At 59.2% G+C, this 115,343-nt stretch carries 94 protein-coding genes, 1 tRNA gene and 4 pseudogenes (1 of these 99 running past the window's edge); 51 read left to right on the forward strand and 48 right to left on the reverse strand.

From position 1 onward, the window contains the following. The first annotated feature begins 572 nt into the window (after positions 1–572). Both MHX65_RS05835 and MHX65_RS05840 read left to right on the forward strand, forming a co-directional pair. The gene (locus tag MHX65_RS05835; protein WP_239269243.1) at positions 573–4,013 is read left to right on the forward strand and encodes a bifunctional proline dehydrogenase/L-glutamate gamma-semialdehyde dehydrogenase; all 3,441 of its coding nucleotides are present in this window, start codon (positions 573–575) and stop codon (positions 4,011–4,013) included. Between the two features lie 143 nt (positions 4,014–4,156). Further along, positions 4,157–5,617 (forward strand): AI-2E family transporter, encoded by a 1,461-nt coding sequence (locus MHX65_RS05840; protein WP_239269244.1) that lies wholly within the window; start codon positions 4,157–4,159, stop codon positions 5,615–5,617. 67 nt (positions 5,618–5,684) lie between these two features. Here the strand turns inward: MHX65_RS05840 and MHX65_RS05845 are convergent, their stop codons facing one another. The 3 genes from MHX65_RS05845 to MHX65_RS05855 form a co-directional block, all read right to left on the reverse strand. Next, the gene (locus MHX65_RS05845) at positions 5,685–6,275 is read right to left on the reverse strand and encodes a nucleosidase (protein WP_239269245.1); all 591 of its coding nucleotides are present in this window, start codon (positions 6,273–6,275) and stop codon (positions 5,685–5,687) included. 176 nt (positions 6,276–6,451) lie between these two features. Further along, the gene (locus MHX65_RS05850; RefSeq protein ID WP_239269246.1) at positions 6,452–6,706 is read right to left on the reverse strand and encodes a hypothetical protein; all 255 of its coding nucleotides are present in this window, start codon (positions 6,704–6,706) and stop codon (positions 6,452–6,454) included. Between the two features lie 333 nt (positions 6,707–7,039). Beyond that, on the reverse strand, positions 7,040–7,300 hold the full coding sequence (locus tag MHX65_RS05855) for a hypothetical protein (protein ID WP_239269247.1): 261 nt from the start codon (positions 7,298–7,300) through the stop codon (positions 7,040–7,042). A 374-nt stretch (positions 7,301–7,674) separates the two neighbouring features. Between MHX65_RS05855 and MHX65_RS05860 the strand changes: the two genes are divergently transcribed. From MHX65_RS05860 to MHX65_RS05875, 4 genes are all read left to right on the forward strand, one after another. Then, the gene (locus tag MHX65_RS05860) at positions 7,675–8,208 is read left to right on the forward strand and encodes a hypothetical protein (protein ID WP_239269248.1); all 534 of its coding nucleotides are present in this window, start codon (positions 7,675–7,677) and stop codon (positions 8,206–8,208) included. 87 nt (positions 8,209–8,295) lie between these two features. Further along, positions 8,296–8,760 carry a hypothetical protein gene (locus MHX65_RS05865; RefSeq protein WP_239269249.1) on the forward strand — a complete coding sequence of 155 codons (465 nt, stop codon included), beginning with the start codon at positions 8,296–8,298 and terminating at the stop codon, positions 8,758–8,760. An 86-nt stretch (positions 8,761–8,846) separates the two neighbouring features. Beyond that, entirely contained in the window at positions 8,847–9,569 is a 723-nt protein-coding gene (locus tag MHX65_RS05870) for a hypothetical protein (protein ID WP_239269250.1), read from the forward strand. A 46-nt stretch (positions 9,570–9,615) separates the two neighbouring features. Continuing rightward, a complete protein-coding gene (locus MHX65_RS05875; protein ID WP_370657792.1) occupies positions 9,616–10,287 on the forward strand; it encodes an LppP/LprE family lipoprotein in 672 nt (223 codons plus the stop codon). A 222-nt stretch (positions 10,288–10,509) separates the two neighbouring features. Here MHX65_RS05875 and MHX65_RS05880 read toward each other — a convergent pair whose 3' ends face one another. Genes MHX65_RS05880 through MHX65_RS05890 form a run of 3 tightly spaced genes read right to left on the reverse strand, consistent with a single transcriptional unit; the run spans position 10,510 to position 13,477 of the window. Beyond that, entirely contained in the window at positions 10,510–11,793 is a 1,284-nt protein-coding gene (locus tag MHX65_RS05880; RefSeq protein ID WP_239269251.1) for a sulfate adenylyltransferase subunit 1, read from the reverse strand. Beyond that, positions 11,793–12,692, reverse strand: coding sequence for a sulfate adenylyltransferase subunit CysD (gene cysD / locus MHX65_RS05885; RefSeq protein ID WP_239269252.1), 900 nt, complete (start codon positions 12,690–12,692; stop codon positions 11,793–11,795). Before cysD ends, MHX65_RS05880 begins: the two co-directional genes overlap by 1 nt. Then, positions 12,692–13,477 (reverse strand): phosphoadenylyl-sulfate reductase, encoded by a 786-nt coding sequence (locus tag MHX65_RS05890; protein ID WP_239269253.1) that lies wholly within the window; start codon positions 13,475–13,477, stop codon positions 12,692–12,694. The genes cysD and MHX65_RS05890 overlap by 1 nt, the downstream gene beginning before the upstream one ends. 173 nt (positions 13,478–13,650) lie before the next feature. Between MHX65_RS05890 and MHX65_RS05895 the strand changes: the two genes are divergently transcribed. From MHX65_RS05895 to MHX65_RS05905, 3 genes are all read left to right on the forward strand, one after another. Then, positions 13,651–14,067: a methylenetetrahydrofolate--tRNA-(uracil-5-)-methyltransferase gene (locus MHX65_RS05895; RefSeq protein ID WP_239269254.1), complete on the forward strand. Its 417-nt coding sequence runs from the start codon at positions 13,651–13,653 to the stop codon at positions 14,065–14,067. Positions 14,068–14,177: 110 nt separating this feature from the next. Next, entirely contained in the window at positions 14,178–15,920 is a 1,743-nt protein-coding gene (locus MHX65_RS05900; RefSeq protein WP_239269255.1) for an ABC transporter ATP-binding protein, read from the forward strand. Further along, on the forward strand, positions 15,920–17,884 hold the full coding sequence (locus MHX65_RS05905; RefSeq protein WP_239269256.1) for an ABC transporter ATP-binding protein: 1,965 nt from the start codon (positions 15,920–15,922) through the stop codon (positions 17,882–17,884). Before MHX65_RS05900 ends, MHX65_RS05905 begins: the two co-directional genes overlap by 1 nt. Positions 17,885–17,904: 20 nt before the next feature. Here MHX65_RS05905 and MHX65_RS05910 read toward each other — a convergent pair whose 3' ends face one another. The 3 genes from MHX65_RS05910 to MHX65_RS05920 form a co-directional block, all read right to left on the reverse strand. Next, the gene (locus tag MHX65_RS05910; protein WP_239269257.1) at positions 17,905–18,432 is read right to left on the reverse strand and encodes a hypothetical protein; all 528 of its coding nucleotides are present in this window, start codon (positions 18,430–18,432) and stop codon (positions 17,905–17,907) included. A gap of 98 nt (positions 18,433–18,530) precedes the next feature. Further along, positions 18,531–19,298 carry a DUF6114 domain-containing protein gene (locus MHX65_RS05915; RefSeq protein ID WP_239269258.1) on the reverse strand — a complete coding sequence of 256 codons (768 nt, stop codon included), beginning with the start codon at positions 19,296–19,298 and terminating at the stop codon, positions 18,531–18,533. Then, complete coding sequence (locus tag MHX65_RS05920) at positions 19,288–19,725, reverse strand: DUF6230 family protein (RefSeq protein WP_239269259.1); 438 nt, start codon at positions 19,723–19,725, stop codon at positions 19,288–19,290. Before MHX65_RS05920 ends, MHX65_RS05915 begins: the two co-directional genes overlap by 11 nt. A gap of 548 nt (positions 19,726–20,273) precedes the next feature. On the opposite strand from MHX65_RS05920, the gene MHX65_RS05925 reads away from it, so the two are divergent. The 9 genes from MHX65_RS05925 to MHX65_RS05965 all read left to right on the forward strand — a co-directional run bounded on the left by MHX65_RS05925 (position 20,274) and on the right by MHX65_RS05965 (position 32,602). Continuing rightward, a complete protein-coding gene (locus MHX65_RS05925; protein WP_239269260.1) occupies positions 20,274–21,350 on the forward strand; it encodes an oxygenase MpaB family protein in 1,077 nt (358 codons plus the stop codon). 78 nt (positions 21,351–21,428) lie between these two features. Further along, positions 21,429–23,015, forward strand: a complete 1,587-nt coding sequence (locus MHX65_RS05930; protein WP_239269261.1) for a succinic semialdehyde dehydrogenase — start codon at positions 21,429–21,431, stop codon at positions 23,013–23,015. Positions 23,016–23,182: 167 nt separating this feature from the next. After that, the gene (locus MHX65_RS05935) at positions 23,183–23,989 is read left to right on the forward strand and encodes an NAD(P)-binding protein (protein WP_239269262.1); all 807 of its coding nucleotides are present in this window, start codon (positions 23,183–23,185) and stop codon (positions 23,987–23,989) included. Further along, on the forward strand, positions 23,989–24,888 hold the full coding sequence (locus MHX65_RS05940; protein WP_239269263.1) for an oxygenase MpaB family protein: 900 nt from the start codon (positions 23,989–23,991) through the stop codon (positions 24,886–24,888). Before MHX65_RS05935 ends, MHX65_RS05940 begins: the two co-directional genes overlap by 1 nt. Before the next feature lie 106 nt (positions 24,889–24,994). Further along, entirely contained in the window at positions 24,995–27,865 is a 2,871-nt protein-coding gene (locus MHX65_RS05945) for a (Fe-S)-binding protein (RefSeq protein ID WP_239269264.1), read from the forward strand. A gap of 34 nt (positions 27,866–27,899) precedes the next feature. Further along, a complete protein-coding gene (locus MHX65_RS05950) occupies positions 27,900–29,207 on the forward strand; it encodes a cation:proton antiporter (RefSeq protein WP_239269265.1) in 1,308 nt (435 codons plus the stop codon). A gap of 75 nt (positions 29,208–29,282) precedes the next feature. Beyond that, positions 29,283–29,933, forward strand: coding sequence for a DUF1707 SHOCT-like domain-containing protein (locus MHX65_RS05955; RefSeq protein ID WP_239269266.1), 651 nt, complete (start codon positions 29,283–29,285; stop codon positions 29,931–29,933). A 55-nt stretch (positions 29,934–29,988) separates the two neighbouring features. Further along, the gene (locus tag MHX65_RS05960; protein WP_239269267.1) at positions 29,989–31,218 is read left to right on the forward strand and encodes a pyridoxal phosphate-dependent aminotransferase; all 1,230 of its coding nucleotides are present in this window, start codon (positions 29,989–29,991) and stop codon (positions 31,216–31,218) included. Positions 31,219–31,474: 256 nt separating this feature from the next. Continuing rightward, positions 31,475–32,602: a YibE/F family protein gene (locus MHX65_RS05965; protein WP_239269341.1), complete on the forward strand. Its 1,128-nt coding sequence runs from the start codon at positions 31,475–31,477 to the stop codon at positions 32,600–32,602. Here MHX65_RS05965 and MHX65_RS05970 read toward each other — a convergent pair. Then, positions 32,599–33,915: a UDP-glucose dehydrogenase family protein gene (locus MHX65_RS05970; RefSeq protein WP_239269268.1), complete on the reverse strand. Its 1,317-nt coding sequence runs from the start codon at positions 33,913–33,915 to the stop codon at positions 32,599–32,601. The two genes, MHX65_RS05965 and MHX65_RS05970, sit on opposite strands and share 4 nt — an antisense overlap. Before the next feature lie 42 nt (positions 33,916–33,957). Beyond that, positions 33,958–34,527: a dCTP deaminase gene (dcd, locus tag MHX65_RS05975; protein ID WP_239269269.1), complete on the reverse strand. Its 570-nt coding sequence runs from the start codon at positions 34,525–34,527 to the stop codon at positions 33,958–33,960. A gap of 63 nt (positions 34,528–34,590) precedes the next feature. Between dcd and MHX65_RS05980 the strand changes: the two genes are divergently transcribed. Beyond that, positions 34,591–34,664 (forward strand) — tRNA-Gly (locus MHX65_RS05980). A 96-nt stretch (positions 34,665–34,760) separates the two neighbouring features. On the opposite strand, the pseudogene MHX65_RS05985 reads toward MHX65_RS05980, so the two are convergent. Then, a pseudogene (locus tag MHX65_RS05985) lies at positions 34,761–35,485 on the reverse strand (integrase core domain-containing protein). Between MHX65_RS05985 and MHX65_RS11605 the strand changes: the two are divergent. From MHX65_RS11605 to MHX65_RS06000, 5 genes and pseudogenes are all read left to right on the forward strand, one after another. Continuing rightward, positions 35,454–35,811: pseudogene (locus MHX65_RS11605) on the forward strand (transposase). The pseudogenes MHX65_RS05985 and MHX65_RS11605 sit on opposite strands and share 32 nt — an antisense overlap. 77 nt (positions 35,812–35,888) lie before the next feature. Continuing rightward, positions 35,889–36,713: an IS3 family transposase gene (locus tag MHX65_RS05990; RefSeq protein ID WP_349883461.1), complete on the forward strand. Its 825-nt coding sequence runs from the start codon at positions 35,889–35,891 to the stop codon at positions 36,711–36,713. A 172-nt stretch (positions 36,714–36,885) separates the two neighbouring features. After that, the gene (locus MHX65_RS05995; RefSeq protein ID WP_023024206.1) at positions 36,886–37,248 is read left to right on the forward strand and encodes a primase C-terminal domain-containing protein; all 363 of its coding nucleotides are present in this window, start codon (positions 36,886–36,888) and stop codon (positions 37,246–37,248) included. Positions 37,249–37,348: 100 nt separating this feature from the next. Next, entirely contained in the window at positions 37,349–37,462 is a 114-nt protein-coding gene (locus tag MHX65_RS11610; RefSeq protein ID WP_349819740.1) for a helix-turn-helix domain-containing protein, read from the forward strand. Positions 37,463–37,712: 250 nt separating this feature from the next. Then, positions 37,713–38,393 (forward strand): hypothetical protein, encoded by a 681-nt coding sequence (locus MHX65_RS06000; protein WP_023024208.1) that lies wholly within the window; start codon positions 37,713–37,715, stop codon positions 38,391–38,393. Positions 38,394–38,983: 590 nt separating this feature from the next. Here MHX65_RS06000 and MHX65_RS06005 read toward each other — a convergent pair. The 4 genes from MHX65_RS06005 to MHX65_RS06020 all read right to left on the reverse strand — a co-directional run bounded on the left by MHX65_RS06005 (position 38,984) and on the right by MHX65_RS06020 (position 44,195). Beyond that, positions 38,984–39,433 carry a hypothetical protein gene (locus tag MHX65_RS06005; protein ID WP_023024210.1) on the reverse strand — a complete coding sequence of 150 codons (450 nt, stop codon included), beginning with the start codon at positions 39,431–39,433 and terminating at the stop codon, positions 38,984–38,986. A gap of 363 nt (positions 39,434–39,796) precedes the next feature. Beyond that, positions 39,797–40,240 (reverse strand): hypothetical protein, encoded by a 444-nt coding sequence (locus tag MHX65_RS06010; protein WP_239269270.1) that lies wholly within the window; start codon positions 40,238–40,240, stop codon positions 39,797–39,799. Between the two features lie 1,104 nt (positions 40,241–41,344). Continuing rightward, positions 41,345–43,033, reverse strand: coding sequence for a VanW family protein (locus MHX65_RS06015; protein ID WP_239269271.1), 1,689 nt, complete (start codon positions 43,031–43,033; stop codon positions 41,345–41,347). Positions 43,034–43,067: 34 nt separating this feature from the next. Further along, positions 43,068–44,195: a glycoside hydrolase family 3 N-terminal domain-containing protein gene (locus MHX65_RS06020; protein ID WP_239269272.1), complete on the reverse strand. Its 1,128-nt coding sequence runs from the start codon at positions 44,193–44,195 to the stop codon at positions 43,068–43,070. Positions 44,196–44,253: 58 nt separating this feature from the next. Between MHX65_RS06020 and MHX65_RS06025 the strand changes: the two genes are divergently transcribed. The 3 genes from MHX65_RS06025 to MHX65_RS06035 are packed head-to-tail and all read left to right on the forward strand — an operon-like array spanning position 44,254 to position 48,171. Then, positions 44,254–44,760 (forward strand): universal stress protein, encoded by a 507-nt coding sequence (locus MHX65_RS06025; protein WP_239269273.1) that lies wholly within the window; start codon positions 44,254–44,256, stop codon positions 44,758–44,760. 22 nt (positions 44,761–44,782) lie between these two features. After that, positions 44,783–44,980 (forward strand): DUF2613 domain-containing protein, encoded by a 198-nt coding sequence (locus tag MHX65_RS06030; protein ID WP_023024221.1) that lies wholly within the window; start codon positions 44,783–44,785, stop codon positions 44,978–44,980. A gap of 14 nt (positions 44,981–44,994) precedes the next feature. Continuing rightward, positions 44,995–48,171 (forward strand): alpha-(1->3)-arabinofuranosyltransferase domain-containing protein, encoded by a 3,177-nt coding sequence (locus MHX65_RS06035; protein WP_239269274.1) that lies wholly within the window; start codon positions 44,995–44,997, stop codon positions 48,169–48,171. Here MHX65_RS06035 and MHX65_RS06040 read toward each other — a convergent pair. Continuing rightward, positions 48,065–49,210, reverse strand: coding sequence for an acyltransferase family protein (locus tag MHX65_RS06040; protein ID WP_023024225.1), 1,146 nt, complete (start codon positions 49,208–49,210; stop codon positions 48,065–48,067). The two genes, MHX65_RS06035 and MHX65_RS06040, sit on opposite strands and share 107 nt — an antisense overlap. Positions 49,211–49,260: 50 nt before the next feature. Here MHX65_RS06040 and MHX65_RS06045 point away from each other — a divergent pair, with 50 nt between their 5' ends. Both MHX65_RS06045 and MHX65_RS06050 read left to right on the forward strand, forming a co-directional pair. After that, a complete protein-coding gene (locus tag MHX65_RS06045) occupies positions 49,261–50,451 on the forward strand; it encodes a DUF3068 domain-containing protein (protein ID WP_239269275.1) in 1,191 nt (396 codons plus the stop codon). Further along, the gene (locus MHX65_RS06050) at positions 50,432–51,913 is read left to right on the forward strand and encodes a hypothetical protein (protein WP_239269276.1); all 1,482 of its coding nucleotides are present in this window, start codon (positions 50,432–50,434) and stop codon (positions 51,911–51,913) included. Before MHX65_RS06045 ends, MHX65_RS06050 begins: the two co-directional genes overlap by 20 nt. On the opposite strand, the gene MHX65_RS06055 is transcribed toward MHX65_RS06050, so the two are convergent. Then, positions 51,807–52,916 (reverse strand): glycosyltransferase family 4 protein, encoded by a 1,110-nt coding sequence (locus tag MHX65_RS06055; RefSeq protein WP_239269277.1) that lies wholly within the window; start codon positions 52,914–52,916, stop codon positions 51,807–51,809. The two genes, MHX65_RS06050 and MHX65_RS06055, sit on opposite strands and share 107 nt — an antisense overlap. A gap of 24 nt (positions 52,917–52,940) precedes the next feature. Here MHX65_RS06055 and MHX65_RS06060 point away from each other — a divergent pair, with 24 nt between their 5' ends. The 3 genes and pseudogenes from MHX65_RS06060 to MHX65_RS06070 form a co-directional block, all read left to right on the forward strand. Further along, positions 52,941–53,687 (forward strand): class I SAM-dependent methyltransferase, encoded by a 747-nt coding sequence (locus tag MHX65_RS06060; protein WP_239269278.1) that lies wholly within the window; start codon positions 52,941–52,943, stop codon positions 53,685–53,687. Between the two features lie 46 nt (positions 53,688–53,733). Next, on the forward strand, positions 53,734–54,435 hold the full coding sequence (locus MHX65_RS06065; protein WP_239269279.1) for a CPBP family intramembrane glutamic endopeptidase: 702 nt from the start codon (positions 53,734–53,736) through the stop codon (positions 54,433–54,435). Positions 54,436–54,545: 110 nt separating this feature from the next. Next, positions 54,546–54,788, forward strand: a pseudogene (locus tag MHX65_RS06070) (CopG family transcriptional regulator); the annotation flags it as partial. A 456-nt stretch (positions 54,789–55,244) separates the two neighbouring features. On the opposite strand, the gene MHX65_RS06080 reads toward MHX65_RS06070, so the two are convergent. Next, positions 55,245–57,071, reverse strand: coding sequence for a phosphoenolpyruvate carboxykinase (GTP) (locus MHX65_RS06080; RefSeq protein WP_239269280.1), 1,827 nt, complete (start codon positions 57,069–57,071; stop codon positions 55,245–55,247). A 362-nt stretch (positions 57,072–57,433) separates the two neighbouring features. On the opposite strand from MHX65_RS06080, the gene trmB reads away from it, so the two are divergent. The 6 genes from trmB (at position 57,434) to lipS1 (ending at position 63,969) form a co-directional block, all read left to right on the forward strand. Continuing rightward, a complete protein-coding gene (gene trmB, locus MHX65_RS06085) occupies positions 57,434–58,210 on the forward strand; it encodes a tRNA (guanosine(46)-N7)-methyltransferase TrmB (RefSeq protein WP_239269281.1) in 777 nt (258 codons plus the stop codon). Next, positions 58,211–58,804, forward strand: a complete 594-nt coding sequence (locus MHX65_RS06090) for an NYN domain-containing protein (protein WP_239269282.1) — start codon at positions 58,211–58,213, stop codon at positions 58,802–58,804. 14 nt (positions 58,805–58,818) lie between these two features. Next, a complete protein-coding gene (locus tag MHX65_RS06095; RefSeq protein WP_239269283.1) occupies positions 58,819–60,972 on the forward strand; it encodes an MMPL family transporter in 2,154 nt (717 codons plus the stop codon). Next, a complete protein-coding gene (locus tag MHX65_RS06100; protein WP_239269284.1) occupies positions 60,973–62,001 on the forward strand; it encodes a lysylphosphatidylglycerol synthase transmembrane domain-containing protein in 1,029 nt (342 codons plus the stop codon). Continuing rightward, complete coding sequence (locus MHX65_RS06105; protein WP_239269285.1) at positions 61,998–62,336, forward strand: DUF3054 domain-containing protein; 339 nt, start codon at positions 61,998–62,000, stop codon at positions 62,334–62,336. The genes MHX65_RS06100 and MHX65_RS06105 overlap by 4 nt, the downstream gene beginning before the upstream one ends. 238 nt (positions 62,337–62,574) lie before the next feature. Then, complete coding sequence (lipS1, locus tag MHX65_RS06110; RefSeq protein WP_239269286.1) at positions 62,575–63,969, forward strand: triacylglycerol lipase LipS1; 1,395 nt, start codon at positions 62,575–62,577, stop codon at positions 63,967–63,969. 254 nt (positions 63,970–64,223) lie between these two features. On the opposite strand, the gene MHX65_RS06115 is transcribed toward lipS1, so the two are convergent. The 6 genes from MHX65_RS06115 to MHX65_RS06140 all read right to left on the reverse strand — a co-directional run bounded on the left by MHX65_RS06115 (position 64,224) and on the right by MHX65_RS06140 (position 75,832). Next, positions 64,224–65,780, reverse strand: coding sequence for an acyl-CoA carboxylase subunit beta (locus tag MHX65_RS06115; RefSeq protein WP_239269287.1), 1,557 nt, complete (start codon positions 65,778–65,780; stop codon positions 64,224–64,226). Continuing rightward, on the reverse strand, positions 65,755–70,515 hold the full coding sequence (locus MHX65_RS06120; RefSeq protein ID WP_239269288.1) for a type I polyketide synthase: 4,761 nt from the start codon (positions 70,513–70,515) through the stop codon (positions 65,755–65,757). Before MHX65_RS06120 ends, MHX65_RS06115 begins: the two co-directional genes overlap by 26 nt. A 90-nt stretch (positions 70,516–70,605) precedes the next feature. Further along, complete coding sequence (locus MHX65_RS06125) at positions 70,606–72,351, reverse strand: FadD32-like long-chain-fatty-acid--AMP ligase (protein WP_239269289.1); 1,746 nt, start codon at positions 72,349–72,351, stop codon at positions 70,606–70,608. Between the two features lie 59 nt (positions 72,352–72,410). Further along, positions 72,411–73,331 (reverse strand): cutinase family protein, encoded by a 921-nt coding sequence (locus MHX65_RS06130; RefSeq protein WP_239269290.1) that lies wholly within the window; start codon positions 73,329–73,331, stop codon positions 72,411–72,413. A 33-nt stretch (positions 73,332–73,364) separates the two neighbouring features. Continuing rightward, entirely contained in the window at positions 73,365–73,880 is a 516-nt protein-coding gene (locus tag MHX65_RS06135) for a DUF732 domain-containing protein (RefSeq protein WP_239269291.1), read from the reverse strand. Positions 73,881–73,882: 2 nt separating this feature from the next. Continuing rightward, a complete protein-coding gene (locus tag MHX65_RS06140; RefSeq protein WP_239269292.1) occupies positions 73,883–75,832 on the reverse strand; it encodes an alpha/beta hydrolase-fold protein in 1,950 nt (649 codons plus the stop codon). A gap of 307 nt (positions 75,833–76,139) precedes the next feature. Here MHX65_RS06140 and MHX65_RS06145 point away from each other — a divergent pair, with 307 nt between their 5' ends. Beyond that, positions 76,140–76,964, forward strand: coding sequence for a GDSL-type esterase/lipase family protein (locus tag MHX65_RS06145; protein ID WP_239269293.1), 825 nt, complete (start codon positions 76,140–76,142; stop codon positions 76,962–76,964). A 130-nt stretch (positions 76,965–77,094) separates the two neighbouring features. Here MHX65_RS06145 and MHX65_RS06150 read toward each other — a convergent pair. From MHX65_RS06150 to MHX65_RS06180, 7 genes and pseudogenes are all read right to left on the reverse strand, one after another. Further along, positions 77,095–77,340 (reverse strand): annotated as a pseudogene (locus tag MHX65_RS06150) (transposase); the annotation flags it as partial. 239 nt (positions 77,341–77,579) lie between these two features. After that, on the reverse strand, positions 77,580–78,614 hold the full coding sequence (locus MHX65_RS06155; protein WP_239269294.1) for an alpha/beta hydrolase: 1,035 nt from the start codon (positions 78,612–78,614) through the stop codon (positions 77,580–77,582). A 139-nt stretch (positions 78,615–78,753) separates the two neighbouring features. Beyond that, on the reverse strand, positions 78,754–80,448 hold the full coding sequence (locus MHX65_RS06160; RefSeq protein ID WP_239269295.1) for a hypothetical protein: 1,695 nt from the start codon (positions 80,446–80,448) through the stop codon (positions 78,754–78,756). A 62-nt stretch (positions 80,449–80,510) separates the two neighbouring features. Then, positions 80,511–81,491 (reverse strand): decaprenyl-phosphate phosphoribosyltransferase, encoded by a 981-nt coding sequence (locus MHX65_RS06165; protein WP_023024308.1) that lies wholly within the window; start codon positions 81,489–81,491, stop codon positions 80,511–80,513. Beyond that, positions 81,484–81,999, reverse strand: a complete 516-nt coding sequence (locus tag MHX65_RS06170) for a phosphatase PAP2 family protein (protein ID WP_239269296.1) — start codon at positions 81,997–81,999, stop codon at positions 81,484–81,486. The genes MHX65_RS06165 and MHX65_RS06170 overlap by 8 nt, the downstream gene beginning before the upstream one ends. Beyond that, positions 81,989–83,941, reverse strand: coding sequence for a glycosyltransferase (locus tag MHX65_RS06175; protein ID WP_239269297.1), 1,953 nt, complete (start codon positions 83,939–83,941; stop codon positions 81,989–81,991). The genes MHX65_RS06170 and MHX65_RS06175 overlap by 11 nt, the downstream gene beginning before the upstream one ends. Positions 83,942–84,084: 143 nt before the next feature. Continuing rightward, on the reverse strand, positions 84,085–84,672 hold the full coding sequence (locus tag MHX65_RS06180; RefSeq protein WP_239269298.1) for a three-helix bundle dimerization domain-containing protein: 588 nt from the start codon (positions 84,670–84,672) through the stop codon (positions 84,085–84,087). A gap of 166 nt (positions 84,673–84,838) precedes the next feature. On the opposite strand from MHX65_RS06180, the gene MHX65_RS06185 reads away from it, so the two are divergent. Continuing rightward, positions 84,839–86,686 carry a chorismate-binding protein gene (locus tag MHX65_RS06185; protein ID WP_239269299.1) on the forward strand — a complete coding sequence of 616 codons (1,848 nt, stop codon included), beginning with the start codon at positions 84,839–84,841 and terminating at the stop codon, positions 86,684–86,686. Continuing rightward, positions 86,683–87,435: an aminotransferase class IV gene (locus tag MHX65_RS06190; protein WP_239269300.1), complete on the forward strand. Its 753-nt coding sequence runs from the start codon at positions 86,683–86,685 to the stop codon at positions 87,433–87,435. Before MHX65_RS06185 ends, MHX65_RS06190 begins: the two co-directional genes overlap by 4 nt. Positions 87,436–87,510: 75 nt before the next feature. Here the strand turns inward: MHX65_RS06190 and MHX65_RS06195 are convergent, their stop codons facing one another. The 4 genes from MHX65_RS06195 to glf all read right to left on the reverse strand — a co-directional run bounded on the left by MHX65_RS06195 (position 87,511) and on the right by glf (position 91,557). Beyond that, positions 87,511–88,986, reverse strand: coding sequence for an ATP-binding protein (locus MHX65_RS06195; RefSeq protein ID WP_239269301.1), 1,476 nt, complete (start codon positions 88,984–88,986; stop codon positions 87,511–87,513). 146 nt (positions 88,987–89,132) lie between these two features. Then, positions 89,133–90,059, reverse strand: coding sequence for an alpha/beta hydrolase (locus MHX65_RS06200; protein ID WP_239269302.1), 927 nt, complete (start codon positions 90,057–90,059; stop codon positions 89,133–89,135). 23 nt (positions 90,060–90,082) lie between these two features. Continuing rightward, the gene (locus tag MHX65_RS06205; RefSeq protein ID WP_239269303.1) at positions 90,083–90,298 is read right to left on the reverse strand and encodes a hypothetical protein; all 216 of its coding nucleotides are present in this window, start codon (positions 90,296–90,298) and stop codon (positions 90,083–90,085) included. 62 nt (positions 90,299–90,360) lie between these two features. Further along, on the reverse strand, positions 90,361–91,557 hold the full coding sequence (gene glf, locus MHX65_RS06210; protein WP_239269304.1) for a UDP-galactopyranose mutase: 1,197 nt from the start codon (positions 91,555–91,557) through the stop codon (positions 90,361–90,363). A 158-nt stretch (positions 91,558–91,715) separates the two neighbouring features. On the opposite strand from glf, the gene MHX65_RS06215 reads away from it, so the two are divergent. Continuing rightward, positions 91,716–93,617, forward strand: coding sequence for an N-acetylmuramoyl-L-alanine amidase (locus MHX65_RS06215; RefSeq protein ID WP_239269305.1), 1,902 nt, complete (start codon positions 91,716–91,718; stop codon positions 93,615–93,617). A gap of 19 nt (positions 93,618–93,636) precedes the next feature. On the opposite strand, the gene MHX65_RS06220 is transcribed toward MHX65_RS06215, so the two are convergent. The 6 genes from MHX65_RS06220 to serS form a co-directional block, all read right to left on the reverse strand. After that, positions 93,637–94,467 carry an HAD family hydrolase gene (locus tag MHX65_RS06220; RefSeq protein WP_239269306.1) on the reverse strand — a complete coding sequence of 277 codons (831 nt, stop codon included), beginning with the start codon at positions 94,465–94,467 and terminating at the stop codon, positions 93,637–93,639. A 22-nt stretch (positions 94,468–94,489) separates the two neighbouring features. Continuing rightward, on the reverse strand, positions 94,490–96,037 hold the full coding sequence (gene glpK, locus MHX65_RS06225) for a glycerol kinase GlpK (protein ID WP_239269307.1): 1,548 nt from the start codon (positions 96,035–96,037) through the stop codon (positions 94,490–94,492). A 29-nt stretch (positions 96,038–96,066) separates the two neighbouring features. Further along, entirely contained in the window at positions 96,067–96,804 is a 738-nt protein-coding gene (locus MHX65_RS06230) for an MIP/aquaporin family protein (protein ID WP_239269308.1), read from the reverse strand. A gap of 12 nt (positions 96,805–96,816) precedes the next feature. Next, on the reverse strand, positions 96,817–98,541 hold the full coding sequence (locus tag MHX65_RS06235; RefSeq protein ID WP_239269309.1) for a glycerol-3-phosphate dehydrogenase/oxidase: 1,725 nt from the start codon (positions 98,539–98,541) through the stop codon (positions 96,817–96,819). A gap of 300 nt (positions 98,542–98,841) precedes the next feature. After that, positions 98,842–100,473: a lysophospholipid acyltransferase family protein gene (locus tag MHX65_RS06240; protein ID WP_239269310.1), complete on the reverse strand. Its 1,632-nt coding sequence runs from the start codon at positions 100,471–100,473 to the stop codon at positions 98,842–98,844. A gap of 27 nt (positions 100,474–100,500) precedes the next feature. After that, a complete protein-coding gene (gene serS / locus MHX65_RS06245; RefSeq protein WP_239269311.1) occupies positions 100,501–101,757 on the reverse strand; it encodes a serine--tRNA ligase in 1,257 nt (418 codons plus the stop codon). Positions 101,758–101,822: 65 nt separating this feature from the next. Between serS and MHX65_RS06250 the strand changes: the two genes are divergently transcribed. The 3 genes from MHX65_RS06250 to MHX65_RS06260 are packed head-to-tail and all read left to right on the forward strand — an operon-like array spanning position 101,823 to position 103,997. Next, positions 101,823–102,572, forward strand: a complete 750-nt coding sequence (locus tag MHX65_RS06250) for a GntR family transcriptional regulator (protein ID WP_239269312.1) — start codon at positions 101,823–101,825, stop codon at positions 102,570–102,572. Between the two features lie 27 nt (positions 102,573–102,599). Then, positions 102,600–103,649: a septum formation family protein gene (locus tag MHX65_RS06255; protein WP_239269313.1), complete on the forward strand. Its 1,050-nt coding sequence runs from the start codon at positions 102,600–102,602 to the stop codon at positions 103,647–103,649. Continuing rightward, a complete protein-coding gene (locus MHX65_RS06260) occupies positions 103,650–103,997 on the forward strand; it encodes a metallopeptidase family protein (protein ID WP_239269314.1) in 348 nt (115 codons plus the stop codon). On the opposite strand, the gene MHX65_RS06265 is transcribed toward MHX65_RS06260, so the two are convergent. Together MHX65_RS06265 and pheA are read right to left on the reverse strand one after the other, a co-directional pair. After that, positions 103,994–104,647 carry a histidine phosphatase family protein gene (locus MHX65_RS06265; RefSeq protein WP_239269315.1) on the reverse strand — a complete coding sequence of 218 codons (654 nt, stop codon included), beginning with the start codon at positions 104,645–104,647 and terminating at the stop codon, positions 103,994–103,996. The genes MHX65_RS06260 and MHX65_RS06265 overlap by 4 nt on opposite strands. Before the next feature lie 9 nt (positions 104,648–104,656). After that, positions 104,657–105,565: a prephenate dehydratase gene (pheA, locus tag MHX65_RS06270; protein ID WP_239269316.1), complete on the reverse strand. Its 909-nt coding sequence runs from the start codon at positions 105,563–105,565 to the stop codon at positions 104,657–104,659. Positions 105,566–105,598: 33 nt separating this feature from the next. On the opposite strand from pheA, the gene MHX65_RS06275 reads away from it, so the two are divergent. The 3 genes from MHX65_RS06275 to MHX65_RS06285 are packed head-to-tail and all read left to right on the forward strand — an operon-like array spanning position 105,599 to position 108,764. Then, positions 105,599–106,735: an amidase gene (locus MHX65_RS06275; RefSeq protein ID WP_239269317.1), complete on the forward strand. Its 1,137-nt coding sequence runs from the start codon at positions 105,599–105,601 to the stop codon at positions 106,733–106,735. After that, positions 106,732–107,442: a CPBP family intramembrane glutamic endopeptidase gene (locus MHX65_RS06280; RefSeq protein WP_239269318.1), complete on the forward strand. Its 711-nt coding sequence runs from the start codon at positions 106,732–106,734 to the stop codon at positions 107,440–107,442. Before MHX65_RS06275 ends, MHX65_RS06280 begins: the two co-directional genes overlap by 4 nt. 59 nt (positions 107,443–107,501) lie before the next feature. Beyond that, entirely contained in the window at positions 107,502–108,764 is a 1,263-nt protein-coding gene (locus MHX65_RS06285) for an LCP family protein (protein WP_239269319.1), read from the forward strand. Positions 108,765–109,047: 283 nt separating this feature from the next. Here MHX65_RS06285 and MHX65_RS06290 read toward each other — a convergent pair whose 3' ends face one another. The 3 genes from MHX65_RS06290 to MHX65_RS06300 are packed head-to-tail and all read right to left on the reverse strand — an operon-like array spanning position 109,048 to position 111,637. Then, positions 109,048–109,968, reverse strand: coding sequence for a DUF5926 family protein (locus MHX65_RS06290; RefSeq protein ID WP_239269320.1), 921 nt, complete (start codon positions 109,966–109,968; stop codon positions 109,048–109,050). A 17-nt stretch (positions 109,969–109,985) separates the two neighbouring features. Then, on the reverse strand, positions 109,986–110,690 hold the full coding sequence (locus MHX65_RS06295; RefSeq protein ID WP_239269321.1) for a glycerophosphodiester phosphodiesterase family protein: 705 nt from the start codon (positions 110,688–110,690) through the stop codon (positions 109,986–109,988). Next, complete coding sequence (locus MHX65_RS06300; protein WP_239269322.1) at positions 110,690–111,637, reverse strand: L-lactate dehydrogenase; 948 nt, start codon at positions 111,635–111,637, stop codon at positions 110,690–110,692. Before MHX65_RS06300 ends, MHX65_RS06295 begins: the two co-directional genes overlap by 1 nt. 87 nt (positions 111,638–111,724) lie before the next feature. Between MHX65_RS06300 and MHX65_RS06305 the strand changes: the two genes are divergently transcribed. Next, positions 111,725–113,467 carry an alpha/beta-hydrolase family protein gene (locus tag MHX65_RS06305; RefSeq protein ID WP_239269323.1) on the forward strand — a complete coding sequence of 581 codons (1,743 nt, stop codon included), beginning with the start codon at positions 111,725–111,727 and terminating at the stop codon, positions 113,465–113,467. Here the strand turns inward: MHX65_RS06305 and msrA are convergent. Beyond that, a complete protein-coding gene (gene msrA / locus MHX65_RS06310) occupies positions 113,464–114,111 on the reverse strand; it encodes a peptide-methionine (S)-S-oxide reductase MsrA (protein WP_239269324.1) in 648 nt (215 codons plus the stop codon). The genes MHX65_RS06305 and msrA overlap by 4 nt on opposite strands. Before the next feature lie 164 nt (positions 114,112–114,275). Here msrA and MHX65_RS06315 point away from each other — a divergent pair, with 164 nt between their 5' ends. After that, positions 114,276–114,878 carry a superoxide dismutase gene (locus MHX65_RS06315; RefSeq protein ID WP_005279684.1) on the forward strand — a complete coding sequence of 201 codons (603 nt, stop codon included), beginning with the start codon at positions 114,276–114,278 and terminating at the stop codon, positions 114,876–114,878. A 125-nt stretch (positions 114,879–115,003) separates the two neighbouring features. Beyond that, positions 115,004–115,343: the start of an MFS transporter gene (locus tag MHX65_RS06320; protein ID WP_239269325.1), read on the forward strand. It continues 812 nt past the right edge of the window; only the first 340 of its 1,152 coding nucleotides appear in the window; the start codon lies at positions 115,004–115,006; its stop codon lies off the right edge, out of view.

The raw sequence follows: 115,343 nt of genomic DNA on the forward strand, positions 1-115,343 counted from the left end.
AATCGTGGCCCCACCCCCTCAAAACCCCACATGCTGGGGTTTTATTTTTTACCTTTTTACCCCCACGGCCGATTTCCCTAACGAGACTAGCATCACTATATCGACAACCCTATAATTGACTTCACAGACAACTACATAGCATTTCCCGCGCATCAATCGGCCACATTCGGCCGGTGATGCCCATACTAGGACCGGAATAGGAAACCACTACTGGGCTTTCTTTCCTGCCCCTAGCTCCACATCGCCACAGTGTAGAAAGCAGGTGAGTGTTGAACACCAACTTGGCACGCGTCCGCCGCCATAGCGACAGGCCCCCGGTCCCCACTACCGATAGCACTATGGCTTGTTGATTCGCTTGGCTTAAACCACCGAGCAGCGGCGCGCGCATCCCGCGTGTTCCACTCATTGCCAGGTATGCGGAGTCCTAATCGCTCGCATGCTTTCCAATTTCCATAGACTTACCAGCCACCTTCTGCCCCCGGCGCTAAGAGTCACAGAACAAAGGCCACACCGCGGTGTGGGTTGGCCACCAACCTGGAAGTACACGTTTCGAAAAAGAGGTTGAATTTCACATGACTTCTCCCGCATACACCCGCACGCCACTATCTGATGATGTTGAGGCCGTACTGCCCGCCGCCATTAAGCGGGCGCAAGGCTGGCTCGATTCCACCGCAGATGAAAAGGACAAGGCCACCGAGCAGCTCGCGGAGCTGTTGCGCGATGACAATGGCGTGAAGTTCACCATGGACTTCGTTGACCGCGTCATGCGCCCAGAGGATGACAAGGTCGCGGCCAAGGCACTGAAGGATATTTCTTCCCAGTACGATCCTTCCTTCTTGGGCAGCATCAATGGCGCACTCGTCGGCGCCGGCGGTTTCTTCGGCCCGATCCTGCCTAACCTGGTCATGCCGGTAGCGCGCCTATACATGCGCAAGATGGTTGGCCACCTGGTGCTGGACGCGGAATCGGATGCGCTCAATGACACCCTGGAAAAGGCCGCTGCTTCCGGCGAGCAGTTGAATCTCAACCTTTTGGGTGAGGCCGTGCTCGGTGAAGAGGAAGCAAAGTCCCGCGCGCGCCGCACGCTGGATCTCATCAAGAACCCGCGCGTGACCTACGTATCCGTCAAGGCGTCCTCGATGGTGGCGCAGCTGAATAACTGGGACATCGGCAGTTCCGTGGAGCGCCTGAAGGACCGCCTGCGCCCGCTCTACCAGGAAGCCGCACGCCGCAACCCACAGGTCTTTATCAACATGGACATGGAGGAATACCACGACCTCCACCTGACGCTGCGCCTGTTCAAGAGCCTGATGAGCGAGCCGGAGTTCAAGAATCTGGAATCCGGAATCGTGTTGCAGGCTTACCTGCCCGATACCTTCGATGCCCTCCAGGACATCGCGGAATTTGCCAAGCAGCGCGTGGCAGAGGGCGGCGCCAAGGTCAAGGTGCGCATTGTAAAGGGTGCCAACCTGTCCATGGAAACCGCTGAAAGCGAAGTCCACGACTGGCCGCTGGCTACCTACACCAATAAGCTAGACGTAGACGCTAACTACTACCGTCTGCTGGATTACATCCTGCAGGAGGAATTCGCAGACTGCATCCGCATCGGTGTGGCCAGCCACAACCTGTACACCATCGCCATGGCCTACGAGCTGGGTGTAAAGCGTGGCGTGCTGCACATGCTGGATTCTGAGATGCTGCAGGGCATGTCCCCGGCGCAGCAGGCAGCGGTGCGCAAGGTCTACGAGGGCCGCCAGATCCTCTACACCCCCGTCGTCCACGCGGATGATTTCGACGTCGCCGTGTCCTACCTGGTGCGCCGCCTGGAGGAGAACTCCGCGCCGCAGAACTTCCTCTACGCCCTCTTCGCCCCGGGTGAGGAGCCGCTGGCAAGCCAGGAAGAGACGTTCCGCAAAGCCGTTGCCAAGCGCTGGGATACCTTCGCCGGATCGCGCCGCACCCAAAACCGCCTCGAGGATTCCGGGCGCCAGGCACCGGATTCCGGTCGCTTCAGGAACGAACCTGATACGGACCCGGCAATTACCCCGAACCGCACTTGGGCCAAGCGTGCGCTTGCAAATGACCCCGGTGAGCACGGCGTCCAAGAGGTTACCGACCCGTCTGCTGTTGAAAGCTACGTCGCCCGCGCCAAGGAGCTGGGCACCGAATGGGGCAAGCGCCCCGCCGCAGAACGCGCCACAGCCCTGGACGCCGTCGCGGACCAGCTGGCCGCCAAGCGCGGAGACTTCATCTCCGTAGCCGCTTATGAGGCAAATAAGACGGTCACCCAGACTGACCCTGAGATCTCGGAAGCCATTGACTTCTGCACCTACTACGGACAATCGGCTCGCTTCTTGGAAGAGGCACACTCCGAGTTCCACCCGCACACCGTCACCGTGGTGACCCCGCCGTGGAACTTCCCCATCGCCATTCCTACCGGCGGCATTGCTGCTTCCTTGGCGGCGGGCTCGGCGGTCATCGTCAAGCCTGCTCCCCAGGTGGTCCACTGCGGCAAGATGGTGGTTGAGGCCTTCCGCACCGCTTTGGAGGCAGAAGGGCTGGACCCGGATCTGGTGCAGCTGGTGCTTACTGATGAAGGCGATGCCGGCAAGGCCCTGCTTTCCCACGATGACGTGGACAACATCATCTTGACCGGCGCGTCCGATACCGGTGCGCTCTTCCGCTCCTGGAAGCCCAAGATGAACCTGATGGCAGAGACCTCCGGTAAGAACGCGCTGGTCATCACCCCGGCCGCCGACCCAGACCTGGCCATCCAGGACCTGTACAACTCCGCCTTCGGCCACTCCGGCCAGAAGTGTTCGGCCGCCTCGCTGGTGATTTTCGTCGGCGCTGCGGGCAAGTCCAAGCGCCTGCGCGAGCAGCTGCTGGATTCCGTCAAGACCTTGAAGCCTGGCCCGGGCTATGACATCACCACCACGATGAATGGCCTGGCTGAAAAGCCGAGTGAGAAGCTGCTGCGCGGCCTGACCCAGCTGGAGCCGGGCGAGAAGTGGCTGCTGAAGCCAGAGAAACTCAACGAGGAAGGCACCCTGTGGTCCCCGGGTATTCGCGATAATGTCCAGCCGGGCTCTTGGTACCACAAGAATGAGTGCTTCGGCCCCATCCTCGGCATCATGTACGCCGATACCTTGGAAGAGGCCATCGCTTGGCAAAACAGCACCGGCTATGGCCTGACCGGCGGCATCCACTCCCTGGATGACAAGGAAATCGAGTACTGGATCGACAACGTTGAGGTGGGCAACGCCTACGTCAACCGCGGCATTACCGGCGCGATTGTTCAGCGCCAGTCCTTCGGTGGCTGGAAGAAGTCCGTCATGGGACCGGGCGCGAAGGCCGGCGGCCCTAACTACGTAGCCCAGATGGGCACCTGGACCGATGGCGAACTCAAGCCGCGCGACGTGGATATCGCCCCAGCCAGCGTAAAGATTCTGCAGCGCCTGCGCGATGAGCTTTCTGATGAGCTCAGCCAGGACGATCTGGAATGGCTCTGGCGCGCCGCCGAGCTGGACCGGATTGCGTGGCTCGAGGAATTCGGCCGCACCCCCGACCGCACCGCGCTGGTCGCTGAAGCCAACCGCTTCCGCTACCGCCCGCTGCTCACCAAGCTGCGCATCCGCGTGGGCGAGGACTACAAGCTGCGCGATGTTGCCCGCCAGGTACTGGCTTCCGGGATTACCGGCACCGAGACGGAAATCTCCGCCGCCCCAGAGGTTGCCGCCCAGCTGCAGGAGCGCGGCTTCGACGTGAAGTCCATTTCTGATGGTTCCTTCGCTGCCGCCGTGGCCAATGACGAGTCCTCCCGCGTGCGTGCCCTGGGCACCGTACCGGATTCCGTCTACGAGGCAGCGGTGCGCTCCAACTCCGTGGTACTGGACCAGCCCGTGCTTGCCGATGGCCGCCGTGAGCTCATGCCTTACCTCCTCGAGCAGGCAGTCTCCGTGACCATGCACCGCTTCGGCATCATCCGCAACGTGGGCAACCTGCGCGACTAATACGCCGATTGCTGCCCGTCGCGGCAGATTGAGTAAGCGCCCCACCTTCTCCCGCTTTCTTGCTGGGAGTTGGGTGGGGCGCTATCTTTTTCTCTGCTTTTCCTGCGCTATCTCTAGGTGGTTTCCTGTGGCATAGTAGATGAATGACTACGCCAGATAACCACTCCCCTAACGGTGCCGGGCAGCACCCGGGCCAGGACGCGGCGCAGCGCGCGCAGTACCCGTCGGCGCTCGAGCAAAACTCCGTCAACCGCAAAGCCGATGCGAAGAACCCCTATGCCGCGCCGCTAGTCTCCCCCGATGAGTCCCAGTTAGGCGCGGAGGTCGCCACCGCCGATCCCGCCAATCGCGATAATAAGTCCGCCGTGCTGGCCAAGGACTTCCGCAGCATGGCCAAGATTTCGGTGTGCTTTATCCTCATCGTCGCAGGATTGGGGCTAGCGGGTTTCCTGCTGCGCTTTATTTGGGTGGGCCTGCTGCCGGTTATCCTCGCCATCTTGGTCTCGACGGTGCTTTATCCGGTCAGCGCCTGGCTGCGCTCCAAGGGCTTTCCCCGCACGCTGGCAGCGGTCACGACGCTTTTGGGCTTGGTGGTTATTTTCGGTGGCATCTTTGCTGCCATGGCGCCCATGGTCACCGCACAATCCAAGGTGCTTATTAATGAGGCCGAAGCCGGCATTATGCAGCTGACCAAGATGGTCAATGATTCCCCGCTGGATATTGAGGTGGACCAACTGCAATCGGTCCTCGAGGACATCGTGTCCTTTGCCAAGGGCCAGGCCTCCACCATCGCCACCGGCGTGCTTTCCGGTTTCTCCATGGCCAGCTCCATTGCGGTAGCCACCGTCATCATGCTCTTTATCACCTTCTTCATCATTAAAGACGGCGATAGGTTCCTGCCCTGGTTGCGCAAATACACCGGTAACTCCGCCGCCTGGCACATCACGGAACTTACTTCCCGCGTCTGGAAGACGCTGTCTGGCTTCATTCAGGCCCAAGCCCTAGTCGCGCTTGTCGATGCCGTCTTTATCGGCCTCGGCCTCTGGGTTCTCCAGGTCCCACTGGCACTGGCCATCGCCGTCATCACATTCTTCGCGGGCTTTATCCCCATCATCGGTGCCGTCACCGCTGGCGCCTTAGCCGTCATTATCGCCTTGGTATCCAACGGCCTGACCAATGCGCTGCTCGCGCTGGCGCTTATCATCATTGTCCAGCAGGTAGAAAGCAACGTCCTCCAGCCCATCCTGCAATCCAAGGCCATGGGCCTGCACGCGGCCATCGTCTTGCTCTCCATCACCGTGGGCTCCACTCTGGCCGGCATCGTCGGTGCTTTCCTCGCCGTGCCAGTCGCCGCCACCATTACCGTTGTCCTGCGCTACCACGCAGAGATGGCCGCCCTGCGCGCCGGTGAGGTCTCCCCCAATGACATTGAAATCGTCACCGGATCCAAGTCCACGTCCAAAGACGACGAAGCTGAGGACGCGGACAATACAGACCCTGAGACCAAGCGCACCGGCGAAGAAGGCGACAGCGAGAGCTCCCTCGAAGAGTCTCCTCGCAAAAAGGTGAAGCAGCTTTTTGCGGCCATGAGCCCGCTGACTTAAAGAATCCGCGCTTCCCCAGCCCTTCCTCCGCCGTGCGAAACGGGAAGGAAGGCAACGAAGGCATCAGCTAGCGCAAGAAGCCTAAATCGGCTGCGGCGGCGGCCAACTGGCGGGCGCTGCGGTCCAAGACGCCAGCCCAGGTGCCCATCGATTCCTCATTAGCGGAATCAGAGACCTGCTTCAATAGCGTGCAAGGCACACCAAAGCGCTGGCAGGTAGCGGCAATAGAATAGCCCTCCATATCGCACAGCTGGGATTTTTTCACCAGCTCATTGCGCATTGCGGTAGTAGAGACAAACATGTCACCGGTGGCCAGCCCGCGTGCTGGGAGCTCGCCGGAGGTCTCCAGCTCGATGAATTCTGGCAGGAGGTAACGGCTGATATCGGTCAGCACTTCTAGCTTGAAATCGTGCTTGGTTGCTTTATTGATCTCGAAGACGCCATCCATGCCATCGACAAGCGCGCCCGCCGTTCCGATATTGACCACGCGCTCAGGCAAAGCATCGTTTGCGCGAGCCTCTGCCAATACTTCGGTCAGGCAAATCGCGGCCGGAACCGTGCCGATACCGGTAATGAGCAGCGCTTCGCCGTCTGGAATGTGCGCAGCTTCGGCGTCCACGGCGGCGACGAAAAGTGTGCGTCCGTTGAGATTCTCCATGTCTGCGAGAATACCTGCTCGCCCTAATCAAAGTTCAACGTGTGGTTCCTTTGGTGCAGGCGAATCGTAATATTTTTATGCCCGGCGCCCACGGCGATGATTCGGCCAGTAAGCGTACTTGCGACGGCGAGGTCTTCCTCCGTCGTCGCCTCCGCCGCCTCCCGTGCCGTGGGCAACTAAGCACCACCCGGATCTGGGCTGTCAAGGTGAATGAAGCGTTCGCGATCCACATCTATCAAATACCTTTCCGTGACCTTGAAACGACCGTGGCTCTCGTCGAAGGAATCGCGGCGCCAACTGCCCTCGGTCACGCGGCAGACAAAGGGGCAATAGCCAAAGCACGAGAGCACGATATAGCGCGTCTGCGGGCTCACGTGCCACTGGCCGCGCACGGAACTCCAGACTTGGCGGTAGGTTGCGGCCAGGCTCATCCCCAGCCGCAACCCTTGCTGTCAGTTCTCATCCAACCCGGCACCTTCTACCTGAGTGTTTAGCTCTCCGAGCCGCGTCGCATTGGCCACGTACATCCCCAGCCACACCTCCTCCGGCAATGTGTAGGGACTGGTGATATCGCAATGGAAAACGACTCTGGGAATGCCCTTTCCACATCCTTGGGAAGGCACTGACGCCCGGCAAGGTCCACAGGCGAACGCCCCACGCGATACCCGCACCACAGTCGCACGCAGCTGGCGGTCATAAGGCTCCTAAGGCGTAGCCCCCGCACTGATTCGCCCCAGCAGCTTCTTGGCGTAGTCTCTCTCCACCTACTGCTCCACTCCCGGCGCGATCTCCATTTCCGGCAGCTGACATAGCAAGATGAGGTCAATAACGTCACCCAAATCAAAGACTTTGCTCAATTCTGATTGGGCATCTGGTCCGAAAGCTTCGATTGCGCCATAGGCCAACGCACCGCCTAATCGCCTGATAAGGTCTCGGGGCACGCTCACTCGTTTGCGAGCTGTGTGAAATTCGGACGCATTGCGATTTCGCTCCAGTGCCACAGGTGCTTCTTTCTCGTTCCTCATAGAGGATTCAAATTTAGGTCACACTTAGGGTTAAGCTGGCCAGGAAGGAGCCGGCTTACTATTCCCGACTGCAAGTCCCTCGTTTGCTCAAGCTCTCGCACTAAAGCACAGCCTTCAGCTGTTGCTAGGCCCTTTTATTCAACGGTTTTGGGGCGACTTACTCCCTCTAGCTTCAACTCTTGACCGCACAGATGTCGTACTTATGTCGTTCGTTTTATGCGAAAGTAACTTGAATGGAGCTAAATGCCTAGATTAAAGTTTAATTGAAACAATTTCTGCAAATTGTATGTCACTAGTACATCATGGATTAATCGTTAGATTGTCCAATCTCTCTCGTATTCCGCTCTTAAATTGCTTATGGAGGAGTCCAGCTTTTGAACGACAACAATGCTTGGGGCCAGCCGGATCACCCCTCCTCGGATCCTTCTACTGAAGGTATGCGCCCCTTGCCGCGCAAGGAACAAGCTTGGGGCACGCCCTCACCTAATTCCTCTACAGCCTCGACTACTGCAGCATCATCTACAGACGAGAACTTTGAACACCCTAAGTCCTCCAGTAAAAATAGACGCATCGTGTTCCTAGTCATCTCTGTGCTAGCGGTTCTCGCTCTGGTTGGCGGTCTAGCTTGGGCATTCGTTGATAGGAACGATACAAATGATGCAGATGATCCAAATGAACCTGCATTGGCGACTAGCTCTGAGGCTAAAGATGACTCCCACTCTGAGAAGGGAGCCGAGTCCGACAAGCATGAGGATAATTCCAAAAAAGGACGAGGAAAAGAATCCCCCAGAGAAGAAAATGATGCTAAAGCACAAGAGCTGACCAAATACGAGAAGTGCAATAAATACGCAGACGACAAACTTAGCGATTTGCGCTCCCCAGTAAAGATGTACTGCGATGACTCTTAGCTTTTTGCAGGTGAAGACGGCACCGGGAACCTCGCCTTGTTCTATTGGACCGACAATGCGTGGCACATTTACAAAACAGATAGATCGGTGCCGCAATCCGATATGGGATGCTACGACCAGTCCAAACTTGAAGACGCTGGTGCCCCACGCCGCTTGCTTGATGAGGTTTTGCTGTGCGACGACAATGCTAACGCCAAAGCCGAAAGCGCTAAGGAAACCACCAACAGATCCGGGGCCGAAGATGAATTCGCCTGGGCCGGAGATTGGGACGGAAAGTGCGACGGCCGATACATCCTCATCGCTGAGTCCGTGCTCATCTCAAGTGGCGAACCGTTTAGCGAGACCTCCCGCGTACAGGACAAGTACCCGGGATCGAAAATTCTTTACGGCGGCGCTTGCAGCTCTCTTCGTAGTCAAGTAAACGGCAACGACGTCTATGCTATCTACTTCGACGCAGGCCATAGCGTGGAGAAAGTGTGCGAGCTAAAAGCGCAATACGGTGGCAATGCTCGTTCACTGAATAATAACGCCGACTTCTCCGACCCCTGCTAGTTCCCTCTTTACGTAAATACTCTCTTCCTGATCTCTCACTCTCTTCTCCGTACAACCCTGGATCTAACACTAGAAAGGAACTCTCTATGCCCCACTACAACCTCTACGACTCTCTCTCCCTCGATGCTTCGGCCGATTCCACCGATCTCATCGCAGAGATTGACAACAAGCTTGCCCACGTAGATCCTGCGGACACCGCAGCACGCGACGAACTGAATACTGCGCGACAAATCTTTTCCGCGGACAACCGGCGCAAGCAATACGATAACGAGTTGGCTGATGCCACTGGGGCCGAAGTAGATATCGCGCGCATCCGCTACATCGCTGCTCTCCCGTCCGACACTGCACCGCAAGAGAATCCTGCTTCCAATTCCCCGGTGCCTGGATACGCTCCTCAACACTCGGCGCAACAACAAGACTGGAAGCCGCAGGCAACGAATCATCAATCCAGCAGCAATTCAAGCTTCAACGTCGCTAATAAACAATTCACCGTCGACTTTAGTAATGTAGCGTTCTCTGTCGAGCCAGACCGCCAACGTTGTCAATCCATCATGTGGTGCGTGCTATGGGGCATACTGCTCCTCATGTGGCTTATTGCCGGAATCCGAGGCTTGTCCCTTGCCGGTGAAGCTAGTGACGTCACCGCCCTGGACCTCGTCTTTGATTCCTCGGAGCTGGAGTCTAAGACCGCAGGCTTCAGCGCCTCACTGATCAAAACGCTCGTAACCACTCCGCTCATGTTGATTCTTTGGGAGTTCGTGTGGTCGATTCGCAAGACTATGGGACGACGGGCAATTGAGAATGCCTAACTCGCATAGGCCTTTCCACGGCCGAGTACTGGCCATCGGAGCAGCAATGATCCTCGCAAACGTGTCCCTTGCTCTGGCTGGCTGTGACGATAATTCCACCAACGCTGATGGTCAACGCCTCCAGTATGAGACTGCTTCGAGGTCCACCTCACCAGAAAAAGATGACGACGCAGAGCAGGAAACCTCGAGGAAAGATTCTTCCCCAAGAGAAGAAACTACTTCCAAGCCAGTGCCGCCCAACGTAGTGATGGATGAGGAAGAGGAAAGCCAAGCGTCCCAACTAGGTGACGAGAATTCTTCTGCAAGCAAATCCGACCAAACCTGCGGTACGCAAAGCGCCCAGACAGCGTTCCAAGACAGCGTTTCCCAAGTTGCGCCGTGGTACACCATCGGTTGGGAGCTAATCGATTCCTCAGGCTACGACCCTTGCGCTTCCCTATCGTGGGAAACCCTGATGATCGAGGGAGGAACAAGTTCTTCTCCCTACCACATCATGCTGTTCAACCACGGTGAGTACTTAGGGACCGCAACAGCAGAACCCTACGGCTTCGCTCCCACGGTTGAACGCGTAAACGATTCCGAAATCGCGGTGACCTATCACTGGCCTCGCAAAGGTGAAAGCAATGCCAACCGCTCGGGTACAACCAATGCGGGATTCCGCTGGGATGAGAGCGAGCAGAAGGTCATCATGTCGGGTGATGTTCCATCAACACGATAGGTCAATGTAAAACAAGCACGTTTCGCTGAATTTTCAACCGTTTTGTGGCAAATCTTGCTAGGTTCGCGCTGGTGGCTGCACTCCCCTGCTACGTGCACCTAGCCATCGAAGGGCCCGCTGTGCTGGGCCCAACTTCGCCGCTGTTGCTCGGTGCACAGGCCTCAATATGACGCGCAGCGACATGAGCGACAGCGGCTAAAGTGAGAGTGGCGCGAAAAACGACTAGCGCAAGCGGTGGCCTACGAAGCCGGCGGCCAGGGTATTGCCGGAGGATTGATCAATGAGCAGGAAATTTCCCACGGCGCCGCGGGCGGCGTAATCCTCCACGGGCAGTTCGGCCTGGGTCTGGATGGTGATATGGGCGATATCGTTCATAACAACGGCCTCAGGATCATCAACGTCAGATACGCCATCGAGATCCAAGGTGCGGGAAAGAGCAGCAATGCGGGCCTTGACCAGGGAGGAACCATAGCGCAGCTTGAGCATCTGGCCGGGCTTTAGGTCCTTTTCGGTAAGGCCTACCACCGTGGCAGCGAATTCCCGGGTGGCCGGGGGACGCTGGGCGCCGACGAGGAGATCGCCGCGGGTGAGATCGACGTCATCGGCAAGCAGTAGCGTCACCGAATCACCGGCGGTGGCCGAGGAAGCTGGCCCGTCGGCGGTATCGATCTGGGTGACGGTGCTGGTGCGGCCTTCGGGCAGGTGCACCGTATCGCCCACGGAGATGGACCCGGCCTTCACGCGGCCGGCGTAGCCGCGGTAATCGGTGGCGTGTTCGCGGATGACGTACTGGATGGGAAAGCGAAAGTCCAGCTCATCGGCGCGTCCGGTGGCGACGGGAATGGTCTCAAGCACCTCGAGGACGGTGGGGCCGGTGTACCAGTCCATGGTGGTGGAGCGCTCGACCACGTTATCGCCCTTGAGCGCGGAAATGGGCACGACGGTGGTATCGGTAATGTCCAGGCGCTGCGCAATCTTATGGAATTCGGCCTCGATATCGCGGAAGACCTGCTCGTCATAGTCCACGAGGTCGATCTTGTTGACCGCAAGGACGACGTGGCGTACGCCCAGGAGCGCGGCCACGTTGAGGTGGCGGCGGGTTTGTTCGACGACGCCGTGGCGGGCATCGATGAGCAGCACCACTACCTGCGAGGTGGACATGCCGGTAACCGTATTGCGGGTGTACTGCACGTGGCCTGGGGTATCGGCGAGGATGAAGGTGCGCTTATCGGTGGCGAAGTAGCGGTAGGCCACGTCGATGGTGATGCCTTGCTCGCGCTCGGCACGCAGGCCATCGACAAGCAGGGATAAGTCCATGCCATCGAAACCGCGATCGGAGGAGGAACGCTCCATGGACTCAACCTGATCCGCGAGCACGGACTTGGTGTCATAGAGCAGGCGGCCGACGAAGGTGGATTTGCCGTCATCAACGGAGCCGGCGGTGCATAAGCGCAGGGTATCGCGCTGTTTGAGGGCGCCGACATTTGGCGCGAGGGTAGTCGTCATCAGAAGTAGCCTTCCTTCTTGCGGTCTTCCATGGCGGATTCAGAAAGTTTGTCATCGGCGCGGGTGGCACCGCGCTCAGACAGGGTGGAAATAGAGATTTCCGCGAGCACCTCATCTGGGCTGGAGGCGGTGGATTCAACGGCACCGGTGCAGGACATATCGCCGACGGTGCGGTAGCGCACGGTGCGAGTCTCTAGCTGCTCATCATCTTTCGGCCCGCCCCATTCACCTGGCGAAAGCCACATGCCGCCGCGGTTGAAGACCTCGCGCTGGTGCGAATAATAAATGGGCGGCAGCTCGAGCCCGCGCGCGCCAATGTATTCCCAAATATCGGATTCGGTCCAGTTAGAAATGGGAAAGACGCGCACGTTTTCGCCGGCCATCTTGCCGCCGTTGTACAGATCCCACAGCTCGGGGCGCTGGCGGCGAGGGTCCCACCCGCCGAAGGAATCGCGGATAGAAAAGATGCGTTCCTTGGCGCGGGCGCGCTCCTCATCGCGGCGGGCCCCACCCAGCACGGCGTCGTACTCGCGCTTGGCGATGGTCTCTACCAACGGCACCGACTGCAGCGGGTTGCGCGTTCCATCGGGCCGTTCTTGTAGCTCGCCGCTATCGATCCAGTCTTGGACGTGGGCGACGTGGAGGCGGGCGCCGGATTCTGCGACCAAGTCATCGCGGAATTTGATGACCTCGGGGAAGTTATGGCCGGTATCCACGTGGAGCAATTCAAATGGCACAGTTGCCGGGGCGAAGGCGCGGCGGGCCAGCTCGAAGACGACGACGGAGTCCTTGCCGCCAGAAAAGAGGATGCCTACCTTATCGAATTGCCCGGCCACCTCGCGCAGGATGTGGATGGATTCATTTTCTAGGTCTTGTAGGTGTGGGGAAAGTGTGCTCATTATTCGTGTAACCCGCATTCTGTCTTGCCATCTCCAAATACTCGCCCGGAGCGGGCGTCCTCACCATCGCCGACTGGGAAGGTCAACGGCGCATCGCCGATGGACCGGTATCCCTGCAGGGTCAGCGGGTGGATGATGAGGTCATTATCTGCGATGTACTGATCGGTATCGTCCAAGTTCCAGGTGATAATCGGCGAAATCTTCAACCGCCCGGTGCGGTCCAGGCTGAGTGCCGGGGCGTGGGCGCGGTGCTCGGAATCGGCCCGGCGCAGGCCCGTGACCCATCCGGCATAAGGGTCCATGGCCATATTCAGTGGCTCCACCTTGCGCATGCGGTTATAGGCGGCAGTATCGCGCGCGTAGAGGCGCGGGCCGTACACCTCATCTTGCTCTTCGGGGCTCAGCAGCGGCAGCACGCGAACAAGGGGGAGATCCGGGTAGCGCTTGTCCACCTCCTCGGCCACCTGGAGGGTCTCTGGAAAGTGCCAGCCGGTATCGATGAAGAGCAGATCCGCTGCGAGCCCGGCGCGGTGGGAGAGCTCTGCCAGCACGGTATTTTCCATGGACATGGTGACCGCAAGCCGGCCAAGGGCGTGCTCGGCGGCCCACTCGGCGATGTTTTCTGCGGATTCGTAGGCGAGCTTATCCGCCCACGTGTCCACTAACTGTTCATTGCGCGCGGCCACCTCGGCGGAGAGCGGAGCGGTATCGCGCGTGCCTTCGGGCGAGATATGGGGATCGCGGAAGGACTTTCCACCATCCAGCAGGTTCGTCGTTGGGTTCATGAGCTCACACACTAGGCAACCGCGGTAGCTCACGCAGCGCGTTTTTCCGGAAACGGCGCTGAGCTTGGCAGAAAGGGAGAATAAAATGTTTTATTTCTAGACCAAGCCGACCTAACTTTATAGACAATGTAGTCTATTGCGGGCCGACCAGACTTGCCCGAGGAGGAACTTTTATGCAGCGTGTCGCCATCATTGGAAAAGGTCCTGCCGCCCTATCCACCGTGGAAAGACTCCTAAGCGCCGGCATGTGCGTAGACCTCATCTCAGAAAAAACTGCACCGTTCGGTCTACTTCGCCGCTTCGCGGGGCTTGCCGGCGTGGTCGATGAGGCCGTGCCGCACGAGTGTGCACCGGGTACGACCCCGCGGCTGCGCCTACTGGGAAACGTACGCGTGGGAGTAGACGGCGATATCACCCATAACGAGGTCCACCAGCTGGCCACCCACGGGGACCGCGAGCTCATCGTCATGGAATTAAAGGCCCGCGGCATTCCCGTTACCACGTGGGAGGGGCTGTGCACGCCAATTACGGATTTTGAGGACTGGGCCAGCGTCATCGCCAGGGCACAATTGGCGCACGTCTTGGTCTAGGTTCGGCTACGAGGTCAGGTGCCTAAATATAAATACCGTTCGCCCCATCTGCGCCGACCAGATATGCTTGCAGGTTAATCCCTATTCTCCCTCGAAAGAAGCGCAGGTTTATGGATCTGGTCCGAATCCTCTTTACCCGCTCGGCACCCTATACGCCCTATGTCCTAGCGGTACTTATCCTGCAGGCGCTGTCCACCGCGGCCACCCTGTATCTGCCGTCCTTGAACGCCAAGATCATCGATGAGGGCGTGTCCAAGGGCGATATCGACTATATCTGGGACACCGGCGCAATCATGCTCATCGTAGCCTTTGTCCAGGTCATTACCGCCATCGGCGCGGTGTGGTGCGGCAGCCGCACGGCCATGGGCGTGGGCCGGGACCTGCGCAGCGAGGTCTTCCGCAAGGTCACCACGTTTTCCGCGGAAGATATGAGCGAGTTCGGCACGCCCACCCTTATTACCCGCGGCACCAATGACGTGCAGCAGGTGCAGATGGTCTACATGATGATGCTGAACTTCATGGTCACAGCGCCCATTATGTCCATCGGCGGCATCATCATGGCCATTCGCGAGGACGCCGGACTGTCCTGGTTGGTGTGGGTTTCTGTCGCGGTGCTGCTCGGCACCATCTCCGTCCTCATCGCGCGGCTCATGCCGCTTTTTCGTTCCATGCAGGACAAGCTGGACACCATCAACGGCACCCTGCGCGAGCAAATCACCGGCATCCGCGTCGTGCGCGCCTTTGTGCGCGAGGCCTATGAAACTGAGCGTTTTACCAAGGCCAATAAGGACATTACCCAGCTTTCGCTGAAAATCGGCCAGCTTTTTGTTCTCATGTTCCCGCTTATCACCGTCATCTTGAACGTGGCCACGGGCGCAGTGCTGTGGTTTGGCGGCCAACGCGTGGATGCCGGGCTTGTCGATGTCGGCGGGCTCACCGCCTTCCTGCAATACCTGCTGCAAATCCTCGCCGCCGTCATGATGGGCACGTTTATGGCGATGATGCTCCCGCGCGCCCTTGTGTGTGCCCGCCGCATCACCGGGGTTTTAAGCCACGAGCCGTCCATTACCCCGCCGAAAGATACCGTCACCCCGGAAACCATGTCCGGCACCGTAGAGTTTCGCAATGTCAGCTTCTCCTATGCCGGCGCGGATGCCCCGGTGCTAGAGGATGTTTCCTTTACCGCCACTCCCGGCACCACCACCGCGATCATCGGTTCTACCGGCGCGGGCAAGACCACGCTGCTGTCCCTCATCCCGCGCCTCTACGTCCCGAGCGAGGGCGAGGTGCTTATCGATGCCACCCCTACCACCTCCCTCTCCCGCCCGGACATCGTCAGCCGTGTCTCGCTGGTGCCGCAAAAGGCCTACTTGTTTAGCGGCACGGTGGCCTCCAACCTGCGCTTGGGCCGCCCCGAGGCCACCGACGATCAATTATGGGAGGCGCTGCGCGTGGCGCAGGCGGACTTCGTCGATGACCTGGACATGCCCATTGCACAGGGCGGCACCAATGTATCGGGCGGGCAGCGCCAGCGCCTATCCATTGCCCGCATGCTCGTGGCCCAGCCGCGCATTTACCTCTTTGATGATTCCTTCTCCGCGCTGGATGTGGTCACGGATGCCAATGTGCGCGCCGCCATGCACCAGTCCTTTACTCAGCGCGGCGAGGCCGTCACCACCATCATCGTGGCCCAGCGCGTGGCCTCCATCCAGGATGCCGATCAGATTTTGGTCATCGATAAAGGGCGCATCGTCGCCCGCGGCACCCACACTGAGCTACTGAAATCCTCAGAGGTGTACCAGGAAATCGTTGAATCCCAAGAAACCGCTGGAGTAGCTGGAGGAGAGCACTAATGGCCAAGGACACCACACACAACTCCTCCGCTGAGGACGCCGAGCTCCAGGAGCTTGAGGCCAAGGTCGCCGCCGATGAATGGTCCGGTTCCGCACCGCGTCAGGCCAAGAATTTTTGGCCTTCTGCCAAGCGCTTACTGCTGCTACTCATGCCCTATAAGCGCATGCTAGCGGTAGTGGCGGCGATGGACGTAGTCTGTGTTTTCCTCGCGGTCTTTGCCCCTAAAATCTTGGGCGATGCCATGGACGTCATCTTTTCTGGCGTCATCTCCCGCGAGCTGTCATCTGGCATCTCGGCGCAGCAGGCCATCGACGGTATGCGCGCCCAGGGCCAGGATCAGGTGGCCGATATGGCCTCCGGCATGGATTTCACTCCCGGCGAGGGCATCGACTTTACCCGCTTGGGTACGCTTATCATCGCGGTGATCGCGATGTACATCGTCTCTGCCGCCTTCGAACTCTGGCAGGGGCTCATCTTAAACCGCCTGACCATCGACACGGTCTACGAGCTGCGCAAGCGCGTGGAGGCCAAGGTGCATGCCCTGCCGTTAAATTACTTCGATTCCCACCAGCGCGGCGATATCCTCTCGCGCACCACCAATGACATCGACAATGTGCAACAGGCCCTCCAGCAGGCACTTTCCCAGCTGTTCTATAACATCCTGATGATCCTGGGCATCACCGTGATGATGTTTAGCATCTCTTGGCAACTTGCCCTGGTGGCACTCTTGGCGCTGCCGCTAACCGCGCTGATCATCGGGGTCATTGGCGGGCGCTCGCAGCGCCAATTTAAAACCCAGTGGCGCGCTACCGGCCAGCTCAATGGCCAAGTGGAAGAGTCCTTCTCCGGCCACGATCTGGGCATCGTCTTTGGCCGCACGGAGGATATGACGCGCCAATTTGATGAGCGCAATGACAAGCTCTTCCGCTCCTCTGCACTGGCGCAATTCCTCTCCGGCATCATGATGCCCATCATGCAGTTCGTGTCCTACCTGTCTTATGTGGCCATCGCTGTGCTTGGCGGCCTGCGCGTGGCCAACGGGCAGATGACCCTGGGCCAGGCCACCGCCTTTATCCAGTACTCCCGCGAATTTAACCAGCCGCTGGGCCAATTGGGCGGCATGATGCAACAGGTGCAATCCGGCGTGGCCTCTGCGGAGCGCGTCTTCGAATTCCTCGATGCGGAAGAGCAATCGCTGGAGGCTACCAGCGATGAGCTAGTAGGCCGCGCCCGCGGCCGCGTAGAGTTTCAGGACGTTGGCTTTTCCTATTCGCCGGAGAAGGAACTTATTACCGGGCTCAACCTACGCGTGGAGCCGGGGCAAACCGCGGCGATCGTGGGGCCCACCGGCGCGGGCAAGACCACCATGGTCAACCTGCTCATGCGCTTTTATGACATCGATTCAGGCCGCATTCTTATCGATGGCCACGAAACCGCCCACATGCCCCGCACCGCCCTGCGCTCCCAGGTGGGCATGGTGCTACAAGATGCCGTCCTCTTTGAGGGCACCATCATGGACAATATCCGCTACGGCCGGCTCGATGCCACGGACGATGAGGTTATCGCCGCGGCCAAGGCCACCTACGTCGATCGCTTCGTGCACTCCCTACCGGAGGGCTATGACACCGTTATCGACCAAGATGGCGGCGCCATCTCCGCCGGTGAGCGCCAGTTGATTACCATTGCTCGCGCCTTTTTGGCCCAGCCTGCGCTGCTCATCTTGGATGAGGCGACCTCGTCCGTGGATACCCGCACCGAGGTGCTTGTCCAGGAGGCCATGAATGCCCTGCGCGCCGAGCGCACCTCCTTCGTCATCGCCCACCGCCTATCCACCATCCGGGATGCTGATCTGATCTTGGTGATGGAAAACGGGGGCATCGTCGAGCAAGGTTCGCACGAAGAACTGCTGCGCGCCCAAGGCGCTTATTGGCGCCTGCACCAATCGCAGTTCAACGAGGCTTAAGGGAAGGAGCCGCTGCGTGGTTACTGCACGTTGAGCTGGACCTGCGGGGCGTGCAAATTAGCGCCCTGCAGGTTGACCAGCTCCATGGTGACATCTTGCAGCGAAATGTGCTCCATCAAAACGTTCGGGATAGGAGCATCGGGCACCACGTGCGGGTCAGGAACGCCCAATTGATCAAGCACCGCGTTGAGATCGCCGTTGGATAGATCGACGTTTACCGGAATGGTGGGGTGATCCACCACTGCAGGCGTTGTCTGCAGTCCAGTGGTCAGGACGGTGACCGGCCCGTCCGTGACGGTGGTTTCTACATCACCAGTGGTTAGCTTGCCTTGCCCCATAGCAGCGGGCAGGGTCAACGCGAGGTTACGCGCCGCCAACTTATCACCTACGAGTTTCAGTGCTCGTTGTTCACCTTGTGCGGTAGGCACAGTGATGAGCGAGGCGCTTACGTTTCCAGTCAGGGTGACATTATCAGCAGTCACCGTGCTGAGTTCAGATTGCGCTAAGGCCAAGCCTTCCTGCGCACGGGTTTCCTCAGGTTGGTTCACCGCACACACCGCTGTAAAAGCGCAGAGCACTGCGAGCGCACTACCTTTTACCACACGAGCGGAGCGACGACGCGGTAGCGAGCTCAGCCTGAATAGCTTCATGCTGAAACCGCCAGTTCTTTGGCCTGGGACTTTTTCTTCTTCTTGCGCTTCTTAGGAGACTTCTGGCGATCCTGTGGCTGCCAAGCAAATGCGAGCGCACCACCGATAATGCCCAAAAGGCTGCCTATAACGAAGCCACCCAGGTTGGTGGTGGGAAGCGCGACGATCGCTACCAAGATGGCTAAAACACCCAGGTAAGACGATGTCTCCTGCCTAAACCAAGATCCTAGGCCGAACATGATAAGTGCCGCACCAATAAGGAGCGTCGAAACGCCAGACACCGTGGAAATCATGACCAAAAGATCTGAAATGCGCACAGTAATATAGGCCGGCGCAGCGATGGCGATGCCGGACAAGATAAGCAACAAGCCACCCGCGAACGGACGACGCTTGCGCCAGTGTTTAAACCGCTTCCACCAGCTCTCTTTAGGGGCCACTCTGGTTACGGCTTTGTCATTCTTGTTATTCGCTGCGGAATCCTGCGGTTCATTAGCACCTTTGACCGCATCCGCTACCGACTGCGATGTGTTCTCTCCATCGCTTTCCGCCGTGGCCGTGGCTTCAGCACCAGCATCAGCGGTGTCCTCGGCCTTCGTCTCCGCAGCACTAGCGTGATCGGTGCCAACGGCGGCCTCACCAGCGGTATTTCCGGCCGACTCCTGGGAGGAATCTTGGGCGCTGCGTGCAGCTTCGCCGTTATCGGTATCGGTTTCGGTCACCGCAGGCATGCGCAAAGTCTCATCATCAGAAGACTTAGCAGCCATTGTTGCTTCCCCTCTTCACCGTCACATTCACACCAGAGGCAGCGAGCCTTTCTGCTCCCACCGAGGTCGTACGAATATCATCCGCGCTCAGGGTCACCTTCTGCGCGTACAATCCCCACGAACCTGGATCTGCCTTGTCATTGACCTGGCTGGCGTCGACACCCACGTTGGCGTTCGTCAGATCGAGCTGACCCTTAATGTCGGTAGCACCAACCAAGAGGTTTTCTACCTCCACACTGTCATCACCATTCGCACGGAGGGCGAAGGTGGTCTCGCCAATCCCTGGGACATCAGGAAGATTGGCAGACAGGCACAAGTTGGAAGCCACGGCGTGCTCAAACTTCAAGCGCGCGGCCGGGATGGTTTCCTCTCCCATCTTGTCCCTATCAACGAAGATCGACAATCCTTCGCCCTCTAGGTGGCTCATGTTCACCTTAAAGAAGGTTCCTGAAAGTGCGATATTAGCGGTCAAGCCACCTTGGGCTACCGCAAAACCTGTTACACCAAAAGCCGCAAGCCCGGCAGCCAGTGCGGTTGCAAACTTTGGAATACTAATCCTGCCCATGAAGGAACCTTTCTGTGGAATTGAAAAGGCGGGGTAGCAGCCTGTTTTAGCGGCATCCCCCGTCTACGGTGAATTTTCAGCCCACTCTTTACCGCGGCCAGAGGTACACAAGCCGACGATGAGTATTGGACCTACGCAATCCACTGATTAAATGAGCTTGAACACACGTTAACACTACCTGAGACACGTCACACAAATAGGGGTGCAATTAAATACGCCCGCAACAGTGTAGCCCAGGTCATATGTTTAATGAAGATTATCGCACCCCCTGCCGTTGTCAACTTCCGATCCCCCACTAAACCCGCAGCGCACATCGTTGCACCCCCAAATTTGTGCGCCATGTAATAGGTGCGCACCGGTGTGTGTTACGCTACACAACCATCAGATTTTATCGACTAAGGAGGGTCGAATTGTCCAACTCACTGAAACCCGAAAATGCACAGGCAAACGAAGAAAATACCCACATTGATTCCTCTCAGTCCGGAGCAGAAGAAGTAAACGCTCAGGACAAGAAGGAAGAAAAGCGCGAACTGCGCCGCGCTCCTTTGGGCCCGGATTCCCTGTTGTGGAAGTGGGGCTCGGATAACCGCCTGCAGCTGCTGCGCGGTTACACCGGCATTTTGCAGAATATGCACCCTGCGATTGGTCAGTCCCTTTTGGACCACTCGAAGTTCTTCGACGAACCTTTCGCCCGTCTGCAGCGCTCTACGCCGCAGATTATTCAGTCCATCTACGATGATGGGGACATCGGTGAGCGTATCCGCGACTACCACGTCACCATTAAGGGCACGCTGCAAAATGGCGAGCGTTACCACTCCCTGAACCCAGAGACCTACTACTGGGCACACGCTACCTTCGTCTACCGCGTTATCTACGCCCAAGATCTCTTCGGTACTCCGTTCACCAAGGAAGAGCGCGACCAGATCGTTCGCGAGGGCGTGACTTGGTGGGACAAGTACGGCATGTCTGAGCGTCCGGTCATTGATAACTACGATGACTTGATCAAGTACATGGATGACATGGCAGACACCGTGCTCGAGCGCAACCAGACCGTTGACTTCGCACTGCGCACCGCACGCGTAGAGCCGGTCAAGGCTCCGGAAGGCGTTCCAGAGGCCGTATGGAAGGTTATCTGGAAGCCCATTATGCGCAGCGCCATCTGGTTGACTGTGGCTACCCTGCCGCAGAAGTACCGCGACATCTTGGATCTGAAGTGGACCAAGCGCGACCAAAAGCGCTTCGACCGCATCGCCAAGTCCGTTCGCTTCATCATGGACCACCTCCCAGAGGACAAGCGCTACATGGAGCCTGGTCGTTCCTTGATGATCAAGAACGGCATGATTGAGGGCAAGTACAAGGAGCCGAAGAAGATCCAAGGCTACAACGCCGCCCAGGCTAAGGACTCTGCTGCCACCGCGGAATCTACCGACAAGCCGGATTCCGATGATGCAGTAGCCGCACGCCGTGCTGCCGGCTGCCCGTTCTAAAACACACCGGCTTCCCAATTGTTCGTGAGCTTTTTAGCTCACGAACCTTTTCATTGATCTTTCTGGAGCGTGCATTACATGTCTTTACCACGCCGTCTACAAGAACGGCCCTTGCCACAGCATTTACTGACTGAGCTACAACATCTCACCACTAACTACTCCACTGGTTCGCTGGATAAAGGCGAGCACCAAGCGGTCCATTCCCCCCTATTCGAAGAAAAATTAGGATGGGTTGGAGTAGGTTCCGAAGAAGACGTAGATGAGGCTTTCCGCCGTTCGCGTCAGGCCCAAAAGGCCTGGGCCGACACCGACGTTAAGCAGCGCGTAAAGGTAATGAAGCGCTTCCACCACCTCGTGGCTAAACACCGCGAGCTGCTGGCGGATTTCATCCAACTGGAAACCGGCAAGGACCGCACGGCCGCTTTTGATGAGGTACTCGATGTACTAAATAACGCGCGTTATTACTCAAATAATGCGCCAAAGCTACTGGCCACTCAGAAGCAGCCGGGCGCATTTCCGCTCATCACCAAAACTCACTTGCAGCGAGTTCCTAAGGGCGTTGTGGGGCAAATCAGCCCGTGGAACTACCCATTAGCATTGGGCATTTCCGATGCCGTTGCGGCACTACTTGCCGGCAATGGCGTTGTGGCCAAGCCCGACGGATCCACCCCATTTTCTAACCTGATTTCCCTCTACCTCTTGAAGGAAGCAGGACTGCCGAAGGATCTGCTGCAGATCGTCACCGGCTCCGGCCGAGTTGTCGGCTCCGCCATCTCCGAACGCTGCGATTACCTGATGTTTACCGGTTCCACCAAGACCGGCAAGATTTTGGGCACCACCGTAGGCGAGCGCCTCGTTGGATACTCCGCAGAACTGGGCGGCAAGAACCCAATGATCATCGCGCCGGATGCGGACATCGACAAGCATATTGACACCATCGCTACCGCCTGCTTTTCCAATTCAGGCCAGCTGTGCGTGTCGATTGAACGCATCTACGTGCCCGATGCCATCTTCGATCAATTCATTACCGCATTCCGCCGGGCAACCGAATCCATCAAACTTGGTTCCGGTTTGAACTGGGACTACACGATGGGTTCACTCATCGGCCAAAACCAATTGGATGTGGTGCAGCACTTCGTCGATGATGCGGTAGAAAAGGGTGCCACCGTTATTACCGGCGGCAAGCCCCGCCCGGATATCGGCCCCTACCACTTTGAGCCCACGGTTCTCACTGATTTGGGTGAAGGCACCGAGCTTGCAGAGCAAGAGGTCTTTGGCCCCGTGGTGTACGTGCAACGCGTGCGCGATGTTGAAGAGGCCATCGAGCAGGCAAATAAATTGCCCTACGGCCTGAACTCCTCTGTATTCGGCCAACCCGAAACCGCGCAGGGCATCGCCGAGAAAATCGATGCTGGCAGCGTGACCATCAATGATGGCTACGCCTCCACGTGGGCCTCGATTTCCACCCCGCTGGGTGGCGTCAAGGAGTCCGGCGTTGGCCGCCGCCATGGCCACGAGGGGCTGACCAAATATACGGAAGCGAAGAATATTTCCTCGCAAAGGATCATGCCGATGCGCGGGCCAAGTTGGCTTCCCAATAAGTATTACGGCACCCTGCTGAGCTCCGCGTTGCGCTTAGGAAAGGCCTTGCGCTTCCTCCCCTAAGCACTGCGCAGCATAACCAGCCAGCTTTTAAATCCAGTAATCCACTTCACAATTGTTGGGGATATGTGTACTATCACAACATATCCACAAATTGTGTTCTCTCTGAGTACATAAATTGCCAATACACAGCGGCCGGTAAGTGCCCTGTGAAACTCGAAAGGAACAGTATGTTCAAGCCATATCGCCGACCGACCGTCGCAGTCGTCGGTGCCGGAGTAGCCGGATGCGCCGCGGCTTCTGAATGCGCATTCTCTGGATTCGACACCGTTCTTTTTGAACAAGAACCACACATCGGCGGTCACTTCAATTCCGCTGATGCCACCGAGGTCTCCCGGAAGTACCACTTCCGCACCCCGTACCTCCGCCTCACGAAAACTGACGGCTCGCCAGCTTCTGTAGTACGCCACCTTGAAGAGGCTGTTGCTGCCAGTGGCGCCGAGTTCCGCGGTTCCACCGCCGTTACTGGTGCCGAATTCGACCGCGCAGAAGGCAAATGGGAAATCTCCTACCTCGGTGATTCCGGTCAGGAAACCCAAGCTTTCGATGTGTTGATTCGCGCCACCGGCGAGGAATCCCCGTGGATTTCCGTTCCGGGACGGTCAAAGGCCAGCGTCGATGACATGTACCTGCACCACGGTGTAGAGGTATTTGGGCTGCCTAATGCCCTCTTTGTTGACGGCCCTACCCCGCGCGACTCTTACCTCAAGCGTCGCCCACTGGCTGTCATCGAAGCCCGCGCCGATCACTGCCGCCGTTACGTCCGCCAGCTAGAGATTCGTGGACCAGGAGAACTAACCGTCAAGCACGATAAGTGGTTGGTTCAGCCCGGTACCGTACGCGGAATCCGCGAAGTGCTCGCAGGGTTCGATGCACCGGCCCACGATTTCAAGCGAGCATCCAACTACGCCCCTGAGTCCGCCTCGTCCGAACGCCAGAATCAACAAAAGTCCGCTACTGCCCTTAAGGAGGCATAATGACTACTCTGAGCAATCCTGAAAGCACTGTAAACGACAAGCACGCCCAACCTGCAGATAACAACACCGATAACCTGCCTGAGCTGGGTCCAGATTCCATCCTGTGGCAACGCTTTGGTGACTGGCGCTCCGCATTCGTCGCACTGTCTGCTGGTCTTTTGCAGATTGCCCAGCGTGACGTCAGCCGGTCCTTGGTGCAGCACTCGAACGTTTTCGATAACGAGGTTGCACGCTTGGTTCGCTCCGCCTTCCCGATCATCCGCACGATCTATGAAGGCCCTGAAGTTGGCGTCATGATTCGTGACTTCCACAAGGACATCAAGGGCACCCACCCAGATGGAAGCCGCTACCACCCGCTGAACCCGGATGTGTACTACTGGGCACACGCCACCTTCGCTGCAATGCCGTACCAGCTGGCCGGCAACTTCATGGATCCTCTGACCCCAGAGGAGCGCGAGCAGCTCTTCCAGGAGACCCGTACCTGGTACACCTTCTACGAGGTTGCAGAGCCCGACGATGCGCCAAAGACGTACGCTGAGTTTGAAGAGTACGTAGACAACATGATCGATACCCTCGATATCAGCGAAACCATCGAGCGCTCCCGCATCATCAACGGCCTTACCCTCGACACCCCAGATCCCAAGGTGCCCAACTGGCTGTGGAAGCCCATTGCACCTTACGCATCTCGTCTGCTGTTGTGGGTTGCTATCGGCATGATTCCGGACAAGCTGCGCAACAAGCTTGGCTGGGAGTGGACCAAGAAGGATGAGCGCAAGCTCAAGATCTTCTCCCGTGCCGTCCGTGGAGTCTTCTCCGTCCTCCCGCGTAAGGCACGTATGGTTCCTATCGCTACCCGCGCCTTTGAGAAGGCGGAAGCTGAAGGCGGCTTCCACTACTAAGGCCAATATCCCTTCACTCATAGTTACTGAATACTGACTCCCACGATGACGCCTTGAGGCTTTAAGGTAGATAACAACGTGGAGCATCAGTAGTGAAGGAGCACGAATGACAACCGTGTCCGGTTGGATTGCTATAGCCACATCGATTCCGGTGTGGCTATACTTTTTCGCCCGCATAGGCGCGCTCATTAAGTTCATCCGCTCGGGCGGACCAACCCAACTAGAGCGCACCAATAGCCCTCTAAAACGCCTCGGGCGCGTGCTGGTAGAGGTCTTCGGCCACACCCACTTCAAGGGAAAGCCATTGGTCAATGCCGCTCACTGGGCGGTCATGGTGGGCTTTTTATTCGGCATCCTGGTGTGGTTTGAGGCCTATATCCAAACCTTCGCCCCGGATAAAGGGTGGCCTGGCTTAAGCACCTGGCCGGTGTATCACTTTGTAGAAGAAATACTCGGCATCGGCACGTTGCTGGGCATCTGCTTCCTCATCGGAGTGCGCCTGAAACTAGGCGATACCGAGCGCGGCAGCCGCTTTTTCAACTCCCAAACGGCGGCGGCCCGGTGGGTAGAGGCCATTGTATTCATCGAGGGCCTCAGCATGCTCTTGGTCAAAGCTTCCAAGATCGCGGCCTTTGGTGGCGGTTCCGCAGTCGCGGATTTCTTGACCGTTCACTTAGCTAAGGCACTGCCTGAGTCCCCGGCACTGGTCAGCTTCTTCGCCTTGGTCAAGCTGCTATCCGGGCTCCTCTTCATCTTCTTTATTGCCCGCAATTTCCAGTGGGGTGTCATGTGGCACCGCTTCATGGCGTTTTTCAATATCTTTTTCCAGCGCAATACCTCTGGGGATAAGGCGCTTAAATCCCTGCCCACCCCGGACTTGGAAGAAGACATCACCCCTGGCAGCTGGAAGTTGCTGCTGGATTCAACCGCGTGCACTGAATGCGGCCGCTGCCAAGAGCTGTGCCCGGCTTGGAATACCGATAAGCCGCTCAGCCCCAAAAAGGTCATGATGGACTTGCGCCAAGGTGCGCTAGATAATTACAGCCCGCACGAGGGCCTCGATGTGCTCTCGATGGCTGGTGTCATCGACGATGACGTCCTGTGGTCCTGCACCAACTGCGGGGCCTGCGTGGATCAATGCCCCACTGATATCGAGCACATCGACCATATTGCAGACCTGCGCCGCTTCAAGGTCTTGGCGGAATCCGATTTCCCCTCAGAGCTCACCGGCCTATTTAAGAACATGGAAACCAAGGGCAACCCCTGGGGCCGCAATAATTCCGAGCGCCGCGCTTGGATTGATGAGGCGCGTGCCGATGGCATCGAGGTACCCATCATTGGCGAGGACGCCGCGGATTTCTCCGATATGGAATACCTCCTCTGGGTCGGCTGCGCCGGTGCCTATGATGACAATGGTCGCCGCACCACCCGCGCCGTCGTGGATCTTCTCCACACCGCCGGCGTGAAATTCGGTGTGCTTTCTACCGGCGAGACCTGCACCGGCGATCCCGCTCGCCGCGCCGGCAATGAGTTCTTGTTCCAAATGATGGCGCAACAAAACGTGGAAACCCTCAACAACGCTTTTGAGGGCGTGCCGGAAGGCCAGCGGAAAATCATCACGACCTGCCCGCACTGCTTTAATACCATCCGCAATGAGTACCCGGACTTCGACGGGCATTTCGATGTCTTCCACCACACGCAGCTACTCAACCGACTAGTACGCGAGAAGCTGCTGCAGCCGGTTCCGCGCACCCCAGAAAACCGCAAGCCCATCACCTATCACGATCCGTGCTTCTTGGGCCGGCACAATAAGGTCTTCGATCCCCCGCGCGAGCTTCTCGAGGCCACCGGCGTAGAACTGCGCGAGATGGACAAGTCCCGCAATGAGGCCTTTTGCTGCGGCGCCGGCGGCGCGCGCATGTTCATGGAAGAAAAGTTGGGTTCTCGCATCAATGAGTTCCGCACGGAGCAGGCACTAGAGACCGGCGCCGAGGAAATCGCCACTGGCTGCCCATTCTGCAATGTCATGATGACCGGCGGCGTGAAGTCTTTGGCCGCCGAGTCCACCCCCACCACCCAGGTCAACGACGTGGCCACCATGCTGCGCAATTCCATTTCCCTGGATGACAAGGGCACCCTTCCAGAGCCTCTCCCCAAGGCGTTCTTGGCCACCCCAGTGCGCCACCGTGCGGCCTCAGCTACCACCACCGCTGAATCCCCCAAGGCACCCACGCCTGCCGATGCCCCCTCCTCCAGCAATACCCCCACCGCTGCCACTCCACCTGCTACACCCTCCGCGCCTTCTGCTCCTTCGGCATCGGCAGCTCCAGCCGCGCCTTCGGCACCGGCGGCCCCCAAGGCTCCTTCGGCACCCAACGCACCCAGCTCACCGAGCGCGCCGCAATCCACTAATGCACCGTCGGCGCCTACTCCACCTTCTGCACCGAGTGCCCCCTCCGCGCCCAGCGCGCCAGCCCCACCGGGTGCTCCCACGCCGCCAAAGGCTCCTAAGGCCCCTGCGGCTCCGGGTTCTTCTTCGGCACCTAGCGTCCCGGCGGCGCCGAAGGCTCCGGCAGCACCAAGTGCCCCGGCAGCTCCAGGTGCCCCGACTCCGCCGGCTGCTCCAAATGCGAAAGCACCCGCGGCACCCCAACCGCCTAGGGCCCCGCAGCCACCCGCTGCATCGCAAGCACCAGCTGCGCCGGAACCACCTGCAGCTCCACAACCGCCAAAGGATCCGCAAGCTGCCAAGGCACCACAGGCTCCGGCAGCGCCAAAGCCACCGCAGGCTGACAAAAAACCCGAGGCAGCTGCGCCGCCAGCCCCGCCGGCTCCACCGGCATCGTCCGCGCCGTCCGCGCCATCCACTCCGCCTGCACCACCGGCGCCATCGGCAAGCGCAGAGCCTCCCAAGGCCCCCAAGCCACCGGAACCGCCGAAGCCACCCACGCCGCCGAAGGACACGAATACCGAGTAGGCATGTGCAGGGATGAGTGCGTACGCTGTGATCCATGCATTTAGATGTGGGATGGGCTGCGGATACTGTTGTTCTCGCAGCGGGTGCGACGGAAAACACCACTAGCCTCGTTTCCTTTGCCTGGATCATGTTAGCGGCGCTGTTGGCGCCCATAGTGTCGTTCATGTTGGGCAACCGGCTGCCGGCCGTTGCCCTTTTGATCATCTTTGGCATGGTCATCGGCCCATCGCTTTTGGATGTCGCGCATGAGGATGCCGGCATCAGCATGCTGAAAGAGCTGGGCGTTGGTGCGCTCTTCTTGCTCGCCGGTTTTGAAATCGAGATTTCTACGCTCAAGACCAAAGAGGCGGGAACCGCGCTGTCCACCTGGCTTATCTGCCTCGTGGCTTGCGGCATCGGTGCGTACTTCTTGGTCGATAACGTCCCAGGTGCCATCGTGGTGGCGCTGGCGCTGACGTCCACGGCACTGGGAACGCTGCAACCCATGTTGAAGCAGGACCGTGTGCTCGAGACCAAAGTGGGCAAATCGGTCATGATTCACGGCGCTATTGGTGAGGTCGCCCCCATTACCGCGATGGCGCTGCTGCTGAGCACGCGCTCCACGTGGACCACGCTGCTAATTATGCTTGCGTTCATCGGCATCTCCGTGGCCGTCGCCATCATGCCGGCGGCCATTGCCACGACGATTCCGTGGGTTAAAGCGGCGTTTATCTCCGGTGCGGGGTCTACCAACCAGACCATTCTGCGCCTTATCATCCTGATCCTTGCCACCCTCATGGCCGTCACGGCGGTCTTTGAGCTCGACATCGTGCTGGGCGCCTTCGCCGCCGGCATCATCTTGAACCGCATCATTCCGGATGAATTCCATCGACGGCTAGAACACCGCCTCGATGTGGTCTTTCACTCCATGCTCATCCCGGTCTTCTTCGTGGTCTCCGGCATGACGATTAACTGGGATACCATCGCTAATAACCCGGGGAAGGTACTGGGCATCCCGGCGCTTATTCTCGTCACCCGCGGCCTGCCGGTATTCCTGCGCGAAAATGTGGGCCACACCGGCTCCGAAATTGAAACGGTGCGCGAACGCCTCCAGGTCAGCCTGTACACGGCGACCGGCCTGCCGATCATCGTAGCCGTGACGTCGCTGGCCGTTAATTCGGAATTGATGAAGCAAGAAACCGCATCCATCTTCGTCGCCGGTGGCGCATTGACCGTTGCCATCTTCCCGTTCTTGGCCAACCTGGTGGGAAGGAAGAACTCCAAGACGGTTGATGAATCCGATCCAAAGAAAAAATCGGATTCTAACGAGGACGACAAAGAAGATGAGTCGCAAGAGCTCTAGCCTGTGTACCCCGCACTAGAAGCTATGCCCTGCCACCGTGGCAGGGCATATTCTTTTTGAATCAGGTTGTCTATTATGGTGACTGTGACTAATAGCTACGGATCCTCCCCCTATGACCGGACACTGCGTCTATCTGATTCAGAGCGCAACGATGCCCTGACGGATCTAGCCCGCGCAGTGGGCGAAGGCCGCTTATCTATGACCGAGTTTGAGGAGCGCTCCGATAGCGTCATGCAGGCCGTCACCCACAAGGACTTGGCGCCAATTTTCAGTGATATCCCTGCGACCGGATCGCAAGAGGCAAAAATCTACTCCCAGGGCGATGTGGAGCGCGCCTTTAATGCCGCGAAAAAGCCCCGCATCGCTACCGCGCTGACCAGCTCGGTGGTTCTGCTCGCGGCATCGCCTACTCTTGTCATGCTCAGCGCCACCATGAATAGCCCCTGGTTGCTAGCGGGCGGTGCCGTAGCCGCAGCGCTCATTCCCATCGTGTGGATCCTCTTGTACGTGGCCAAGGTGGGCCCGCAATCGTGGCATGCCCCCTCGGTGCGGCAGATTGAGCGCCAACAACAGCGCGAAATCCGTGCACTGACGGCACACGAGCGGGCGCACCAAAAAGAATTAGAGAAGAAAATGTGGGCCGAGCGCCGCCAGCAGGCCGGTGAAATTACTGGTCAAGCTATGGAAATGGCGAAGAAGCAAATCAGCAAGTGGAATAAAAAATAGCACTGAGTTGCGCTGCAATCCTTCTTAGCGCTGTGAAAGATGGCACAATATGGCCATGACTTCTCCCACACCCCGCATCTTTGACCAGTCCGAAAAATTAAAGGGCATCGCTTACGATATTCGCGGTGAGGTCTCAGCGGAAGCGGAGAGAATGGAGCTGGACGGCCACACCATCCTCAAGCTCAATACCGGCAACCCCGCCGTCTTTGGCTTCGATGCACCCGATGTCATCATGCGCGATATGATCAGCGCCTTGCCCACCTCCCAGGGCTATTCCACCTCTAAAGGCATTACCTCGGCCCGGAGGTCCATCGTCACGCGCTATGAGCTCGAGGACTTCCCGCATTTTGATATCAACGATGTCTTCTTGGGCAATGGCGTATCAGAACTTATCACCATGACCACCCAGGCGCTGCTCAATAATGGCGATGAGATCCTTATCCCGGCGCCCGATTACCCACTGTGGACGGCGGCAACCTCGCTGGCCGGTGGCACCCCGGTGCACTACCTGTGCGATGAGGAAGACGAGTGGAACCCGTCCATCGAGGATATTAGGTCCAAGGTCACCGAAAAGACCAAGGCCATTGTGGTCATCAACCCCAATAACCCAACGGGTGCGGTGTATTCGCGCGAGGTCCTGCAGCAGATCGTGGACATCGCCAGGGAGCACAACCTGCTGATTTTGGCCGATGAGATTTATGACCGCATCCTTTATGACGATGCGAAGCATATCTCCATCGCCTCGCTGGCCCCCGATCTTTTGACCTTTACCTTTAATGGCCTATCCAAGGCCTACCGCGTCTGTGGTTACCGCGCAGGCTGGATGGTTATTACGGGCCCGAAGCATAATGCGCACGGGCTTATCGAGGGCCTCGAATTGCTGGCAGGTACCCGCCTGTGCCCGAATGTCCCCGCCCAACACGCCATCCAGGGGGCGCTGGGCGGGCGCCAATCCATCTACGAGCTCACCGGGGCTGGGGGACGATTGCTGCGCCAGCGCGATATCGCCTACGACAAGATCAATGAGATTCCGGGTGTTTCCGCGGTAAAGCCCAAGGGCGCGCTGTACCTCTTCCCGCGCCTGGATCCCAATGTCTATGAGATTCACGATGATTCCAAACTCATGTTGGACATCCTCAAGGCGGAAAAGATCCTCATGGTCCAAGGCACCGGCTTCAACTGGCCGCACCCGGATCACTTCCGCGTGGTCACGCTGCCTTGGGCCTCCCAATTAGAAAACGCCATCGAACGCTTGGGCAATTTCTTAGTAAGCTACCGCCAATAGCACCCCAGCAGACGATTGGTAATTGCAGTAATAATCGTTGACAATACATCGTATGGGACGACATTCCTCGGTTTCTAATTCGACGACGGGCGCCGCTTCGCGGCATCGGCAAGCGCAGGGTCGATCGGAGTCCAGCGGGCACGCGCAGGGCCGGTCGAGGTTACAACGCCTAAAGCCACGTCAGTTGGCGCACTCGGTATCCGGTCACCCGTGGCGCATTGGGCTAGTAACCGCCATCGGTGCGGCCCTTATCGCCATGCTGGTCGGCCTCGTCCTGCTCTGGCCCACTAGTGCTGCCTCTGAGCATACCTCGGAGGAGTTCGAGTCCACCTACGCGTTGAACCACCCGCAGGTGGAAGGCACCGTGGAGAAGACCGATCATTCGGCGTGCCAATCGGAGCAGACCGGCTTGGCCTTTGATACCCCGCCGCTTATTCCGGAAAAGGAAGAAGTGGACTGTGACCGGGCGCTGGTGAAGATCACCTCCGGCGAGGACGAGGGAAAGATGACCCAATTGGTCACCTACGGCAACGCGGGCGACCCAGAATTGCAGCCGGGCGATGACATCGTGCTATCCAAGGCCACCGATCCTGCCGGGGCAGTATCGTATGCCTTTGCCGATTATCAGCGCAGCCATAGCCTCCTGCTCTGGGGAGTGGTCATCGCGATCGTCATCATTGCTTTCGCGGCGTGGCATGGGGTGCGCGCGATCATCGGCTTGGGGTTGAGCCTTGGTATCGTCTTCAGCTTCCTCATCCCAGCGCTCATTGCGGGCACCAATCCCCTGTGGGTGGCCCTCGCCGCCTGTACCGCCATCATTCTCCTTGCCGTGCCGCTTGTCCACGGCGTGAATTGGAAATCCGCTTCTGCGGTCGGCGGTTCACTGACGGCGCTCGCCATCGCCGCGTTTTTGGCTTGGGCGGCCATCGATAGTTCGCAGCTGCAAGGCTTTAGCTCCGAAGATAACCTCAAGCTGCTGCTATATATGCCCAATGTCTCCATCCTGGGCGTGCTGCTGTGCGGTTTCGTCGTGGGTGCGTTGGGCAGCCTTGCCGATGTCGCCATCGCCCAAGCCTCCACCATCACCGAGCTGCATGAATCCGACCCCGCTGCCACACCGCTAGAGCTTTTCTTATCCGCCATGAGGGTCGGCCGCGACCACATTGCCTCGATGGTCTATACCCTCATTTTGACCTATACCGGCGCCGCATTACCCCTGCTCCTGCTCATCACCGCCGCTGAACGCCCCGCGGGGCAAATACTTAGCAGCGATCTCGTCGCCACCGAACTCCTGCGCTCCGGCGTCGGCGCCATGGCACTGACCCTCGCAGTCCCAATTACCACGCTGATTGCCGCGTTTACGGTCCCGTCACGCCGCCGTTAAAGCGTGCGCCCCAGCGCCTGTATCTTCCAGCCGGCGTTGGACCAGGCCGCAACGTCCAGCACATTGCGGCCATCGATAATGCGCTTATTATCTACCAGCTCGCCGGCCTCGTTCGGGTCCAGTTCCTTAAACTGCTCCCACTCGGTAGCCAGGATGACAAGTTCCGCCTCCCGCAAGGCGGTTTCCGTGTCGGCGGCATAGTCCAAGGTGGGAAAAACCTTCTTGGCGTTTTCCATGCCCTCTGGGTCATAGACGGTGACCGCCGCACCCGCCAAGGACAAGGATCCAGCCACCGAGAGCGCCGGCGAATCCCGCACATCATCCGAGTTCGGCTTAAAGGCACAGCCCAGCACGGTGACGCGGTGGCCCAATAGCGAGCCATTGAAGGCTTCTTTAGACATATCCACCATGCGGTCGCGCCGGCGCATATTAATCGCATCCACCTCGCGCAGGAAGGTCAGCGCTTGATCAGCGCCGAGCTCACCGGCGCGCGCCATAAAGGCGCGGATATCCTTGGGCAGGCATCCACCGCCAAAGCCCAGGCCCGCGCCGAGAAACTTGCGACCAATGCGCTTGTCTATGCCAATGGCATCCGCCAACGCCACCACGTCCGCCCCCGCGATCTCACAAATCTCGGAAACTGCATTGATGAAAGAAATCTTGGTCGCCAAAAAAGCGTTGGCGGATACTTTTACCAGCTCCGCGGTCTGCAGATCGGTCGCGATGAAGGGCGTGTCCTGCGCTAGCGGCTGCGCGTAGATCTCGCGGGCAAGCTCTTCCGCGCGGGATTCTGATTCGCGGGTGCCAATGACAATGCGGTCCGGGGTAATGGTGTCGTGCACCGCATAACCTTCGCGCAAAAATTCTGGATTCCACGCGATTTCCATGCGAGTTCCCTCGGGCGCTAAACCGTCCGCAAGTTCTTGGAGTTCCGCCGCCGTACCTACCGGAACGGTGGATTTGCCAAAGATGACGTGCTCCCCGCGCAGCTTGGGCACCAAGTCCGTGATAACGGCCTTAACGTAGGTCATATCCGCTGCATAAGAACCGCGGCGCTGCGGGGTTCCCACGCCGAGAAAGTGCACGTTGGCAAACTGCGCGGCCTCGTCATAATCCGTGCTAAACCCTAAGCGCCCAGCATCAATATTGCGCTCGAGCACCTCCGGCAGCCCCGGCTCAAAAAAGGGAACCTTGCCCGATTGCAAGACGGAGATTTTATCCTCGTCTACATCGACGCCTAATACTTCATGCCCCAATTCCGCCATGCAGGCGGCGTGGGTAGCACCCAGGTAACCGGTGCCAATAACAGTCATCCGCATAAAACCTCATCCTAGAGATTTTATGTAAATACCAGATTAATCCCTGCGGAAGTTCAGGTAAGACTTTGATGGCGTTGGGCCGCGCTGACCTTGATATTTCGATCCCAAGGCACCCGTGCCATAGGGGCTTTCCGCCGGCGAGGTCATCTTAAAGATGGCCAGCTGGCCCACTTTCATCCCCGGCCATAGCGCAATGGGCAGGTTCGCGGTATTGGAAAGCTCCAGGGTGATATGCCCGGAAAAGCCGGGATCGATAAAGCCCGCGGTGGAGTGGGTTAAAAGGCCCAGCCGTCCCAGCGAGGATTTACCCTCCAAACGCCCGGCAAGGTCAGCCGGGAGGGTGAATTTCTCCAACGTGGCACCAAGAACAAACTCGCCGGGGTGAAGAATAAAGGATTGATCCTCTTCTACTTCCACCAAGGTGGTAAGCTCCGGCATCTCCTCTTTGGGGTCAATGTGCGTATAGCGGGAGTTATTGAATACGCGGAAGTACTTATCCAAGCACACGTCAACGGAAGAAGGCTGGATAAGCTCACTATCAAAGGGCTCGATGCCCAGCTCTCCGGAATCAATGGCGGAACGAATATCACGATCTGAAAGAAGCACGGACCCGATTCTACTCAATCGCCTACCCAAGGTGTATAGTAGGGAAAGCGCATTTAGCGCAGCGCCGACGTAGTTTAATGGTAGAACTGCAGCTTCCCAAGCTGCTGGCGCGGGTTCGATTCCCGTCGTCGGCTCCACTGTCATGAGTCGCGACATGCTTGACGGGTGAGTCGCGACATCGTTGACAAACCGGCATCTCAGTTTCTTTTTGTTCTGGGATGCCGGTTTTGTTGTTATTTGGGGTCTAGGGGTGGGTCTCCTTGTTTCCAGTAGGGCTTTTGGTAGTTGCGGCTGGTGTCGATGTAGTGTTCGGTGATGACTTCGCCGGTTTCGGCTAGTGATGTGATGACGTGGTTGTCGGCGATGACCATGAGGATTTTCTTTCTCTTCCATTTGCGGCCGATGCCTAGGTGGAAGAGTTTGCCGGCGTAGCGCACGGTGGTTTTGCCGTTGTCCCAGACGACGTCGTTTCTTGTGCGCCATTCTTGTGTCGGGTTGTGGGCTGGGTTGGCTTTGGTGCCGGTGGTGTAGGCCTGGTGTGGGGTGCGTCGGCCTAGGGCTTTGTGGGGGCGTGTGGTGTTGTAGTAGTCGCGGAATTCATTGAGGAGTGTCTGCAGTTCAGCGACGGCTTTAGCGGGTGGTCGGGCGTTGATCGATTTTTGAGTGTTTGGTGGAAGCGCTCGATTTTTCCTTGAGTTTGGGGATGGCCTGGACGACCATTTTTCTGTTGGATGCGGTGGTGGTTGAGGGTTTTCTCGAATGCGTTGCGGCCTCCTTTTCGACCTGTGAGTCGTGCCGTAAAGACCAGTCCGTTGTCGGTGAGTGTGGATGCGGGTGGCCCGTAGGTGTCGATGAGGTGTTGGAGCGTTTCTGCGACTGCAGTGCCTGTAAACGCGTGCTGTGAAGTGTCCCAGGTTTTGTTCCGTTTGAGTAGATGGGAAAATCTGGAACATGCCAAGAAAATTTGACCAGGATGCCAAGGACCGCGTCGTTCGCTTGGTGGAGGATCGCATCCTGGCAGAAAACATGTCGAAGCAGGCTGCGTGCCAGGCAGTAGCTCCAAAGTTGGGGGTTTCATGGCACACGGCTCGTCAATGGACCCAGCAAGCCCGCCGTTCGGGAAACATCCCAGAACCTGTGTGTGAAGATTTGGCCGCCGAAAACGCGAGGCTGCGCCGTGAAAATCACCAGCTACGCGACACTAATGAGCTGCTGAAGGCTGCCTCAGCTTTTTCGCCTCATGACTCGACCCGAAACGTCGGAAATGATCCGGTTCATCGATGAATACCGGAATTATTTCTCTGTCGAGTTCATTTGTAAGACGTTGAAAAATAACCGGGCTGGTGGGTTTATCACCCCGCGTGGTTATCGCCAGTCCAAAGCCCGAGGGGTTAAGTGCTCGTCGCCTTCGTGATGCTGTTCTAGTTGAACGCATTAGTGCTGTTCATCGGGATAATTACGGTGCTTACGGTGTGCGGAAAATGTGGCATGCGCTTCGCCGTGAAGGAATCGATATCGGGCGTGAACAAACCGCCCGACTGATGCGCCTGGCCGGTGTTTCTGGCAAAGGCACAGGCGGATCACCAATCACAACCCGAAAAGCTAACGTGCCTGATCTGCGCCCGGACTTGGTTGAGCGTGAGTTCAAAGCTCAGGGCCCGAACAAGCTGTGGGTGGCCGACATTACGTATGTGCGCACGAAGAAAGGCTTTGTCTACGCCGCGTTTGTCACCGACGTCTACTCCCGACGGATCGTCGGGTGGGCGTTATCAGATTCGATGCGGACCGAAGCACTGCCACTGCAAGCTCTTAACCAGGCGATCGTGTGTGCTGAGGAAACAACAGGTCTCATTCACCATTCGGATCACGGCTCACAGTATGTCAGCGTGGTCTACAACGAGCGACTTGCCCAGCACGGCATTATCGCTTCCACCGGGACTGTTGGTGATTCCTATGACAATGCTCTGGCTGAAAACGTTAATGGTTCCTACAAGAACGAGTTGATTCATACCCGCAGGTGGGATGATGTTGTCGAGGTAGAAATCGCGACGTTCGAGTGGGTGTCATGGTGGAACGAGACAAGGCTCCACCAAAGCTTGGGATACCGAACCCCGGTCGAGGTCGAAACCGAGTTTTGGAAGCAGAACCCGCCACAGGCAATAATAGAAATCAAGGCAAATGCCTAGGAACAAAACCCGGGGCACTTCAGGCCGCTCAGAACGACCACGGCACCTTATGGGGAGAACACGACCTCACCTACAGCCTCCATTAACTAGCGCAAGCCCCTTGATAGCCTGGGAGCACTGCCCCCTCTAGAACGACCCTCGACCACGGGAAAGCTCCGGTTTTGGACGCAATGTGGATATCTTCGACCGTACTCGCCGCTGGGCCTTTAGGGCGAACAAACGCAATTGGACAGACGGCATCAACGTCTGGGTTGAAGTTGTCCACGCACACGCCATCGCCGCCAACCTCAACCTAGAAAAAGAACACCGCGACCCCCTCCCCGAAAAAGAAATCCACCGCCTCGCCCCCAGCATCGCCCACTGGGTATGGACACGATTCAATCCCGAACAATTGTCCGCCATCCGAGCAGCACGCGGAAAATCAGGCGAAAAACGGTCCCAACAACGCAACGAAACAGCAAGTGAGGTACCGAATGGTCAAGCCAGATGCACCCCGAAGGCTAGGCGTACGATCTCCAAGGCTCACCGCACGTGAAGCTGCCCTAAAAATCGGTCGTCCTCCCCACACCATTCGCCGCTAGACATCGGAACTTCGTAAGGCGTTTATCGGACGTGCGCACGAAAAACGCGATAAAATCCGGGTGCTCCACAACCAAGGGCTATCTATGCGTGCGATCGCTAAAGGAGTCGGCTGCTCTGTCGGGACCGTGCATCGTTATGTGCACATGAAAGACCAGGCGCGTGCATGATCCACATCCTGGCCTCCGTCTATGCAATAGGCACGTGCAGCTCACCTTGCTAAGCAAGCATGACTCACTACCTAAGCACCTAGGTTTTCAGTAGAGACACCCTCCGCGCATGTCACGCCCGCAGAAATGTAACAAATTAGAAACAATCCTATGAAAACTATTGAACTTAATGTAAAATGTAAAGACATTTTACTTTCTAAATATACGAAGGACATTTCATGAAAAAAGTTGTTCATTAATTCTCTCTAGCATGCTTGCAATTTCCTCAATTATCTCTCCCCCTGCAATTACAGAAGAGCAAGAGGTGGAAAGCTTGGATAACCCTATCGATGGGTCTATCGAGCGGGAGTATAGGAACGTGTTTCTTCAGAATGGAATCACCGACAAGTCAATTCAAGATCGCCTAATTGGGAAAATTGAGAATGGTGAATTAATTGACGCAGATAATCCAGAATCGGAACCTATACGCAGTGAAGAAACTGAGGAGTACGGTCGAGTAACGAAGAAGAATATATACCAGGATGGTTCCGTTAGTACGGTAGAAATGGGACCTAGTAGGTACGCTACTAGAGGAACCGGGATTTCCAATTGCCGAAGCTACGATCATTTGAACTGGGTTCGACACGATAACTGCCGAGTTGTGTACAACGGCATCGCTTTCTCGTACTCATTCTATGCAGATTATTCAACGGCAAAGAGTGGGAAAGTAAACGCTACGATTAGGAATATGCATAGCCCGATAATTCATAGAGCCATTGGCCACACTACAAGTTCGCCCTCCCTTGAAATAACCCAACAATGGCAGAACCGAAATATATCTCCAGCCTCAGCTAGAATGTCTTTCCAGGCAACTGCAGTGAAGGTTTTATGGACAACGACGCTATCTCTAACCCTTGAGGTTTCCGGAGGCCGCGCTCAAGCGTTATCTTGATGCAACTATGATGGTATATGATATTATATTTTCTATATTTGCCGTAGCATTACTAGTGGCCTTGACACTATTCCTGATAAAAGCGGTGTCCTTTATAAAAGGGGTACGGCAAGACATAAAAGACATAAAAGGAGAAGTTACTGGCAAGGGGAATTCTTCCAATAAATTCCAGGATTTAGATATTGAGTGATAACTGTATTTCACAGGTAATATAGTTACCGCTCCTAGTGGTGAACGTTCAAGACCTGCACCACTGTTGAGTCAGAGTTTTAGGTGTTGAACTTTACTGTCTGCGTGCTAGTGCTCGCGTCACCTTTTCTCCTGCCCTCATGCATACCGGGAATCAGCCGACGATTAAAGGCAGGAGTCTCCGATGTGCTGACTCCAGACGGTGTGGTGCTTCACGCTTCGTTGTCTTTCGCCCAATTTACTAGCTCTCTGGTGCGATTTTAGCCCCCTCCGGCCACCAACCGCTGCCCACACAGTGTCGAGCAGTCCTTTAGCTTCGTAGATCGCATCCAAGTGCCCACCAAACAGGGGTCAAGCACGATAGAGAGTTATAATGATACTTCTCCACCCGGTGACAGGTTCTATTGAATAATGCAGTTTGACGATTCTTTTCCGCTTTCGCTCATCCAGATTAATCGAGTACGACTAGGAAAAGTTGAGGGAAAATCATCTTCGGCATCTAGCTCTAGCTTTGCAGCAATTTGCATTACTGGGTCTTTTTTATCATCTTCCTCTTTTTCTGGTACCTCAACGATGGTCGTGAAAATGAAAACGGAGTAATTTTCTTTCTCTGAGTCCGACAACTCTTCTCCAAATCCGACAATTTCATCAATAAGGAGACTAAATATCGGCTCGGTCTGGCCTAAGAGGTAAGCTTGTTCGGATGCTAAAAGAACCTTATGAGACTGTCTTACACGTTCTACTGCTTCCTGATATTTCTCTTTCGCTTTGGGCAGAGATTCGAATGGACAGACGAATTTCGTTATATAGCACCAAATGTGGACGCTTGGATTTAAACTTTTATTTAGCATATATTTCTATATTATCTTGGAGTCCAGTTAGTGCTATAAGCACCGTTTTGCCTGTATTGGCCAATTGTCTTACAGTGTCTCTTAGCATGATTGTCACCGAATCTGGAAACGAAGTTATTTGCTTCTTTTTCAGCCTTTTCTGGATCATTTTTATGGTTTCCGATGACGAAACCAACAACTGGGTTACCTGTTGTATTCTGATGGACTTGGCACTTCACCGTATACATCCCTCTATTATTCTTAGTCCGTGGGTCGTCTGGACCCAGCCCATATGCTAGGGGAGCTAAACAACTCAGTGCGACTAGAATGGATAAGATTCCAGCGTGATTTTTACAACTCTTTTCATAGTTCAGCAGCCCTCAGTTAGCAAAGGAAAACGCCATCGATTCGGCCTGTGGCAACGCCAATATTAGTACGTGTCCCTGGTTGAATTGATTTGCATTGAGTGTCGAGCCCGAAGGCTAGCACCACTTTTACTCGTTGTGGGTCGCTTCCTCCACAATTGTTATAAACTTGGACGAATCCCTTTTCTGCTCGCGCTACAATGCAATTTGGTGCTGGAACAGCAGCCATAGTTGTTAGGGTAGCTTCGGTACTGCGAACTTCGGACCCTGCGAAGAGAACTTCGGCAACTTCACCTTTGGCAAATCTTGCGCTTTGACCCGGTTCTAGTTCGGCAACTTTTAATTGGTTGGTTGATAGATTGAAAGTGGGCGTTTCGGTAGCAGTTGCAGTCGCAGTGGTAGCTGTAGAAGTAGCAATGAAGCCCGCGGTGATTATCGCTACTTTCCTAAGAAATAAAGACATTATTCTCCAACCCTGATAGCTTACTTTTCCAGAAACTTATTCGATCGCCTGAGAGCCGTCAAGAGGTTGTTCAGACTTAAATCTTAGCCAACCATTATTAGGGGCGTGCGCATTCCAAGAGTGCTGATGCATTACTGAGGTTGAGTCGTTGCTGCCATTCTGCATAAGACCAGGTTGCTGAAGCGTAAACGGACCGCCTCAGCGTAAAGTTTCTCAGGTATCGTTCCGTTTCAGTAGATGGGGAAATCTGGAACATGCCAAGGAAATTTGATCAGGATGCCAAGGAACGTCCGGTCCGTCTCGTGGAAGATCGCATCTCGGCGGAAAATACGTCGATGCACCCCGCGTGCCAGGCAGCAGCCCCAAAGTTGGGGTTTCATGGCATACGGCCCGTCTTTGGACTTAACCCTGCCCGCAGTGCCGGGGACATACCAGAGTCCAAACCTGAAGATTTGGCTGCCGAAAACGCAATGCTAGACCGTGTAAATCACCAGCTACACGAAACTAATGAACTTCTGAAGGCTGCCCGAGTTTTTCGCGTCATAACTCGACCCAAAATGTGGGAAATGATCCGATTCATCGATAACTATCGAGATCTTTTCCTAGTCGAATGCATGTGCACCGGCGTTATAAAATAACCGGGCTGGTCAATCGTTTTTATTGTCTCGCATGATTATCGCCAATCCACAGGCCACAACCCGAGGACTTTAGCGATCCTTACCGTCGCGACTGCGTGCAAGTTGAACACAGGAGTACTCTTCACCGTGATAACGACGGCCTCTTTGGCGCCGGCTAACATCCTAATCAAACCCCGAACTTCATACCGAGCCGGAGGCATAAACGTCTACACCACTACACGGGACTTGACCGTCCATATTAACGCAGTGCCCACGGTGGCACCGGTGAAAGATGAGCATGATGTGGTTGTCCCCCACGAAAAACATGACCTTCAACCCCCTGCGAGGCAAGACGGATGACTAACGAGTCTGGCTCCCGCAGCATGGCACTACACCCGCTGCGGGAGCCTTTGTCGTACTCACGCTGGGTTGTGCGCGCTGCATGGCCGCCGAGATTGGGCCAGCGGCAACGCACTTTGCTTACTGGCTAACCACACCGCACGATGGGTTGTGGATCGTAGACCGTGGTCTTGGTCTCGCGGGAAAGCTCCTTGCCGCTGAGATCCTTGATGATGCGGGTATCGGACGTCGTAAAGCCCGGGGCACCGGATGATGGCGAACAGTCGCTGCCTGGCACGGACCTCGGTTGTGGCTCGGTCTTGGCCCAACGGCCGTTATTGATGGATTCCACCTCTACCGTCTTGGTGCCTTTCAAGCGGACGGTGATCTCACCGCCGCCAAAATTAGTCTCGATCTGCACTGGGGTATTGAAAGTATTGGTAAATTGCAGGTCAATGGCGCCCTCGTACACGGTAGCCTCGCGGCCGGCCGGGTAGCGGGAAATGTAGTACGAGTGCGGGGTGTGCGCGGTATCCTGCATGCCCGCGAAGTACGCGGCGTTATACAGCGTGGTGGCGAACTGGGAGATGCCACCGCCCACGGCGGTACCGGAATGGCCGTCGATGATGATGCCGGATTCCACATAGCCCTGCGCGGTGCCGCGGGGGCCGGTATAGCCGTTGAGGGAGAAGGTCTCACCTGGGTTCACCACGGCACCGTTGACCTCTTGGGCCACCAGCTGAATATTGCGCCCGGAGGCAGAAGAGAATCCACCGGTGGAGAACTCGCCCACGGTATCGTTAAACGTCGCGTTTTCGGCGTCCTCGGTGGTGAACTCGGCTGGGTCTGGCTTGTAGGTTGCGTCCCACTCGCGGTCATCGCCAGTCACACGCTTATCAAAGCCCTCCATGGTCGGCTTCCAGTCAATAATCTCGCCGTCCTGGGAGGGCGTGACCTGCTTGGAGCCACCAGCGAATTTCACTTTGGCGTTCACGCCAGGCACATCGGCGCCATCGGTGCGCTCTTGCAGCAATTGCTGCGCGCGGTTGCTATCAACCACTAGGTGCAGCCGACCATCCTTTTTCTCAATGCTGGTGAACTGGGAAATCTCCGGCTTATTCAGCGTTGCGGTGACGTTATTTTTCGCCTTCAAGGTCAGCGGATTATCCAGGGCCTTGGCGGCGTCACCGGTACGCATCTTTTCAATGGCCTCGTCATTAATGGCCGGCTCAATTTCTTCCGGCTCCACCTGCACGCCAGCCTTATCGAGCCAATTCGCTGCCACCGCATCGTGCAATTCGGTGCCTTCTACGGTCTGCCCCAACGTGGGATCGGTGACCTTGAGCTGACCATCATTAAGCTCCAGCATGCCATCGACCGGATCGGTAGAAAGCTCGTCTTTGACGCGGTCAAGGGTGGGCTGCAGCTTGCCATCATCCACATCGGTTTCAACCGGGATGTCTTCTGTAGAGCGAAAGAAACTAACCAACCGGGTAATGGGGTTGAGGGAAGGCTCCTCGATGCCATCGACGGCGGCCTGGTTATCCAGCGCCAGGCCGGATTCGGCAGGGGTAAATTCGGACTGCAGATCTCCTGCGGTCACGGTCACGGGCTGGGTCTCAACGCCCTTGAGCTCGTCCTCGAGCTTGGCCACGGCGGCGGTGCGCTCCATGGCGGAGATATCCACGCCGCCGACGGAGACGCTGCGCGGGATCTTGTCCTGGTTTGCTATGACATCCCAGGCATAAGCGATGCCCGCAATGAGGACGAAGCCAACGATCACGCCAAGCGTGATAAGCCAGCCCTTTGCACCGTTTTTTCCTTCTGCCTTCTTCACGCCTTAAAGGTTAACGGGTAAAGGGGCGTTTTTCCTAGTCGCTGTCCCCATCGTGTACGTGGCGGGCGGCATCGCCGAGGCGCTCAGGGGCCAGCCTGCCCTCATCCACGGCGCCCACGACGGCATCGATCACCGCATTAATATCGGCCTCGGTGGACCACAGGGGCATGTCGGCGCCGGCGGCGAGGGAGGTAATCACGGCATCGGCAAGCGGCAGCGAATCCGAAATCGCCGCCATGCCGCCAATGTCATCGGTATAGATGGTGCCGTCATACTGTAAAGTCTCGCGGGCAAGGCCGTAAGCTTCCGGCAGGATGGAGGCAGGAGTCTGGCCATCGCCCAGGCCCGGGACCGCGAGGTGGCCCATCATCAGCGCCGCATTCGGTGCTGCGGACATGGCATTCCGAAAGGGAATGAACTCATGGTTCTCAAGCTCTTCTAGCGGCGGGGTAATGGCCTCCGCCAGGTGGGTATCGCCCGAGGCACGGCCGTGGCCCGGGAAGTGCTTGAATACGGCCTTAACCCCGGCGGCATCCAGCCCGCGGGCGAAGGCGGCGCCGTATTCGCCGGCCTGCGCGGGGTCGGTGGAAAAGGCGCGGTCGCCCACAACCTCGAGGCCATCGCCATCGACATCGAGCACCGGCGCGAAGTCCACGTTGATGCCGTAGTCCATGAACCGCTTGCCGATGTCCCCCGCCAGCTGTTCCACCTGCTCCGGCGAGTTGTCCGCCGCCATCTGCTGCGCGGAGGGGTATTCGCCCAAGATTTCAGAAAAACGCTGCACGCGCCCGCCCTCAAAATCGATGGCGACCTCGAAATCGCGGCCTAGTTCCGCGCGCAGGGCGTTAATATTGCGGCCCTCTTCTTCTAGCAAACCAGGATCCGCCCAGCTGGGGATGAAGATGCCTCCCACCCCGGCCTCCAGCTTGGCCTTGGCGTCCTCATAGCTGGTTGCCGGCGGCATGAGCACCGAAGCTGCGGTGGCGCGAATATCCTCCGGCGCCGGCGCTGGTGCCGCCTCGGTGGCGGGCGCGAAGGTATCGGGTGATGAGGACGCGGGAGCGGCAGATTCGTGCGACTTGTCCTCGTCCGAGGCGGAATTAGAGCAGGCGCTCAGCACCGCCACGAGGCCCAAACTGACAATGATGCGGGAATATGTCATGCCTTCCAGTGTGCAGGATTCCTCGCGAACTGTCCTAGGCGGTGGGTAGACTAGTGACATGAGTAACGGCAAAACAATGTTAATTGCCTATGATGGCACCGAACGCGCCGACCGCGCCCTGGAGTACGCCGCCCAGCTTTTGCGCCCCTCCACGGTGGAAATCCTCACCGCGTGGGAGCCGGTGGCCCGCCAAACCGCGCGCGCCGTCAGCCGCACAGGCATGCACCAGTCCACCGTGTCCCCCGATAGCGTGGAAGACGATCCGGCTTACGAAGAAGCGCTGAAGATCTGCCGCCAGGGCACCCAATTGGCCGAAAGCCTTGGTTTGGCCGGCCGCGCGCATCTCGTGGAATCCGCCACCACCATCTCTTCGGCCATCGTGGATGCCGCGCACGAGCTCGACGTGGATGTCATCGTCACCGGCACCCGCGCGCTCACCGGCTTTCGCGCCTGGTGGACCAACTCCACGGCGGACCAGATCGTGCGCAACGCGGGCCTGCCCGTCTTTATCGTCCCGCAAGAAAACGACGAAGACGCGGATGACGACGATCCGGAATACTTCTAAGTAGCTGCTAATATCTTTAGCCATGGCTCTGGAATCCGATTCTTTAAACAAGCGCACCCTCGGCCCCGCCGTGGGTAGCGCTGTTGTGGGCATCGCCCTGGGCATTATCACCATCATCGGCATCGCCCAGTTCTCCGGCAGCGATACCGTGCCGGAAGGCAATGCGGTCTCCGCCGATGATGCGGTGCTGGGCGGGCCTGAATACGGTTCCCGCAATTAGATGGGCGCACCGGCGTGCATGACCGGACCGATCAGCTCCCCCGCGGCCCACATAGCGGTTCCTATGTACACCGCTACCGCGCACTAGCCCGCGCCCTGCGCCACCGCTGCGCGCGCCTTGCCCGGCCCTACCCGCTCGGCATTATTGCCTTGGCGCTCATCCTCGCGGTACAACCGTGGGGGCTGACCGCCGCCGATACCAAACACGATCTGGCCGCGAACCCGCGCCACTTCCTGCGCGGCGCGCTCGATGCCTATACCGATATCTTTACCCTGGGGCAGCTGCAGAACCAGGCCTACGGTTACCTCTTCCCGCAAGGCCCCTTTTTTGTTTTAACCGAGCCCCTGCCGGATTGGATAGCCCAACGCCTGTGGTGGCTGCTGGTCTTAAGCGTGGGCTTTAGTGGCTTTTACAAGCTGGCCACCCGGATAGGCCTGCGCGGCCGGTGGATCTGGGTAGCGGCGATGCTCTATGCGCTCTCCCCGCGCTCGCTGTCCACGCTAACGGCCATTTCTTCTGAAACCTGGCCCGTCATGCTCGCCCCGTGGGTCATCCTGCCCTTCCTGCGGGAAAAACTCACCTGGCGCGATGCTACCGCCGCCACGATTCCCGTGGCGCTGATGGGCGCGGTCAATGCCACCGCCACGCTCGCGGCGTGCACCCCGGCGCTTGTCATCGTGGTCTACCGCCGCGCCTTCAAGCCCGGCGCGGCCTGGCTGCTTGGCTGCCTGTGCGTATCCGCGTGGTGGATTGGCCCGCTTTTAATCTTGGGCCGCTACGCCCCACCGTTTACGGAATTTATCGAATCCTCCCACGTGACCACCCGGTGGCTGAACCTGCCGGAAATCCTGCGCGGAACAACGAGCTGGTCACCCTTTGCGGATGCCGAGCGCGTCGCCGGCAACGAGCTCGCGACCTCTGCCTTCTTTGTCCTTATCACCATGGCCGTGGCCGCGATAGGCATTTATGGACTGTGCCGGCTGCCCCGCGTGTGGTCCATCATGCTGATTACTGGCGTGGCGATTTTGGGCTGCCAGGCGGCGTGGTACCTCGATGCGCTCGATGGGGTGCTAGCACCCCTGCGCAACCTGCACAAATTCGATCCGTTGGTGCGCATCCCGCTGCTGTTGGGCTTTGCCCGCGCCTGCCAGCGCCTGCCGCTGCCCACTGGCCTGCGCCCCACCAAGAAGCAGACCGTGGGCGCGCTGGTGCTGCTCGTGTGCATCAGCGCCCTCTCCCCAGCCTGGTCGCAGCGGCTGCTGCCCCTAGGCGCCTACGACGAGGTGCCGGACTATTGGCACGAGGCCACGGATTATATCAACGAGCACGCGGAAAATACTCGTACTTTGATCTATCCCGAGGCCTCCTTCGCCCGCCAAGAGTGGGGTTGGACCCGCGATGAGCCGGCGCAGCCGCTTCTTGATGTCCCCTGGGCCGTCCGCGATGCCATTCCCCTCGTCCCACCGGAGGCCATCCGTGGCCTCGACGGGGTGATGGCAGCACTGAAGGAGGATCCGGCCAGCGGCGTGCGCGCCTTGCAGCGCTTGGGCATCGGCGCGGTGATAGTGCGCCACGATCTCTTTGGCGCCGATAATGACACCTTGAGCAGTAAATTTGGCGGTGAGGTGCATACTTTTGGCGAGGTCGATGTGATTATGCTCGAGCAGCATTCCATGGCATTGACCTCAACCGATCCCGTCCGCGTGGCTGGTGGCGGCGAGGCGCTGGCCTTCCTCGATGCCCATAATGGCCCCGCCGCCCGCGAGCTGGTGGACGATGATGCCGATATCGTCACCGATACCCCCACGCTGGTAGATCGCAATTACGGCACGCTCCACGGCGCCGCCTCGGCGCCGCTATCCACAGACGATCCCAGCCACGTGTATAACCGCCTGCGCGACTATCCCTCCGCCGGCCCACTGACCACGGTGGAGACCCACGGCGGCGATGTGGAGGTCTCTTCTTCTGCCGCCGACGCCACCGCCTTTGGCGGCGCCCAACCGGAAAAGTCCGCCACCGCCGCCGTCGATGGGGAAAATTCCACCGCCTGGTGGCCCGCGCCCGGCGACGATGAAGGCTGGATCGAGCTGCGCGGTGACTTCAGCCAACCGCGCCTCAAACTCATGGCCACCAGCTCCACCACGGTCACGGTGCGCTCGGGTGGTGCTGCAGTAGAGGTGGATCTCCAGCCCTTCCGCTCCAAGACGGTGCGCGTGCCCGGCGGGGATTCCCAGGCAATCCGCGTGGAACTATCCCACCGCACCGGCATCGCGGAACTGGAGGTAGAAGGCCACCCCATCGAGCGCGTGGTCACCGTGCCAGATACCTCGCCGGATGTGCACCAATTCTTCTTCCAGCAGATGGTGCACGATACCGGGGTGCTCATCCGCGATGTCACCGTGCCGCGCCGCATGGAGGTCACCGTGGATTCCACCAAGCCGGTACTCATCGATTCCCACCGGTACTCCCCCGGCAGCACCCTAACCCTCGAGCCCGGCGTCCACCGCGTACGTACCACCGGCGCATGGGTGTCCATGACGGAAAAGGGCTGGTCCCCGCCAGACGATTATCGCCTCACCGATTTTTCCATCGCTGCTGCAGAAGAGGAGCGCCTGCTCATTACCGGGCGCGCCTTCAATAAGGGCCTGCGCGGATTTATCGGCGATACCGAGCTCACCCCATACGAGATCGATGCCGCCACCCAGGCGTTTATCGTCCCCGCGGGCACCACTGGGGAATTCCGCATGACCTTTAAGGCGCAGCCTGCCTACCGCGCCGCCCTGCTCTTTGGCGGCGCACTCGGCCTGGCCACGCTGGGGTTCTGCCTGCTTTTCGCCGCGCGCCGCAGCCCGCAGCCCACCTGGCACCCGGATCCTGGCGGCATGGCCTCTGCGATGTACTCGCTAGCCTGCCTGGCACTGGTGGGCTGGCCGGCAGTACTTGCGGGCATGGCCGCCTGGCTCATCGTGCGCTGGACCACCATTCCGCGGGCTTATTTTGCCAGCGGCGTGGTAGCGGCGGCCGGGACCATCCTTGCCCGAGCTCCATGGACCTCAGGGGCCTATGCCGGCGATTCCGTGCTGCTTATGTGCTTATGTGCCGCGGGGCTGGCCTGCCTTTTCGCCGTCGACGGCCCCGGCCCCGGACCCGGCCACGGCCCATCAGAAGGTCGCGGCCCGGGCGCTCGATAAGCGTATAGCTCGCCGCAGAAACCACAACGGTCCCCACCACCGTGACGGCAAGGATCACCCAAAAATCCAGCGGTTTCCCGCTAAACAGCGCCACCCCGGTTAACGGGAAGGCCACGGCGAGCACCGCCACGTGCCACAAGAAAATGGAATAGGACCACGCGCCCAGCGCCTGCATGAGCGGCGAGGTAAGCCACGAGGTTCCACGTGGAACCAAGGCCACCGGCACCACCACGCACGCCGCGAATACCGCCCCAGCGATGATGCGGCGGGCAAATTCCGCCGGCTCCGGATGCACCAGCCCGGCCGGCCCAAACCAATCCCGGCTCGCCACCCACAGCACGAGCCCCGCCAGCACAACCCAGGCCCAGCGCACCCGCAGAATCCGCGCCGTGCGCTTGCCGATGCCCCTTTCTTCCACCTCCGCCGCCAGCATGCCCACCGCGAACCACGAGGCATAAGCCGGCGGCCAGATTTGCGAGTTGACCTGGTCCTCGCCGTAGTCCGCGACAAAGGGGATAAATCCCCACCCCCAGCTCAGCACGGCGCCGCCGGCGATAACGGCCATGCGCCAGCGCTGCGGCAGGCTGCCAAGGGCCCACACCAGAAGCGGTAGGACCAGATAAAAGAAGAACTCCACGCAGAGGGACCAGAGGTGGGTAAGGCCCGGGGCAAGGCCATCGACCACATAGATCTGCGTGGAGGTCAGGTTGGCGAGGATCTGGGTGGGGGTGATGGAGTGGGCATCGGGAAGCAGCAGCAAAACCGATACCACGCAGGCGTAATAGGCCGGTGCCAAGCGCGCGATGCGGGAGTGGGCATAGCCGCGCGCCGTGTGCAGCCCCCGCCGGCGCCACAATAAAAAGGCGCTGAGGGCGAAAAAGACGGCGACGAAGAAATCGAAACGCCCGGCAAATCCCCACCCGGTGCCGGTTTGGAAGGATACGTGGGTGACAATGATCCCTAGTGCTGCAACCGCGCGTAGGCCGTCTAGCTCCGGCAGGTGCTGGGGTAGTCTTTTCACAGATGCCTGCGTGCGCACGCTTGCTCCTTTACCCCGGAAACCTGAAACTGATTGGATATAGTACTGCAATGAGCCGCTACCTTTGGCCACGCTCGCCACGGACGTGGGTTGTCATTGCCGCAATCATTTTCCTCCTCATTGGTACCCTCGCCCCGACCCTCTACAATAACCGGACCCGCCCGCTGGGCTTGGATCAAGATTTTTCCACCTCGAGCGGACCCACCGATGCGGTATGGATGGACGTGCGCGCCCTCATGGACGGTGAAGCCCCCGCTACCGCATCCGGCGATGACCCGCGCTGCGCCGACAAATCCGCCCCGATGTGGTGCTACCAGCACCACGGGCCGCTGACCTTGGAGCGCACCATTACCACCGGCGAGGTCGCCGATGATGACACCATCGCCACCACCGATTCCGTCACCAGCCTGCTTGCTGGAAAAGCTGGGGACTCCCAAGAGGAAATCGCCACCATCGATCAGCACTCCGTGCTTAACCGCGAATCCACGTTCCCGGTAGCCGATCCTGTCAATAAATGGGTCCTCGCCTTGCCCGAGTTCAACGCCGATCTGACCCGGGAGGACTTCGAGCGAGACGGCCTTACCTATTTCTTCCCCTCCGGCACGGAGCAGCGCTCCTACGCATTTTTTGATCTCCTGGCCCAGGAATCCACGCCGATGGACTTTACCGGCGACTCAAAAGTAGATGGCATCCCCATCTACTCCTATCACCAGGACGTACAGCCGCTGCCGCTGAAGAACACTTTTAGCAATATCAGCGCGGATTTGGGCAGCACCACTCAAACGGACGAGCTGAAAACGGGCGATTTCCAGTTGAAGGGTCCCGCCAGCCGTTTTTATGACTCCCACTCGCGCGAGCTTTTGGACTTGGATGCGGATGCCGCCGTCATCGTCGAGCCCTTTTATACCGTGGGCCGCGATATTTCGGTCGAACCCACCACCGGTACCATCGTGGATGTCCGGGAAAACGTCAAGGTCTTTTTCGCCACCGATATCCAGCAGGCGGGAACCCTCATCGCGGAGGATGACACAGAGGATCGCTCTGTGCTGGCAGCGGATTTCCGGTGGTCAGAGGATACCCGTGCGGAGCGCCTCGCTGAGGTCCGCCCGGTAATCTACGCCATCCGAGGGCTTATGGCCGTTGGCTGGCTGGGCAAGGCCATCGGTGTTTCCCTGCTCATTTTCGCCGCCTACCAGTACATGCGCCGCCACCGTGACGCCCATGATGCCGCACACGCCTAGGCGCGTCCTCCTCGGGCTGTGGGGAATTATTCTCGTGGCCGCGGTGTGCTGGCCCTTCGCGCTGCCCGGCGAGTTCCTCTGGCGCGATATGGTGCTCTTAAACGATCCAGGGCTTACCCCATCCGCGCTGGGCGGGGGAAGCCTGCCTGCCCGCAACGCACCCCAAGATGGGTTTTTAGCCTTACTCGGCGGCGCGTGGGCCGCCCGGGTGCTCATCTTTGCCGCCGCCGGGGCCGCCGCGCTCACCGCGGCGGTGTGGTCTCGCACCACGATAGCGGCGCTGGCCGCGATGACCATCGCGGTGGCCAACCCCTTTGTCATCGAACGCCTCTTACAAGGTCAATGGTCCCTGGCCATTGTCGCTTGGCTGCTCCCGGTCATCGCCTGGGCGGGGCGCCGCCACAGCTGGCTGGCGTTGATCGCCATGTGGGGGGCGTCCCTTACCCCCACCGGTGGGCTATTGGCTGTGGTCACCGCCCTTTTTACCTGCCGGAAGCGGGTCTCCCTGGCGGGCTGCCTCTTGTGGCTGCCGTGGCTGGTTCCAGGCCTTTTCCAACCCAGCGTGCCCGGCGATGCCGCAGCCGCCGTCGCGGCCTTTTCCCCGCGGGCAGAAGAACACGTGGGCACGGTGGGCGCGCTTTTACGCCTCGGCGGAATCTGGAATGGCGAAGCGGCCGTGGGCTTAGCCGTATTCGGGCTCTTCGTCGCAGTTCTCGCGCTGGCGGGTGCGCACCGCGTCCCGGCGCGCTTGACCATCCTGGCCGCCCTAGGACTCGGCGGGGCGCTGGCGTGTTGGCTACTGCCCAGCATGCTGGAATGGGCCATCGATAACGTTCCGGGGGCGGGACTCTTGCGCGATAGCCACAAACTCACGATGCTCGCGCTGCCGCTATACGTTGCCTCCATCGGTGCGCTGCCACAGATTCCAGCCGCGCTGGCGCTAGTGGCCGCCACGATTCAGGTTCTGCCTGCCCCGTCCCGCCTTGCCGTGCTTTCTCCCCGCGATACCGGGGTGGATGAGCAGCTGGTGCACGATATCGACGGCCGCCTGGCATTCTTTCCGGAGCGGCCCAATTTGGTGGAGATTCCCACGGGAAATAGCGGTGCGCATACGGAAGACACCCCGGGAGTCGCGGTCGATCCCTATTCCAAGGCCGTGCCCATGGTGGAATCCGGCGAGCTCAGCGTGGACGGTGAGGTCATCGATCAGGCCTCGCCGCAGTACCGCGCGGCGCTGCGCGCCTGGCAGGACCAAGATATGGCAGGCCTTGCGGAACTTGGCGTGGGCGTCGTGGTGGTTGATGGCGCCATCGCCGCAGAGACCAACGCCCCGCGCCCCGAGCTGCCGTGGGCGCTTACCGCCCTGTGGATGACCGCCCCGCTACTAAGCCTTGGAGCAATTGCGCAAAGGCAGCGCCGGTCTTGTCCCACGAAAAGCGCGCGGCAAACTCCCGGGCATTAGTCCCTAGGCGCCGGCGCAGCTCTGCGTTCTCCAATAACTCTTGGGTGGCCGCCACGAAATCGCCCTCTTCTTCTACAAGGATCCCGGTCTCGCCATCGATTACGCTATCGCGCAGGCCAAACGCATAACCTACCGTGGGAACCCCATGTTGGGCGGCCTCCATGACGGCAAGGCCCCAACCCTCTTTGTGGGAGGGCATGAGGTGGGCATCGGCACGCGCGAGCAAGGCGTGCTTATAGTCTTCCGTCACCTGGCCGCGAAAACGCACGCGATCCGTCACGCCGAGCTTTTCGGCATAATCGCGCAGGTTCGACTCCCACCAGCCCGAGCCAATCACATCCAAAACCGCGCCCGGCGTGCGCGCCACCGTATCCATGGCGTGCTCGATCTGCTTGTGTGGGACTAGCCGCGAGAGTGTCACCAGGTGCTTATCCGCCTCGCGCTCGAGGGAAGGCACGTGCGCCGGAATGGGGTCTAGGCCATTGGCGATGATCCGCGCGCCGTCAATGCCGAGCGCCTCCAAATCCTCGCGCGAGGCCTGCGAGACCGTGACGTAGGTCGAATCCCGATATACCCGCGGTGCCACGCGCGATTCCAAGAACCAGCCCAGCCGCCCGAGCACCGGACCGGCCACGGGCCATTGCTCGCGGTGGCAATGGTGGGTAAGAAGCACCGTCGGCGCGCCGTAAATCAACCGCGCGAAGAAGGGAATGCCGTTTTGGGTATCGATGACCACGTCAATACCGCGCAGATCCCCCAAGCCCAATCTCCCGGCCGCGATGGCCGCCCACGCGCGCGGGTACACGCCAAACTTGGCACCGCCGCGGCTATAGCGCACGCCATCACGGACCTCCCGGCGCGCCGCATTCATGTGCTTAGAGGTGCGAAAGACCACCTCGTGGCCCTGCGCCGCTAGGTACTCCCCCACGCGTTCGAGGTAACGCTCGGAGCCACCGCCCTGCGGGTGGGTGGAATCGCGCCAGCATAGTAAAAGAATTTTCATCGTGGGGTATTAGCCTAGTGGTTTATGAAACACACCCGCGACATGGCCACGCTCTCCCGCTCCTGGGCGCTGCTGCGCTCTTTCCGCTTCGAGCAAACCCGCCCCGATATTTTCTACGGCGGCCTGGCAGAAGATACGGCCAGGCTGGTGGAAAACTTGGGCCGCGATTTGGGCGTGCCGCTTGCCGATGCCCTCGTGCTCGACGTAGGCGGCGGCCCCGGCTATTTTGCCGCCGCCTTCGCGGACCGCGGCGCGTCCTACGTTGGCCTTGAGCCCGATGCCGGGGAAATGTCGGCGGCCAATATCCACCTCAGCAATTCCGTGCGCGGCGATGGCACGCGCCTGCCCTTCGCGGACGATTCCTTCGATGTGGTCTATTCCTCTAACGTCGCCGAACATATCCCCTGCCCGTGGGATATGGGTAAAGAAATGTTGCGCGTTACCCGCCCCGGCGGCCTGTGCATCATGAGCTATACCGTCTGGCTCGGCCCCTTCGGCGGCCACGAAACCGGGCTGTGGGAGCACTACGTCGGCGGTGCATTCGCCCGCGACCGCTATACCCGCCGCAATGGGCACCCGCCCAAGAATGTCTTTGGCACCTCACTATTTAATGTCCCCTGCTCCGCAGGCCTCACCTGGGCCGAGTCCACCGGCGCGCTAAAGCTCGCCTTTCCGCGCTACCATCCCAGCTGGGCGTGGTGGCTGACTAAGGTTCCTGGCCTGCGCGAATTCGCCGTGTCCAACCTGACGTTGGTACTGCAGCCGGACTAGGCCGCGCCACAGCTCGCACCGAGGTTGTCCTACTATACTGCCCAGCATGCCGGACCAACTACAGCGCTCACAGCTCTCCCCCACCGTTCGCGCAGCTCACCTGGGGTGGGCCGTGGCCAGCGTCGTCGCCACATTTGCCGGTGCGGCACTCATTGGCATCGCCTGTGGCCTCATTACAAAGAGCGGTTCCTGGGTCGCCTTTGGCATCGCCGTCGGCGGTGCCTTCTTCGGCTTGGTAACGGTCTGGTACGGATTTTCCCGCCGCTTGGGCTGGTCGTGGCGCGATGCCGGGTTTGTGAAAGCCGAGCATTCCTTATGGCACCTGCTGTGGTGGATTCCCCTCGCCATCCTGGGCTCTGGTGCGGCCACGGGTGCCGTCAATGCACTCCTGGGCAGCGAACCAGCCGGCAATAACCTTTCCGCCGGACTAAAGATCAGCCCCGCCGCCACCATCATGGTGGTACTCAGCACCGCGCTTGTCATTCCCCTCGTAGAAGAGGTGGCCTTTCGCCGCGTCCTATTGGATTGGCTGCAAAATTCCATGCCCACCTGGGCAGCAGCGCTTATCACCGTCGCTGTCTTCGCCCTCGCACACGGCATCCCCGCAGTAATGCTCTACATCGCATTCTTTGGCACCTTTTTGGTGCTAGCACGCCTCTGGTTCAAGACACTTACCGCTCCCCTGTGCATTCACATTGCAAATAACACGGTCGTAGCAATCACGGCCCTAGCGGGACTATCGGGCTAAGGAGTCCCTGCGCAGCGGGAGAAAGAAGCGCTAGTTCAGTAGCCGAGGTAGGACCTAAACTCACAACGCTTCATATCGACAGCGCACAATTTTCGTTATACGATATTTTCATGCCTGTGAACATCACTCAAGACCAACTCGACAATTGGGTTTCCGAAGCAGAAGAAGGCTACGACCCAGAAATGTTGAAAAAGCGCGGACGTGGACGCCCCGGTCGCGGAGCAGAGCCTGCTCAGGTCGTCGCTGTACGCCTGACTACCGATGAACTTAGCGCCCTAGATCGCCTAGCTACGGAAAAGAATCTCACCCGATCTGAGCTTGTCCGCCAAGCAATCAACGCCCTCACGGCGGCACGAGAACAGCCAAATCCGCCACAAAGCACGGTATCGCAGAAACCGACGGAATCCATGCAGCTTCCTATCCACTGTGGATAGAGCCTCTTGACGATGACCCTAACCAATGGCGAGAACTCCGTTTCGGTTTTGATACACACGCTCGACTACTGGACACCGTCGTCGTTGTTGCCTCCGACGGGGACGAACTATTAATCCATGTAATGAAAGCTCGCCCACACTACAGCAAGCTCCTCGAATAACGACGTTCCAGTCCTCACCGGTTGGGGCACTCGCCGAGGGGCCCTGTTGGACCCGTGACCAATCCTAGAGACGATTTATTCCCACTTTCGTAGTGCAGGAATCGTTCCGAGGTCTAAACCACAGAATGTGTTGTTTAACCCCAACAAAGATCTAACCCCAGAGCTTTACGCTGCTGGGGTTAGCTTTATGCGGGATTTACCGCGGATGAACGCGTTAGGAAGCGGCGTCCTCCACGCGCTTCTTCAGGGCGCGGAATTGGTTCCACACTTCCTCAGGCACGCGGGAGCCCAAGAAGTTCAGGTACTCGGCGTTGTCTTGCATATCGCCTTGCCATTCCTTCGGGTCAACGTCAAGGGCGGCGCGAACGTCGTCGATATCGAAGTCAAGGCCTTCCAAGTCGATGTCCTCGGCGCGGGCAGTACGGCCGACCACCGTGTCCTCGGCCTCCACGTTGCCTTCGATGCGGTCGATGATCCACTTAAGAACGCGGGAGTTCTCGCCAAAGCCTGGCCACAGGAAGCGGCCGTCGTCGCCGCGGCGGAACCAGTTAACCAGGAAGACCTCTGGCATGCGGTCGCCGCCCTTTTTACCCATGTCAATCCAGTGCTGCAGGTAGTCACCGGCGTTGTAGCCCATGAACGGCAGCATGGCCATCGGGTCGTGGCGCAGCGCGCCTACTTCGCCCTCTGCCGCTGCGGTCTGGCCGGAGGACAGCAGTGCACCGATCATGGTGCCGTGGTTCCAGTCGAAGGACTGGGTGACCAGCGGAACCGTGGTCTTGCGGCGGCCGCCGAAGAGGATGGCATCGATTTTGACGCCCTTCCAGTCGTCGTATTCCGGCGCGGCGGTGGGGCACTGGGAAATCGGTACGCAGTAGCGGGAGTTCGGGTGGGCGGCCTTGGTGGACGATGCCGGCGTCCAGTCCTCACCGGTCCAAGAGATGAGGTGTTCTGGTGCCTCCTCGGTCATATCCTCCCACCAGACGTCGCCGTCATCGGTAAGCGCAACGTTGGTGAACAAGGTATTGCCCGGCTTCATGGTATCCATGGCGATCGGGTTGGAGTCGTAGTTGGTGCCAGGGGCAACGCCGAAGAATCCGTTTTCCGGGTTCACAGCGTAAAGGCCGTCCTCGCGCAGGTGCAGCCAGGCGATGTCATCGCCCACGACCTCGGCCTTCCAGCCCGGAATGGTGGGGGTGATCATGGCCAGGTTGGTCTTACCGCACTGGGATGGGAATGCGGCGGCGACGTGGTAGTTCTTTCCTTCAGGGTTCGTCAGCTTCAGGATGAGCATGTGCTCAGCCATCCAGCCTTCTTCCTTGGCCATGACGGACGCGATGCGCAGCGCGTAGCACTTCTTGGCCAGGATGGCGTTGCCGCCGTAGCCGGAACCGTAGGACCAAATCTCCTTGGTCTCTGGGAACTGGGTGATGTACTTATTGTCGTTGCATGGCCAAGCAACGTCCTCTTCGCCTGGCTGCAGCGGGGCGCCGACGGAGTGGAGGGCGTGGACGAAATCGCCGTCCGTACCGATCTTGTCCAGTGCTTCTGCGCCCATGCGGGTCATGATGCGCATGGACAAGACCACATAAGCGGAATCGGTCAACTGCACGCCGAGCTTGGGCTCTGGATCGCTAATCGGGCCCATGCAGAAAGGAACGACGTACATGGTCCGGCCCTTCATGGATCCACGGAAGGCCTCCGTCATTTCTTCCTTCATGGCCTTTGGCGGTGCCCAGTTATTGGTTGGGCCTGCATCTTTTTCCTTCGAGGTGCAGATGAAGGTGCGGGATTCCACGCGGGCAACGTCCGCAGGGTTGGACCGCGCCAAGTAGGAATTCGGGCGCTTTTCCTCATTGAGCTTGATGAGGGTGCCTTTATCGACCAGCTCTGCGGCGAGGCGGTCAGCCTCTTCCTGTGAGCCATCCACAAAAGCCACCTCGTCCGGCTGGAAAAGCTCAATGCTTTCATTAATCCAATCGATCAGTTCTTGATTGTCTGTAGGCAGCTCTCCAACGAGGCCCTGAATGGTGGCGGTCATGAAAAATTCTCCTCTGGATAGGATGTGAAAATCGGGGCATATCACGGCCCAACTTTGCCTTCCGCCTCCAGATTAACCGGCAAAGACAAAATATTGGTCACATTAAGTGTCATTTTTCCCACTCCGGTTATATCCACCGCCGTGAGCGGACATTTACCGAGCACACTGTGGATAATTGTGATATCAAGCGTGATTTTCTCCACACCATTTCGGGGGTATTAAAGTTTCCTATTTACCCATTCTATGCCACAAAGAACCACCCCCGCAGAATCCACCAGTTATCCTCCCTCCCCCATACGGTGGGGAAAATACCCGGCGCGGCATATTGCTTGCCATGCCTGGACAGGGAAAAATAGGGCGCAATGAATAGCACGGATAATTCTCAAAACACCCCTGCCGGAGAAATGCCGCCGGGCCGCCCGCCGCAAACGGACTTCAATGCGGTCTTTGATAATGACCTGGACTACCCGCGCCTGGGCAATGTCACCTTCCGCCGCGGCAAGCTCACGGATAACCAGCACCAGCTTTTTGAGCAACGCTGGCCCGAGCTGGGCCGCGTCTTAAGCGATGAGCTTATCGATGTCGATGAGTGGTTCGGCCGCACCGGCGCCAAGACCATCGTGGAAATCGGCTCCGGCACCGGTACCTCCACCGCGGCCATGGCGCCGCTGGAGCAAGACACCAATATCATCGCGGTAGAGCTCTATAAGCCCGGTTTGGCCAAGCTCATGGGGCAGGTGGAGCGCGAGGGCATCGATAATATCCGCATGATTCGTGGCGATGGCGTGGAGGTCATGGTGCGCATGATTGCCCCGGAATCCCTCGACGGCATCCGCGTCTTCTTCCCGGACCCCTGGCCCAAGGCGCGCCACCACAAGCGCCGCATCATCCAATCTGGCACGCTCAACCTCTTTGCCTCCCGATTAAAGAAGGGTGGCGTCCTGCACGTTGCGACCGATCACGCCGGTTATGCCGAATGGATAGATGAGCTCGTGCACGTTGAGCCCAGCCTGGAGTACAAGGGCTGGCCGTGGCCGGGTTGCCCGCAATTGGTGGATCGCCAGATCATCACCAAGTTTGAGGGCAAGGGCCTAGATAAAGAACACATCATTACTGAATACCTGTGGGAGAAGAAGTAAATGAGCACCTATCTACTGGTGTGGGACGCACCCAATATGGATATGGGGCTCGGCTCGCTGCTCGGCGGGCGCCCCACCGCGGCACACCGCCCGCGTTTTGATGCCATCGGCCGGTGGCTGGTCTACCGCGCGGTGGGTGTCGATGCGGATCCGCAGGCCGCAGTATTTACCAATGTCTCCCCCGGCGGCGCCGATGTGATTCGCCCGTGGGTAGAGGCCATCCGCAACGTGGGCTTTGGCGTCTTTGCCAAGCCGAAGATCCACGAGGATGATGACGTGGATCCGGATATGATCGACCACATTGAAAAACTGCGCGATGATCTCGCCGGCGTCGTGGTGGCCTCTGCCGATGGTCAGAACTTTCAGCCCTTGTTAGAAGAGCTCATTGATGAGGGCCTGCCTGTTACCGTCCTGGGTTTCCACGAACATGCCTCTTGGGCCGTGGGCCACCCCGAGATCGAGTTCGTTGACTTAGAAGATATTGACGGCGTCTTCCGCGAGCCGCTGCCCCGCGTCAACCTGGATAACCTGCCTGAAGGTGGTGCATGGCTCCAGCCATTCCGCCCGCTGGCTGCGCTACTAAATAATAGCTAGGAGGCTTACCCCACATGTTTGAAAAATGGGGACGATTTTCCTACGCGCACCGCAAGGTCATTCCCATCGTCATCCTCGGTGCCATCCTTGCCCTCTTCGTAGGCTTTGGAACCCAGCTCGAGGAACGCATGAGCCAGGAGGGCTGGGAGGACCCGAAGGCGGCATCGACAAGCGCGGCGCAAATCGAACAAGAAACGTTCGGCCGCGATAATTCCGGCGACGTGATTTTGCTCTTTAGCTCGCCCGATGAGAACTTCGATGCCGCCAAGGAGCACTTGGCGCAGCTCAAAGAGGATTACCCGGACCAGATTGACTCTGTCACCAGCTATTTCGATAGCAAAAATCCCAACCTGGTCAATGATGATCACTCGCTAGCCTTTGCCGCCATTGGGCTCAAGGGCGATGACGAACAAACGCTGAAGGATTTCCGCGCCATCGAGGGTGCGCTGACGGATACCTCCGCGCCGGTCGAGGTTGCCGGCGCCACGGCCGTGGCAGACGCACTCGATGAAGGCATGGCAGAAGATATTGCGCGCGCGGAAAAGGCCGCGCTCCCGCTCGTTGGCCTGCTGCTTCTGGTGGTCTTTGGTTCCGTAGTGGCGGCGTTCATGCCGCTTATCGTCGGTGGCCTATCCATCCTGGGCTCGCTGGGCATTTTGGCCGTCCTGGCCGGTTTCCTGCAGGTCAACGTCTTTGCCCAGGCAGTGGTCACGCTGCTGGGGCTGGGCCTGGCCATCGATTACGGCCTATTTATGGTCTCCCGCTTCCGCGAGGAACTGAACAAGGGAAGCTTCACCAAGGATGCCGTGGCCACCACCACCGCCACCGCCGGGCAGACCGTGGTCTTTTCCGCGGCGATGGTCGCCGTCGCGCTCTCTGGGCTCTTCCTCTTCCCCCAGGCCTTCTTGAAGTCCGTTGCCTATGGCTCGATTTCCGCCGTCGGCCTGGCGGCCCTTTTGTCCGTCACCGTCTTGCCGGCCCTGTTTGGCATGCTCGGGCCCAAGATCGACCTGTGGTCGGTACGCCGTACCTCCCGCACGGCCCGCACCATTCAGGACACCTGGTGGTACAAGCTGCCGCGCTGGGCCATGCGCCGCGCCAAGGGCCTGACCCTGGCCATCTGTGGCCTGCTCATTGCGCTCGCACTGCCGATCATGAGCATCACCTTCGGCGGCATCAACGAGACCTACCTGCCACCCAACCACGACACCCGCGTGGCGCAGGATACCTTCAACGACGAGTTCCCTGCCTTCCGCACCGAGCCGGTCAAGCTCGTGGTGGAAGGCGCCACCAACGAGCAGCTTGTCGATGTCGTCATGCAAGTCCGCGGCCTCGACGGCCTTACCGAGCCCATGGGGCCATCGACCGCCACCAAGGACGGCACCACGGTCCTTTCGGCGGGCATTAAGGACCGCGAGGACTACGCACAAATCGTCCACGAACTCGAGGACGTCAAAGCGCCCGAGGGCGTCAACCTGTATGTCGGCGGCACGCCAGCCATGGAGGTCGAGTCGCTCGATGCCCTCTTCCACAAGCTGCCGTGGATGGCGCTGTACGTCGTACTCGCCACCTTCATCCTCATGGCATTAGTCTTTGGCTCTTTCGTGCTGCCGATTAAGGCCATTGTCATGACGCTGTTGACCCTGGGCGCCACCCTGGGCATCCTCACGCTCATGTTCGTCATCGGCGTGGGCTCTGGCGCGCTGAACTTCTCGCCCGGCCCGCTGATGAGCCCCATTCTGGTGCTGATCATCGCCATCATTTATGGACTGTCCACCGACTACGAGGTCTTTTTGGTCTCCCGCATGGTGGAGGCGCGCCGGCGCGGCGATTCCACGGACGAGGCCATCGCGGCCGGTACCGCGCATACTGGCGGCATCATCACGGCGGCGGCCCTGATTATGATCGTGGTGGCGGGCGCGTTCGGCTTCTCCGATATCGTGATGATGAAATACATCGCGTACGGCATGATTTTTGCTCTGCTTATCGATGCCACAATTGTCCGCATGCTCCTCGTACCCGCCGTCATGCACCTGCTGCGCGAGGATAACTGGTGGGCGCCTAGCTGGCTGCATCACTTGACCACTAGGCTTTCTGGTAGTACCACCCGCCGTGGGAAGACCGTTCCCTTCAGTGAGTTAAAGCGGCGCCTCGAAGGAGATAAATAATTGAAAAATTGGCTGCAAGTTATCGCCTCGCTCATAGTCCTGGCCATCCTCATCTACGTCTTCCGCGATGAGCTGGACTTTTTAAGCGAAGGCTTCTCCCGGCTCTCCCACGCCGAACCAGGGCCGGTAACGCTCGTGGTCGTTGCCTCTATCCTCTCCGTCGTGGCGATGGGTGAGGTCATGCGCCTGCTTATCCGGGCCGGTGGCGTGGAGGTGGAAGCGACGGAAACCGCCGCCCTTACCTTTGCATCCAATTCTTGGTCCACCACGATGCCCGCAGGCCCAGCCTTTTCTGCCATTTTGACCTTCCACGTGCAGCGCACCTGGGGCGCCTCGGTGGTCCTGTGCGGCTGGTTCTTTGTGCTGTCATCGGCCATTTCCACCCTGTGGCTGGTGCTTATTGGGCTCGGCGGCGTGCTCTTCCTCAATGCCGATATGGCCCTGTGGTCCCTCATCGGCACATTGGCAGCGATGCTGGCGCTCTCCGGCGGGCTCTTCTGGCTAAGCAACCACCCCGAAACGCTCGAGCGCTGGGTAAAAAAGCAGCGGCTGATAAAGGGTTCCAAGCGCGAAGCACTGCTCGAGCACGTAGAGAGCCTCAAGGAAGTGCACCTCACCCGCCGGCAATTCGCCTGGGCGTCGTTCTACTCCTTGGCCAACCGGCTCATTGACATGGTCGCGCTCTGGGGCTGCGTCTGGGCCGTGACCGGCCAAATGCCCACGACCGACTCGGCCGATAACACCACCACCATCGCCGGCGTCGCGCTGGCTTATCTCACCGCCAAGCTGGCCGGCTCCGCCCAGGTCACTCCGGCGGGTCTCGGCACGGTGGAAGCGGCGATCATCGCCACGCTCGTGGCCACGGGCATGACCGCAGTCGATGCCACCAGCACGGCGATCATCTACCGCCTTATCTCTTTTGCCTTCATCACCGCTATTGGCTGGATCATTTACTTCTGGCACTATGCCCGCAAGGGCATTACCTACGCCGCGCTATCCCGTAAAGAAAAAGAAAAGGAAACCGTATGACTTCCACGCGTATCGCTCCGCTCATTGACATCATCGCCTTGATGATTTTCGCCATCTCCGCCCGCCTCGCCCACGGCGGATTGAGCTTTTCCAGCTGGGTCGATGCCTTCTGGCCTTGGGCGGTAGGCGCGCTCATCGGCTGGGCCATCATCCTCGCCACAAAGGTCCAGGGCAAGTGGAAAGAGGGCGTTGTAGTCTGGCTGTCTGCCATCATCGGCGGCATGGCCCTGTGGATCATGGTCAATGGCCGCCTGCCCCATTGGAGCTTCCTCATCGTTGCGACCGTGATGTCCGCCCTGTTCTTCTTTGGCTGGCGGCTATTTGCCCGTAAATAAATACGCCCATCCCATGGGAAAGACGCTTTCCCTAGGGCACACATCAGTCAAATTCAATCATCAGTTTTTGGCTTTGCGCTGTCCACCTCGCCTCTTGTAGGGGTGATCGGCTCAAAATAACATTTCAAACTAATAGTACGGGAAAAGCTTTTAGTGAATAATTGCCCGTATCCGAACACAGAATTTCAAAATCGGATACCGCTCAATTATCCCTACAAGAAGTTGAAAGGCTCCCGTAGTGAAAGCTGCAACCCGTAACTATCTAGCGCTTGTGGCCTCAGGGGTTCTCATCACTGCCGCTTCCCCTGTCGCCGGCGCTATCGATTCTGTCGAATCGGCTCCACCGATTGAAGAGAATTCAGAGCTTCCAGAATCCTCTTTTATTGACGAGGCACTTAAAAGCTCAGGACCCGCTGAAGATTCACAAGAGGCGGCATCAATGGCCGAAGAAGCCTCCAAACTCCCTCCCCTTTCATCAGGGCTGTTGGGTTCAGGTGACCATATTGGAGACCAATACACTGCTTTCTATCATGATCCGGTAGACCTCGATTCCTCGGAGCCAGGACAGCTCTTCCGATCAGAATCTGTGCGCAACCCCAAAAATCCACTTGGCATCAGCAACGTCGGCCCCTATAAGGCAGACCGCATACTCTATTCTTCCACCAACCGTTCTGGAGAAAAGATCCAAGTAAGCGGGATGGTCATTGAGCCCAAGGCCGAGTGGGGCGGAGAAGGCCCACGCCCTGTCGTAGCATTTGCGCCGGGAACCCAAGGTTTAGCGGACCGCTGTGCCGCATCTCGTAAAATTGCAGACGGGGTAGGAGACTACGAGCAGTTCTATTTCCATCAGTACCTTAAGAAGGGCTATGCCGTAGTACTCACCGACTACGAGGGCCTTGGCACCCCTGGCATGCACACGTACATGGATCGTGCATCCCAAGGCCATACGGTCCTCGATAGCATTCGAGCTGCGCAGCAACTGGATGGCTGGGACATTAACGAATCCAACCCAGTATTCATCAATGGCTATTCCCAAGGCGGAGGAGCCGCTGCCGCTGCCGCCGAGCTATATGACGACTATGCTCCGGAGCTCAACATCAAGCTTGCGACTATTGGTGCTGCCCCAACAGATCTAACGTTGTTGCCTTCTGCCCTCGATGGATCATTGTATTTCCTCTTCGAGGCGTATGCCCTTTTGGGACTAAGCAACTCCTATGGCGAGGATCTGTACTCGCATCTCAATGACAGGGGCACACGAAAGCTACAGGATGCGACGAATACCTGCACCATGGGGCTTCTTAAAACCGCCGACACTACCGTGGAGCGGATCAGCAACGATGGCAGGAACGTGCAGGACTTTATTGACAGCGAGCCTTTCAAATCGATACTGGCAGAGCAGCATATTGGCTACGATGCACCCGCTATTCCAGTCGTCATCACGCATGGCCGCGGTGACGACGTTATTCCGTTTTCTACCGCTGAAAAGCTCGTCGATGAATGGACTGAGCGCGGCACCGATGTCACTTTCATCCCCAATAACGCCCACACTCACCCGACCGGTACCATCCCGCACATCATCGAATCAGTAAAAGCGATCGACGCCACCCTACAGCACGAGAAGGGAAGCCAGTAAATACTTGCTCTCCCCCTACACCATGTAAAAAGGCTCCGAGGCAAACAAGCCTCGAAGCCTTAAATATGTGCGAAATATTCTCAGCTTAGAACGGCACGTTGATTGGCACGCCCGCTGCGAACTGGTTGTACGCCCAGTAAGCGTAGCCAATGATCTCACCAATCAGGTCGAGAGCGTAGAGCAAATTAAACAAGGGATTCTCCTTCAGCTGTCACGAAACTCTTATTTAGGTATCGCGACGCCGTAGCACCGCGTTACATCGGCGCAATATTGTGCTTTTTGGGCAGGTCATGCGCCGACTTCGTAGCCAATTGCCGCAGCGCCTGGCGCAGGGCAATGCGCGATTGATTCGGCTGAATCATGGCATCGAGGTAGCCGCGTTCCGCCGCAACGTAGGGTGCCGTCATGGTCTCATCGTAGAAGTCCATGAACATCTTCTTGGTCATCTCGCGCTGCTCTGGGGTCTCGGCGGCCTCGAGCTGCTTGCCTGCGATCATGACCACGGCGGCGGCCGCGCCCATGACGGCGATCTGCGCGGTAGGCCACGCCAAGTTAATATCGCCGCTTAAGTTCTTCGACCCCATGACGGCATAGGCGCCGCCGTAGGCCTTGCGCACGATGAGCGAGACCTTCGGCACGGTCGCCTCCACGACCGCGAAGGCAAACTTCGCACCGCGGTGAATCAGGCCCACCTTCTCCTGCTCTACGCCCGGCAGGTAGCCAGGCGTATCGACGACGAAGACGAGCGGAACGTTATAGGCATCGCAGATGCGGATAAATCGCGCGCCCTTATCGGCGGCATCGGCATCGATGCAGCCGGCCAAGTGCATGGGGTTATTGGCCACAAAGCCCACCGTTTTGCCGTCGATGCGGCCAAAGGCGGTGATCATATTCGGCGCGAAGTTTTCTTGGATTTCGATGAGCTCATCGTCATCGCCAAGCTGGGTGAGCAAATCCATCATGTCGTAGCCGGCGTTGGTGTCATCCGGCATGAAGGAATCTAGATCCTCGTCTTCGATGATTTCGGCATCGGAAGGAGCGGGGAAGGTCGGCGACTCGTCAAAGCAGGTCAGCGGCAGGTGATCCAAAATATCGCGCACCATGTCAAAGGCGTCTTCCTCAGAATCCACCACGGCAGAGACGTTGCCGTTCAGCTCCTGCTGGCGGGCACCGCCGAGTTCAGCGGAGGTGACGTCTTCACCGGTAACCTCACGGATGACGTTGGGGCCGGTGACATACATTTCCGCTTCCTCATCCACAGCGATGACAAAGTCAGTGGTCACCGGCGCGTAGACCGCGCCACCGGCGGATTTACCCATCATGATGGAAATCTGCGGGCTGCGGCCAGAAAGCGGCAGCTGACGGCGGGCGATTTCGGAGTACATGGCCAGCGAGGTCACAGCGTCTTGGATGCGGGCGCCACCGGAATCTTGGATGCCGATGACCGGGCAGCCAATCTTGATGGCCATATCCATGATCTCGGTGACCTTCTTGCCAAAGGTCACGCCCACGGAACCGCCGTAGACCGTCTTATCGTGGGCATAAATGCACACAGGCCGGCCGGATACGCGGCCATAACCTGTAACCACACCATCGGAATAGATGGCCTCCGGGTCACCCGGGGTCTTGCCCAAGGAACCGGTTTCCACAAAGGAACCTTCATCCAAGAGCTCGTTGATGCGCTGGCGAGGGGTGGTACGGCCTGCCTCGTCGCGGCGTGTGCGGGAACGCTCGCTGCCTGGATCTTGCGCCTCTTCTAGGCGTTTGCGCAGGTCGGCGAGTTTCTCAGCGGTTGTTTGCTTGGCCGCCACGTATCTTCTCCTCGATCCAATCGTTCATATGCTTGCCCACGATGCCAATGGCTGGCTCGTCCGGCACTGCCAAGTGATCGCCGGGCAGCTGCACAATATCTAGATCCTTAACGATAACGCCCCAGCCGCCATCCGGATCAATCTCAGCGTAGCGCGGCTCCAGCTCGATCGCACCGTCATGCATCCGCTCGGAGCGGAAAAGCAGCACGGGAACGCTGACATCGGCCCAGCGGTGGAAATCGATCTTGGCCAAAATCTGGTTATCCACGAAGGACGCGCGCTGGTGCTCCAGGACGCCGGCGGATAGGCCGTGTTCGGAGGCATCCGTAGTGGCCAAGAATTCCGCCAGCATGGTCATCAAGGCATCCTCGCCCATGGTTTCCAGCATCTCGTACGGCGGCTCGAAGTCTAGGCCGTAGGTCTTCTTGGCAAAGGCAGCGTAGCGCTCCCACCGGGCGCGGGTTTCTTCCGGCGTATCCGGTGCCGGGTGGGAGGGCTGCGTGGTATCGAGCAAGGAAATGAAGGCGACCTCGGCGCTCTCTTCCCCGCGCTTGCTGCGCTCTGCCAGCTGGTAGGCCACCTCATAGGCCAAGGCGCCACCAAAGGACCAACCGCCAAGGACGACCTTGCGGCCGCGCGCAGAGCGAACGATATCCTCAATATAGGCTGCGGCGCGCTCCTCTAAGGAGCCTTCAATCCTTTCGACGCCGTAAACGGCGACATCCGCTGGCAGCCGCCGGGTCAGCGGCTGATAGACCACCGTGGTTCCACCGGCCGGGTGGAACATGAATACGGCTGGGCCATCGGCCTCGCGCAGGACGCGAATATTTCCCTCCACCTCGGTCTCAAGGCCCTCACGGACCAGGTCAGCCAAGGTTTCCAGTGCTTCGGCGTCGAGAACCTGCTGCGCGGTGACATCGATGTGGGCGCGCTCGCGCAAACGCTCGGCGATCTGTGCTGCCGCTTCCTCAGAGATCTCCGGAAGCGGCGAGGTCACGCCCGCCGGGGCCTTGCCGGTAATGCTTGCCCACGTGCCAAAGACCATGCGTTCAGAGGCATCGCGCGGGGCGACGCCCACGCCCTGCTCCGAGTCTTGGGTGGTCTCGTCTGCTGCGGGTGCCGCGGACTCGGTAGTCGACGCAGCATCGGCACTGTTCTCACTGTTATCAATGCGGCCGCCGGCAACGGCTTCCTCAACCATGGTGATGACGTCTGCCAAGGAGGCATCGCGAAGCGCCTGCACCTGCAGCGGTGGAATCTGGAAGTCATTTTCCACGCGGTTTTTAATGCGCATGCCCATCAGGGAATCGAGGCCCAGGTCAATCAGCGGCAGCTCGCGCGGCAGATCCGAGACGTCATATCCCATGGATTCGGACACGATAAGCGCCAGGCGGTCCTCGACGGTTTCTTGGCGCGGATCCCAGCGCACCGCGTCTACATTCGCGTCATCGGCAGTCGGCTCCGGGGCGGCGCTGCCCTCTGGCACCGCTGCGACCCCGGGGATCGCACCCGCGCCCAAGTCCAAGCCGGAGGCAAAACCTTCCGCCAAGAACTCCGTCCGGGTGTCCTGCACGCTGTAGACGGCGATGGACATGCCGCCGATGGACGTGGTGACCACGGTGGTTATTTCCCCGTACGGAGGGAGATCGCGGTGTTCCTCCGCGGCCACGATGTGCGCCCCAGGCTGCACCGCTTCTGCGGCGGCCTCCACGATGGCCAGCGTGGACGGGGCCTGATCCGCGTTGGTGGAAAAGGCCACCTTGCCCTCCGGCAGGTTCACGCGAGTACCGGGCAAGCCGGAAACCCCGGCCGAGGGCCGCGCGTTGGTCCAGAAGCGCTGGCGGTTGAACTGGGTATACGGCGCTTCTGCCTGCGCGCCCGAGCCCAATGCGGCGGCGAAATTCACCGGGGTTCCGGTTACGTAGAGCTTGCTCAATAGATCCAACAAGGACTCGGTGGGCTCCACCTTGCGCTTTAGGCTATACAGCAATTGCGCATCGGCCTTGCCCACGGCAAACGCGGTAGACATCAGCCCCATGAGCGCCACCGGGTTCGGCGAAATCTCCACCAACTGGGTGTGCCCTGCAGCAAAGGCCTGTTCCGTAGCGTCCTGCAGATACACCGGGTAGCGGGTCATGCGCAGCCAGTAATCCTCATCGTGGACGGTGGTGCCGGGGCGGTAGACCTCACCCTTATCCACGGAGGAAAAGAGGGTCGTATGCAGCGGGCGGGCCTCCATGCCGGCGATGGCAGCTTCGAGCTCGCCCAAGATCGGGTCGACGGCGGAGGTATGTCCCGCGGCCTTCACGTTGAGCGCGCGGGCAAATTTTCCTTCCCCGTCGAGTTTCTCCACCAGATCCAGCACCGCCTGGCGGGGACCGCCCACGGTGGTCATGCCGGGCCCGGTATAGACGGCTGGCTCGATGGCTGCATCGAGGGCGGCGATGTCCTCGGCGGATAGCTCGACGACGGCCATGGCTCCTTGCTCGGCCTCGCTTAGCGATGCCTCTCCCTCGCCCATCAAGCGCGCGCGGTGGCAGGCAATAATCATCGCATCCCGCGCGGAAATGCCACCTGCGGCATAGGCCGCGGCGATTTCACCCATGGACATGCCTATAACGCCCGCCGGGCGCACGCCGAAGGAGGCCAATAGGTCCGTCAGCGCGATCTGGATGGCGGTGATGGCAACCTGCGCCGTTTCCGTGTCATAGGTTTGGGAATCATCTTCAACGATGTCCAGGATGGACCAGCCCGACTCGAAATCCACGATGTCATCGAGTTCTTTCAGCCGCGCGCTAAACAGCGGCGACAGGGCGATCATGTCCTTCGCCATCTTGCGGTGCTGGGAACCAAAGCCGGAATACACGAAGACCGGACCTTGCACCTGCGGGGAATCCGCCGCGGCGATGCCGACAGACACCTTGCCCTCGGCCACCTGGCGCAGGCGCTTAATGGCCTCGTCAGTGGAGCTGGCCATGACAACGGCGCGCGAGCGCGAGTGGTTGCGGCGCGCGATCGTGCGCGCGACATCTGCTAGGTCTGGTTGTTCTGCCTCGAGGAAATCCGCGAGCAGGCCCGCCGCACGCGCGCGGCGGGAAGGTAAGAGGCCGGAGACCGGCAGCGCCACCGTGTCGGTGGATAGCTGCGGCTCGGTGGTACGCGGGGTGCCTTGGTAATCCGTCAAGACGACGTGGGCATTCGTGCCGCCAAAGCCAAAGCCCGATACGCCGGCCACCTTTTTCCCGGAGTATTCCGGCCACTCGCGCGGGTCTTCAACGACCTCGAGGCGCTCGGCCACGAAATCGATATAGCGGTTCGGACCAGCGTAATTGATATTCGCCGGGATAATATCGTGCCGCATGGCCTCGATGACTTTGATGAGGCCCACGACGCCCGCGGCGGATTCGGAGTGGCCAATATTGGTCTTGGCAGAGCCCAAGAGCACGGGCGATTCGATGCCGCGCCCAGCGCCCAGCACGCGGCCGAGCGCGCTGGCCTCGATGGGATCGCCCAAGATGGTGCCCGTACCGTGGGCCTCCACATAATCCACGTCCTCGGGCGCCACGCCCGCATCCGCGTAGGCGCGGCGCAGCACGTCTTCTTGCGCTTCTGGGTTAGGCGCAGTCAGGCCATTCGAGTGGCCATCAGAATTGACGGCAGAGCCCTTGAGGACGGCTAGGATTTCATCGCCATCATCCTCCGCGTCCTGTAGGCGCTTGAGCACCAGCACGCCGGCGGCATCGGCACGCACGATGCCATCGGCGTCATCAGAAAAAGCATGAATGGCGCTGGTAGGAGAGGTCACGCCGAGCTCCGAAAAGGCGGTGGAGGCGTGCGGGGCGGCCAAGATATTCACGCCACCCGCCAGCGCTACATCGGCCGCACCGGTGCGCAGATCCTTGATCGCATGATCGACTGCAACCAAGGAAGACGAGCAGGCCGTGTCCACATTGATGGACGGGCCGCGGAAATCCAGGGCATAGGAAATGCGGTTGGCAACGATTGCCGAGGAATTACCCGTGAGTGCATAAGGGTGCATCTCCGTGGGATCGGCGGTAATCAGCATGCCGTAATCATTATTGGTCGAGCCCATGTACACCCCCGTGTGCGTGCCGCGCAGCTCATTGGCGGGAAGGCCCGCGTTCTCCAGCGCGTGCCATACCAACTCAAGCAGGATGCGCTGCTGCGGATCCATGTTTGCGGCCTCCAGCGGCGATAGGCCGAAAAACTCCGCGTCAAAGGATGCAATATCGTCGATATAACCGCCGTCGGTATTGTGCTGCGCGATCTTCTCGCTCATTACCGGATCCGCGCTGTACTCAGACCACCGCCCCACCGGCAGCGGCCCTGTGCCCGCGCGCGATTCAGCGAGCATGGTCCAAAATTCCGGCACATCTTTAGCGCTTGGGAAACGTCCGGACAAGCCGATAACCGCAATATCAGTACCCTGTGCAGCGCGAGCTGTGCGCTGCACGCGCGGTGCATCGTCGTGCCGCCCCGCGGGCCCATTAAGCAAGCGATTGGCTAGAAGTTCAATCGTGGGGTACTCATACGCCACCGTCGCATCGAGCTGCGTGCCTAAAAGATTTTCTAATTCACCCGACAGCACTACGGCATCTCGAGAGGAAAGACCATAGTTTTCCAGGGGGGTGGAATCTAAAATCTCTGCGGCCGCTACGCCCGTGGCCTGGGATACCCAGTCACGCAGCCATGCACGAAGTTGCTCGATGGTCATAAACCGTCTTTCCTAGTGGGGTTAATAGAACGACAAATACCTATATCGCTCTATTTTGTCACCTTGTTAACTCAACGTCCGAATCCAGCTTTAGGCTTGGTAGTCCTTCTTTGCCACGCGGCGGGCAATCTTATGCGAGGAGGTGCGCTTAATTTCTCCTGGCGCCTTCCACACGATATCGCTCGGGGTAATGCCGTGATTCTTCGTCACGGCCGTGCGAATCGCCTCGCCGGCGGCAGCGTCGCCGGACGGATCCGCATCATCGGCGCGCTCCACCAAGAGAACCAAGGACTCTGAGTTTTCGCCCTCTACGGCAAAGGCGGCGACGGAATCTGGGCGCACGTGCGCCGATGCGTCCTGCACGGTGCCTTCAATATCTTGCGGGTAGTGATTGCGCCCGGCGATGACGATGAGATCCTTAAGCCGCCCGGTGATATACAGTTCGCCTTCGATGATGGTGGCGAGATCACCGGTGGCCATCCACCAATCATCCTCCGGCAGGCCATCCTGGATGCGCTCGTCCAGAGTATTGCGGAAGGTAGCCGCGGTTTCTTCCGGGCGGTTGAGGTAGCCCGTTGCCATATTTTGTCCATGCACCCAGATTTCACCGATGGTGCCCTCTGGGACCTCGGCCTTAGTTTCAGGATCCACGATGGCCAGGTGCTGGAACGAGACGCCCTGGCCATTCGAGGCAAAAGCAACCGTTGCAGCGGACTTTTCTTCAATAACAGCGTGCCCGTCCGCCAACTTTTCGCGGTTGAAATGGGAAATGACGGGGCGCTTTTCATCCTGTGCGGTAGCGACGATGAGGGTTGCCTCCGCCAAACCGTAGGACGGACGCAGCACCGAGCGGTCAACGCTAAAAGTGTCTAAGAACTTCTGTACCGCTGGTTCCGTCACCGGCTCAGAACCAATGAGGATGCCATCAACGTTGGAGAAATCCGCGTCCTTGCCGTAGCGCGCGGCCAATTCCAAGGCGAAATTGGGCACGGCGGTATAGGTATTCTTCTCTTTACCCGGCTGGCAGCTGATGCGCTCAACCCACCGGTTGGGGTGTTGGATGAAATCGCGCGGGGTCATCATGTCCAATTCGATGCCCAAAATAGTGGTGAATAGCGCCAAGATGATGCCCATATCGTGGTGCATCGGCAGCCACGAGACCACGCGCGGTGGGAACTGCAGGTTCACCGCCCGGAAGATCTGCAGCACATTCACCAAAATCGCGCGATTGCTCAGTTCTACACCAGCAGGGGTGCGCGTTGAACCAGAGGTGTACTGCAGGAAGGCGGTGGACTCCACGCCCGCGCCAGCGACCGGCTTCCACGACGCCGCCAAGGAATCAGGCAGCGCATTGATGGAGATGACGCGCGGGCGCTCCCGCTCGGTGGAGAAGTAGCTGCGCACCGCCGCGGCCGATACGCGATTGGTCAACACGATAGGGGGCTCGCAGTCAGCAAAGACCGCCTTGAGGTGATCCGCGTGCCCCGGCTCATTCGGATCATAGAGCGGAATCGGGGTCATTCCCGCATACATCGCACCTAAGAAACCAAAGAGGTATTCGGGAGAGTTGCCTGCCAGAATGGCCACGCGGGTTCCCGGTTCTGCAACCTGTTGTAGGCGCGCTGCCACCACTTTGATCCGGGTATTGACCTCCTGGCGGCTGAGCTCACGGGCGGTGTCTTCCTCACCGTATAGCCACTGGCGGATTACAACCTGCGAGGTATCCGTCTCTGCCTGGTAGAGGTTCTCGGCCAAGCCCGCCAAGGTGAGCTCTGCCGGGAGGGCTATATTGCCCTCGGTGTCAAAGAACTTCCCCATGAGTTGCTGTATATCCATCGATTCTCCTTTGGTAAATGGTTTTGTCTTAAAAAATATCGATGTTATAGCGCCTCACATTACACGGCGTCAATGACGCCGTGTGCCCAGTCCACAACCCACTGGTTCGCAGTAGTCCCATCAATCACGCCGTCGTTGCTGGCGTATTGCGCGTGCACCCCATTGGCCCCGATCAAATCCTTGGCGCGTTCCAAACCATTGCCCACGCCGGTGGGCGCATCACACACGGTGTCATTGGGGGCACAGATCTGGAAGGTTCTATCCGCGAGCTCTCCGAAGCCGTGCGGGCGCGCGCCGCGCATGGTAGCCCCAGGCACGATGGGCTGAACGAGGCCGGAGACGGGCTCCAAGGCAATCTCGGCACCAATTCCGCCGAGCTCGTGGCCCGGATTTTGGCCCACGCCGTTTTCACGCCGGCCATCTGCAATCAGCGCCACGCCCGCGATATTTTCTGCGGGGATTACACCTTCGCCACCGCCAATGTCATCGGCCACATCGCCGGCGATCACCGCACCTTGGGAAAAACCACTCAAAATGAACTTAGTCTGTGGGCAGCTATCATGCATGCCGCGCAGCTCTTCATTCATCTTCGCGGTGCCCTCATCACGGGAATCGTCGTAGCTCATTTCCTCCTGCGCATTGATATTTTTAAATTGCGCAGTATAAGGAAGGGTCCACACCTTTACATCATCCCCGTAAGCCTCCTGCAACGGCTGCGTAATAGACAGCATGAACGAGCGCGGATTAGCAGAAGGGTTGAGGGGATCATCGTCGGCAGCCGATTCCCAGGTACCTGGCGCGGAGATGAACTCCGCACTCGGGCACCAATCCGGCTGGGATTCCTCCGGTGGCTGCCCGGATTCTGGCCCCTCGGGGGAGCTAGGCCCCGCCGAGTCCGAGCTCGTGAGGTAATGCGCAGCCCCCGCGCCGATAACGACGAGGAGAGCGAGGACGGCAACGACGGTTATGATTTTTCGCATGAACTAGTTGTACCCGGAAAACCTCAAAGAAAGCTAGCAAAGAGCTGAACGTGCGTTGTCCTGGAGAAGCTTGGTGAGCTCCTCATAATCCATGTCAGAGCGTTGCTGTTCAATCAGTTGCCCAGCTACCGCAGGAATAGTGATGCCATTGTCACCGCAGGCCCCTTGACCGGCGCCGAGGAGCTGATCTTCTACCCCATCGACATTCACGCCGGCATCCTTCAACGAATCCAAGTACGCAGCCTCTTCCTTGGGCAGCTGCGCGGAGGGGATCTCTGAAATCTCGCGCGCACCGCGATCCTCTGGGGAGTTCGCTGAACGAGACCCATTCGTCGGCTCCGCGGATTCCTTGGATTCGGATGGCTCCTGCGAGGAGGAAGCGCTGCTGGATGCGGACTCGCTACTACTCGTGGTCGATTCTTCGGAGGTTTTTTCGCGCGACAGCGGCGCCACCGAGGTGTCATTGCCGGAGTCACTATCCACGGTGGCAGAGTCACACCCTGCCAATCCGAGGCATAAGACCGCTCCTACGAGGGCTAATTTACGCATGCTTACTTCTTTTCAGTCTGTACGCGGCCCATGACTTCACTGATCGTCCCGTGCTGGAACTCCTGCTTCAATCCACCAGCGGCGATTTCGGAGTAATCAGAAGTGGGCCAGCCAAACTCGCCTTGCTCCCAGCCCTTCTTACCCCATTCATCCATAATGGCGCCCTTCAAAATGTAGTGCGCGCCGGATTCTGGGGACCAGTAGATGGAGCCATGTTCAAACTCCTGGAAGAAGCCGCCCTCTACCTTCTTCTCACCGTCCGTGGGGAAGCCCAGTGGGGAGTCAGCGCCACCCATGTCCTTGTACTTTTTGCCAATGGCACCAAAGGAGACCTGGTTCTTGCCGTCCGGGTTGCGGGTCAGAATGCCACCTTGGAATTCCTGGACAAGGCCATCGCCCACCTTCTTTACCGGGCCGGTCGGGAACTTCAGATCGCCGCCTTCGTAGCCCTTCTCGCCCCACTTCTTGTACATGTCACCGGTAATTTCCCAGGCGCCGGTCTCTGGGCTCCAGTAAATGGAACCGTGTTCAAAACGCACGAGGCGTCCCTTGCCATCCATCGTCTTAGTTTCACCGGACTTAGGGAAGCCCAACCAGGAGGTGGGGCCACCGATTTCCGCATAGCGGGCGCCGATGCGGCCGTACAGGGCGTGCGCACCATTCTCCGGGGACCAGTACGCCGTACCGGTTTCGAAGTCTTGTGCCTTGCCCTTACCGGCAACATCATATTCGTTATTCAGGCAGGAACCGAGTATGCCTTCTTTGGTGGCCTTGGCGATATCGCCTTCGGTATTACAATCCGCACCGCGGTCAGCCTTGTCAAGGTCGAGGGCATCAGCAATGTGCGGCCATGCATTTTGCATCTCAAATTGCCAGTATTCCCAGCTGTGCACGCCGGAGGGCCGGAATTCCACTACTGGTTCCACATTGGCGCGCTTCGCGTAATCCACGAAGGTCTGGGTGGACATCCGAGAGATAACTTCCAGCCCCATGCCGGCCAGACTTGCCTGTCCCTTGGCCACCGAGTCTTCCTGGCCAAAGTCGTCCTTGCCGTTACCAGCAGAGACATAGACCTGCATGTCCTTGAGGTTTTCGATGCCCAGCTTCGGATCGTGGTCGATCCAATCCTGCGAGCCCGGCTCGCCCCACATCTTGCGGGAATCGTAGCCGCCAGCATCGCGCTGCGCAGCCATGATGGCCTGTGGCATGCCACGGGTAGTCATATCGAGGTAGCCGGAGAACGAACCCACGAAATCAAACAAGTGCGGGTTACGCTCCGCCAAGTTGACCGCTGCGGTACCGCCCATGGACAGCCCAGTCACCGCGCGCTTCTGGTTGGAGCGGTATTCATGATCCAAAATTGGGACCAATTCCTTGGTAAGGAAAGTCTCCCACTTGTAGTTCTTCCCTGCATCCGGCTGCTGCCAATCGGAGTAGAAGGAAGATTCGCCACCCACCGGCATGATGAGGTTGACGTTGCGATCCGCATACTGGTTGAGGATATTGGTCTCAATGGTCCAGCCGGACTCGTCATCGCGGGCGCGCAGGCCATCAAGTGCCCATACCTCTGGGAACTTCTTCTCCGGCTGCGAATACCAGTCGCGCGCGAGCTGGATCTGCACCTTCTGCTCGTGATCCGGCATGGCTGCGGACTGGATATAAACCATCAGGTGACGGTTGGACAGGTACTCCACACGGTTGATCTTTACGCCATCCGGCAGCCCCTCCACCTGTGGGTATTCGGTCTCCACTGGGGTACGGGCCGGCGGATCCTTAGGCGCAAAGTGATCAGACAGGCTGCTGCCGTTGCCTGGCTGAGCGGAGCTCATGTCACCAAGAGAGCTTTGGGCGGTGGCGTTGGGCAGCAGGGCAAGTCCAACGGCAATGGCGGTCGGCATGGCTGCTACCGCGAGCCCCTTACGGACCTTGCCCGGGGAAGTGTTTTTGCGCATAGGTAAACGTCCTTGAAGATTTACCGCGGCCGCATTCCGAAGGTTCCCCTCCTCCGGACTGCTACCTGCGGCGTGAGCTGTCTATTGTGCGCTTAAGTTTAAGTTGAACTTGAAGCTTTGGAAAGGCTGACACGCCGTGCAAAGTTATATCACCATTTATCTCGATGCAGAGGCTGTCCCCCGGAATCACCCAATAAGCAATCTCCCAGCTTAACTACAGACTGGACTCTCACCAAGAAACCACTAAGATAACCACAGCATGCACAAAGGTGCACCCTGTAAACATCCCCTACCCAAGGCGAAAGATATGAAAAACATAAAGACCAAAATCACCGCCGGACTCATCGCCCTCACCACAAGCCTCACCATGGCCCAGACTGCAAATGCGGACCAAGGCAAGGAAATGGTCACCTTCGGCGATTCCTTCACCGCCAACGGCGGCGCACCAGGAGACCGAGGAGCAACCTCCCCATACAAGCGCCCCTTCCACCCCTGCTTCAACGACAAGCACAACTGGGCGCACCAAACCGCCAACAACCTCGACCACAACCTCGCCGACTACTCCTGCAACGGAACCAGCGTCTGGGTCAACCAACACGTCGACGACGCCATCAAACAAGGCAACATCGGCCACGACACCAAAGAAGTAGTATTCATGTACGGCGGCCTCCAACAAGGCACCTACTTCGACGCCCTAGCCAACGCCACCCTCCCCGACGTTCCCAAAGCCTCCACCTACCGCGGACTACTAGACTTCCAATTCAACAAAATCCGCAAAGCCGCACCCAACGCCCGCATCACCATGGTCAACTACGTCCCAATGACCGTCAACGACACCCTGTGCGTAGTCAACCACGACCAGCTGCAGCTCCCAGTAACTATCCCGGGCGCAACAACCGCAGAAGACGAATTCAACCGCGAAATCGGACGCGCAGCACACGACCTCGGAGTCAACTTCATCAACCTCCACGACCAAGCAAAGACCCACGACCCCTGCCAACCAGACACCAACCAACGATGGGCCACACTCGTGCAGACCCCAACCGCCCCATCCGTCATGCCACTACACCCAACAGACGTAGGACACGACGGAATGACCCAAATCATCACCCGAGAACTCCAAAACCACTAACCAAAGCACGAACCCGCAACACCACCGAAAGCGCCATGAACTAGTCCCCAAGAGTTGGACTGATTCGCTTCTAGGTGGCTAGGGGCGCAAGGGCCTGATTCCGATATTACATCGGGGTCAGGCCCTTAAGTCATTGTTGGGTGCGTTCGGTGTTGTACCACTGGATGTAATCTTCGATCGCCTGGGTGAACTCCTCGACGGTGTTGAAGTCTTCTCCGTGGTATATCTCGCTTTTCAGGTGACCGAAAGCGTTCTCTATTACTGCGTTGTCGTAGCAGTTGGCTGTACGCGACATCGACTGAACGCCGCCGTTGTCGTGGATCAATGTCCGCCAGGTTGAATGCTGGTATTGGAAGCCTTCATCTGTATTTTTCAGCTAGGCATTTTCGGCCGGCAACAGTTCGTTTTTGCGACGCTGTTTGTCTCCTTCAGTAAGCCCCTCCGGCTTGGTGCCCCTGCCCTGTTCGAAACGCTCCACCCTTTGCTCGCGCTGCGTTTCACTTAGCGAACTTCATAGTCCCAAAGAAAAATGCTCCCCACTAGTTGGTAGCTGATTTCTCAGTCCAACTACTGGGGAGCAGTTCAAACGGCGCGGGGATAGTCCGTTAGTGAGCCTTACCAGGCATTCAAAGCGTTGAGAACGCGTGGCTTGGAAGCATTGAGCTGGTAGTCCCATTGGTACCAGTTATGCAAGCCCTCGGCCGGGTAGCTCACCGTTGGGTTCAGACCCTGCAGTCGAGCGGCGCCTTCCCAAGCGCGGGTGGTCAGCTGAGAACCAACCTCCAGTGCGACACCCGGTGCTTGGAACTTCGGTGGGAGGGTTTCCTTATCCAATTGACCCGGCATACCGGATGCGGCTGAAATATAAACATCGGTACCACCATCGCGCAGCTGCGGAATCAGCATGAGCGGGTCATTCTGGAAACGCCTTGGGTTAAATAGGGAACCGTACATGGCGTTGACATTGAACCCGCCTACATCCAGCATGGCCAAACGAAGGACAGTCTGGGCACCTGGAACCGTCATAGTCAAGTAACCAGAGTAGGACAGTACCTGCTTGAACTGGTCAGTGTGCTTAGCAGCCAAAGTCATGGCGGAACCGGCACCCATGGAGAGGCCAGCGATCGCATTGTTGTTGCGGGCCACGCCAAAGTTCTGCTCGAGGTAGGCAGGAAGCTCCTGGGTAAGGAAGGTCTCCCACTTGTAGTTAACCGGATCGTTCGGATCATACTTGCCCGGTGCCTGCCAGTCGGCATAGAAAGAAGACTCGCCACCTGCCGGCATCACGAGGGTGAGGTTGCTGTCCGAGTAGGTCTTTGCGGCATTAACCTCGCTATGCGGGCTAACCCAGCCGCTGGTTGCGTAGGTAGCGCGCATGCCATCCAATAGGTAGAAACCAGCGTTGCCGCCATTCTTTGCGGGCTGGATCTGTACCGGGATATTACGGTTCATGGACAGGGACCAGACATCACAGCGCTGAACCCAAAATCCAACTGGGTCCCATTCACAGGTGCCAGTATTATCCGGACGCAGCCAATCGCGGTTTCCCGCGTGTGCCTGCTGCGTGCCGCCTGCCACTACGGCGAGGCCAAGCGCTACGGCCACCGCCATGATGACCGATAGGACGCGTCCCCTCAAAGATGCAGTCATCTTTCTCCTCCACAAAGTACTCAATTATTGTTCTTTGGCTTTATCGCTGGGAACCTGTGAATCGTTAACACCCCTCAGCGAAAACCTCACTGAAAGGCAGTGTAGTTCACTCACAGGCTTTTTGCCTCATTATCAACCATCATTGCAGGTAATCCCCCGGATCGGAGGAAAAGGTTAGGGTTCTTCCCTCTGTCAGGGAAAATTTAATATTTTCTAAGAATCGGCCCCAGGTTAGCGGTTGCCTATAGGTGGCAAAGAGTTTCTGGAAATTGGCATCATTAAGCGCAGTGCGTGCTTGCCACGCGGAATCTTTATCCTGCCCCAGCAATAGGGAGTCAATATCCACTGCAGAATCGGCAATCTGCCACGCCACACCAAGGCTCTTATCATGGCCAATGCGCCCGCCCTCGATGCGGGGCTGGCGCGCTGCTAGGGGATTACTGAGCCCAATTTCATCGAGCACGCGCACCTCAAGCGGGGCATTCATAGAAGTAAGACCGAGGTTAACAAAATACACAGTGGGAGGATCGGAGCGTTCCGGATCCGCGGGCACCGTCGTCCACGATGGTTGGCCCCCTTCCTTGCTATAGCGGAAGGTCATGGCATCGCCGGCTGCCAAGTCCTGCACCGCTTTTTCGTAGTCATTCATCACATCCATACCCAGGAAATCCTCGGCCCGGCGAGGTGGTTCCTGCCGGTTGGTGATATCGGTCCAATAGTCCCGCTCATCCACAACAGTAAGCTTCCCCGCGTACGCAGCGCGGTCTACCGGGTGGCCATGCACGACAATAACGAGAGCCCACACCGCAGAGAATACGGCAGCCCACCAGGTTCGTAGATTAACTACGAAGATGGGCAGGAGCGCAGCAAAAAGCGGAAGCAGCAACATGCGTCCATGCATAAAATCGCCGCCCACGTGCACAACATACAGGGCATGCAAAAGCGCAGCGCCCAGGAAGATATAAACCACAGTCTGCAGCGAGCGCAGCGCCGGCGGGCGAAAATTGGCGTTCCATAGCGCCGCCACTGCCAGCACGATGAGTGGGAGGTACAGCGCGTAGGGCGCCATAAAGTCACCCAGATACGCAAACCCTTTGCCCCACGCGGAACCGGCCGCGGATTTCGCAACGGCGGTATGAGGCGTAAGCAGGCCGTAGTAGCCCATGCGGAAGACTTGATACCCCAGGGGCAGGGGCAAGGCGGCAGCGATAACCTTCCACGAACGCGTGCTCACTATGAGTACAACGCCAACCAAGCCGCCATACAGGGCGAGCTCAGGGCGAATGAGCCAGGACAGCCCCGCCCAGAATGCCAACCCATACACGAGAGGCTCGGGCGGCAATTCTTGTCGCGGTCGCGCCCATGAAATCAGCATCCACCACAAGACGGCCAAGTAGAAAAGACACAGGCTCCATTCCAAGCCGGAGGTAAAAAAGTCCCGTGCCGGTGGCAGGGCCAGATACACCAAGGCACCAGCGGGAAGAACAATTCCCTTGTGCATGCTTGCCGATGCCCACGTGCCCACCACCATCGCCGCAACCGCCAGGATAAGCCCGAGGTAGATGGCGATCGTTTCGAGCTCAGCACCGCTTACCCACCGCGCCACAAAGATGAGGTATTGCCAGACCGTGGAGGTATTGGCCTCGACGCGCTCGCCCACATTGAACACAGGCCCGTTGCCGGCCTCTAAGTTGCGGACGGTGCGCAGGACGATGAGTCCATCACCGGCGATCCAGCGGCGGGCAAAGCCACCCCACAAAGAAAAAACACCGATAATAAGAACCGAGGCGGGTACGCTCCAACGTACGATTCTCTTGTTACCGGTGTTAACCACGTCGGGTGAGTATATCAGTTCCCTCAAGATCTTCTAGTTCAACACGTCTATGCCACCGCTGCTTAGACCAATGGCATGATGTAGACGGCCATGGCGATGCAGGCCAGCCAAGCGATGGCGAGGATCTGCAGGGTGCGGTCCCCCAACGCGATTTCTTCCGGCGCCCCGCCCTGGCCGCGGTCCACATCGGCGGCATAGCGCAGGATGGCGATGGTAAACGGCACCATGGAAATCTGGTACCAGACGCCACCAGAGGTTGCGGCATTAGCCAGCTCAAAGCCCCACAGAGAATAGAAGACCACCACGGCGGTGGCCGCTAGCGTCCAGACAAAGCGCAGGTAGGTCGGCGTATAGCCCTGCAAGGATTTGCGGATCTTCGCGCCGGTCTTTTCCACCAGCAGGATTTCGGCATAGCGCTTACCGGAGGCCATAAACAGCGAGCCAAAGGCAGCAACCAGCAAGAACCACTGCGAAAGCTCAATATCGGCCGCCACGCCGCCGGCCATGGTGCGCAGCATGAATCCGGAGGACACCAGCGCAATATCGATGACCGGAATGTGCTTCCAGCCAAAGCAATAGCCCAGCTGCAGGGCGATATAAACCGCCATGACGATGGCTAGCTCTAGTCCCGCGGTGGCCAAGAAAGACAGCCCGATGGACAGGCCTACGAGCACCACGGCCATGACATAGGCCACCTTGATGGGCAGCACGCCCGAGGCGATCGGGCGGAAGCGCTTGGTCGGGTGCTCCTGGTCCTCGCGCCAATCCTTGGCGTCATTAATCAGGTAGATGGAAGAAGCGCCGAGGCAGAAGACGATGAAGGCTAGGAGGACATCGACAAGCACGCGCCCGTGAAAGAGCGAGTCCGCACCGGCCGCAGCGGGCGCGGCCAGCACGAGAATGTTTTTTACCCATTGCTTCGGGCGCAGGGCCTTGACCATGCCATCGGCCAAATTCTTCGGCGGCTTGCGCTTACGGCCGGTATCGACGCCAGACGTATGCGGCTCCGAATGGAGAAAGTGCTGGTTGCCGTCCTCACTCATGCGTCTTTCCCTTCGTCATTGCCCGCGCGGTAGCAGCGCCAATGGCTGCGCCCGCAACGGTATCGGTTGGATAGTGCACCCCGAGCACCATACGCGATGCCATCATCACCGGCACTCCCACAAGCGGTGCCTTGGACCCCGTCAGGCGGGACAGGCCCACCAAAAAGGCCGTGGTGGAGGTAGCATGCGAGGACGGGAAGGATAGGCGCGAGGGGGTTTTGACCCCAACGCGCACGTAGGAATAATCGGGCCGCTTGCGCCGCACGATGCGCTTGAGCACCACGCTTGCCGCGTGCGCGGTAAACGCCGCGGCACCGATCCGAATCCACTCCTCCCGGCGCTGCTTGTCCAAACTGGCCCCAAGTGCCGCGCCACCCATCCAGCCCAGGGCGTGCTCGCCCAAGTGACTTAAACCGCGGGCGGCGGGCAGCACTCCCGGCACGTCAAAGGCGGCGTCCTGGATGGACTCCAAGACGTGGGATTCTGCGATGGAAAGCTTATTGGGCATCAAAAACCTTCTTCCAGGAAGACCGCGCGGTCAGTTCTGGCAACGCGGCGCGGTATTGTGCCCGCAGATCATCGAAGTTCTCTTCAATTTCTTTCAGCAGGCTGCGGGTTTCAACGATAAGCTCCTTGGCCAAATCGCGGTCGCGCTTGCGGAAGGCCACGCCCGTGCCGCCGGCCGTGGAAACGGTGGCGGAGTCAACGCGGGAAAGGGTAAACCAGCGCGCCTCTTCCGGGGTGAGGTTCAGCTGCGGCGCCGCTTGATGCGCGGGATCCTCCTTGCTCAGCAGGTGCTTAAGCCCCTTTACTGCCCACGGCAGCTTCTTGACCTTGGCCAAGCGCCCGCCCACATTGCGGGTGGGAACGCCCGGCGCGCCGGTCGGCGCCGGCAGCTGGTCTGCGGATTCGATGATGACCGCATCCGAGTAGTTCTTGCGGATCTCCGCGATGCGTGGCAGCGAGGTATCCAAGATATCGAAGAGGTGGTCCGGTCCCGCCAGGAAGTCCTTCATGGCCTCAATTTGGATGGCCATGGTGGAGTATTCCATGCACATGGTGTGCTTGAGCGTGGACTTAAAGATGGACTTGGTAATGCCAGATACTGCGCCATCGTGGTACAGCGAGGCCACGATCAAGCGGTTGCGCAGGTGGAAATAGGCCTGCCAGTCAATGGCATCGTCCTTATCCGCCCAGGCCATGTGCCAGATGGCCGCGCCCGGCCAGGTCACCGTGGGGAAGCCATTGCGGGCAGCGCGCAGGGAGTACTCGGTATCGTCCCACTTGATAAACAGCGGCAGTGGCTGGCCGTTGGTCTCTGCCACCACGCGCGGGAAGAGACACATCCACCAGCCGTTATATTCCACGTCCACGCGGCGGTGCAGCGCGCGAGAATCGTACTTCTTTGGATCCACATGGGTTTCTGGCGTGCCAATGGCGCGCAGCGGGTACTTGGCAAAGTCGTGGTCATACACGGCATGCGGCGCGGCGCCCCACATGAAATCGGAGCGGTTGACCTGCTCACCGGTGGTGCGCAGCTGGGAGCGCTCCTGCAGGTTGAGCATCTGCCCGCCGACGATGATCGGCTTTTCCGCATAGCGTGCTGCCTGCACCGCGCGCAGCACGGAGTCCGGCTCGATGGCAATGTCATCGTCCATATACAAGATGAAGGGCGAATCCGTATTCTCCAGCGCCTCGTACATGATGCGGGAATAGCCACCGGAACCGCCGAGGTTGCCCTGACGGAATTCGCGGAAGCGATCGCCAAAGTGCGCTACCGCCTCGTCGTATCCGGGCTCATCGGCCGGGTGCTGGTTGCCTTGGTCCGGCATGAGGACGAAGTCAATGATCTCATCCACCACGGGATCTTCTGCCAGGGCTTGCAGGGCGGCGACGGCATCGGTGGGGCGGTTGAAGGTGGGAATACCGACGGCGACGCGCTTTTCGGAAGGGGCGATCTCGGTGCCATCGGGAAGCGTTTGCGCCGCTGGGGCCTGCGGGGAGCACCAGGCAGCATCCGCCAAGGTGGTTTCCTTTTCCGCGGTGATATCGAACCACAGCCAGCCGCCGTCCTCGAAGTTTTTGAGCGGCAGCTCAAACTCGTGGTGGCCCGTGCCAACGAGGTGGTTGGCCACGGAAATGCGCTGGCCATCCTGCTTGGACCGATACAAAGAAACGTTGGCTTGACCCTCGATCTCCAGGCTTAGAACCACCGAGCGCAATTGCGACCAGCGGCGCCAGTAGGAGGCCGGGAAGGCGTTGAAGTAGGTTTCAAAGGAGGCTTCCTCGCCGGCCGGGATGGTCACGGCGGTCCGGTTTGTCCAGCTCAAGCGCTCGCGGTTTTGCTCCGCCTCGATGAGGTAGAGCATGCGTACATCAAAGGGTTCGCCGCGCTTGGGCAGCAAGATTCGCTGCAGGGGCTCATAAGCCGAGGTGTTGTTGGCAGTCACGATTGCTTCGATTCTCCAAACGGTTTAAACAGTAGTCAGCGACCTAGCGTAGTTGCTTTCGCGCGACTGCTCGGGTTTACACGCGGACAATAAAAGAAGGGCCGAGGAATTCCTCCTCGGCCCAGGGCTTATGGTGCCTCCCCTTATGCGCTCACGCGCTCGGTTACCGGGTCGATGCCCAGCTTGTTCAGCATGTAGTAGACGCGGGCTTCTAGGTCATCGGCAAGCTCGCGGGCCTGCTCAACGGTCTCAGCCGGGGCAATGTCCCAGATCTTGATGTCCTTGCCGGCCTCATCGCGCTCGACCTCGCGGCCCAGGTACACGATGTAGTCCGGCATGGCCACGGTCCGCACCTCTTCGAGGTACTTCTTGGGAGCCTGTCCCATGCCGCGCTCGCTCATGACGTGCGCCAGGTGGTCATTGCCGTCATTTTCCGGGTGCGCGGCGGCGGTATCGACGTAGAGCGCCTCCCCCGCGTGCTTCTTGGTAAGGTCCGCTGCGGCCTTGGCCAGGGCGTGGTTATTGCCCGCGGCGAAGCGAACGTGGATGCGGTGGGCACCGAAGAACTCGCGCACCTCGCGCTCTACCAGCACGGGGATGAATTCCACGAGCTCGGCTTTGGCGGTGTGCTTGGCGATGACCTCGTCCAGCTTCGCATCGATGTCAGCACGGGTATATCCGTGACCGTACTTGGTATGTAGGTCATGCCGGAGGGTTTCAAACTGGTTCATTGTTATCCCCTTTCCTGGATTCTTTCCCCGTTTGCTTTTTGTTAACTTGAAGTTAACCTTACAGCGCGGTGTGACATCCGTCAATTGATTGGTCATAACCCATTAGTTAGACCTCCCGTGGAGCAAGTTACGCGTGGGGCGCACTGGGCTATAGACTCTGCCTTTGATGATCCTGCTCATTGATAATTACGACTCGTACACGTTTAACCTCGCGCACCTCATCGCAGAGGTCTCTGGAACCGAGCCACTCGTCGTTCCCGCGGGCGAGGCCGCCGGCATCCCAGAGCGCGTGCGCGCCGGCGAGTTCAGCCACGTGGTTATCTCCCCCGGCCCCGGCACCCCGGAGGAAGACAACGACTTTGGCACGTCCCGGCGCGTTATCGAGGCGGCCGCCACAGCGCGAATTCCCCTGCTTGGCGTCTGCCTCGGCCATCAGGGTCTGGCGATGCTCGCCGGTGCCCGCATACGCCGCGCGCCCGAACCGCGCCACGGCTTCGTATCCACCATCAGCCACTCCGGCGAGGGACTTTTCGCCACCATCCCGCAGGACTTTCAGGCGGTGCGCTACCACTCCCTGCACATTGAGCCCACCCCCGGCATCACCGTGCACGCCCGCAGCGAGGACGGCACCGTCCAGGCCCTCAAGGTCGATGGCCTGCCGCATTGGGGCGTGCAATTCCACCCCGAATCGGTGCTGACACAACATGGCGCGACCCTGCTGCGCAATTTCCTCGGCGGTTTTCGCCTCCTCCACCGCGAGGTCCCCGGCGCGATTGACTGCCCCAGCGTCTTCGCGGCGCTGCAGGCAGACGGCACCGATGCCTTCTTCCTCGACTCCGCCGACGCGCGCGGGTGCTATAGCATTCTTGGCGATGCCACCGGTCCGCTTAGCAGATCCTTTCGCTACCGGCTTGGCGATGCCCCCGATATCCTCACCACCCTCGAGCGCGAGCTATCCACGCAGGTCTTTGACGCGCCGGATTTGCCGTTTACCGGCGGGGTGGTCGGTTTCCTCGGCTACGAATGCGCGCAGCTTACCCTGCCCATCCAGCTGCGCCACCGCTCGCCGTATCCCGATGCCTACTTCATCCGGCCGCAGTCCTTCCTTATCTACGACCACCACCGGCAAGTGGCATACCTGTGCTGCCTCGACGGCGAAGGCGCACAAGGCCTGCTCGACCGGTTGGAGGCAGCCCTGAAAGGCGGGCAGGTGGGAAACGAGGGGGCATCGGCAAGCGCGGGCGCCTGGCGCACCACCGACTACCTTGACCGAATCCAGCGCGCCCAAGAGCTCTTGCACGCTGGGGAAAGCTACGAGGTATGCCTGACCGATACCTATACCGCGCAGGCCACCGGCGATATTTATGCTGCGCTGCGCCGGCACAACCCGGCACCGTACGCGGCGCATCTGGTCTTCGACGGCGTGGAAATCTGCAGCGCCTCGCCCGAGCGCTTCCTTAGCGTGCGCGATAACCGCGTCGAGGCCAAGCCCATCAAGGGCACCATTCCAGCCCACCAGGACCCCGCGCTGCTTCGCGATGACCCCAAAACCCGCGCCGAGAACCTCATGATCGTGGACCTTTTGCGCAACGATTTATCCCGCGTGTGCGAACCCGGCACCGTGCGCGTTCCGGGGTTGATGAACGTGGAAAGCTACGCCACCGTGCACCAGCTCGTCTCCACGATCACCGGCCAATTGCGCCCCGGCGCCACCGCGCTCGACGCCATCCGCGCCGCCTTCCCGCCCGGTTCTATGACCGGCGCGCCGAAGCTGCGCACCTGCGAGATTATCGATGCCCTCGAGGCAGGACCCCGCGGCGTCTATTCCGGCATCGTGGGCTACCTCGGGTATTCCGGCGAGGCTGATTTCAGCGTGGTCATCCGCACCGCGGTGCGCGCGGGTTCCGAGGTCACCGTCGGCGCCGGCGGGGCCATCGTCCTCGATTCCGATCCCGCAGCCGAGCTGGCCGAAAGAAACCTCAAGGCCCAATCGGTCCTCGGGGCGTGGTCATGAGTTCCTATATCTGGCGCGACGGCGCCTTCATCCCCTGCACCCCACCGGCTGACCCCTGCACCGTGGCCGATTCTTGGCGGCATTCGCAAGGCCGCACGCACGGTCTCCACCTGCACTTGGAGCGCTTCGAATCCGCCGCCGGGACCTTGCCCGTAAGCTTCGTCCCCGCCATGCTGGAGCTCCTTTCAGATGGCGAGCTTTTCCCCCGCATCGCCCTCATGGCCGGCGAGCTTTACCTCGATATCCGGCCTGCCCCGGCTCCGCGCGCCCACACGCGCCTTACTTATACACAGGCCCCCGATCCCCGCGTGCAGCCTCTAGTTAAAGGCCCGGACTTGCCCGCCCTGGCTGCTTACCGCAGCCAGTATCAGGTAAGCGGCACCGATGACACCGCGATTGTCGATGCCCACGGTGCCATCGCAGAAACCACCACCGGCGCGCTCATCGCCTGGGACGGCGACACGCTCCTGCTTCCTACCGGCGTGCGCCTGCCCAGCGTGACCCTGCGCCAAGTCCTGCACCGCTGCAATGACTTGGGACTTTCCACCGCGCAGCACCCATTGACCCCGGCACTCGCTGCGGAATGTCCCCTGTGGTTTATCAACTCACTGCATGGAATTAGCCCCGTCAGCTCCATACACACACCACACGACACCATCACTCCACCGCCGCACCCGGAGGCCGCAATCTGGCAAAACTGGTGGTGGCAGGGTTTTAGCCCCGCGGGTGCAGGCGAACACTACACATAACACTCAACACAACACTGCACATGTTGAGTGTTGTGTTGAGTGTTCGTGTTGAGTGTTGGGTGTTCAGGCGCCCACCTACCTCACCAAGCGATACCTCTGTTTAGGGCTGCGCAAAGGCTCCGTACGCTCGATCCTTCCACTATCTACCAATTGGTTCAGGATTCTGCGCACCCCACCAACAGAAATCCCGGCGGCCGCCGCCAACTCACGGCTATTCGCAGACTGATGCTGAGCCAAATACTCCAGAATCCGTTCACTAGAACCGCCGTGTATAGACGCACTCCGCTCTGGCAAAGTCATTTCACGCCGTTCAAAAGTTAGCTTAAACGTGGTCAACGAATCCGTCGGCTTCGGCGGAGGAAGAAGTGTCTTTTGCAGCTGGTCAAGAATCTCAATGTAGCCAGTTCCACGATTTTCCGCCACGTACCCAGACCCGCCGGAGATAGCCGTTACCTCCAATAGCTGAGACAGGTGCTGATTCCTCGCACTTGTCATGCCCGGATCCCCAAGGTTATTGACGTTCACCATCCCAAAAAGGCCACCCGGATTAATGATTTCTAGGCGGTCAGCGTACATATCAACCTGAACCTGTGTCCCTCTAGCCTGGGGAGAATAGTCCCTGTGCATGAGCGCATTAGCAACTGCTTCCCTGACTGCTACTGGCGGATAATCCGGCAGGTCTTCTCGGAACGCCCCGTCGACGACGCCACCTACCCGCATATTTTTCTCAACCGCGAAAACCACCGCTGGCACCAATTCCGGAATCGGGCCTACAAAACTCGCGTTATCAACAAATCTTTGGCCTTTGGTCGACGTCTTATCCGTTCCCACATAAGCAGTAAAAGTTACATTGAGCCGCGGGAAAAATTCTTGCGGATAAATGCCAGCTGCTAATAAGCCAGCCAAGGTTGGATGAACATCCCCATCATCTCCCACGCCGGTGAGATGCAGGGCTTTCAATGCCCTTTCATCAGAGAACTTGCCAAAGATCCCTGGCCGCAGGCTGCGTTCGCGCTCTAGGATTTGCTGGACGATGTCCCGATCGAGGTCTGCAATAGTAGCCGCCTCCACGACCTCCAGATCCCACGAGGGCTGCATCTTATTTTCTTCGAGACGATCGATTTCATAGGGCTTCAATAACCGGTCTTCATCGTGCTCGCGAATGTAGCTGCCGTTGTATTTAGATTGCGCAGTAACCCAGCATGGTTTATCAAAGGGTGCAAGCTCTGGAATTTCCGCAACTACTACCGGCGCGCCATCGACAGCACCAATTTCCACATCGGCACGGACAGCAGGGGTCAATTTCTCCGCGCAGGCCTCCACGAATGCTTTGGCTATGGGCTCGGCTTGGAAGCCTTCGACGGGAAGAAACCCTGAGTCCTCATCGAGACCAAAGATGATCGTTCCGCCTTTTCCGTTGGCAAAAGCAGACACCGACCGCGTTATCTTCTTGGGAAGGCCTCCGCCAGCTGCTTTTACTTCGACCATGCTGGTGTCTTTGCCTATGGCACGCAGATTGTGAACAATCCGCTCAATTTCTTCTAGGTCCATCGCTTCCCCGCTTGCCTCTCACCTTCAGCCGAGCATTACACATAACACTACACAAACACTCAACACAACACTGCACATGTTGAGTGTTGTGTTGAGTGTTGGGTGTTCACGCCGCGCTTCCCTTTGGCTCCGGCAGATCGCGGCCTTTAGCCTTGGCCTCGCAGCGCACGCTTTAATTCGCTGCCAATAATGGTGCGCGCAATCAGTGCATCCGAAATGATCCCGCCCATCTGGACGAACGGATGGACTTGGCCCTTAAATTCGATAGAGCTCACTACATTTCCCGCATTGAGCATCCGCCCAACGTAGTCACTTACTTCAGAGACCAACGGATCAAGTTCACCGGTAATCACCGTCGCTGGAGGCAGCCCCGCCAGATCGCCATTCCTGCCGGGAGACATACGGATATCCGTGCGGTCTGCAGCGCCAGCATAAGAATCATAAAAATAGTTAAGGCGCCGCCTGGTGAGGTAATAGCCATCGCTAAAATCCGAATGGGATTGCGTGTCAAAGGTGGATAAATCCATGACGGGGTAAATCAGCACCTGATGAGCCAGCTGATCGCGCAGTTCTTGTGCGATCACCGCTGCGATATTGCCGCCCGCGCTGTCTCCGCCCACGGCAACGCGCGTTGGATCGATGCCGATCCCCAATTCTCCTTGTAGCACCCCGTCTACTACTGCACGGCAATCATCTAGTGGCGCCGGGAAAGGGTGCTCCGGTGCACGGCGATAGTGCACGCTGATACAGATGATTCCCGCTTCTGCGGCAATGTCCCGCACGGTTGTATCCGTGGTCTCTAAATCCCCCAGCACCCAGCCGCCGCCGTGGAAGAAGATGAAGGCAGGCGCTGCTGGGGCATCGGCAAGCGCGGGCGCCTGTGGCACATAAACCCGCACCGTGACACCGCGCACCGAGGTCTCGTACACGGAAACCATCGGGGTTTTCTTGCCCCAAGCCGCTGCCGTCTTCTGCTGGGCGGCGCGGTTTTCTTCAGGAGTACGCGTGTCCAGCTGTGGGGCATCCCTGTTCAGGTCGAGGAATTTTTGGGCTTCGGGCTGAATAAACACCATAAAAATACTTTCCAGTGCTGCATCTATTGGGCAATGCAAGCACTCATAATCGCGGGGTTAAGTAGCGGAAAGGCCCGCCGGGTGTTCCGGCAGGCCTTCTTTGCTTGCTGCTTTTTCTTATCGGGAATGCGCGTTGCGCGGCTGCGCAGTTTCAAATGCTCCTGGAGCCGCTCCGGGGACATCTTCCACATGCTGCGGTCCGCGTGCCCGGGCTTGGTGTATTTCTTGCGTTGAGCCATGCCGTCACCTCCTAACCTGTGAGGTGACTAAGCATAGCGTGCCCAGGGCAGATTAGCAGCTCTTAGTGTCCGCGCTCTTGCTCGATGGCCTTGCCCTCGTTCCAGAAGGGCACGAGCTTGTTATCGAATAGGGACAGCGCGGCGCCGATGGCCATGTGCATATCCAAGTACTGATAGGTGCCCAAGCGGCCGCCGAATAACACCTTGTTTTCCTTGGCTTCTTGGGCGGCTAGTTTGCGGTACGCCTCCAGCTTGGAGCGATCCTCCGGGGTATTGATGGGGTAATACGGCTCATCGCCCTTATCGGCAAAGCGCGAGTACTCCTTCATGATGACCGTCTTATCGGAGGGGTAACGGTCCTTGCGCTCTGGGTGGAAGTGGCGGAACTCGTGGATGCGGGTGAAGTCCACATCGGCATCGTTGTAGTTCATCACCGGGGTGCCTTGGAAGTCGCCAGTATCGAGCACTTCGAGGTCGAAATCCAGGGTGCGCCAGCCGAGCTCGCCTTCGGCGAAGTCAAAGTAGCGGTCCAGCGGGCCGGTGTAGATTACGGGAGCATCCGGGGAATCGGCGCGCAGATCCTCGCGAACATCGAACCAATCGGTATCCAGGCGGACCTCGATGTTTTCATGATCCGCCATGTTTTCTAACCACGCCGCATAGCCATCGACGGGCAGGCCTTCGTAGGTGTCGTTGAAGTAGCGGTTATTGAAGGTGTAGCGCACCGGCAGGCGGGTGATATTGCTGGCCGGCAGTTCCTTGGGGTCGGTCTGCCACTGCTTGGCGGTGTAGTCGCGGATGAACGCCTCATAGAGCGGGCGTCCGATAAGCGCGATGGCCTTTTCTTCCAGGTTTTTGGCCTCATCCGCAGAGAATTCGCCGGCCTGGTCTTTGATCAGTTCGCGGGCCTCATCGGGCGAGTAGTACCGGCCGAAGAATTGGTTGATAAGCCCCAGCCCCATGGGGAATTGGTAGGCGGTGCCATCGTGCATGGCAAAGACGCGGTGCTGGTAGTCGGTGAAATCGGTGAACTGGTTGCAGTACTCCCACACGCGCTTATTGGAGGTGTGGAAGAGGTGCGCGCCGTATTTGTGCACTTCAATTCCGGTGGTGGGTTCCGCCTCGGAATAGGCATTGCCGCCCAGGTGCTCGCGGCGCTCGACGATGAGCACCTTCTTTCCCAGCTGGCTAGCGGCCCTTTCCGCAACGGTCAGGCCAAAGAATCCGGAACCAACAACGATGAGGTCATAAGAAGTCATGGCTTCCACTTTATTGCACTCCAGAGGGGAACACGGGTCATCGGCGTGTCGCAACAAGATTCACAGTTGTCACACTCGTAGCATCACTATCAACTGTTAACTTTTGGCAACCGTTTTTACAGCTACATCGGCACCTAACTCAACCCAGGGAGAATAGAGTGAAGCAACGACGTCGACTAGTCCCCACGAGGTCACCGTGGTCCACACCCGTCATCGCGACGGTTTCCTCCATTGCCCTCGTCATGGCGGCCGCATTCGGCGGCCAGCAGGTCCTTAAAACCCAGGACTCCGGTTCTGGCGGACCTATCGAGGTGAAAAACGCCTCTGAAAGCTTTAGCAACGCCGACTCCGTCGTCGTTGATGACCCCGCCGTGGCAGCGCAAGGCGATGGCGAGGGCCCACGTGCCGTCAAGCACTTCCACCGCGACGAGACATTCAACATGTTCGCCGTGACCTGGGAGGGCAAGCGCGACGTGCACTCCTTCGTCCGCTCCAAGCAGGAGGACGGCTCCTGGAGCGAATGGTTCGATATGGATGCCATGAACTACGGCGATGGCAAGAACGGTACCGAGCTTATTTACGTAGGCGATACCAACGATGTGCAGGTATCCATGGCCAATGTAGACCTAGTAACCGGTTCCAACCTGGATGACGATGCTGAGTTGCCCGATAAAGCAGCCGGCGCTGCGGATGCCAACCGCGCCGCCTCGCAGCCTTCTAACGTCGGCGATATCGCCCCTGTAGCTGATGAAAACAACACCGACCGCACCACCGTGTCGGACCTGGATGCCGTCTTTATGGACGGCAATGCCCAAGAAGGCCAAGCCATCGAACCTACTGCCGCCACCGATGGCATGCCCAAGGTAGTGTCCCGCTCTGGGTGGGGCGCCGATGAATCCAAGCGCTGCCAACAGCCCACCTACGATGACGGCATCAAGGCGATGACGCTGCACCACACCGCGGGCTCCAATAACTACACCCCGGCACAGGCTGCCGCACAGGTTCGCGCTGCCTACGAGTACCACGCCCAGAATCTGGGCTGGTGCGATATTGGATACAACGTGCTCGTGGATAAGTTCGGTACCATCTACGAGGGCCGCTACGGCGGGCTGGACAAGGCCGTCCAGGGCGCACACGTTGGTGGCTTCAACTCCCATAACTGGGGTATTTCCATGATTGGTAACTACGAAATTGAGGAACCATCACAGAAGATGCTGAACTCGGTGGCAGAAATTGCCGGGTGGAAGGCAGCAATTTCCGGCATCGATCCCACGGGCACCGCTACCCTGACCTCTGGCGGCTTTGGCGGCTCCCGCTTTCCAGCCGGTGCGCAGGCAACCGTGCCTGCCTTCAGCGGTCACAATGATTTCCACTACACCCAGTGCCCTGGTCGCTACACCGTGCAGCACTGGGACGAGATCCGCAAGAACACCAAAAAGAAGTACGACGCTGTTAAGGCTGGCGGTAACTCCGCAGCAATGAACTGGGATAAGAAGTCGCCATCGAGTGGCGGCGATCAGTCCACCTCGGGAGATACCACCTCTTCCATCGCTGGTGTCGATGTTCCAGTATCGACCATCCAAGCCTTGGCTGGCATCGCCGCCACCGTGTTCGGCGTCTTGGTTGCCAATGACCGCGTAGCGCAGCCGGATGCCGATAAGAAGGTTGCGGGTGAGCTTACCGTCGGCGAGATTCCGAAGATCGTCAACAAGGTTGTGCAGCTTTCTAATAACGAAGGCCTCAAGGAATCCTGGACCTCCGTCCTGAACGCCTTTGGCCCAGTCTTGGGTCTCGCCGTTGGCGGACCTGACACCACCGATTCCGGCAAGATCATGTACCAGCTCTTCAAAAACGGTGTGGTCCTCTCCTCCGAGGACTCTGGGGCAAAGGCCCTGACCGGAGAGATTGCCAAGAAGTGGGCAGAAGGCGATAACGCTTCCAAACTCGGACTGCCCACCACAAACGAGATGAAAGACGGCAAGGAAATCCGCGTCCAGTTCCAGGGCGGCGAGATTGTCTACAACATGGATACCGAAAAGGTAGACATCTACACCGACTAGCCTCCCCGTGGAGTGGGAGTTAGAACCAGCGCTCCAAAACCTTTGCCACGCCCGCCTGGTGGTTGGCCACGGTGACCGCATCAGCGGCCGCCTTCACCGCCGGGAGGGCGTTTTCCATTGCCACCCCACAGCCGGCCCACGTGAGCATCTCAATATCGTTGGGCATATCGCCAAAGGCAATGGTTTCTTCCTGCGCTATCCCATGCTGCTTGGCCAACCACTCCACGCCGCGGCGCTTGGTGACGTTGGGGGCCGCGACCTCGAGCACGCCCTCCTGCATGGAGTAGGTGATATGCGCCAGCTCCGGATCAATATGAGGCGCAATCAAGTCATAGAGTTCTGGCGCGGAATAATCCGTATTCCGGATAAGCAGCTTGACCACTGGCCGTGCCACCAGCTCGCCCACGCTGACGACGCCGAAGCCTTCAAAGAGGGCATTTTCGGAGTAGTGCGGGTCGACGACGAAGAGCTCCTCGGGGGCATTGGCAAGCGAGCCACCCGCCCGCTCTGCACCAAAGCCAACCGTGCCAAGGACGCGCAGCGCTACCGTCACCACCTCTTCTAGCGCGTCTGGATAAAGCTCCCGCGCGGATAGCACGCGGTCTTCCGCGGAATCATAGAGCACCGCCCCATTTGAGGTCACACATACCGGGAGCACCGTGAGCTGCTCCAGCACCGGCTCTATCCAGCGAAAGGGCCTGCCGGTGGATAACGCAAAATAAGCACCCTGCTGCACCGCCCGCGCCACTGCGTCGCGGTTGCGACGCGGGACGCGATGATTGCGGTCCAACAGGGTGCCGTCAATATCGCTCGCGATGAGCCGAGGGGCCCGGGTAGGGAAAGTATCCATACCCGCGAGTTTACTTCAGGACTTAGAAGTCCATCTCATCCTCATCGGAGTCTTCCCAGTTCAAGGAACGCTTGATAGCGCGCTTCCATTCACCGTAGAGGTAATCCACCTCTTCTTGTTCCATCTTGGGCTTGAATACGGTGAGGTCACCGCGCTGGGTATCCAAGATGCTGAGGTCTTCCCAGAAGCCATTGTCCAAGCCGGCAGCAACAGCGGCGCCGGTTGCGGTGGTCTCAATGTTCTTCGGGCGGTGTACCTCCACACCCAAGATGTCAGCCTGGAACTGCATGAGCAGCTCGTTGGTGGTCATGCCGCCATCCACGCGCAGCTCGGTAATTTCCACGCCGGAGTCCGCCACCATGGCATCTGCCACGTCGCGGGTCTGGTAAGCGGTTGCCTCGAGGACAGCGCGGGCCAGGTGTCCACGGTTGGCAAAGCGGGTCAGGCCCACAATGACGCCGCGGGCATCGGGACGCCAGTGCGGGGCGAAGAGACCGGAGAACGCCGGAACAATGTAAACGCCGCCGTTGTCCTTGGTCTCCCGTGCCAAGTTCTCGATGGCAGAAGAATTAGGGATGAGCTGCAGGTTATCGCGCAGCCACTGCACCAAGGAGCCACCCATGGATACGGAGCCTTCCAGCGCGTACACGGGGCGCTCGCCCTCGCGCTGGAAGCAAACGGTGGTCAACAGGCCGTTATCGGAGAACTTCGGGGTGGTACCGGTGTTCAGCAGCAGGAAGAGGCCGGTGCCGTAGGTGTTCTTGGCCGAACCTGCACGGAAGCAGCCTTGGCCGAACATAGCGGACTGCTGGTCCCCCAGGATGGCGCGAATAGGTACGCCGGCGAGGGAACCGCGCTCCCGAACGGTGCGGAAATCACCCAGGGACGGGCGAATCTCCGGCAGCATGGACATAGGAATGCCCATTTCCTTGCACAGCTCTTCGTCCCACTCCAGCTTTTCGATGTCCATGAGGAGCGTACGCGAAGCGTTGGTCACGTCCGTTGCGTGCAGCGCTTCCATGTCGCCGTCGCCCTCGGCACCGCCGGTAAGGTTCCACAGCAGCCAAGAGTCAATGGTTCCGAAGAGCAGGTCGCCCTTTTCGGCGCGCTCGCGGACGCCATCGACATTGTCGAGGATCCACTTAACCTTCGGGCCGGCAGGGTAGGAGTTGATCAGCAGGCCGGTGCGGCGGCGCCACTTATCCGGGCCCTCTTCACCAGCCAGTTCCTTACAGATAGCGGAGGTGCGGGTGTCCTGCCAGACGATGGCGTTGTAGACGGGCTCGCCAGTGTTCTTATCCCACACAACTGTGGTTTCGCGCTGGTTGGTGATACCGACGGAGTCGATATCTTCTACTGTTATATCGCCATTGGCCAAAGCCTCCCCCACGGCGCGGCGAGTGTTGCTCCAGATCTCCTGCGGGTCGTGTTCTACCCAACCCTTTTCTGGGAAGATCTGCTCGTGCTCGAGCTGGCCCACGGAAATCTGATCGCCATCGTGGTTGAAGATGATGCAGCGGGTTGACGTGGTTCCCTGGTCAATAGCTGCGACGTATTTCTTATCACTCATGTGTCTAATTTCTCCTGTATAGGGTTGGATTAAAGCGCAATGGACAGTAGACCAACGGCGACGGCCGAAAGCAGCGAGCCAACAATCGGCACCCAAGCATAGCCCCAATTAGCGCTGCCCTTGTCCTTAATGGGCAGGACGAAGGCGTACATCAAGCGTGGACCCAAGTCACGGACCGGGTTGATGGCGTATCCCGTAGGCGTACCCAGGGACAGGCCAACGGCGACAACAACGAATGCCACACCGAAGTAGCTCAGCGGTCCCAGCTCGCCGCCGGCAGGGCCGAAGGCGATGAATATCAACAATACGGTGGTGGCGATGAACTCAGTTACCGTATTCCATCCATTGTGTGGGTGAGCGGGGGCAGTGAAGAAGATGCCCGCGGTTTCAGAATTGGCACCGGTGACATTGCCCTCTTCGTCGTAGTTATTCGCATCGAAGAGCTGCTTGAATGCGGCCCAGGCCAAGAAGGCACCGAACATAGCACCCAGGATTTGGCCCAGCACGTAGAACGGAACCAAGTTCCATTCGAGCGAACCATTGAGCGCGAGCATGAGCGTTACCGCAGGGTTCAAGTGACCGCCGGTTGGGTCAGCGACGCTGGCGCCGACGAAGACACCCATGCCCCAACCCAAGGCAATAACAATCCAGTCGGAGCCACGGGCGCCCGAAGTGCGGAGGTTTACCAGCGCACACACGCCGTTACCAAGAAGCATCAGCAGCGTGGTGCCGATAAACTCCCACAAAAATGCGTCAGATCCAGCCATTAGCGCCTCCCCTTATCCTTGAGTCTCGGTCGGACGAGCGGAGCCAGCGCGGACCAGAATGTCGTTAGCTTCGCGGTCAGTTACAGCTGCCTCGGCAGCCAGCTCGGCCTCGGTGTGCTTGGTGAAGGTATCCACCTCGAGCTGCTTGTCTTCCTCGCTCCAATCCAGCAGCGGAGCAACGAAGTCCGCAACAGCGGGAGCTGCGTTGACGCCACGGTCACCGAACTCGATGGCAACGCGGAGGCGACGGGTCAAGATATCGTCCAAGTGCAGTGCACCCTCGTGGGTGACGGCGTAGCGCACCTCAGCCCAGAGGTAGGACTCTGCGCCAGGAACGGGCTCGAGCAAGGACTCGTCATCCTGCGCAGGAGCCAGAACCTCGCCCAAAAGCGAACCGTAGCGGCCGAGCAGGTGCTCGATGAAGTCCTCGCTCAGGTTGTAGCGGCGGGCCAAGGTAGGAATCTGGTTGGCCAGTGCGTGGTAGCCGGCAGCGCCCAGGATCGGGGTGTGCTCGGTGATGGACTCCGGCACCTTGCCGCCGAGTTCCTTCACGGCTAGGTCAACGGCATCCTTACCGATGACGCGGTAGGTGGTGTACTTACCACCGGCAACGGAAACCATGCCCGGGGCCACGCGAGCCACGGCGTGGTTGCGGGACAGGTTGGTGGTGGAATCGGACTTACCGGACAGCAACGGGCGCAGGCCAGAGTAGACACCGACGATGTCATCGCGGGTGATCTGGCGACGCACGCGCTGGTTGACCTCATTCAGGATGTAGTCAATATCTGCCTTGGTGGGGGCGGGATCCGGAAGGGATAGACCCTTCTCCCAGTCGGTATCGGTAGTACCGATGATCCAGTAATCGCCCCATGGAATGACGAAGAGGACGGACTTTTCGGTTACGAAGCACAGTGCTGCTTCTGCATCCAGGGCATCCTTTGGCACGACGATGTGCACACCCTTGGAAGCGTGAACGGTGAACTTGCCTTCCACGCCGGCCAGCTCCTGGATCTTGTCGTTCCAAACACCGGTGGCGTTGATGAAGACCTTACCGCGCACGGTGGCCTCGCGGCCAGTGGCGGTATCGCGGACCTTGGCGCCAACGATGCGGCCACCGCGGTCCTTATCAAAGCCGATGACCTCGGTATTGGTGCGCACATCGGCGCCGTACTCGGCGGCGCTGCGCAACACGGTCATCGTGTGGCGGGCATCGTCCACCAGGGTGTCGTAGTAGCGCACACCGCCGACGATGGCGTCTTCCTTCAGGCCAGGGGTGACCTTAAGGGCGCCCTTGCGGGTGAGGTGCTTTTGCATCGGCACGCTCTTTGCACCGCCCATGAGGTCATAAAGGGTAAAGCCGCCGAACATCATGACGCGCTCCCATACGTGGTGGGTGAGCGGGAAGATGAACTTCAGCGGCTTAACTAGATGGGGAGCCAACGTGGACATGTTGAGCTCGCGCTCCTTTAGGGACTCTGCCACGAGGCGGAAGTCAAACATCGCAAGGTAGCGCAGGCCACCATGGAACATCTTGGAAGAGCGAGAAGAGGTACCAGCGGCGAAGTCGCGGGTCTCCAGCACTGCGGTCTTCAAACCGCGGGTTGCTGCATCCAGTGCCGCGCCGGCACCTACGGAGCCACCACCGATGATGACGACGTCGTAGTCCTCATCCGCGTAGCCGTTCCACACATTTTCAAAATATTCGGGGTTAAAGGATTGGTTGCTTTGCTGGGTCATTAGAGACCGCATCTCCTTCCTTGGTGCTCATGTGTGCTTGCTCCGACAAACGATGAATGAGATGGCGTAAGCACAGCTAAAAGCAAGTTTTGGATGATTCATGATGGCGACTATTGCGCTCTAAAAAGTAGAGCCAATATCTCCTATCTCCTATGCTAGAGGTCACCGGGTAAACATTCACTAGAGGTTTCTCACACGTAACTTCCGGCCCCGTAAGCAGTCAATTTCCACCCTTTGCTTAGCTCCCCAAAAAGAAAAACACCCCCTCGCGGGGGTGGCAACGCCAACGTTTGCACGCGGCTAATCTTTTTGTAGCCGGGCCATCGCTTCCAAAACCTCAGACATACCTGCGCGCTCGGCGGAATACGTCACAGCCTGCGCATCCTTGACCACCTCGATGGGCGCGGTCTCTAGAGCAACGACCGGGATGTGATTCAAAAATTCTTCATCCCCTGGTTCATTACCAAAGACCAAAGTCTCGCTCGGCTTGGCTTCCAAATCATCTAGGATGCAGTCCACGCCGGCGGCCGCCGTGGCCGAGGTAACCTTCATCGCCTCCTTATCCACGAGCGGCTTTTCGGCCTGCTCATCAAGCTGGATATGCCACACCGCCTGCGGGACATCGAGATCCGCATCGCACGACACCGCGATGAGCACCTCCGCCGCGGGGTAGATGCCTTCTAGCGCCGCCTTCAACCGCGGGGTCAGGGCATCGTCTTCCCAGTTCAGCGTGCTTTGATGCGCCACTACTACGCGCGGGATGTCAGAAAACTGGGCCTTGAGCCGGTGCGGCAGGCGAGAAACGATCAGGCGCGACTGTGTCGCCGCGGCGAGCAATCCTTGCTCTACCACGGATCCTTCCCAGATCTCCTTGCTGCTTGCGGCAATAGAGGCCTGGGCCTGCGCCACGTCGGACTTCAATTGCGCCATGACATCGGCGACCTTATCCTTGCCTTCATCCAAGCCACGGGTCGCCTCTTCCACCACGGCATTGAGATTGGTTTTGACCCACTCCAAGGTATCGGCCGCGATATGCTTCTTTTCCTGGGGCTCGTCGCCAACGTGTTCTTCCTGGCCTTCCTTACCTTTGGCAGAGGCCATGTGGTTGCGCACGAGTTCAACGGTGGAAACGGAAACGCGCTCTTTGAGCCCTACCAAATCATCGCGCAAACGACGCACCCGGTGCCGCTCCGTTTCTACCTCCGCATCGCGAGCTTCGGCCTCTTCCAGGGTCGGGGCAGAACCGCCCTTGCGCGCGGGAACCCAATATTCGCCGGCGGGCATGGGGCCGAACTCCGCCTCGTAATCCTCCCAAAGTCCCTCTAGGGCCTCCTGCATGCGCCGTCGGATTTCAGCTGTATCGGCTTCTGGGTCCCCAGTGGGGTAATACGGCTCGAGCGCGGAAATAAAGACCGGAGTCTTGGTGCGTCCCAAATTCTTCTTGTGGCCCTTTGTCCACAGGCGCTGCGAACCAAACATCACTTGCGGGACAACCGGCACGCCCGCCTCAAAAGCGATGCGAGATGCGCCGGTTTTCATGCTGCGGATTTCAAAGCTGCGGGAAATCGTGCCCTCCGAAAAGACACCGACGAGCTCGCCGGCTTCGGCAAGCTCTACCGCCTTGCGCAAGGACTCTTTGCCATCGATGCGGTCTACCGGCACGTGCCCCATGGCGCGCAGCAGGGCACCCACGCCTGGCGCGCTAAAGATGCTGGCCTTAGCCAGAAAGCGCACCAGCCGTTTTTTACGATAGGCAATGAACGCGCCGAACAGAAAATCCATGTACCCGGTGTGATTGCACACCAGGACGGCACCGCCGTCATCGGGAATATTCTCTTCCCCCGACAGGCGCATCTGCAGGCCTTGGGCCAAGGTGAGGCCGCGCCCAATGTGGGTGATCTGGCGGTACAAGAAATTCGTCGCAGCGTTCATGGTGCTCCTTTAGCTTTGCTCCGCAGGCTACTGCGGCGTGAGAACATCCTTGCCCACGAATGGGCGCAAGGCCTCTGGAACAACGACGGAACCATCGGCTTGTTGGTGATTTTCCAAAATCGCCACGATCCAGCGGGTGGTGGCCAATGTGCCATTCAAGGTGGCGGCTACCTGCGTCTTCCCGTTCTCGTCGCGGTAGCGAGTGGATAGGCGGCGGGCCTGGAAGGTGGTGCAATTGGAGGTAGAGGTTAGCTCACGGTAGGTGCCTTGGGTTGGCACCCACGCCTCATTATCGAATTTGCGGGCCGCCGAAGAGCCCAAGTCACCGCCGGCGATATCGATGGTGCGGTACGGCAATTCCATCGCAGCCAGCATTTCCTTTTCCATATCGAGGAGCTTTTGGTGCATTTCCTCTGCGTCTTCCGGCTTGCAGTAGACAAACATCTCTAGCTTGTCGAATTGGTGCACGCGCAGGATGCCGCGGGTGTCCTTGCCGTGGGAACCGGCCTCTCGGCGGAAGCAGGAGGACCAGCCGGCGTACTGCAGGGGACCATTGGATAGATCGATGATCTCATCCTTGTGGTAGCCAGCAAGGGCTACCTCGGAGGTGCCCACGAGGTAGCGATCATCGGCTGGCAGGTAGTAGATCTCATCGGAGTGCTGGCCCAAAAAGCCCGTGCCGGCCATGATCTCTGGGCGCACCAGAACCGGCGGAATCATCAGCTGGAAGCCGGCTTCCCGTGCCTTTTGTGCAGCCAACATCAGCATGCCCAGCTGCAGGAATGCGCCATCGCCGGTGAGGTAGTAGAAGCGGGCACCGCCGACCTTCGCACCGCGCTTGACGTCAATGAGCCCCAGGGATTCGCCGAGTTCAAGGTGGTCCTTGGGCTCGAAATCGAACTGCGGGATCTCGCCTACCTCTTCAACGAGGACGAAGTCATCCTCGCCGCCGGCGGGCGCACCTTCGACGACGTTATCGATCTTGTACTGCAGCTCTTCCACCGTGGCCTCAGCCGCGGACCGAGCCTCTTCAGCCTCTTTGACCTTGGCTTTCAGCTCATCTGCGCCTTCCAGCAACGCCGGGCGCTCTTCCGGGGAGGCCTGACCAATCTTCTTGCCCAGGGATTTCTGCTGGGAACGCACCTCGTCTGCCTTCTGGATGGCAGAGCGACGCTTCTCATCGGCTGCGAGGAGCTGATCCACGAGCGAGGGGTCTTCCCCACGGGTGACCTGGGAGGCGCGGACAACGTCTGGGTTTTCACGGAGTAGCTTGAGATCAATCACGGAACTGATTCTAGCGCACTGCCATTGCCTTGCCGTGGTAATAACCAGCGAATTATTATGGAATCATGTCCTCCCTAGAATTGCCGGCCCGCGAAATCAGCGATGGCCCCACTCCCAAGCACGCCCAATTGCACGATATTCTGGAGGAATTATGTAATACCACCTTCAAACCCGGTGATATCCTCCCCGGTGAGAGGCTCCTAGAGGAAACCTACGGCGTCTCCCGCATTACGGTGCGCCGGGCCATCGGGGATCTCGTTGCCGCCGGTAAATTGCGCCGCGTGCGCGGTAAAGGCACCTTCGTTGCCCCCAACCCCTTGGTATCGCGCCTTCACCTGGCCTCTTTTTCCGATGAAATGAGTGCCCAGGACGTGGTGGCTTCCTCCAAGATCCTGAATAGCGGCCGCGCTAGCGCACCGGAGGCGGCCACCCAATTCTTTGGCACCCCTGCCACAGAGGAACAAATTCATTTGCGCAGGCTGCGCTTGGGCGATGGCGAGCCTTATTCCATCGATGACGGCTGGTACAACTCCGCTTTTGCGCCGAGCCTGCTGGAAAATGACACCTATAACTCTGTGTACTCGATTTTGGATAAGACATTTGGCGTCCCCATCACGGACGCGGACCAGACCGTCTCCGCTATTGCCGCCAATGAGGAGATTGCGCCGCTTCTCGATGTCCCCGTGGGTTCCCCACTGCTGCACATCGTGCGTTGCTCGCGCTCGGGGGATAAGCCCGTGGAATGGTGTTCCTCGGTCTACCGCACTGATAGGTACCACCTGAATACCCGCGTTTCCCGGGATACCTCAATCTAGAAAAGACCCTGCTTAAGGGGTAAGATAATGGGCCTTATGAAGAAATCACCTGCGTGGCGTTCCGCTGTGGCCGTCCAGATTGCCTTGATCTCAGCAATCGCGGCGGCCGTTTTCATGGGTATCTACGGCATTGTCAGCAACCACGGCTCCAACGGGGCCGATAATACGGCCTCTTCCGAGCAGTCCGCTGAGGGCGGTGCGGGTGGCTCGGGATCCTCCGATCCGAAGACGGAGCCTTTTACCTCCGCTTCCGCTGGGTCCTGCGTGACGTGGGATATCAACGAGGATGGCTCTGCCGCTTCCTTCAAAGAGGTGGAATGCTCGGAGCAGCACCGCTTTGAGGTCTCTACCGTGGAGGATCTCAGCGTCTACCCCACCAGCGAATTCGGCCCAGATGCCTCGCGGCCCGCGCTTACCCGCCAGCACCAGCTGCGCGATGAGCTCTGCGAATCCGCCACAGTGAGCTACCTGCACAGCAAGTGGGATCCGCACGGCAAATACGATATTGCCTCCATTTTGCCGCCGGAATCCGCGTGGGATAACGGTGACCGCACCCTGCTGTGCGGCCTACAGACCACCGATGATCACGGCGTGCCGCAATTGACCACCGGCAACGTCGAGGCCTCCGAGCAGGCCAATCTGGCTAAGCCGGGCGAGTGCTTGGCCATCGATGATCAGCAGGTACCGCACGTCGTGGACTGCGGCCAGCCACACCAGCTGGAGACGGTATCCGTCATCGACTTGGGCAAGAAATTCCCCGACGCGTACCCGGACGGCAAGGAGATGGATAAATTCCTCTCGGATACCTGCACGGCCGCCGCTGAGGATTACTTGGGCGGGGAAGAGCAGCTCTACCAATCCACGCTGCAACCGTTCTGGGGCACCGTATCGGAAGAGTCCTGGAATGGTGGCACCAAGTCCGTGAACTGCTCACTCGTCCACGCCCGCGATGATGGCGGCTTCTCCTCCATCACTGGTACCGCCACCGGTGGCCGCCAGGCGCTCTCCATCGATGGCAACCCGCCGGAGGAGCGCCCTGAGCGCAACCCGATTCGCGATGATAAGCCGGCGCCGTAAATGTATTCCGTCTCGGAAGAGCGCTTCGAGGAGATGGTCAATGACGCCCTCGATCAGGTGCCCGATGAATTCGTGCGCAAGATGCGCAACCTAGTGATCCTGGTGGAAGAGGAAAACCCCGATAATCCCACCTTGCTGGGGCTCTATGAAGGCGTCGCTTTGCCTCGGCGCACATTTGACCACACCGGGTATTTGCCCGATGCGATCTTCATCTATCGCAGCACGCTGCAGCGCTGGGCCACGTCAGAAGAAGACCTGGCCGAGCAGGTCAAGGTCACGGTCTTCCACGAGCTAGGCCATTACTTTGGCATGGAAGAACACGAACTGCACCAGCTGGGCTGGGGTTAGAGCTCAATATCGGCCCAGCGGGTAAGCGTCCACTCGCCAAATTTCTTGCCGCGCGGTTCCATCACGGTAAAGCGGCAATTGGGCATATAACCGGTATAGGCAAAGTCCGCGTCCGCCCCGGTGGCGTGCTTCGTCACCACCCGGATGGCGGCGCCGTGACTGACGAGGATGACATCGCGGTCATCGGCAAGCTGCGCCGCAATCTCTTCCAATGCGGGCTGGAAACGCGAAAGCACGTCCTGGAGCCGCTCGCCACCTTCCATGGCGGCCTGGCTATCGCCGTAACACCAGCCGCGCATGGCCGTATCGTGGCTGCGGTGGGCGGCCTCGCTGGCATCGAGCTCCCAATCGCCGGCGAAAATCTCCTGCACATTCGGGATGACATCGATGGGAATGGAAAAGCGCGGCAGGTTCCGCTCCTGTTCAAAGGCGCGCGCCGCCAAGGTGGCGGTCTGCTGCGCCCGCAGCGCAATAGAGCACTTGAAGTCGACCTCGCGATCACCCACGAACCCCGCTAGCTCCCGGCCCACCTCCGTGGCCTGGTTGCGCCCCAGATCCGTAAGCTCCGCGCCCGGCGGCCGGGTATCCAGCAGCCGGGATACGTTGGAATGGGTTTGGCCATGGCGCAGCAGGATGATTCTTCCAGTCATGCGTCCAGATTATTGACCCCTGCGCGCCCTCGCCACCCAGGCATCCGCCTCAGCCAGGTCCCGCGGCGGGTGGCCGGCGGGCGTCGCGGTGGGCCAGGAGCCCAAAAAGCGCAGTTCCTCCGCCCGCAACCACACCGCGCGCAGGGCCTCAGCAACCGGCTGGTCATCGATATGCCCAATCAGGTCCACATAGAAGCGGTAGGTACCAAAGGTCTGGCGAGTCGGCCGCGACTCAATCCGGGAAAGATCCACCCCACGGTGGGCAAAGTCTTGCAAGGCCCCCACCAGGGTTCCCGGCTGGTTGGGCAGGGTGAGAATGACGCTGGTGCGATCCTGGCCGGTGCGCGCGGTCGGGCGACCCGGCAGGCCCACCAGGACGAAGCGGGTGGCCGCGCCCTGCACGTCGGCCACGCCGCTCGCTTTGGTTTCTAGGCCGAAGATTTCAGCCGCCCGCGCTGGTGCCGCCGCAGCGTCGACCTCCCCGCGCGCTACCGCCTGCGCCGCCGCCGCATTCGAGCTCGCCGGAACGAATTCCACGCCCGGCGCATTCTCCGCCACCCAGCCGCGGATTTGTTGGAAGGCCACCGGGTGCGTGCTCAGGCGCGTGATGTCTTTCGTTCCCGGCCGGGTCATGATGCTGAAGGTCACGGGGATATCTACCTCGCGGTAGATCTGTACGGGATCGCCTTCTACCAGCGCGTCAAAGGTCGTCGTCACCGCCCCGTCCACGGAGTTTTCGATGGCGACGCAGGCATAATCGGCCTGCCCGGCGCGCACGGCCGCCACCGCCGCCGATGGCGAGTCCACCGGCAGGGTCTCTACGGTCTCCCCGCGCGCTTCCCACTCGGCGGCGAATTTGTGCACGGCGGCCTCCGTGAACGTACCGGCAGGGCCTAAGAAAGCGATGGTTGTAGTCATGCCCGTCACCTTAGCCCACTAGACTGGTGCGCCATGGACTTTTCCATAGAACGACTCCGCGCGGATGTGCAGGGCATGAGCCCCGCAGAGCACGGTTTTACCTACCTGGATCTGCAGCGCACCCCCGCCCGCACCGGCCGGCTGCGCGGGTGGGTCCTATCTGCAAAGGATCTCAACGATGTCGCGGGCATGCCCACCACTTTGGGCAATGCCAACCGCACGTACTATCCCGCGGTCAGCGAGCCGTTCATCGCGACATTGGAAAAGCAGGGCGCGATATTCATTGGCAAGTCCTCCACCCCGGAGTTGGGCTTGCGCGTCGATACCGAGCCGGTGGATCTTCCCCACCCCGATAATCCCCTTTATCCAGGACGCACCCCGGGCGGATCTTCTGGCGGCGCGGCCGTCCAGGTGGCCCGCGGCCTCGTGCGCGCGGCGCAGGCCAGCGATGGCGGAGGTTCCATTCGCGTTCCCGCGGCGGCCTGCGGGGTCGTGGGCTTTAAGCCTGCGGGCAGCAGCCTGGGCGCGGAGGGGTTTATCACCCGCACCGTGGCCGATAATGCCTTCCTGCACGGCCACCGCATGATCACCCCGCGCGCCCGCATTGGGCTCTTGCTGGAGCCCCTGTTTGCCGCGACCCGGGTAGAGTCCCACCACCTGCGGGCGGCACGCGAGGCCGCGGATCGCTTGCGCGCTGCGGGGTTCGAGGTCGTCCCCATTGCGCCTTATCCGCAGGCAGGGGCCACGTTTGCGCACTTCCGCGAGATTTTTACCTCCCGGTTTGTGGGGCTGCCGCAGGCAGAGGGCTACGCGGCTTGGGTGGCCCAGCAAGGCGCTACCGTATCCGCCGCAGAGCTAACCGCCGCGCAGCGCCATGTCCGCCATCTCCCGGAGCTCTTGGCGCAGCAGTGGCGGGTCGATGCCATTATCACGCCCATGCTCACCGCGGATCCGCCGCCGCGGGGGCATTTCCTGTCCCTGCCGCACGCGGAGAATTTCGACGCCCAAACGCGCTGGTCCCCGTGGGCTTCGCTGTTTAATATGGCCCAATTGCCCGCCATCTCCGTTCCTTGGGCCATCCCCGCGCACGCGCCCGTCGGCGTGCATCTGGGAGGCATTACGCTTTCCGATGCCCAACTTTTAGGCCTCGCCCACATCCTGCACCCATGACCAAGAAACTACGCGCCGAACTGCTCATCGTCCTCACCCTGACCTTTGGTATTTCCGGGGTCAGGGCGGTGCTGCGGCTAATCATTTCACTGGCGGCCCCGCAGCCGCTCAATGAGCAATCCGTCACGCTCAATTCCAGCCAATCCGCTCTGGCGTGGGTGGATTTGGGCCTGCAATTGTGCTCGGCGGCGGTCCTTTTTGCCTATGGTGCGCTGGTACTTTTCCTGCTGGCACAAGACCACATTAAACCGGCTGCCTACCGCGCCTCTGATTGGTTGCACGGCGCGGGGCTTGCCGCGCTCATCGGCATCCCGGGCTTAGTTTTGTATTTCGCCGCGGTGCAGTTTGGCTGGAGCAAAGAGGTCATTCCCGGTGACTTCGATAATGCGTGGTTAGAGATTCCGGTGTCCCTCATCAAGGCGGCCGCAAACGCCTTTGCGGAAGAAACTGTGGTGGTCATGTGGCTGATGACCAGGCTGCGCCAGGCGCGCTGGTCGCTGCCGGCCGCCTTGGCGGCAAGCTCCATCCTGCGCGGTTCATATCACCTGTACCAGGGGGTATCGGCCGGCTTTGGCAATATCATCATGGGCGTAATCTACGGCTACTACTATCACCGCACAGGCCGCGTGTGGCCGCTTGTCATCGCGCACTTTCTTATCGATGCGATCGCTTTCCTCGCCTATTCCTTCGGCCTTTCTGTGCTTTAATAGTGGCGTGCTCGCGAGGAAAGCGGGGGAATTGGCCGGCGCCTTGTAAGGTATAGCGCATGACTGAATCAGGACGAGATCCGCATCGGGAGGCGCGCCGCGCTGGCGATAGCTCATCCAGTGAGTTCGTCCTTGGGGCCGATGGCCGTCCCCTCAAGGACCGCTACGGTCGGCCCATCCGCCGCCGGCCGCGCACGAATCGTGCCGAGCCGCAGCAGCACATCCCGCGCCAGGAAACCCCTACCCGTTACCCCAGCCAGTACCGGGCCCAGCAGCGTTCCGCGCAGCAGCCACCACAGCGGCCACCACGGCGATCGCAGCCGCAATCGCCGCAGCAGCTGCAACAGCGCTACCAGCCACAACAAGCGCAGCAACCGCCTCGCCGCCACTCTAAGCCGCACAGCCGCCGGAAAAAGACCAATCCGGTCAAGCGGTTCTTTGGGTGCGCCGGCATCTTTGTCCTCGTCGTCGTGGTCTGCAGCCTCATCTTCGCACTGTGGGCCGATACTCGCCTGACCCGCGTGGATGCCCTCCCGGATGAGCAGGTGGCCAATACCTCCGGCACCAATTGGCTGTTGGTGGGATCCGATTCCCGCCAGGGCCTATCCGAAGAAGACCAACAAGCCCTCGGCACCGGTGGCGATGTGGGCGAGGGCCGCACCGATACCATCATGCTCCTGCATATCCCACGCTCCGGCCAAGCCCAACTGGTCTCCATTCCGCGCGATAGCTACGTGGAAGTACCCGGCTTCGGCATGGATAAGATCAACGCCGCCTTTGCCTACGGCGGGCCAAAGCTCTTAGCACAAACCGTGGAGGGCAATACTGGCCTGCACATTGACCACTATGCCGAAATTGGCATGGGTGGTTTGGCCAATGTGGTCGATTCCGTCGGCGGCGTTGATATCTGCGTGCAAGAGCCCATCAATGACCCACTGGCGGGCATCGATCTGCAGGAAGGCTGCCAGAAGCTAGAGGGCGGCGACGCGCTGGGTTATGTGCGCACCCGCGCCACCGCAATGGGCGATCTCGACCGCGTGCAGCGCCAGCGCGAGTTCTTCGCGGCGCTGTTAGATAAGATCACTTCCCCAGCGACGCTGATTAACCCCTTCCGGTCGATTTCCCTGATTAACCACACCGCCTCCTCCTTCATCGTGGGCGATGGCGACCACGTATGGCACCTGGCCCGCGTGGCGCTTGCGATGGGCTCCGGCGTGGACACGGAAACGGTTCCCATTGGCGGGTTCCAGGACACCGTCGTGGGCAATGTCGTGCTCTGGGACGATGAAGGTGCCCAACAACTCTGGGACTCCATGAAATAGGCCTGAACTCAATCTTCGTATCGAAAAAACGTTATTGAGAAACTAACAAGTGTGGTTGCTATGATGAATTCAGGGTAAATTCTCCATTCCACAGGATCCATAGAAAGCATCCTAACTATGCCAAGCATGAAGGCTATTGCGCTGGCGGCTGCGAAAGCCCAGGCTATGCGCCGCGGCCCTGAGTTTTTCTTGTTCATGCCTTAACCCATCCTAGCTAGATTGCGAAGAAAGCGGCCCTTTCCTCCTCGTTTTATAGGGAAAGGGCCGCTTTGATGTGGTGTGTTTAGCGCAACGTCACCTGGCGGGACTTGATGTTTTCTAGCTGCTTGCGCTCTTCTGCGTTCAATTGCGCGTCATTGGAGATTTCTTCTTCCAAGGCCTTATCTACGCCCGCGAGCTTGTCCTCATAAGAGGAGCAATCAACCTCGGGCTGCACGTCAAAGACGGGGGCGATGAGGCCGTGGGTGCGGAAGACTCCGGCGAACTTGGTGTCCTCGCCCAGGTTCAGCTCGCCACGCGCGGCGACTCGCGCCAAGGCGTTGAGGAACGCGGCCTCATCGTCGTTCGGGCGCACCCAGCGCACGTGCGCTTTGCCGCCGCCGGCATTGGCCCAAAAGGCGGTGCCGGTAATGTTGTTGCCCACCTGGTGGGATTCGATGACCGAATCATTGGCGGCGCGCATGGACTGCGATACCTCAGGGGTGACCTGCGCACCTTCCGGAATCCACCAACTGAAGTCCTGGTGGACTTCGATGTCGAGGGTAGTTGCGGCATCGATAAGCTCACTAAGCTCCGGCTGCGAGCCATCGGCCGCGGTCGATTCCAAGGTAGAGCCTGGCTCGTTGTTCTTGACCCAGTTCAGGGCGAAGGCCAGATCCCGGCCAGGGTTGTGGGTGTGGGACTGCACCTGGAGTGCCACAAAAGCATCGCCGCCGAATTCCTCATCGCGGATCAGCGCCGCGGTGGCGCCCGGGAGGACGGTGGAGACGTAGACGTTCCTATCGCAGCCCTTCACGTCGAGCTTCGCAAAAGCAGAAGGCACGAACTCTTGCATGGCAACGAGGGAGGCCTCCGCTGCGAGGCCGCTATAGGGGCGCGGGTCTTTTTCCAAGGCGGCGCGTTCTTTGGCGCGGGCAGCAAGCTTCGCCTGACGGCGGGACATGCCCTCAGGCAGGTCTTCTTGTTTCTTTTTCTTCTTGGCCATGCCTCCAAGATACCTGCCTACAGCTCAATAGCGCGCAGGGCCACCTCCGGCTGATTGGTGGCAAGCATGTCCACGCCATTGGACCAGGCCCACTTCATGTCCTCCGGCTTATCAACGGTCCACATATACGTAGGCAAGCCCTGCGCGCCGATAATGGCCGCCTGCATCTTGGCGCGCAGCAGGGAAACCCCCAGGGCGCTCGGCCGCGACCACATGAAATCCGAGCGATTAAAATGGCGTTCCCAGTCTCGGCGCAGGTAAATGCGGTCAATATGCGGTGCCAAAATCTTCATGCGCCGGATGGCTTTGTGGGAAAAGGAAATAACGTGAATGCGCGGATCCTCATCGAGCCCGGCGGCGCGCAGTCGTTCCATGACCCGCTTTTCCAAGGCGCTACCTTGCCCGGAGGGGTGCTTGGTTTCAATATAAAGGTGGTGGGGCTTGTCCCCCAGCATGGCCAGGAGGTCATCGAGAAGCATCATGCGCTGCCCCTTGCCGATGTCGACCTCGCTCAGCTCCTGCCAGTCCATCGCCGAAACCCGCCCAGCGCGCCCCGTCGTTCGCTCCAAGGTGGGATCGTGCTGGACCACCACCTTGCCATCGCGGCTTAACCGCACATCGCACTCCACGCCATGGATGGGAAGCTCCATGGCCTTTTCAAAAGCTAAGGGGGATAGCTCCGGATATTTTCCGGAATATCCCCTATGCGCGACGATGTGCACTAGCCGAAGAACTTCTCTTTGATGTCATTGAGCGTCTTTGCAGAAGCGTCGAAGCGTTCCTTTTCGTGCTCGTTGAGCTGCAGCTCTACCGGCCGAACGATGCCGGTGCGGTTCACGATGGCCGCGGTACCGATGTAGAGGTCTTCCACGCCGTACTCGCCCTGCAGGTAGGCCGAGACGGGAAGCGCCACGTCCTGGTTTTGGATGATCGCGGCGGTAATGCGCGCCAGCCCCATGCCGATGCCGTAGGAGGTCGACCCCTTTGCATCGATAATGGAGTAGGCGGCGTCGCGGGTTTCTTCAAAGATCTTTTCAATGCGCTCGGCGTATTCCGGATCCTTTTCCAGCTTCTGCGAAAGCGGGACACCGGCGATATTCGCGGTGGAGACGGCGGGCAGCTCAGAATCGCCGTGCTCACCAATGATGTAGGCGTGCACGGACTTCGGGGCCACGCCCTCCAATTCACCCAGCATGTAGCGGAAGCGCGCGGAGTCCAGAATCGTACCGGAGCCGATGACCCGCTTGTGGTCAAAGCCGGAGGCCTTCCATACTGCATACGTCAGGATATCGACCGGGTTGGTGGCGACCAAGAAAATGCCGTCGAAGTCATTAGCAATGACATCTCCGACGATGCTGTTCATGATTTTGACGTTCTTATCCACCAAGTCAAGGCGGGTTTCGCCGGGCTTTTGGGCGGCGCCGGCGCAGATGACGACCATGTCAGCGTCCGCACAATCTTCGTAGGTGCCCTTGGTGACGCGGGTACGCTGTGGCGACCAGACCACACCGTGGTTGAGGTCCATGACATTGCCTTCCAGCTTCCGCTCATCGATGTCGATGATGGCCAGGTGGTCGACGATGCTCTGGTTGACAAGTGCGTAGGCGTAAGCGACTCCCACGTCACCCGCGCCAATGAGAACGACTTTATTTCCTACATGATTTGCCATGACCCCATTGTGCAACGCCGGGCGGGGTTTTGCATGCGGAATGTTTCACACTGCGCAACGAGGCATGTTCTGGGATAATGGGCAACCATGAAACGCGCCTTCAGCCGCGCTGCACTAATTTCTCTTGGCGTAGTCGCGGATCTCACGCCCGTCGTCCGCATGACCAGCCGGCAGACGTTGCCGCCCCATATGTCGGCCGGAATCTTAGGCGCAGAGCTGGCCACGTGGGCCGCGGTATCGCCGTCCTTGCTGCCCCGCCCGTGGTGGGTGACGGCAGCGAATGTATCTATCGGCCAGGCCATCGGGCACCTCGGGGCGGCCACGACGAGTTTCGTGCTCAACCGGCTGGGCAAGCGCCCCCAAGACCGCTTGGGCCCGCAGCACCGCCAGATTTTGCACTTAGCGATTGGCGCCGGCACCGCCTTCAACGCGGCGCTCTCACTGCGCAACCAGGAAAAGCAGGCGGGTTTGGTCAATAAGCAATTGGTTCGCGGTCCGGCTACCGCGGCCATCGGCCTAGCCGCCGGCACCGCCGGATACGGCGCGCTGCTCTTGGTGGGCGAGGCCGCACAACTGACCGTGACCAAACTATCGCGCCAATTGGGCCGCTGGGTTCCAGCACTCGTGGCCTGGCCGGTCGTTACCGCAGGCCTAACGGTGGCCGCGGTGGGGCTATCGGACCGCGTGGTATTCCGGCGCTGGATCCGTTCGCTCTCCCACAAGGCCCAGCGCCTGAATAAACAAATCTTTCCCGGCACGTCGATGCCCTGGGAGCCGGAGCGCTCCGGCAGCCCGTGGTCACTTGAACCTTGGTCCGCGCTGGGGCAACAGGGGCGGCGGTTTGTCTCCAACGGCCCGCGCGCCCGCGATATTCGCAGCATCACCGGCGCTCCCGCCAAAGAACCCATCCGCATTTATGCCGGCTATATCCCAGGACGTTCTTTTGCCCAGGCGGCGAAGAAGGTGCGCTCAGAATTGCAGCGCACCGGTGCGCTGCGCCGGGATACCATCGTCATTCAGATGCCCGCGGGATCCGGGTGGATCAATAACTGGGGCGCGAGCTCCTATGAGTTTTTGACCGCCGGTGATTGCGTCACCGTCACCATGCAGTATTCCTACCTGCCCTCGGTTTTTGCCTACCTCGTGGATAAAAACGCGCCCAAGCGCGCCGCCGCGGAGCTCATTTCCGTGGTCCAAGAAGAAATTGACAAGCTCCCGGAAGAAGACCGCCCGCGGCTCTACCTTGCGGGGGAATCCCTGGGTGCCTACGCCATTATGGATAACTTCCAGAACAAGGAAGAACTCCTGGCCGCCTGCAGCGGCGCGGTCTTTTCTGGCCCACCGCGGATGACGCACTTTACCCAGCGCCTGCGCCGCGATATCGGCTCGCTCGAGCGGCTCCCCGTCATCGATGACGGGCAACACGTCCGCTTTGTTGCCCAACCGGAACACTCGCGCCACGATGCCTTTGGCAACGATTTTCCTTCCAGCTGGCGCCGACCTCGCGTGCTCATCGCCCAGCATGCCTCCGATGCCATCGTGTGGTGGGACCTGAACCTGATGTTCCGGCGTCCCACCTGGATGCACGAACCCCAACCGGAGACACTCCGGGCGGATACGCTCCGCCACCTGCGCTGGGCGCCGTTTATTACTTGGTGGCAGATTGGCCTGGACCAGATCAACTCCCTGAACGTCCCAGGTGGCCACGGGCATAACTACTTTCAGGAAATGCTCTGGTACTGGGACGAGGTCCTAGGCTCCCAATCGCGCCTGAACCTCACTTCAAAGTTAGCCGGCAAAATCGCCGGATTTATCCGGCTCGACGCCTAATCGCACTTCACACCGGTGCTGTGGTGCGGGCAGTATCCGTTCGGCACCTTGTGCAGGTACTGCTGGTGCTCGTCTTCGGCCAAGTAGTACTCGCCAGAGTCCGTATCAGCTAAGCGCTTTACTTCCGTCGTGGTTTCCCCAAAACCAAATTCTTTGAGCTTATCCGCGTAGCTATCCACGATTGCTTGGATCTCTTCCCGCTCTTCTTCGGTGCGGGGATAAAACGCGGAGCGGTACTGCGTGCCCACGTCATTTCCTTGGCGGAAGCCCTGCGTCGGATCGTGGGCTTCCAGTGCCTTCACCACGAGCTCGCGCAAGGAGATCTTCTCCGGGTTATAGGTGACCTCGACGGTTTCTGCATGGTTGGTTTGCCCGCGGCAGACCTCATAATACGTGGGATTCGGAGTCGTGCCACCGGCGTAGCCAACCGAGGTGGACTCGACGCCATCGGTCTCCCAAAACATCTTCTCCGCGCCCCAGAAACAGCCCAGGGCAATCAAGATCGATTTCTGGCCGTCCTTCCACGGACCGGTAATTGGGGTATTTAGCACCGCGTGCGGGGCTGGGTCCAAGACCGGCTCGCTGCGGCCCGGCAAGGCATCTTCCGCAGCCACCATCTTCGGCTCTGGTTTAAACATCCACATCAGGTAAAGCTCCTTTCTCCATTTCCCTTAATAACGTTGTACTGGGAAAATAGATTCCCGGGCCACTAAATATTCGCTGTAATTGCAGATTTCAAATTAATCATGGCGAAATCTTTCGATCGTGCCTATCATCGGGACACGTACCCGAAGAAAGGATTACACAAATGGCTGTTTACGAACTTCCTGACCTCCCATACGCATACGACGCACTGGAGCCACACATCTCCGCAGAGATTATGGAGCTCCACCACGACAAGCACCACGCAACCTACGTGAAGGGTGCTAACGCTGCCCTCGAGGCACTGGAAGAAGAGCGCAACGGCGAGGCTAACCCAGACCGTATCCGCGCCCTGTCCAAGAACTTGGCATTCAACCTGGGTGGCCACACCAACCACTCCATCTTCTGGAAGAACCTGTCCCCGAACGGTGGCGGCCAGCCCACCGGCGAGCTGGCAGAGGCTATCGACCGCGACTTCGGTTCCTTCGAGAAGTTCCAGGCACACTTCGCTGGTGCCGCTACCTCCCTGCAGGGTTCTGGCTGGGCAGTGCTGGGTTACGACCACATCGCTGACCGCCTGATCATCGAGCAGCTCACCGACCAGCAGGGCAACGTCTCCGTTGACTTCACCCCGCTGCTCATGCTCGATATGTGGGAGCACGCTTACTACCTGCAGTACAAGAACGTGAAGGGCGACTACGTCAAGGCCGCTTGGAACGTCTTCAACTGGGACGACGTTGCAGAGCGTTTCGCTGCAGCTAAGAAGTAACTTCTAACTTAGTTACTTTCCGCCGCCTTTCCTTACTGGAAGGGCGGCATTTTTATGCTTGCACTAACCCCATCAAGGGTGTGGCGCAATTTACACCGCCGCCCGTGAAGAGAATGCTGGTATGCATGACCAGAAACCGGCGCGCCACCATCGCCATGCTCCTGTTGGGCTTGGCGGTGTTTTCTAGCCTCTATACCACCCAAGCAATTTTGCCCACGTTGGTAACGGATATGGGCATCTCGCACACGGAGGCGGCCATGACCGTTTCGGCCGCCACCGGCGCGTTAGCCATCTGTGTGGTTCCGGCGTCCATTCTTTCTGAGCGCTATGGGCGCGGGCGCATCCTCCTCATTTCCGCCATCGCCGCCACTATCTTGGGCCTCATGGTGCCCCTGGCCCAAGAGGGCTGGCAGCTCATTGCCCTGCGCGGGCTGCAGGGCGCGATGTTGTCTGGAGCACCGGCGA

Source organism: Corynebacterium sp. ACRPS (assembly GCF_022346005.1).
GTDB lineage: Bacteria > Actinomycetota > Actinomycetes > Mycobacteriales > Mycobacteriaceae > Corynebacterium.

What these genes read in the sequence shown, in the direction of transcription:
- MHX65_RS06260 (WP_239269314.1), top strand. Translation starts at nt 103,650, where the DNA reads ATGTATTCCGTCTCGGAAGAGCGCTTCGAGGAGATGGTCAATGACGCC.
- MHX65_RS05945 (WP_239269264.1), top strand. Translation starts at nt 24,995, where the DNA reads ATGACAACCGTGTCCGGTTGGATTGCTATAGCCACATCGATTCCGGTG.
- MHX65_RS05930 (WP_239269261.1), top strand. Translation starts at nt 21,429, where the DNA reads ATGTCTTTACCACGCCGTCTACAAGAACGGCCCTTGCCACAGCATTTA.
- MHX65_RS06300 (WP_239269322.1), bottom strand. Translation starts at nt 111,637, where the DNA reads ATGGCAAATCATGTAGGAAATAAAGTCGTTCTCATTGGCGCGGGTGAC.
- MHX65_RS06025 (WP_239269273.1), top strand. Translation starts at nt 44,254, where the DNA reads ATGAGTAACGGCAAAACAATGTTAATTGCCTATGATGGCACCGAACGC.
- pheA (WP_239269316.1), bottom strand. Translation starts at nt 105,565, where the DNA reads ATGACTACAACCATCGCTTTCTTAGGCCCTGCCGGTACGTTCACGGAG.
- MHX65_RS06125 (WP_239269289.1), bottom strand. Translation starts at nt 72,351, where the DNA reads ATGGATATACAGCAACTCATGGGGAAGTTCTTTGACACCGAGGGCAAT.
- MHX65_RS06120 (WP_239269288.1), bottom strand. Translation starts at nt 70,515, where the DNA reads ATGACCATCGAGCAACTTCGTGCATGGCTGCGTGACTGGGTATCCCAG.
- glpK (WP_239269307.1), bottom strand. Translation starts at nt 96,037, where the DNA reads ATGAGTGATAAGAAATACGTCGCAGCTATTGACCAGGGAACCACGTCA.
- MHX65_RS05875 (WP_370657792.1), top strand. Translation starts at nt 9,616, where the DNA reads ATGATCCTCGCAAACGTGTCCCTTGCTCTGGCTGGCTGTGACGATAAT.
- MHX65_RS06275 (WP_239269317.1), top strand. Translation starts at nt 105,599, where the DNA reads ATGGACTTTTCCATAGAACGACTCCGCGCGGATGTGCAGGGCATGAGC.
- MHX65_RS06065 (WP_239269279.1), top strand. Translation starts at nt 53,734, where the DNA reads ATGCCGGACCAACTACAGCGCTCACAGCTCTCCCCCACCGTTCGCGCA.
- MHX65_RS06030 (WP_023024221.1), top strand. Translation starts at nt 44,783, where the DNA reads ATGGCTCTGGAATCCGATTCTTTAAACAAGCGCACCCTCGGCCCCGCC.
- cysD (WP_239269252.1), bottom strand. Translation starts at nt 12,692, where the DNA reads ATGAGCACACTTTCCCCACACCTACAAGACCTAGAAAATGAATCCATC.
- MHX65_RS06050 (WP_239269276.1), top strand. Translation starts at nt 50,432, where the DNA reads ATGATGCCGCACACGCCTAGGCGCGTCCTCCTCGGGCTGTGGGGAATT.
- MHX65_RS06165 (WP_023024308.1), bottom strand. Translation starts at nt 81,491, where the DNA reads ATGAGTGAGGACGGCAACCAGCACTTTCTCCATTCGGAGCCGCATACG.
- MHX65_RS06055 (WP_239269277.1), bottom strand. Translation starts at nt 52,916, where the DNA reads ATGAAAATTCTTTTACTATGCTGGCGCGATTCCACCCACCCGCAGGGC.
- MHX65_RS06020 (WP_239269272.1), bottom strand. Translation starts at nt 44,195, where the DNA reads ATGACATATTCCCGCATCATTGTCAGTTTGGGCCTCGTGGCGGTGCTG.
- MHX65_RS06140 (WP_239269292.1), bottom strand. Translation starts at nt 75,832, where the DNA reads ATGCGCAAAAACACTTCCCCGGGCAAGGTCCGTAAGGGGCTCGCGGTA.
- MHX65_RS06255 (WP_239269313.1), top strand. Translation starts at nt 102,600, where the DNA reads ATGGGCCTTATGAAGAAATCACCTGCGTGGCGTTCCGCTGTGGCCGTC.
- MHX65_RS06060 (WP_239269278.1), top strand. Translation starts at nt 52,941, where the DNA reads ATGAAACACACCCGCGACATGGCCACGCTCTCCCGCTCCTGGGCGCTG.
- MHX65_RS06155 (WP_239269294.1), bottom strand. Translation starts at nt 78,614, where the DNA reads ATGACTGCATCTTTGAGGGGACGCGTCCTATCGGTCATCATGGCGGTG.
- MHX65_RS05895 (WP_239269254.1), top strand. Translation starts at nt 13,651, where the DNA reads ATGCAGCGTGTCGCCATCATTGGAAAAGGTCCTGCCGCCCTATCCACC.
- MHX65_RS05920 (WP_239269259.1), bottom strand. Translation starts at nt 19,725, where the DNA reads ATGAGCCACCTAGAGGGCGAAGGATTGTCGATCTTCGTTGATAGGGAC.
- MHX65_RS06045 (WP_239269275.1), top strand. Translation starts at nt 49,261, where the DNA reads ATGAGCCGCTACCTTTGGCCACGCTCGCCACGGACGTGGGTTGTCATT.
- MHX65_RS05840 (WP_239269244.1), top strand. Translation starts at nt 4,157, where the DNA reads ATGACTACGCCAGATAACCACTCCCCTAACGGTGCCGGGCAGCACCCG.
- MHX65_RS05935 (WP_239269262.1), top strand. Translation starts at nt 23,183, where the DNA reads ATGTTCAAGCCATATCGCCGACCGACCGTCGCAGTCGTCGGTGCCGGA.
- MHX65_RS05960 (WP_239269267.1), top strand. Translation starts at nt 29,989, where the DNA reads ATGACTTCTCCCACACCCCGCATCTTTGACCAGTCCGAAAAATTAAAG.
- MHX65_RS06305 (WP_239269323.1), top strand. Translation starts at nt 111,725, where the DNA reads ATGAAACGCGCCTTCAGCCGCGCTGCACTAATTTCTCTTGGCGTAGTC.
- MHX65_RS06090 (WP_239269282.1), top strand. Translation starts at nt 58,211, where the DNA reads ATGAGCACCTATCTACTGGTGTGGGACGCACCCAATATGGATATGGGG.
- msrA (WP_239269324.1), bottom strand. Translation starts at nt 114,111, where the DNA reads ATGTGGATGTTTAAACCAGAGCCGAAGATGGTGGCTGCGGAAGATGCC.
- MHX65_RS06080 (WP_239269280.1), bottom strand. Translation starts at nt 57,071, where the DNA reads ATGACCGCCACCATTCAGGGCCTCGTTGGAGAGCTGCCTACAGACAAT.
- MHX65_RS06285 (WP_239269319.1), top strand. Translation starts at nt 107,502, where the DNA reads ATGACTGAATCAGGACGAGATCCGCATCGGGAGGCGCGCCGCGCTGGC.
- MHX65_RS05940 (WP_239269263.1), top strand. Translation starts at nt 23,989, where the DNA reads ATGACTACTCTGAGCAATCCTGAAAGCACTGTAAACGACAAGCACGCC.
- MHX65_RS05955 (WP_239269266.1), top strand. Translation starts at nt 29,283, where the DNA reads ATGGTGACTGTGACTAATAGCTACGGATCCTCCCCCTATGACCGGACA.
- MHX65_RS06000 (WP_023024208.1), top strand. Translation starts at nt 37,713, where the DNA reads ATGCTTGCAATTTCCTCAATTATCTCTCCCCCTGCAATTACAGAAGAG.
- MHX65_RS06105 (WP_239269285.1), top strand. Translation starts at nt 61,998, where the DNA reads ATGACTTCCACGCGTATCGCTCCGCTCATTGACATCATCGCCTTGATG.
- MHX65_RS06290 (WP_239269320.1), bottom strand. Translation starts at nt 109,968, where the DNA reads ATGGCCAAGAAGAAAAAGAAACAAGAAGACCTGCCTGAGGGCATGTCC.
- MHX65_RS06145 (WP_239269293.1), top strand. Translation starts at nt 76,140, where the DNA reads ATGAAAAACATAAAGACCAAAATCACCGCCGGACTCATCGCCCTCACC.
- MHX65_RS06170 (WP_239269296.1), bottom strand. Translation starts at nt 81,999, where the DNA reads ATGCCCAATAAGCTTTCCATCGCAGAATCCCACGTCTTGGAGTCCATC.
- MHX65_RS06315 (WP_005279684.1), top strand. Translation starts at nt 114,276, where the DNA reads ATGGCTGTTTACGAACTTCCTGACCTCCCATACGCATACGACGCACTG.
- MHX65_RS06205 (WP_239269303.1), bottom strand. Translation starts at nt 90,298, where the DNA reads ATGGCTCAACGCAAGAAATACACCAAGCCCGGGCACGCGGACCGCAGC.
- MHX65_RS06130 (WP_239269290.1), bottom strand. Translation starts at nt 73,331, where the DNA reads ATGCGAAAAATCATAACCGTCGTTGCCGTCCTCGCTCTCCTCGTCGTT.
- MHX65_RS06265 (WP_239269315.1), bottom strand. Translation starts at nt 104,647, where the DNA reads ATGACTGGAAGAATCATCCTGCTGCGCCATGGCCAAACCCATTCCAAC.
- MHX65_RS06250 (WP_239269312.1), top strand. Translation starts at nt 101,823, where the DNA reads ATGTCCTCCCTAGAATTGCCGGCCCGCGAAATCAGCGATGGCCCCACT.
- MHX65_RS06195 (WP_239269301.1), bottom strand. Translation starts at nt 88,986, where the DNA reads ATGGACCTAGAAGAAATTGAGCGGATTGTTCACAATCTGCGTGCCATA.
- MHX65_RS06095 (WP_239269283.1), top strand. Translation starts at nt 58,819, where the DNA reads ATGTTTGAAAAATGGGGACGATTTTCCTACGCGCACCGCAAGGTCATT.
- MHX65_RS05905 (WP_239269256.1), top strand. Translation starts at nt 15,920, where the DNA reads ATGGCCAAGGACACCACACACAACTCCTCCGCTGAGGACGCCGAGCTC.
- MHX65_RS05915 (WP_239269258.1), bottom strand. Translation starts at nt 19,298, where the DNA reads ATGGCTGCTAAGTCTTCTGATGATGAGACTTTGCGCATGCCTGCGGTG.
- MHX65_RS06280 (WP_239269318.1), top strand. Translation starts at nt 106,732, where the DNA reads ATGACCAAGAAACTACGCGCCGAACTGCTCATCGTCCTCACCCTGACC.
- MHX65_RS05950 (WP_239269265.1), top strand. Translation starts at nt 27,900, where the DNA reads ATGCATTTAGATGTGGGATGGGCTGCGGATACTGTTGTTCTCGCAGCG.
- MHX65_RS05870 (WP_239269250.1), top strand. Translation starts at nt 8,847, where the DNA reads ATGCCCCACTACAACCTCTACGACTCTCTCTCCCTCGATGCTTCGGCC.
- trmB (WP_239269281.1), top strand. Translation starts at nt 57,434, where the DNA reads ATGAATAGCACGGATAATTCTCAAAACACCCCTGCCGGAGAAATGCCG.
- MHX65_RS06235 (WP_239269309.1), bottom strand. Translation starts at nt 98,541, where the DNA reads ATGACCCAGCAAAGCAACCAATCCTTTAACCCCGAATATTTTGAAAAT.
- MHX65_RS05880 (WP_239269251.1), bottom strand. Translation starts at nt 11,793, where the DNA reads ATGACGACTACCCTCGCGCCAAATGTCGGCGCCCTCAAACAGCGCGAT.
- MHX65_RS06010 (WP_239269270.1), bottom strand. Translation starts at nt 40,240, where the DNA reads ATGTCTTTATTTCTTAGGAAAGTAGCGATAATCACCGCGGGCTTCATT.
- MHX65_RS05970 (WP_239269268.1), bottom strand. Translation starts at nt 33,915, where the DNA reads ATGACTGTTATTGGCACCGGTTACCTGGGTGCTACCCACGCCGCCTGC.
- MHX65_RS06005 (WP_023024210.1), bottom strand. Translation starts at nt 39,433, where the DNA reads ATGCTAAATAAAAGTTTAAATCCAAGCGTCCACATTTGGTGCTATATA.
- MHX65_RS05845 (WP_239269245.1), bottom strand. Translation starts at nt 6,275, where the DNA reads ATGGAGAATCTCAACGGACGCACACTTTTCGTCGCCGCCGTGGACGCC.
- MHX65_RS06135 (WP_239269291.1), bottom strand. Translation starts at nt 73,880, where the DNA reads ATGCGTAAATTAGCCCTCGTAGGAGCGGTCTTATGCCTCGGATTGGCA.
- MHX65_RS06220 (WP_239269306.1), bottom strand. Translation starts at nt 94,467, where the DNA reads ATGGATACTTTCCCTACCCGGGCCCCTCGGCTCATCGCGAGCGATATT.
- MHX65_RS06185 (WP_239269299.1), top strand. Translation starts at nt 84,839, where the DNA reads ATGATCCTGCTCATTGATAATTACGACTCGTACACGTTTAACCTCGCG.
- MHX65_RS05900 (WP_239269255.1), top strand. Translation starts at nt 14,178, where the DNA reads ATGGATCTGGTCCGAATCCTCTTTACCCGCTCGGCACCCTATACGCCC.
- MHX65_RS05890 (WP_239269253.1), bottom strand. Translation starts at nt 13,477, where the DNA reads ATGAACCCAACGACGAACCTGCTGGATGGTGGAAAGTCCTTCCGCGAT.
- MHX65_RS06240 (WP_239269310.1), bottom strand. Translation starts at nt 100,473, where the DNA reads ATGAACGCTGCGACGAATTTCTTGTACCGCCAGATCACCCACATTGGG.
- MHX65_RS06180 (WP_239269298.1), bottom strand. Translation starts at nt 84,672, where the DNA reads ATGAACCAGTTTGAAACCCTCCGGCATGACCTACATACCAAGTACGGT.
- MHX65_RS05965 (WP_239269341.1), top strand. Translation starts at nt 31,475, where the DNA reads ATGCTGGTCGGCCTCGTCCTGCTCTGGCCCACTAGTGCTGCCTCTGAG.
- MHX65_RS05835 (WP_239269243.1), top strand. Translation starts at nt 573, where the DNA reads ATGACTTCTCCCGCATACACCCGCACGCCACTATCTGATGATGTTGAG.
- MHX65_RS05850 (WP_239269246.1), bottom strand. Translation starts at nt 6,706, where the DNA reads ATGAGCCTGGCCGCAACCTACCGCCAAGTCTGGAGTTCCGTGCGCGGC.
- MHX65_RS06230 (WP_239269308.1), bottom strand. Translation starts at nt 96,804, where the DNA reads ATGGCTGGATCTGACGCATTTTTGTGGGAGTTTATCGGCACCACGCTG.
- MHX65_RS06190 (WP_239269300.1), top strand. Translation starts at nt 86,683, where the DNA reads ATGAGTTCCTATATCTGGCGCGACGGCGCCTTCATCCCCTGCACCCCA.
- MHX65_RS06200 (WP_239269302.1), bottom strand. Translation starts at nt 90,059, where the DNA reads ATGGTGTTTATTCAGCCCGAAGCCCAAAAATTCCTCGACCTGAACAGG.
- MHX65_RS05855 (WP_239269247.1), bottom strand. Translation starts at nt 7,300, where the DNA reads ATGAGGAACGAGAAAGAAGCACCTGTGGCACTGGAGCGAAATCGCAAT.
- glf (WP_239269304.1), bottom strand. Translation starts at nt 91,557, where the DNA reads ATGACTTCTTATGACCTCATCGTTGTTGGTTCCGGATTCTTTGGCCTG.